General features: G+C 65.8%; 104 protein-coding genes and 1 tRNA gene (2 of these 105 running past the window's edge). 62 read left to right on the top strand and 43 right to left on the bottom strand.

From position 1 onward, the window contains the following. The 6 genes from ACYQ4W_RS10505 to ACYQ4W_RS10480 form a co-directional block, all read left to right on the top strand. Positions 1–226: the 3' portion of an FAD-binding oxidoreductase gene (locus ACYQ4W_RS10505; protein WP_459856184.1), read on the top strand. The gene continues 1,193 nt to the left of window position 1, outside the view; 226 of the gene's 1,419 nt are visible here — the last part of the coding sequence; the start codon falls outside the window, past its left edge; its stop codon occupies positions 224–226. A 2-nt stretch (positions 227–228) separates the two neighbouring features. Next, positions 229–1,422 (top strand): pyridoxal phosphate-dependent aminotransferase, encoded by a 1,194-nt coding sequence (locus tag ACYQ4W_RS10500; protein WP_459858531.1) that lies wholly within the window; start codon positions 229–231, stop codon positions 1,420–1,422. 14 nt (positions 1,423–1,436) lie between these two features. Beyond that, positions 1,437–2,360: a DsbA family protein gene (locus ACYQ4W_RS10495; RefSeq protein ID WP_459856182.1), complete on the top strand. Its 924-nt coding sequence runs from the start codon at positions 1,437–1,439 to the stop codon at positions 2,358–2,360. A 118-nt stretch (positions 2,361–2,478) separates the two neighbouring features. Then, positions 2,479–3,306, top strand: coding sequence for a hypothetical protein (locus ACYQ4W_RS10490; protein ID WP_459856180.1), 828 nt, complete (start codon positions 2,479–2,481; stop codon positions 3,304–3,306). 111 nt (positions 3,307–3,417) lie between these two features. Next, positions 3,418–3,843, top strand: a complete 426-nt coding sequence (locus ACYQ4W_RS10485) for a MarR family winged helix-turn-helix transcriptional regulator (RefSeq protein WP_459856177.1) — start codon at positions 3,418–3,420, stop codon at positions 3,841–3,843. 52 nt (positions 3,844–3,895) lie between these two features. After that, positions 3,896–4,297, top strand: a complete 402-nt coding sequence (locus tag ACYQ4W_RS10480) for a pyridoxamine 5'-phosphate oxidase family protein (protein ID WP_459856175.1) — start codon at positions 3,896–3,898, stop codon at positions 4,295–4,297. Positions 4,298–4,366: 69 nt separating this feature from the next. On the opposite strand, the gene ACYQ4W_RS10475 is transcribed toward ACYQ4W_RS10480, so the two are convergent. The 3 genes from ACYQ4W_RS10475 to ACYQ4W_RS10465 all read right to left on the bottom strand — a co-directional run bounded on the left by ACYQ4W_RS10475 (position 4,367) and on the right by ACYQ4W_RS10465 (position 7,040). After that, on the bottom strand, positions 4,367–4,813 hold the full coding sequence (locus tag ACYQ4W_RS10475; protein WP_459856172.1) for an RT0821/Lpp0805 family surface protein: 447 nt from the start codon (positions 4,811–4,813) through the stop codon (positions 4,367–4,369). Positions 4,814–5,073: 260 nt separating this feature from the next. Continuing rightward, positions 5,074–5,652 (bottom strand): GNAT family N-acetyltransferase, encoded by a 579-nt coding sequence (locus ACYQ4W_RS10470; protein WP_459856170.1) that lies wholly within the window; start codon positions 5,650–5,652, stop codon positions 5,074–5,076. A 71-nt stretch (positions 5,653–5,723) separates the two neighbouring features. After that, positions 5,724–7,040: a malic enzyme-like NAD(P)-binding protein gene (locus ACYQ4W_RS10465; RefSeq protein WP_459856167.1), complete on the bottom strand. Its 1,317-nt coding sequence runs from the start codon at positions 7,038–7,040 to the stop codon at positions 5,724–5,726. 132 nt (positions 7,041–7,172) lie between these two features. On the opposite strand from ACYQ4W_RS10465, the gene ACYQ4W_RS10460 reads away from it, so the two are divergent. The 6 genes from ACYQ4W_RS10460 to ACYQ4W_RS10435 all read left to right on the top strand — a co-directional run bounded on the left by ACYQ4W_RS10460 (position 7,173) and on the right by ACYQ4W_RS10435 (position 15,662). After that, positions 7,173–7,958, top strand: coding sequence for an RNA methyltransferase (locus tag ACYQ4W_RS10460; RefSeq protein ID WP_459856164.1), 786 nt, complete (start codon positions 7,173–7,175; stop codon positions 7,956–7,958). Positions 7,959–8,021: 63 nt separating this feature from the next. Beyond that, the gene (locus ACYQ4W_RS10455; RefSeq protein WP_459856161.1) at positions 8,022–9,326 is read left to right on the top strand and encodes an ABC transporter substrate-binding protein; all 1,305 of its coding nucleotides are present in this window, start codon (positions 8,022–8,024) and stop codon (positions 9,324–9,326) included. After that, on the top strand, positions 9,323–12,301 hold the full coding sequence (locus ACYQ4W_RS10450) for an EAL domain-containing protein (protein WP_459856160.1): 2,979 nt from the start codon (positions 9,323–9,325) through the stop codon (positions 12,299–12,301). Before ACYQ4W_RS10455 ends, ACYQ4W_RS10450 begins: the two co-directional genes overlap by 4 nt. 72 nt (positions 12,302–12,373) lie before the next feature. Beyond that, a complete protein-coding gene (locus ACYQ4W_RS10445; protein ID WP_459856158.1) occupies positions 12,374–13,138 on the top strand; it encodes a tetratricopeptide repeat protein in 765 nt (254 codons plus the stop codon). Between the two features lie 152 nt (positions 13,139–13,290). Beyond that, entirely contained in the window at positions 13,291–14,055 is a 765-nt protein-coding gene (locus ACYQ4W_RS10440) for a tetratricopeptide repeat protein (RefSeq protein WP_459856156.1), read from the top strand. Beyond that, positions 14,052–15,662 (top strand): cobyrinic acid a,c-diamide synthase CobB, encoded by a 1,611-nt coding sequence (locus ACYQ4W_RS10435; protein WP_459856154.1) that lies wholly within the window; start codon positions 14,052–14,054, stop codon positions 15,660–15,662. The genes ACYQ4W_RS10440 and ACYQ4W_RS10435 overlap by 4 nt, the downstream gene beginning before the upstream one ends. A gap of 321 nt (positions 15,663–15,983) precedes the next feature. Here ACYQ4W_RS10435 and ACYQ4W_RS10430 read toward each other — a convergent pair whose 3' ends face one another. After that, a complete protein-coding gene (locus ACYQ4W_RS10430; RefSeq protein ID WP_459856152.1) occupies positions 15,984–16,283 on the bottom strand; it encodes a SemiSWEET family sugar transporter in 300 nt (99 codons plus the stop codon). 684 nt (positions 16,284–16,967) lie between these two features. Between ACYQ4W_RS10430 and ACYQ4W_RS10425 the strand changes: the two genes are divergently transcribed. From ACYQ4W_RS10425 to ACYQ4W_RS10415, 3 genes are read left to right on the top strand one after another with little or no spacing between them, the layout of a single operon-like run. Beyond that, a complete protein-coding gene (locus ACYQ4W_RS10425; RefSeq protein ID WP_459856150.1) occupies positions 16,968–17,843 on the top strand; it encodes a metal ABC transporter ATP-binding protein in 876 nt (291 codons plus the stop codon). Then, positions 17,840–18,718, top strand: coding sequence for a metal ABC transporter permease (locus tag ACYQ4W_RS10420; RefSeq protein ID WP_459856148.1), 879 nt, complete (start codon positions 17,840–17,842; stop codon positions 18,716–18,718). Before ACYQ4W_RS10425 ends, ACYQ4W_RS10420 begins: the two co-directional genes overlap by 4 nt. Next, positions 18,715–19,257: a hypothetical protein gene (locus tag ACYQ4W_RS10415; RefSeq protein WP_459856146.1), complete on the top strand. Its 543-nt coding sequence runs from the start codon at positions 18,715–18,717 to the stop codon at positions 19,255–19,257. Before ACYQ4W_RS10420 ends, ACYQ4W_RS10415 begins: the two co-directional genes overlap by 4 nt. Before the next feature lie 12 nt (positions 19,258–19,269). On the opposite strand, the gene ACYQ4W_RS10410 is transcribed toward ACYQ4W_RS10415, so the two are convergent. From ACYQ4W_RS10410 to ACYQ4W_RS10400, 3 genes are read right to left on the bottom strand one after another with little or no spacing between them, the layout of a single operon-like run. Continuing rightward, entirely contained in the window at positions 19,270–19,902 is a 633-nt protein-coding gene (locus tag ACYQ4W_RS10410) for a YbaK/EbsC family protein (protein ID WP_459856144.1), read from the bottom strand. 5 nt (positions 19,903–19,907) lie between these two features. After that, the gene (locus ACYQ4W_RS10405) at positions 19,908–20,555 is read right to left on the bottom strand and encodes a class I SAM-dependent methyltransferase (protein WP_459856142.1); all 648 of its coding nucleotides are present in this window, start codon (positions 20,553–20,555) and stop codon (positions 19,908–19,910) included. Next, the gene (locus tag ACYQ4W_RS10400; protein ID WP_459856140.1) at positions 20,552–21,220 is read right to left on the bottom strand and encodes a Maf family protein; all 669 of its coding nucleotides are present in this window, start codon (positions 21,218–21,220) and stop codon (positions 20,552–20,554) included. The genes ACYQ4W_RS10405 and ACYQ4W_RS10400 overlap by 4 nt, the downstream gene beginning before the upstream one ends. A 284-nt stretch (positions 21,221–21,504) precedes the next feature. Between ACYQ4W_RS10400 and ACYQ4W_RS10395 the strand changes: the two genes are divergently transcribed. The 9 genes from ACYQ4W_RS10395 to ACYQ4W_RS10355 all read left to right on the top strand — a co-directional run bounded on the left by ACYQ4W_RS10395 (position 21,505) and on the right by ACYQ4W_RS10355 (position 30,612). After that, complete coding sequence (locus ACYQ4W_RS10395) at positions 21,505–22,224, top strand: OmpA/MotB family protein (RefSeq protein WP_459856138.1); 720 nt, start codon at positions 21,505–21,507, stop codon at positions 22,222–22,224. A 10-nt stretch (positions 22,225–22,234) separates the two neighbouring features. Next, the gene (locus ACYQ4W_RS10390) at positions 22,235–23,182 is read left to right on the top strand and encodes a motility protein A (RefSeq protein ID WP_459856136.1); all 948 of its coding nucleotides are present in this window, start codon (positions 22,235–22,237) and stop codon (positions 23,180–23,182) included. A 520-nt stretch (positions 23,183–23,702) separates the two neighbouring features. Further along, positions 23,703–24,671: a glucokinase gene (locus ACYQ4W_RS10385; RefSeq protein WP_459856134.1), complete on the top strand. Its 969-nt coding sequence runs from the start codon at positions 23,703–23,705 to the stop codon at positions 24,669–24,671. Between the two features lie 116 nt (positions 24,672–24,787). Next, positions 24,788–25,270, top strand: a complete 483-nt coding sequence (gene gpt, locus ACYQ4W_RS10380; RefSeq protein ID WP_459856132.1) for a xanthine phosphoribosyltransferase — start codon at positions 24,788–24,790, stop codon at positions 25,268–25,270. Between the two features lie 135 nt (positions 25,271–25,405). Then, complete coding sequence (locus tag ACYQ4W_RS10375) at positions 25,406–26,512, top strand: BMP family ABC transporter substrate-binding protein (protein WP_459856130.1); 1,107 nt, start codon at positions 25,406–25,408, stop codon at positions 26,510–26,512. A gap of 7 nt (positions 26,513–26,519) precedes the next feature. Continuing rightward, positions 26,520–27,635 (top strand): ABC transporter permease, encoded by a 1,116-nt coding sequence (locus ACYQ4W_RS10370; RefSeq protein WP_459856128.1) that lies wholly within the window; start codon positions 26,520–26,522, stop codon positions 27,633–27,635. After that, entirely contained in the window at positions 27,632–28,567 is a 936-nt protein-coding gene (locus tag ACYQ4W_RS10365; RefSeq protein WP_459856126.1) for an ABC transporter permease, read from the top strand. The genes ACYQ4W_RS10370 and ACYQ4W_RS10365 overlap by 4 nt, the downstream gene beginning before the upstream one ends. A gap of 3 nt (positions 28,568–28,570) precedes the next feature. Further along, the gene (locus tag ACYQ4W_RS10360; protein ID WP_459856123.1) at positions 28,571–30,094 is read left to right on the top strand and encodes an ABC transporter ATP-binding protein; all 1,524 of its coding nucleotides are present in this window, start codon (positions 28,571–28,573) and stop codon (positions 30,092–30,094) included. A gap of 8 nt (positions 30,095–30,102) precedes the next feature. Next, on the top strand, positions 30,103–30,612 hold the full coding sequence (locus tag ACYQ4W_RS10355; RefSeq protein ID WP_459856121.1) for a GNAT family N-acetyltransferase: 510 nt from the start codon (positions 30,103–30,105) through the stop codon (positions 30,610–30,612). Positions 30,613–30,970: 358 nt separating this feature from the next. Here the strand turns inward: ACYQ4W_RS10355 and ACYQ4W_RS10350 are convergent, their stop codons facing one another. The 15 genes from ACYQ4W_RS10350 to ACYQ4W_RS10280 form a co-directional block, all read right to left on the bottom strand. Continuing rightward, positions 30,971–31,162, bottom strand: a complete 192-nt coding sequence (locus ACYQ4W_RS10350) for a hypothetical protein (protein WP_459856119.1) — start codon at positions 31,160–31,162, stop codon at positions 30,971–30,973. A 160-nt stretch (positions 31,163–31,322) separates the two neighbouring features. After that, complete coding sequence (chrA, locus tag ACYQ4W_RS10345; RefSeq protein ID WP_459856116.1) at positions 31,323–32,660, bottom strand: chromate efflux transporter; 1,338 nt, start codon at positions 32,658–32,660, stop codon at positions 31,323–31,325. Then, positions 32,657–33,187 (bottom strand): NanQ anomerase/TabA/YiaL family protein, encoded by a 531-nt coding sequence (locus ACYQ4W_RS10340; RefSeq protein ID WP_459856113.1) that lies wholly within the window; start codon positions 33,185–33,187, stop codon positions 32,657–32,659. The genes chrA and ACYQ4W_RS10340 overlap by 4 nt, the downstream gene beginning before the upstream one ends. Positions 33,188–33,213: 26 nt before the next feature. Continuing rightward, on the bottom strand, positions 33,214–33,465 hold the full coding sequence (locus ACYQ4W_RS10335; protein ID WP_459856111.1) for a hypothetical protein: 252 nt from the start codon (positions 33,463–33,465) through the stop codon (positions 33,214–33,216). A gap of 150 nt (positions 33,466–33,615) precedes the next feature. Next, positions 33,616–34,017, bottom strand: a complete 402-nt coding sequence (locus tag ACYQ4W_RS10330) for a 4Fe-4S binding protein (protein WP_459856108.1) — start codon at positions 34,015–34,017, stop codon at positions 33,616–33,618. Positions 34,018–34,022: 5 nt separating this feature from the next. Beyond that, positions 34,023–35,099: a hydrogenase large subunit gene (locus ACYQ4W_RS10325; protein WP_459856106.1), complete on the bottom strand. Its 1,077-nt coding sequence runs from the start codon at positions 35,097–35,099 to the stop codon at positions 34,023–34,025. Beyond that, the gene (locus ACYQ4W_RS10320) at positions 35,099–35,494 is read right to left on the bottom strand and encodes an NADH-quinone oxidoreductase subunit C (RefSeq protein ID WP_459856103.1); all 396 of its coding nucleotides are present in this window, start codon (positions 35,492–35,494) and stop codon (positions 35,099–35,101) included. The genes ACYQ4W_RS10325 and ACYQ4W_RS10320 overlap by 1 nt, the downstream gene beginning before the upstream one ends. After that, complete coding sequence (locus ACYQ4W_RS10315) at positions 35,491–35,928, bottom strand: NADH-quinone oxidoreductase subunit B family protein (RefSeq protein ID WP_459856100.1); 438 nt, start codon at positions 35,926–35,928, stop codon at positions 35,491–35,493. Before ACYQ4W_RS10315 ends, ACYQ4W_RS10320 begins: the two co-directional genes overlap by 4 nt. Positions 35,929–35,932: 4 nt before the next feature. Next, a complete protein-coding gene (locus ACYQ4W_RS10310) occupies positions 35,933–36,790 on the bottom strand; it encodes a respiratory chain complex I subunit 1 family protein (protein WP_459856097.1) in 858 nt (285 codons plus the stop codon). Beyond that, positions 36,787–38,406 carry an NADH-quinone oxidoreductase subunit 5 family protein gene (locus ACYQ4W_RS10305; RefSeq protein WP_459856094.1) on the bottom strand — a complete coding sequence of 540 codons (1,620 nt, stop codon included), beginning with the start codon at positions 38,404–38,406 and terminating at the stop codon, positions 36,787–36,789. Before ACYQ4W_RS10305 ends, ACYQ4W_RS10310 begins: the two co-directional genes overlap by 4 nt. 519 nt (positions 38,407–38,925) lie before the next feature. Then, positions 38,926–39,714: a hypothetical protein gene (locus ACYQ4W_RS10300; RefSeq protein ID WP_459856092.1), complete on the bottom strand. Its 789-nt coding sequence runs from the start codon at positions 39,712–39,714 to the stop codon at positions 38,926–38,928. 5 nt (positions 39,715–39,719) lie between these two features. After that, entirely contained in the window at positions 39,720–39,965 is a 246-nt protein-coding gene (locus ACYQ4W_RS10295; protein ID WP_459856089.1) for a hypothetical protein, read from the bottom strand. Between the two features lie 64 nt (positions 39,966–40,029). Further along, entirely contained in the window at positions 40,030–40,641 is a 612-nt protein-coding gene (locus ACYQ4W_RS10290; RefSeq protein ID WP_459856086.1) for a DUF4881 domain-containing protein, read from the bottom strand. Positions 40,642–40,704: 63 nt separating this feature from the next. Continuing rightward, on the bottom strand, positions 40,705–41,751 hold the full coding sequence (locus ACYQ4W_RS10285; RefSeq protein ID WP_459856083.1) for a sulfite exporter TauE/SafE family protein: 1,047 nt from the start codon (positions 41,749–41,751) through the stop codon (positions 40,705–40,707). A 29-nt stretch (positions 41,752–41,780) separates the two neighbouring features. Next, on the bottom strand, positions 41,781–42,080 hold the full coding sequence (locus ACYQ4W_RS10280; protein ID WP_459856081.1) for a DVU0150 family protein: 300 nt from the start codon (positions 42,078–42,080) through the stop codon (positions 41,781–41,783). A 270-nt stretch (positions 42,081–42,350) separates the two neighbouring features. Between ACYQ4W_RS10280 and ACYQ4W_RS10275 the strand changes: the two genes are divergently transcribed. Together ACYQ4W_RS10275 and ACYQ4W_RS10270 are read left to right on the top strand one after the other, a co-directional pair. Further along, entirely contained in the window at positions 42,351–45,032 is a 2,682-nt protein-coding gene (locus ACYQ4W_RS10275) for a sigma 54-interacting transcriptional regulator (protein WP_459856078.1), read from the top strand. A gap of 107 nt (positions 45,033–45,139) precedes the next feature. Beyond that, complete coding sequence (locus tag ACYQ4W_RS10270; protein WP_459856076.1) at positions 45,140–47,839, top strand: PEP/pyruvate-binding domain-containing protein; 2,700 nt, start codon at positions 45,140–45,142, stop codon at positions 47,837–47,839. A gap of 326 nt (positions 47,840–48,165) precedes the next feature. Here ACYQ4W_RS10270 and ACYQ4W_RS10265 read toward each other — a convergent pair whose 3' ends face one another. Beyond that, on the bottom strand, positions 48,166–49,197 hold the full coding sequence (locus ACYQ4W_RS10265; protein WP_459856074.1) for a glycosyltransferase family 9 protein: 1,032 nt from the start codon (positions 49,195–49,197) through the stop codon (positions 48,166–48,168). 175 nt (positions 49,198–49,372) lie between these two features. Between ACYQ4W_RS10265 and ACYQ4W_RS10260 the strand changes: the two genes are divergently transcribed. The 19 genes from ACYQ4W_RS10260 to hisA all read left to right on the top strand — a co-directional run bounded on the left by ACYQ4W_RS10260 (position 49,373) and on the right by hisA (position 67,854). Continuing rightward, the gene (locus ACYQ4W_RS10260; RefSeq protein ID WP_459856072.1) at positions 49,373–50,434 is read left to right on the top strand and encodes a hemolysin family protein; all 1,062 of its coding nucleotides are present in this window, start codon (positions 49,373–49,375) and stop codon (positions 50,432–50,434) included. 67 nt (positions 50,435–50,501) lie between these two features. Further along, the gene (locus ACYQ4W_RS10255; RefSeq protein ID WP_459856070.1) at positions 50,502–50,915 is read left to right on the top strand and encodes a cytochrome c maturation protein CcmE; all 414 of its coding nucleotides are present in this window, start codon (positions 50,502–50,504) and stop codon (positions 50,913–50,915) included. A gap of 150 nt (positions 50,916–51,065) precedes the next feature. Next, on the top strand, positions 51,066–52,871 hold the full coding sequence (locus ACYQ4W_RS10250) for a heme lyase CcmF/NrfE family subunit (protein ID WP_459856068.1): 1,806 nt from the start codon (positions 51,066–51,068) through the stop codon (positions 52,869–52,871). Positions 52,872–52,926: 55 nt separating this feature from the next. Further along, positions 52,927–53,577: an ABC transporter ATP-binding protein gene (locus ACYQ4W_RS10245; protein WP_459856066.1), complete on the top strand. Its 651-nt coding sequence runs from the start codon at positions 52,927–52,929 to the stop codon at positions 53,575–53,577. Further along, on the top strand, positions 53,571–54,248 hold the full coding sequence (locus ACYQ4W_RS10240; RefSeq protein WP_459856064.1) for a heme exporter protein CcmB: 678 nt from the start codon (positions 53,571–53,573) through the stop codon (positions 54,246–54,248). The genes ACYQ4W_RS10245 and ACYQ4W_RS10240 overlap by 7 nt, the downstream gene beginning before the upstream one ends. A 30-nt stretch (positions 54,249–54,278) precedes the next feature. Next, positions 54,279–54,938 (top strand): cytochrome c biogenesis protein CcsA, encoded by a 660-nt coding sequence (gene ccsA, locus ACYQ4W_RS10235; protein ID WP_459856061.1) that lies wholly within the window; start codon positions 54,279–54,281, stop codon positions 54,936–54,938. 17 nt (positions 54,939–54,955) lie between these two features. Continuing rightward, positions 54,956–55,084, top strand: coding sequence for a CcmD family protein (locus ACYQ4W_RS10230; RefSeq protein WP_459856059.1), 129 nt, complete (start codon positions 54,956–54,958; stop codon positions 55,082–55,084). After that, positions 55,077–55,760, top strand: coding sequence for a tetratricopeptide repeat protein (locus ACYQ4W_RS10225; protein ID WP_459856056.1), 684 nt, complete (start codon positions 55,077–55,079; stop codon positions 55,758–55,760). Before ACYQ4W_RS10230 ends, ACYQ4W_RS10225 begins: the two co-directional genes overlap by 8 nt. Before the next feature lie 158 nt (positions 55,761–55,918). After that, positions 55,919–57,082, top strand: a complete 1,164-nt coding sequence (locus tag ACYQ4W_RS10220) for a branched-chain amino acid ABC transporter substrate-binding protein (protein WP_459856053.1) — start codon at positions 55,919–55,921, stop codon at positions 57,080–57,082. Between the two features lie 129 nt (positions 57,083–57,211). Then, a complete protein-coding gene (locus tag ACYQ4W_RS10215; RefSeq protein ID WP_459856050.1) occupies positions 57,212–58,114 on the top strand; it encodes a branched-chain amino acid ABC transporter permease in 903 nt (300 codons plus the stop codon). Between the two features lie 4 nt (positions 58,115–58,118). Then, on the top strand, positions 58,119–59,339 hold the full coding sequence (gene livM, locus ACYQ4W_RS10210; RefSeq protein WP_459856047.1) for a high-affinity branched-chain amino acid ABC transporter permease LivM: 1,221 nt from the start codon (positions 58,119–58,121) through the stop codon (positions 59,337–59,339). Then, complete coding sequence (locus tag ACYQ4W_RS10205) at positions 59,339–60,139, top strand: ABC transporter ATP-binding protein (protein ID WP_459856045.1); 801 nt, start codon at positions 59,339–59,341, stop codon at positions 60,137–60,139. Before livM ends, ACYQ4W_RS10205 begins: the two co-directional genes overlap by 1 nt. Then, a complete protein-coding gene (locus ACYQ4W_RS10200) occupies positions 60,132–60,839 on the top strand; it encodes an ABC transporter ATP-binding protein (RefSeq protein ID WP_459856043.1) in 708 nt (235 codons plus the stop codon). Before ACYQ4W_RS10205 ends, ACYQ4W_RS10200 begins: the two co-directional genes overlap by 8 nt. A gap of 64 nt (positions 60,840–60,903) precedes the next feature. After that, the gene (gene guaB, locus ACYQ4W_RS10195; protein ID WP_459856041.1) at positions 60,904–62,361 is read left to right on the top strand and encodes an IMP dehydrogenase; all 1,458 of its coding nucleotides are present in this window, start codon (positions 60,904–60,906) and stop codon (positions 62,359–62,361) included. A gap of 23 nt (positions 62,362–62,384) precedes the next feature. Next, entirely contained in the window at positions 62,385–63,932 is a 1,548-nt protein-coding gene (gene guaA / locus ACYQ4W_RS10190; RefSeq protein ID WP_459856039.1) for a glutamine-hydrolyzing GMP synthase, read from the top strand. A gap of 66 nt (positions 63,933–63,998) precedes the next feature. Then, complete coding sequence (tatC, locus tag ACYQ4W_RS10185) at positions 63,999–65,756, top strand: twin-arginine translocase subunit TatC (RefSeq protein ID WP_459856036.1); 1,758 nt, start codon at positions 63,999–64,001, stop codon at positions 65,754–65,756. 135 nt (positions 65,757–65,891) lie between these two features. Further along, on the top strand, positions 65,892–66,482 hold the full coding sequence (gene hisB, locus ACYQ4W_RS10180; protein ID WP_459856034.1) for an imidazoleglycerol-phosphate dehydratase HisB: 591 nt from the start codon (positions 65,892–65,894) through the stop codon (positions 66,480–66,482). Beyond that, positions 66,482–67,120, top strand: a complete 639-nt coding sequence (locus tag ACYQ4W_RS10175) for a hypothetical protein (protein ID WP_459856032.1) — start codon at positions 66,482–66,484, stop codon at positions 67,118–67,120. Before hisB ends, ACYQ4W_RS10175 begins: the two co-directional genes overlap by 1 nt. Then, entirely contained in the window at positions 67,117–67,854 is a 738-nt protein-coding gene (gene hisA / locus ACYQ4W_RS10170) for a 1-(5-phosphoribosyl)-5-[(5-phosphoribosylamino)methylideneamino]imidazole-4-carboxamide isomerase (RefSeq protein ID WP_459856030.1), read from the top strand. Before ACYQ4W_RS10175 ends, hisA begins: the two co-directional genes overlap by 4 nt. Positions 67,855–67,946: 92 nt before the next feature. Here hisA and ACYQ4W_RS10165 read toward each other — a convergent pair whose 3' ends face one another. From ACYQ4W_RS10165 to ACYQ4W_RS10150, 4 genes are read right to left on the bottom strand one after another with little or no spacing between them, the layout of a single operon-like run. Next, entirely contained in the window at positions 67,947–69,518 is a 1,572-nt protein-coding gene (locus ACYQ4W_RS10165; RefSeq protein ID WP_459856028.1) for a sigma 54-interacting transcriptional regulator, read from the bottom strand. A 37-nt stretch (positions 69,519–69,555) separates the two neighbouring features. Beyond that, positions 69,556–70,146, bottom strand: a complete 591-nt coding sequence (locus ACYQ4W_RS10160; RefSeq protein ID WP_459856025.1) for an indolepyruvate oxidoreductase subunit beta — start codon at positions 70,144–70,146, stop codon at positions 69,556–69,558. Then, the gene (gene iorA, locus ACYQ4W_RS10155) at positions 70,143–72,020 is read right to left on the bottom strand and encodes an indolepyruvate ferredoxin oxidoreductase subunit alpha (RefSeq protein ID WP_459856023.1); all 1,878 of its coding nucleotides are present in this window, start codon (positions 72,018–72,020) and stop codon (positions 70,143–70,145) included. Before iorA ends, ACYQ4W_RS10160 begins: the two co-directional genes overlap by 4 nt. 13 nt (positions 72,021–72,033) lie before the next feature. After that, a complete protein-coding gene (locus tag ACYQ4W_RS10150) occupies positions 72,034–72,729 on the bottom strand; it encodes a tetratricopeptide repeat protein (protein WP_459856020.1) in 696 nt (231 codons plus the stop codon). A 284-nt stretch (positions 72,730–73,013) separates the two neighbouring features. Here ACYQ4W_RS10150 and ACYQ4W_RS10145 point away from each other — a divergent pair, with 284 nt between their 5' ends. From ACYQ4W_RS10145 to ACYQ4W_RS10115, 7 genes are all read left to right on the top strand, one after another. Next, positions 73,014–74,285, top strand: a complete 1,272-nt coding sequence (locus ACYQ4W_RS10145; RefSeq protein WP_459856017.1) for a glutamate-5-semialdehyde dehydrogenase — start codon at positions 73,014–73,016, stop codon at positions 74,283–74,285. 81 nt (positions 74,286–74,366) lie between these two features. Beyond that, positions 74,367–75,035, top strand: a complete 669-nt coding sequence (gene nadD, locus ACYQ4W_RS10140; protein ID WP_459856014.1) for a nicotinate (nicotinamide) nucleotide adenylyltransferase — start codon at positions 74,367–74,369, stop codon at positions 75,033–75,035. 497 nt (positions 75,036–75,532) lie between these two features. Further along, on the top strand, positions 75,533–76,318 hold the full coding sequence (locus ACYQ4W_RS10135; protein ID WP_459856011.1) for a TetR/AcrR family transcriptional regulator: 786 nt from the start codon (positions 75,533–75,535) through the stop codon (positions 76,316–76,318). Further along, positions 76,315–77,421: an HlyD family secretion protein gene (locus ACYQ4W_RS10130; protein ID WP_459856008.1), complete on the top strand. Its 1,107-nt coding sequence runs from the start codon at positions 76,315–76,317 to the stop codon at positions 77,419–77,421. The genes ACYQ4W_RS10135 and ACYQ4W_RS10130 overlap by 4 nt, the downstream gene beginning before the upstream one ends. A gap of 122 nt (positions 77,422–77,543) precedes the next feature. Then, the gene (locus ACYQ4W_RS10125; protein WP_459856006.1) at positions 77,544–80,189 is read left to right on the top strand and encodes an ATP-binding cassette domain-containing protein; all 2,646 of its coding nucleotides are present in this window, start codon (positions 77,544–77,546) and stop codon (positions 80,187–80,189) included. After that, positions 80,186–81,340 (top strand): ABC transporter permease, encoded by a 1,155-nt coding sequence (locus ACYQ4W_RS10120; RefSeq protein WP_459856003.1) that lies wholly within the window; start codon positions 80,186–80,188, stop codon positions 81,338–81,340. The genes ACYQ4W_RS10125 and ACYQ4W_RS10120 overlap by 4 nt, the downstream gene beginning before the upstream one ends. Then, a complete protein-coding gene (locus ACYQ4W_RS10115; RefSeq protein WP_459856000.1) occupies positions 81,337–82,500 on the top strand; it encodes an ABC transporter permease in 1,164 nt (387 codons plus the stop codon). The genes ACYQ4W_RS10120 and ACYQ4W_RS10115 overlap by 4 nt, the downstream gene beginning before the upstream one ends. A 4-nt stretch (positions 82,501–82,504) precedes the next feature. Here ACYQ4W_RS10115 and ACYQ4W_RS10110 read toward each other — a convergent pair whose 3' ends face one another. From ACYQ4W_RS10110 to ACYQ4W_RS10080, 7 genes are all read right to left on the bottom strand, one after another. Then, positions 82,505–84,055 (bottom strand): FAD-binding protein, encoded by a 1,551-nt coding sequence (locus ACYQ4W_RS10110; protein WP_459855998.1) that lies wholly within the window; start codon positions 84,053–84,055, stop codon positions 82,505–82,507. 224 nt (positions 84,056–84,279) lie between these two features. Continuing rightward, on the bottom strand, positions 84,280–85,083 hold the full coding sequence (locus ACYQ4W_RS10105; RefSeq protein ID WP_459855995.1) for a tetratricopeptide repeat protein: 804 nt from the start codon (positions 85,081–85,083) through the stop codon (positions 84,280–84,282). Positions 85,084–85,120: 37 nt separating this feature from the next. After that, positions 85,121–86,242, bottom strand: a complete 1,122-nt coding sequence (gene carA / locus ACYQ4W_RS10100) for a glutamine-hydrolyzing carbamoyl-phosphate synthase small subunit (protein WP_459855992.1) — start codon at positions 86,240–86,242, stop codon at positions 85,121–85,123. Continuing rightward, positions 86,239–87,018: a 3-deoxy-manno-octulosonate cytidylyltransferase gene (kdsB, locus tag ACYQ4W_RS10095; protein ID WP_459858529.1), complete on the bottom strand. Its 780-nt coding sequence runs from the start codon at positions 87,016–87,018 to the stop codon at positions 86,239–86,241. Before kdsB ends, carA begins: the two co-directional genes overlap by 4 nt. A 24-nt stretch (positions 87,019–87,042) precedes the next feature. Then, positions 87,043–88,383: a 3-deoxy-D-manno-octulosonic acid transferase gene (locus tag ACYQ4W_RS10090; protein ID WP_459855989.1), complete on the bottom strand. Its 1,341-nt coding sequence runs from the start codon at positions 88,381–88,383 to the stop codon at positions 87,043–87,045. Continuing rightward, positions 88,380–89,327 carry a D-alanine--D-alanine ligase family protein gene (locus ACYQ4W_RS10085; RefSeq protein ID WP_459855986.1) on the bottom strand — a complete coding sequence of 316 codons (948 nt, stop codon included), beginning with the start codon at positions 89,325–89,327 and terminating at the stop codon, positions 88,380–88,382. Before ACYQ4W_RS10085 ends, ACYQ4W_RS10090 begins: the two co-directional genes overlap by 4 nt. Continuing rightward, positions 89,290–89,937 carry an HD domain-containing protein gene (locus ACYQ4W_RS10080; RefSeq protein ID WP_459855984.1) on the bottom strand — a complete coding sequence of 216 codons (648 nt, stop codon included), beginning with the start codon at positions 89,935–89,937 and terminating at the stop codon, positions 89,290–89,292. The genes ACYQ4W_RS10085 and ACYQ4W_RS10080 overlap by 38 nt, the downstream gene beginning before the upstream one ends. 270 nt (positions 89,938–90,207) lie before the next feature. On the opposite strand from ACYQ4W_RS10080, the gene ACYQ4W_RS10075 reads away from it, so the two are divergent. From ACYQ4W_RS10075 to ACYQ4W_RS10045, 7 genes are all read left to right on the top strand, one after another. Further along, positions 90,208–90,525, top strand: coding sequence for a TusE/DsrC/DsvC family sulfur relay protein (locus ACYQ4W_RS10075; protein ID WP_459855981.1), 318 nt, complete (start codon positions 90,208–90,210; stop codon positions 90,523–90,525). 317 nt (positions 90,526–90,842) lie between these two features. After that, positions 90,843–91,343, top strand: a complete 501-nt coding sequence (locus ACYQ4W_RS10070; RefSeq protein WP_459855978.1) for a DinB family protein — start codon at positions 90,843–90,845, stop codon at positions 91,341–91,343. A gap of 529 nt (positions 91,344–91,872) precedes the next feature. Then, positions 91,873–92,979: a hydrogenase formation protein HypD gene (gene hypD, locus ACYQ4W_RS10065; protein WP_459855975.1), complete on the top strand. Its 1,107-nt coding sequence runs from the start codon at positions 91,873–91,875 to the stop codon at positions 92,977–92,979. Between the two features lie 4 nt (positions 92,980–92,983). Next, complete coding sequence (hypE, locus tag ACYQ4W_RS10060; RefSeq protein WP_459855973.1) at positions 92,984–94,000, top strand: hydrogenase expression/formation protein HypE; 1,017 nt, start codon at positions 92,984–92,986, stop codon at positions 93,998–94,000. 94 nt (positions 94,001–94,094) lie between these two features. Further along, entirely contained in the window at positions 94,095–94,550 is a 456-nt protein-coding gene (locus ACYQ4W_RS10055; protein WP_459855971.1) for a VOC family protein, read from the top strand. A gap of 41 nt (positions 94,551–94,591) precedes the next feature. Further along, positions 94,592–95,794, top strand: coding sequence for a putative sensor domain DACNV-containing protein (locus ACYQ4W_RS10050; protein ID WP_459855968.1), 1,203 nt, complete (start codon positions 94,592–94,594; stop codon positions 95,792–95,794). A 637-nt stretch (positions 95,795–96,431) separates the two neighbouring features. Then, positions 96,432–96,860: a hypothetical protein gene (locus ACYQ4W_RS10045; protein ID WP_459855966.1), complete on the top strand. Its 429-nt coding sequence runs from the start codon at positions 96,432–96,434 to the stop codon at positions 96,858–96,860. A gap of 75 nt (positions 96,861–96,935) precedes the next feature. Here the strand turns inward: ACYQ4W_RS10045 and ACYQ4W_RS10040 are convergent, their stop codons facing one another. The 3 genes from ACYQ4W_RS10040 to ACYQ4W_RS10030 are packed head-to-tail and all read right to left on the bottom strand — an operon-like array spanning position 96,936 to position 99,148. Then, positions 96,936–98,012 carry a glycosyltransferase gene (locus ACYQ4W_RS10040; RefSeq protein ID WP_459855964.1) on the bottom strand — a complete coding sequence of 359 codons (1,077 nt, stop codon included), beginning with the start codon at positions 98,010–98,012 and terminating at the stop codon, positions 96,936–96,938. A gap of 2 nt (positions 98,013–98,014) precedes the next feature. Beyond that, positions 98,015–98,941, bottom strand: coding sequence for a PP-loop family protein (locus ACYQ4W_RS10035; protein WP_459855961.1), 927 nt, complete (start codon positions 98,939–98,941; stop codon positions 98,015–98,017). A gap of 9 nt (positions 98,942–98,950) precedes the next feature. Then, positions 98,951–99,148 carry a hypothetical protein gene (locus ACYQ4W_RS10030; RefSeq protein WP_459855958.1) on the bottom strand — a complete coding sequence of 66 codons (198 nt, stop codon included), beginning with the start codon at positions 99,146–99,148 and terminating at the stop codon, positions 98,951–98,953. A gap of 173 nt (positions 99,149–99,321) precedes the next feature. Here ACYQ4W_RS10030 and ACYQ4W_RS10025 point away from each other — a divergent pair, with 173 nt between their 5' ends. Beyond that, a complete protein-coding gene (locus tag ACYQ4W_RS10025) occupies positions 99,322–99,690 on the top strand; it encodes a response regulator (RefSeq protein ID WP_459855956.1) in 369 nt (122 codons plus the stop codon). 100 nt (positions 99,691–99,790) lie between these two features. Here the strand turns inward: ACYQ4W_RS10025 and ACYQ4W_RS10020 are convergent, their stop codons facing one another. Then, complete coding sequence (locus tag ACYQ4W_RS10020) at positions 99,791–100,516, bottom strand: glycosyltransferase family 2 protein (protein ID WP_459855954.1); 726 nt, start codon at positions 100,514–100,516, stop codon at positions 99,791–99,793. 105 nt (positions 100,517–100,621) lie between these two features. Between ACYQ4W_RS10020 and ACYQ4W_RS10015 the strand changes: the two genes are divergently transcribed. After that, positions 100,622–100,698, top strand: a tRNA-Met gene (locus ACYQ4W_RS10015). 261 nt (positions 100,699–100,959) lie between these two features. Here ACYQ4W_RS10015 and ACYQ4W_RS10010 read toward each other — a convergent pair. From ACYQ4W_RS10010 to ACYQ4W_RS09990, 5 genes are read right to left on the bottom strand one after another with little or no spacing between them, the layout of a single operon-like run. Further along, positions 100,960–101,700 (bottom strand): M48 family metallopeptidase, encoded by a 741-nt coding sequence (locus ACYQ4W_RS10010; RefSeq protein ID WP_459855952.1) that lies wholly within the window; start codon positions 101,698–101,700, stop codon positions 100,960–100,962. Further along, entirely contained in the window at positions 101,678–104,794 is a 3,117-nt protein-coding gene (locus tag ACYQ4W_RS10005; protein WP_459855950.1) for a type I restriction endonuclease subunit R, read from the bottom strand. Before ACYQ4W_RS10005 ends, ACYQ4W_RS10010 begins: the two co-directional genes overlap by 23 nt. A gap of 3 nt (positions 104,795–104,797) precedes the next feature. After that, positions 104,798–105,775 (bottom strand): endonuclease NucS domain-containing protein, encoded by a 978-nt coding sequence (locus tag ACYQ4W_RS10000; protein WP_459855947.1) that lies wholly within the window; start codon positions 105,773–105,775, stop codon positions 104,798–104,800. Next, a complete protein-coding gene (locus tag ACYQ4W_RS09995) occupies positions 105,775–106,998 on the bottom strand; it encodes a restriction endonuclease subunit S (protein WP_459855945.1) in 1,224 nt (407 codons plus the stop codon). The genes ACYQ4W_RS10000 and ACYQ4W_RS09995 overlap by 1 nt, the downstream gene beginning before the upstream one ends. Beyond that, the gene (locus ACYQ4W_RS09990) at positions 106,989–109,451 is read right to left on the bottom strand and encodes a type I restriction-modification system subunit M (RefSeq protein WP_459855943.1); all 2,463 of its coding nucleotides are present in this window, start codon (positions 109,449–109,451) and stop codon (positions 106,989–106,991) included. Before ACYQ4W_RS09990 ends, ACYQ4W_RS09995 begins: the two co-directional genes overlap by 10 nt. Before the next feature lie 1,278 nt (positions 109,452–110,729). Between ACYQ4W_RS09990 and ACYQ4W_RS09985 the strand changes: the two genes are divergently transcribed. After that, positions 110,730–111,752, top strand: partial view of a ShlB/FhaC/HecB family hemolysin secretion/activation protein gene (locus ACYQ4W_RS09985; RefSeq protein WP_459855941.1) — the 5' portion only. The gene runs 747 nt beyond the window's last position; 1,023 of the gene's 1,770 nt are visible here — the first part of the coding sequence; it begins with the start codon at positions 110,730–110,732; the stop codon falls past the right edge of the window.

Genomic DNA, 111,752 nt, shown 5'->3' with positions numbered 1-111,752 from the left:
GTCCGCGCGGCCCAGGGTGGAGGCCGCGGCTGAGGAGTGCGTGCGCCTGGCGCTGGCCCTTGGCGGCACCATGAGCGGCGAGCACGGCGTGGGCCTGGCCAAGCGCCACCTGCTGCCGCTCGAGATTGCGCCCGTGAGCCTCCGGCTGCAGCGCGGCATCAAGGCCCTGCTGGACCCGAACAACATCTTGAACCCCGGCAAGCTGTTCCCCAAGGAGGCGCTGTGAGCATGGACCCCGCCAGCGGACTGGAGGCGCGGCTTTCGCGCCGCGTGAAGCAGATTAAGATCTCCGCCACCAAGGAGATGCCCATGATCGCCGCCAAGGTGGGCGGCTGCGTGTCCCTCGGGCAGGGCATCCCGTCCTTCAAGACCCCGGCGCATGTGGTGGACGCGGTGGCCAAGGCCCTGCGCGACGACCCGGCCGCGGGCAAATATTCGTTGCAGCCCGGCATGCCCGAACTGCGGCGCGCGGCGGCGGAGCTGCTGCGCGTGGAGAAGGGCCTGCCTGCCGATGCCGAGCGCGAGGTGGCCATCACCGTGGGCGGCATGGAGGGCCTCTTGTGCGCCATGCTGACGTTGGTCGGCCCCGGCGACGAGGTCATCGTGCCCGAGCCCTTCTACCCCTCCCACGTGGAGCAGATCCTCATGGCCGAGGGCACGCCGGTGTTCGCGCCCCTGCGCCGCGCGGACTGGAGCCTCGACGTGGACGCCGTGGCGGCCTGCATCACCCCGCGCACCAAGGCCGTCATCGTTTCCAGCCCGCACAACCCCACCGGCGCGGTGTTCGCCAAGAAGGACCTGCTTAAGCTTGCGGACCTGGCCCTGAAGCACGACATCTTCATCATCTGCGACGACACCTACGACGCGCTGACCTTTGACGGCCCCGACCCCGAGGGCGCCTTCAGTCTGGCCAGCCTGCCGGAACTGCGTCATTTGCTCATCGGCGTGTTCAGCTTCAGCAAGCGCTTCGCCCTCACGGGCTGGCGCGTGGGCTTTGTGTGGGCGCACGAGGCCCTGCTCGGCCACATGCTCAAGATCCACGACGCCGCTGCCATCTGCGCGCCCACGGTTTCGCAAATCGCCGCCCTGGCCTCGCTCACCGGTCCGCAGGAGATCTTCGCGGGCTTCAAGGCCGAGCTGCGCAAGCGCCGCGACCTCATCTGCGCCCGGCTCGACGCCATGGCGCGCTTCAGCCACATCCGGCCCCGGGGCGCGTTCTACGTCATGGCCAAGGCCGACCTTCCCGTGGAGAACTCGCGCGAGCTGGCCATCCGGCTCATCCGCGAGGCCAAAGTCATCACCATCCCCGGCGGCGCCTTCGGGCCCGGCGGCGAGAGCCACGTGCGCCTGTCCTTCGGCGGCGACGAGGCCGAGATCGAGACCGCCTGCGACCGCCTGGCCGCCTGGTCCCACAACCTGTAAGCCAAGGAGACCCCATGCGCCGCGTTCTGCTCCGCAGCATCCTCACCCTCGTGCTGACCCTTTTGGCCGCGCAGCTCGCCTGCGCCGCCTCGCTTGAACCCGCCGGCTTCGATGCCGCCTCCTTCCGCAAGAATTTCGTGGCCGGCATCGCGGGCCGGCCCAACGCGCCGGCACTGACCGCGGAGAACGTGCAGGTGGACGCCGCGGAAAAGGCGGCCACCTTCGGCGGGCTGGACATCTACGTGGTGCGCGGCCAGCTGGCGCCGCAGGGCGGCCAGGCGCAGCCCTTCACCATGTTCGTCAGCGCGGACGGCAAATTCTACGTGTCCGACATCGTCGACCTGAACGCGGGCAAAAGCATCCTCAAGGACGCCCGCGACCGCGTGCGCGTGACGGACCTGAAGGGCCTGGGCCACACGGTGTTCAAGGGCACGGGCAAGCCCGTGATCACCTTCGTTTCCGACCCCTTTTGCCCGTACTGCCGCACGGCCTTCAACTACCTCATGAACAAGGGCGCGGCCTATGCCGAGTTCCGGCTGGCGCACTTCCCCCTGGCCTCCCACGCCGGGGCCGACATCGCCTGCGCCCTCATGGCCTGGGCCGCGGACAAGGACCCGCAGCGCCTGGCGGACTTCGTGCGCTTCGCCTACACGGACCTGCCCCTGCCCAAGGTGGCGAACAAGAGCCCGGAAAACATGCAGAAGGCTTGGACCGAGGTGGCCGATTCCTTCCTGAAGCGCTTCCCCGAACTTTCGGCCCTGGGCAAGGACGGCGCGGCCATCGTCGCCGCGCTGAACGACTCGCCCTATGCTAAGGCGGTCTCCGCCGACATCGCCAAGGCCGCCGGCATGGACATCAGCGGCACGCCCATCATCTTCGTGGGCGACGTGCGTGTGGACGGCTTCGACGAGGCGCGTCTGGGCTCGCTGCTGAAATAACCCCGGCCGGCGTGGGGTCCCGGCCGCTGGACGGCCTGGGCGTTCGTCGTGTATGATTTAAAACTTGGACGCTGCGACGCTGTTCGCGGCGGAGTTCCCCCCTTCAAGGAGGCAAAGAATGCGTCGACTCTATACCGGGCTTGTGGCCGTGGCGCTCGTGCTGGGGCTGCTGGCCGTTGAGCCTCTTGAGGCCAAGGTTTATAAGATGAAACCCGAGGAGCGCGCCGCTGCGCTCAAGGAAAAGAAGGCCACGCGCACAAAGGCCAAGAAGTCGGGCAAGGCCGTGCCCGGCCAGGATCAGGGCGGCTGGGTCGAGGTGAAGCCCGGCGAGAAGATTGCCGCCAAAAAAAACCGCAAGTCCAAGGTGGACGAGATAGCCCAAGCCGCTGAGCAGAAGGGCAAGAAGGGCAAGAAGTCCAAGAAGGCCCAGGATGAGGCGGCCGTCGAAAAGCCGCAGAAGAAGTCCAAGAAGTCCAAGAAGGACGCGGCCGAGGCCGTGGCGGAAAAGCCGGAAAAGGCCGAGAAGAAGGGCAGAAAGTCCAAGAAGGACGCAGCCGAAGAGATCGTGGTCGAGAAGAAGGGCAAGAAGTCCAAGGCGGAAAGGAAGCTCGACCAGGAGGCTGCCCAGCAGGCGGATTTGCCGGTCGAGCCGAAGTCCTCGCGCAAGTCCAAGAAGGCCCGCAAGGCCTCCCAGGGCGACCGCGCGGTGGGCAGCAGCTTCAGCGGCGAGCGCAAGGTCTCCGCCTCCAGCACCGAGGTGCGCCGCCCCGGCGGGGCTCCGGCTCCGGCCAAGCAGGGCGACGACCTGAGCACCTATTCCGTCAGCCGTCCCGGCCAGGAAAAGGCTCCGGCCGCACCCGAGGTGCGCCAGGAGGTGCAGCCCGGCCCCATCGACACCGCAAAGCCCGTGGGCACGGAGCACAAGGCCGGCGAAGGCCGTTTCTAGCAGGCATTAGCGACAGCACGAGGCCGGGTTTCCGCAAGGAGGCCCGGCCTTTTTGCATCCGGCGGGCAGGAAGGCTTGACAATTGTTCGGCGTCGAACTAGTTACGCGGCCATGCGCACAGAGCAGATCATCCACCTCATCTCCATGATTCATGACCGAGCCGGGGAACTCATCCGGGCGGAGCTGGACCGCCGGGGACCCGCCGGACTCGTGCCCTCGCACGGATCCATTTTGGCCATGCTGTACGCGCACGGGCCGCTGCCCATGAACGCCCTGGCCCAGGGCATCGGCCGTCGCAAGAACACGGTGACGACCCTGGTGCGCAAGCTGGAGGACGCGGGCTTTGTCCAGCGTTCCACAGACCCGGCGGACAGCCGCGTGACCATGGTTGGCCTGACGGACAGGGGCGAAGCCTTCCGCGCCGACTTTGCGGAGATCTCCGGCCGGTTGCTGGCCAAAATCTGGGGCGACATGGACCCGGCGCGCAGGCAGGAGCTCACCGCGGGGCTGGAGAACATTCTGGGCAACATGAGTTGATTTTTTTTGCGCAAACTGTTCGATGTCGAACAAAAAGCAACAGGAGAAGACCATGCAGGAAGTCATTGCGTTTTTGACCAAGAACTGGACGGTGTTCGTGGCCACCTCAGACAAGGGCGAGGCGCGGGTGCGGCCCTTCCAGTTCCAGTTCGCGGACGGGAACAGGTTGTGGTTCTGCACCTCCAAGAGCAAGGAGGTGTACGCCCAGCTTGTGGCCGACCCCAGGCTGGAGTTCGCAGCCATTTCCAAAGAGATGGCCACGGTGCGGGTGAAGGGCACGGCCAACCTCGACGATGACATGGGGGTGAAGCGCCGTATCCTGGAAGCCAACGCTCTGGTGCGCGGCATCTACGGCTCGGCGGAGAATCCGGACTTCACCGTGTTCAGCGTGGACCACGGCAGCGCCTACATGTTCGACTTCAGCGGCAGGCCGCCCAAGACCTTCACCTTCTAGCCGCGACGAAAAAAAGGCCCGGCGTCGTGCGGACGCCGGGCCTTGCAGCCGTTTGCTCAGGGAGGGAGCCTACTGCACCAGAACCCAGGTGCCGTCGGCGTTGCGGTAGGCCTTGGCCTTCACGTCCTTCTCCTGGCCGTCGATGTTGGCCTTGATGTTGATGTCGCGGTAAATCTTGTCGTTGGAGCTGTACGGGGTGCCCGGAGTGGCCTCATACTGGGTGCCGTTGTCCGGGTTCTTCCAGGCCATGGGCTTGCCGGAAGGCTGGGTCTCCAGGGTCTTGTTGATCTGCTCCTTGTCGTACTTGTCCATCTCGTTGCCGATGGCATAGCCGAGCAGGGCGCCGATGCCCGCGCCGATTGCCGCGCCGCTGACCTTGTTCTTGGCGGTGAGCGCACCGACGGCGGCGCCGGTGAGCGCGCCCAGGCCCGCTCCGCTCTGGGCCTTGTCGGCGCAGCCGGCCAGCGAACCCATGAGGAAGGTGAGGAGCATGGCGGAAGCGATAAAGCGTTTCATAAAAATCCTCCTTGTGCGGGGGGGCCCCGCCGAATGTCCACGTGACGTGCAGCCCTCATTGACGGCCCGAATCTGTACGAGAAGATACGCCTTCCCGAGCAATCGTCAAGACGCGGGCCCTTGGAGGAGGTTTCAGCAAACTTCGGGCCATGTTGAGAGGTGAGCAATGGCGCGGTGTTACGAGGTTGTGTCCCCTTCCGCCAGGGCGGGGCGCGCAAATGTTGCGCAGCGGCGCCGGGCGTTTGCGCAGCCGCGAGGCCTCAGCCCCGGGCCTCGGGTTCACCCTTGGCTCCGGGTCCCGGCTTTTCGAGGAACACCAGGGTCATTTCCGGGGTCAGCTCCTGGCTGCGCACCACCTGATAGCCGTGGCGCTGGTACAGGCCGATGTTGCCCGCGCTGCGCGCCCCGGTGAAGAGCGAGAAGCGCTCCGCCGCGGGAAAGCGCGCCTCTATGGCCGCGAGCAGGGCCGTGCCCAGGCCCTGGCGCTGGTGTTCCGGGTGCACGATGAGCCTGCCGATGTGGCAGGTGCCGTGGCTTAGGCCCGCGCGCACGGAGCCGACCACGGCAGGCGCGCTTGGCGGCGTTTCGAGGCCCGGCGCGCCCAGGGCGTAGGCGTTGGCCGGTTTGCGCGCCGGCTCGGCCGCTGGCTTTGCCTCGTGCGGCACGGCCTTGAGGATGACGAGGCGCTTGAACTCCGCCTCCAGGGCTTCCAGGGGCTGGGTCAGGGGCGGCAGGGTCCAGTCGTTGTAGCGCAGCGCCTCGGACTGGTAGGCCAGGCGCTGCAACGCCAGAATGGCCGGGGCGTCGGAACGGACAGCGGGGAGGATGTCGTATTCCATGAAAACCACCGTGCGTTAAAAAGGCCCGGAGTCGCCTCCGGGCCTTGGGGGGTGCGTGCGTGTCGCGAGTCCTACAGGTCGTAGCCGAAGCTGTCGACCATGAGCGCGGTGCGCTTCTTGGACTCGGTCATGCGGGCGGCCAGATCCTTCTTGTACTGGGCGATGTCCAGCTTGATGGTGGCGACGCCGGTGTCCATGGCGGCCTGGGCCACGGCCGGGGAGACCCACTCCAGCACGCGCGGGTCCAGGGCCTTTGGGATCACGTAGTCGATGCCGTAGGTGAGTTCCTTCACGCCGTAGAGCGCGCACACTTCCTTGGACACGGGCTCCTTGGCGAGGGCGGCCAGGGCGTTGGCGGCGGCGATCTTCATCTCCTCGTTGATGACCTTGGAGCGCACGTCGAGGGCGCCGCGGAAGATGAAGGGGAAGCCCAGCACGTTGTTGATCTGGTTGGGGTAGTCGGAGCGGCCGGTGGCCATGATGAGGTCCGGGCGGGCTTCCTTGGCCACGGCGTACTCGATCTCGGGATCGGGGTTGGCGCAGGCGAAGATGACCGGATGCGCGGCCATGCTCTTGACCATGTCCGGGGTGAGGATGTCCTTGGTGGAAAGACCCAGGAACACGTCGGCGCCCTTCATGGCCTCGGCCAGGGTGCAGTCCTTGGGCTGGGCGTAGTACGACTTCTCGGCGTTCAGGCCGGAGCGGCCGGAGTGGATGAGGCCCTTGGAGTCGAACATGAAGATGTGCTCTTTGGGCAGGCCCATGCTCTCGTAGAAGCGGCTGGTGGAAATGGCCGCGGCGCCCGCGCCGGAAACCACGAGTTTGATGTTCTTGATGTTCTTGCCGCTGATGTCCAGGGCGTTCAAGAGGCCCGCGCCGGAGATGATGGCCGTGCCGTGCTGGTCGTCGTGGAACACCGGGATGTTCATTTCCTTGATGAGCGTCTGCTCGATCTTGAAGCACTCCGGGGCCTTGATGTCTTCAAGGTTGATGCCGCCGAAGGTGGGCTCCAGCATTTTGCAGAACTCGATGACCTTGTCCGGGTCCAGCTGGCGGATGTTCAAATCGTACACGTCGATGTCGGCGAAGATCTTGAAGAGCACGCCCTTGCCTTCCATGACCGGCTTGCCGGCCTCGGGGCCGATGTTGCCCAGGCCGAGCACTGCGGTGCCGTTGGACACCACGGCCACAAGGTTGCCCTTGTTGGTGTACTCGTATACCTGCTCCACATCGGCGTGGATGGCGCGGCAGGCTTCGGCCACGCCGGGGCTGTAGGCCATGGTCAGGTGCTTCTGCGAGGTGCAGGGCTTGATCGAAACGACCTCAAGCTTGCCCTTGCGCTTCATGGAATGGTATTTGAGAGCCTCTTCTTTGGTGTACAGCGCCATGCGGGTTCTCCCTGTGGGTAAAGGTTGGTCCGGGGTTGTGCCGATACACCGGCACGAAGCACAAGCTTAGAATGCCGCTTTCGGCGCGTCAAGGGGTGCGCCGCGGGCGGACGAGAGTTCTCTGGAGAGATGATGCCGACAAAACAGCTGCGCGTGGTTCTTTTCAGGCCCAAGTATGCGGAAAACGTGGGCTCCGTGGCCCGGGCCATGCTCAACATGGGGGCCCAAAACCTCATCCTGGTGGACCCGCAGGGCTACGACATCGAGCGCGCCGCACCCCTGGCCACGGTGCACGCCCGGCACATTCTGGAGTCCGCGCGCATTGTGGGCACCCTGGCCGAGGCTCTGGCCGGCACCAGCCTGGCCGTGGGCACCACGGCCCGCACCGGCGGCTGGCGCAAGGGCCTGCTCACCCCGGCCAAGGCCGCGCCGGAGATCTTCTCCCGCCTGGCCGACGGCGGCGAGGCCGCCCTTGTCTTCGGCCCGGAGGACCGCGGCCTGACCAACGACGAGACCAGCCTGTGCGACCAGCTGGTGATGATTCCCGCCAGCCCGGACTGCACGTCCCTGAATCTTTCCCAGGCCGTGCTCATTCTGTTGTACGAGTGCTTCCAGTACTCGCTCACCAAGCCGTACGAGCCCAAGGGCCCGCCCACGGAGCGCGACGCCTCCTTCGAGGAGCGGCAGGCGCTTTTCGCCAACATGCAGGCCGCCCTTTCCGACATAGACTTTTTGAAGGACCAGAACGCGGAGTACTGGATGATGCCTGTGCGGCGGTTTTTCTCGCGTTTCCGGCTGCGCAGAAACGAATTCAATCTGCTCATGGGCATCTGCCGTCAGGTGCGTGGCATGGCCGCGCGGTCCGGGCGCGGCGGCCTGCCTGAATCGAAAGGAAGCGTTGATTTTCCCGTAGAATAGGGCATTGTGGAAGCGATATCGGATTCGGCGGGGGGCCCACCCCCGCCCCAGCAGCGGAACGCCATGCCTGAAAAGCGCCTTTTGTTGCCACACCGCCCGGCCTCGGCCGGAGCGCGCCTCCCGGCAAGACCTCTTGTCCGGGCGCTTTGCCTTGCCCTGTGCCTGGGGCTTCTGTGCTGCCCGGGCGCGCTGGCGGCAAAGGCGGGGCACACCCTGGTGTTCGGCATGTCCGCGGCCTTCAGCGGCCCGGCCCGGGGGCTCGGGGTCGAATACCAGCGGGGCATCCTGGCCGCCTTTTCGCACATCAACGCCCAGGGCGGCGCCGGCGGCTGGCGGCTGGCCCTCACCATGCGCGACGACGGCTACGGCCCGGCCGCGGCCCTGAGCAACACCATAGCCTTTGTGGAGCAGGACCGCGTGTTCGCGCTGCTGGGCTATGTGGGCACGCCCACCACGGCGCGCGTGCTGCCGCTCATCAAACATTACGAGGCCATGGACATGGCCCTGCTGTTCCCCCTCACCGGGGCGGACATGCTGCGCGAACGCTCGAACGACGACTGCGTGTTCAACCTGCGCGGCTCCTACATCGATGAAACCAAGACCCTTGTGGAGGCCCTGCTGGCCACCGGCCGCAAGCGCATCGCCGTGTTCCACCAGGCCGACGGCTACGGCCGCAACGGCTGGGACGGCGTGCGCCGCGCCCTGGCGGTTCACGGGCTCGGCATCGTGTCCGAGGCAACCTACATGCGCGGCGCGCGCTTCGCCCAGGACTTCCAGCGCGAGGCGGGGCTCGTGCTCGCCGGCGGGCCAGACGCCATCATCACCGTGGGCACGGCCCCGGCCTGCTCGGCCTTTGTGCGCGACCTGCGCGCCACGGGCTACACAAATCTTGTGGCGACGCTCTCCTTTGCCGACGCGGACAACATGGTCAAGTACCTGCAGGCCCAGGCGCGGGTGAGCGGACGGGACTACCTCAGCGGCATGGTGTTTTCCCAGGTGGTGCCCAGCTATGAGGACGAAAGGCTGCCCGCCGCGCGCCTGTACCGCCAGGCCATGGCCCACACCCACTCGCCCATGCCGCCCCAGCTTTCGCCGGAGGAATATACCCCCAAGCGCCTGAGCTTCGTGAGCTTTGAGGGCTTCTTGGCCGGCCTGGCCCTGGGCGAGGCCGTGCGGCACATGGCCGACGCCCCCTCGCGCTCGCGGCTGCGCACCGTGTTCGAAGGCCTGAAGGCCGTGGACCTGGGCCTGGGCGAAAAGGTCGACCTGCGGCCGGGGCTGCACCAGGGCCTGCGCCGCACCTACCTCACGGTCTACCGCAACGGGCACTTCCGCGGCGTGGAGCACCTGAAGGGGGTGCAGCCGTGAAATCCAAGCTTCTGGTCCGCATGCTGCTGTTCATCATCGTCGCCTTCGGCCTCATGGCCGCGGCCACGTCGTACCTCTCCGCGCGCGAGCTGAAGTCCATGCTGGTGAACGAGTACAAGGCCAGAGCCCTGGCCATTGCCCGCAGCATAGCCGACGGCAGCTCCGAGCTGCTCTTGCTGCAGAACGCGGGCAGCGTGCAGACGGCCATCGACCAGTACCAGGAGATGGGCGACATCTCCTACATTCTGGTGGTGGACGCCGGCGGCCAGGTGGTGGCCCACACCTTCATCCCCGCGGTGCCCAAGGCCGTGCAGGACCTTGCCGAGCAGGACCGCAGCGTGCCCAGGCTCGGCCCGGACATCCGCACCCTGAACCTGGACGACGGCCGCGAGGTCATCCATGTGGCGCAGCCCGTGCTGGGCGGCCGCGGGGGCTTCGTGCACATCGGCATGGACACCGCGCCCATCCACCAGGCCATGGCCCGGGCCATTTGGCGGCAGCTGGGGCTCACGCTTCTGGCCTTCGGCCTCAGCGTCACCCTGGCCTACCTGTTCATCCGGGGCATCACCGGGCGCCTGGATTCCCTGGCGCGCTACGCCCGGCAAGTGGCGGCGCACGACTTCTCCTCCACCTGCGATGTGCGCTCCGACGACGAGATCGGCGTGCTGGCCGAGTCCATGCGCAGCATGGCCGGAGACATAGCCGGGCATGTGGGCCAGTTGGAGGGCAGTGTGGCCGAGGCCACCCTGGAGTTGAAGGACGCCCTGGGTTCGCTTTCGGCCATTGTGGGCAACATAGCCGACGGCCTGCTGGTGGTGCGCGAGGGGCGCATTCTGCGCCACAACCCGGCGCTGTTGCGCATGTTCGGCCTGCCGGAGCAGGACCGCGCCGGGCAGAGCTGCGAGGACGTCTTTGGCACCCTGGTTTGCCAGGCGGCCAGCGCGCCCTCCGAAGCCTTGGCCCAGCCGCGGCTGGTCGAGGTGCTGGCCCTTCGCAGCGACGGCCGCAGCCTCCCGGTGGAGATCACCGTGGCCAGCGTGCCGCTCACGGGCGGCCCGGCCAGCGTCTGCATCCTGCGCGACGTCACCGCCACCAAGCAGCTGGAGCAGGAGCGCGAGCAGTCGCGCGCGCTTCTTGAGCACATGGTGGGCGAGCGCACGCGCGAGCTTTCGCGCGCGAACACCCAGCTCAAGATCGAAGTGGCCGAGCGCAAGGTCGTGGGCGACGCCCTGCGCCGCGCCGAGGCCAAGTTCCGGGGCATCTTCGAAAACGCGGTGGAGGGCATCTTCCAGTTCTCGCCCGAGGGCCGCTACCTTTCCGCCAATCCGGCCATGGCCGGCATCTTCGGCTACGATTCGCCGGAGGAGCTGGTGGGCGCCCTCTCGAAGCAAAGCCCCTATGTGGAGCCGGAGCGCCGCTTCGCCTTCCTGGAGCTCATGGAGGCCCAGGGCCAGGTGCAGGGCTTCGAGTCGCAGGCCAGGCGCAAAAGCGGCCGGATCATCTGGATCAGCGAGAACGCCCGCAAGGTGGTCGATTCCAGCGGCAAGACCCTGCATTACGAAGGCTTCGTGGAGGACATAACTCTGCGCAAGGAGGCGGAGAGCCGGCTGCTGCACCAGGCCTTCCACGATCCCCTGACCGGGCTGCCCAACAGACTGCTGTTTCTGGACCACCTGCGCATGGCCATGGAGCGCGGCCGCCGCCGCCCGGACTTCCGCTTCGCCGTGCTGTACATGGACCTGGACCGCTTCAAGATCATCAACGACAGCCTGGGCCACGACGTGGGCGACAGGCTCTTGCGCCACGTGAGCGACGCGCTGGTGGCCTGCGGCCGCAGCACGGACACCGTGGCCCGTTTCGGCGGCGACGAGTTCGCCATATTGCTGGAGGACCTGACCGCCCCGCGCGACGCCATACGCTTTTCGCGCCGGGTGCTGGACGAAATAGCCAAGCCCATGGCCCTGGCCGGACGCGAGGTCACCACCTCCGGCAGCTTGGGCATAGTGCTGCACACCGCCGCCTACGAAAGGCCCGAGGCCCTGCTGCGCGACGCGGACACGGCCATGTACCACGCCAAGGCCATGGGCAAGGGCCGCTTCAAGGTGTTCAACAAGCGCATGCACCACCAGGCGCAAGAGCTCATGGAGATGGAGATAGAGCTGCGCAGCGCCGTGGGCCGGGGCGGGCTCTCCCTGGTGTTCCAGCCCATCGTGGACATCCGCGAGCGGCGGCTGGTGGGCTTTGAGACCCTGGTGCGCTGGCGGCGCGAGAACGGCCGCGACATCCCGCCCGTGGAGTTCATCCCCCTGGCCGAGGAGACGGGCATCATCTACCCCCTGGACCACTGGGTCTTCGCCCAGGCCTGCTGCGCCACCAAGGGCTTCAACCAGGCGCTGGAGAAGGCTCAGGGCGCACCTGGGGGCCTGCTCGTCACCAACGTCAACCTTTCGGCCAAGCACTTCCGCAATCCCCTGGTGGTGAGCCACCTGGAGCAGAGCCTGCGCGAATGCGGCGTGCCCGCCGCGTCCCTCTCGCTCGAAATCACCGAGAGCGTGCTTCTGGACAACATGCAGAGCGCACGCGAGGTTTCCGCCAAATTGCGCGAGCTGGGCCTCGGCCTGTGCATCGACGACTTCGGCACAGGCTATTCGTCCCTGTCCTACATCCAGCGCTTCAACGTCGACGCCATCAAGATCGACCGGGGCTTTGTGGGCGGCCTGGCGAACAAGGACGCCGACCCCGGCAGCGAGGCCATCGTGCGCACCATCGTGACCCTGGCCGGAGGCCTGGGACTCAAGGTGGTGGCCGAGGGCGTGGAGACAGTGGACCAGCTGATATTCCTGAACGAACTGGGCTGCCGCTACGCCCAGGGCTATCTCTTCGCCGAGCCCCTGTCCGAGGACGAGGCTTTGGCGCTCATCGCCTCCGGCGCGGCCGTCTCGTGGCCGCACTTCCCCGATCCGGCCCAGGTGTGACCCCTTTCCCACCGGCTTGAACTGGTGTATTCGGAAAGCGTTCTCAATGCGCACCAGTCAAGGCAGGTCACAATGAGCGAAAGCCCGACGCAGCCGGGCCGCATCAGCGGCGTGTTCTCGCAAAAGAAGATAGCCAAGATCGGCACGGGCACAACAGCCCGCAAGACCGAGATCATTGCGTATTTCTTTGTTGAGGAGCGCGAGGATGGAACAATCGTTGTGCAGCCCCTGGCCGCCAACGACGTTCCCTTTGGCCCCAAGACAGAGATCACCCGCGACGATCTGCTGGCGAACTACATGCCCGAACCGCAAAAGAGCATGGCGCGCACGGCGACAGCCCTTTCGCCCGCCGAGCAGGAGATCCAGAAGGCCGTGGCCCGGGGCGACAAATTCCGCAAGCGCGGCGAGAGCTTCACCGCGGAGTTCGAGTACAACAAGGCCCTGCAGATCGACATGAGCAACGTGCGCGCCAATTTCGGCATCGGCCTGTGCTACATAGACCGGGGCGAGCGCGAAAAGGCCCACGAGGTTTTCGAGCGTCTGGTGCAGCTCGACGCGGCCTTCGAGGACGAGCACAAGCACCTGTTCAACGAGTTCGGCATCTCCCTGCGCAAGTCGGGCATGCAGAGCGAGGCCATGGAGTATTACCAGCGCGCCCTGGCCTTGTCGCCCCAGGACGAGAACCTGCACTACAACATGGCCCGCGCCGCCCTGGACAAGGGCGAGCCGAAGACCGCCGCCCAGCACCTCATGGCCTGCCTGAAGCTCAACGCCGACCACGCCGAGGCCAAGCAGTTCGTGGAATACCTGCGGCGCAAGAAGCTGGCGGAAGGCTGATTTTTTTTCTATGCGCGAGGGCTTGTCTCGGCAGGATATTTCTTCTGCCCCGGCGCCGGGTGACAGCTTTTGGACCACACCCCCGTTGCTTCCTGTCCCTGTGGTGATTAGGCTAAGGCTCATTTGAAAATTCGCCACGGACGGGCCGGACCATGAACACAGAATATTCCCCTCAGCGCATCACAGGCGTCTTCTCGCAGAAGGTCGTGTCTTCCATCGGCACCGGCACCACCGCGCGCAAGACCGAGACCCTCGCCTATTTCTACATCGAGGAGCAGGAGGCCGGGGAGCTGGACGCCCAGCCCCTGGGGCCGAACAACGAGCCCTTCGGCAAGAAGCAGGGCCTCACCCGCGAACAACTTTTGGAGAACTTTCTGCCAGAGCCCCAGCGCTCGCTGGAGTACGCCAAGCTGCTGGCCGCCCGGCAGCAGGCCGTGCAGGTGGCCGTGGCCCGGGGCGACAAGTTCCTCAAGCACGGCGCGCACTACTCGGCGGAGTTTGAGTACAACAAGGCCCTTGCGCTGGAAGAAGAGAACGTGCGCGCCAATTTCGGCATCGGCCTGTGCTACATAGCCCGCGGCGAGCAGGACAAGGCGCGCCAGGTCTTTGAGCGCCTGGTGCAGATAGACGCGGCCTTTGGCGAAGAGCACAAGCATCTGTTCAACGAATTCGGCATCCGCCTGCGCGTTTCCGGCATGTACGAGGAGGCGTTGGCGTATTATTCCCGCGCCCTGGTCCTTGGGCCGGACGACGAGAACCTGCACTACAACATGGCCCGCGCGGCCTTCGGCCTGGGCGAGCCCGACCAGACCGCCGAGCATCTGACCAAGTGCCTGCGGCTCAACGCCACGCACCAGGAAGCCCTGCAGTTTCTGGCCTACATTGAAAAGCGCTCGGCCCAGGGTCCGCCGGAATGACCAAGGCCCTTGTCCTCGGCGGCACTCATAGCGGCTGCGGCAAGACCTCCGTCTCCCTGGGGCTTTTGCGCGCCCTAGCGCGCCGGGGCCTGTGCGTGCAGCCCTTCAAGGCCGGGCCGGACTTCATCGACCCCGGCCTGCATGCCCGCGCCGCCGGGCGCCCAAGCCACAACCTCGACACCTGGATGCAGCCCGAGCCCGCCCTGCGCGGGATTTTTTGCCGCCATGCGCGCGGCGCGGACGTGGTGCTCGTCGAGGGCGTCATGGGACTTTTCGACGGCCGCACCGGCACGGGTGAACAAGGCTCCACCGCCCATTTGGCCAAGCTGCTGGGCCTGCCAGCGGTTCTCGTGGTCGACGCCGGCTCCCAGGCGCGCAGCGCGGCCGCGCTGGTGCAGGGCTTTGCCCGCTTCGACCCGGCCCTGCGCCTGGCGGGCGTGGTGCTGAACCGCGTGGGCAGCCCCCGCCACGAGTCCCTGCTGCGCGAGGCCCTGGCCCTTGCGCCGGAGGCGCCCGTGCTGGGCTGCCTGCCGCGCCGCGAGGACGTGGCCTTGGCTTCGCGCCATCTGGGCCTGGTGACCGAGGGCGACGCCGAGGCTTTGCAGTCCCGGCTGGAGGCCCTGGCCGACTGGGTGGAGCAGGGCATCGACATCGACGCGCTGCTGGCCGCGCTGCCGGAGCTGAATATGCCCGAGCTGGCCGGGCCGAAAGCGGAAGCGCCGGAGGCGGAGCGGTCAAATGGCGTGGGCCGCAGCGCTTCGTCCGCCATCGGGAAGCGGGAGGCCGCGCACCAGGCTGCGCACCTGGAGGCTGGCTTGGCCCCTGGCCAGGAGCCTTGTCCGTTGCCGAGCCCGATGCCGGAACATGAGTCCGGGCAGGACCTGGAGCCTTTGCCGCACGCCGCCCCAGGCATGGCCGTTGGCGCTTCCCCTTGCCCCGTCCCATCCGTCCGCATCGGCGTTGCGCGCGACCGCGCCTTCTGCTTCCTCTATGAGGAGAATCTGCGCCTGCTGGCCGAGGCCGGCGCGGAGCTGCATTTCTTCTCGCCCTTGGCCGAGGCCGCGCTCCCCGACGGTTTGGACGGCCTCTATCTGCCCGGCGGCTACCCGGAGCTGGCCGCGCGCGAGCTTTCGGCCAACGCGCCCATGCGCGAGGCCGTGCGCGCCTTTTGCGCCTCTGGCCGGCCCGTGTGGGCGGAGTGCGGCGGGTACATGTATCTGCTGCGCGAGCTTGCGGACGCCGAAGGCCGCGCGTGGCCCATGTGCGGGGCGCTGTCCGGCCGGGCGGTGATGCGTGCGCGGCGTTCGGCCCTGGGCTACCGCGAGGCGCGCACCGTGGCGGACGGCCCCTTTGGCCCGGCGGGAACGCTGCTGCGCGGGCACGAGTTCCACTACTCCGAATATGAAGGCGGCGACGGGGATGCCTGCGGCCCAGCCTTCGCGCTCACGGACGCCAGCGGGCGCGAGGCCCTGGACGGGCAGGCTGCGGGCAATGTCGTTGGCGGGTATTTCCACGCGCACCTGGCCTCGAACCCGGAGGCGGCGCGGGCCTTTGCGCTGGCGTGTTCGGCGGGGCGCCATCCGGGGGGATGGCGGGAAGACGGCTGAGCTGCCGTCTGGGCCAATGGCTGGGTTGCCGTCTGGCTGACGGCCGGGCTGATGGCGGGAAGGCTCCTGGCAAATGCCGCGTCGTCGCGGTGCAGCGCCCAAGCCCTCGCGGCCGGGGCGAGGACATCACGCCGGAATCATCACGCCGGAATCATCACGAAAGGATCATCGCGAGGGAATCATCGGGACAGGCCCAGACCGACAGAATCAGCTCGACAGAATCAGCTCGGCAGGCCCAGCCTGACAGGGCCAGCCCGAAGGACCAGCCGCGCAGAAACCATCACGCAGGGGCCCTCGGACGGCAAAGCCAAGCTCCCGCGCCTACTGCAGCAAGGCCCCGCGCTTTTCCGCCTTGGCGAGGCGGCGGTATTTCATCTTCATCCGCAGCATCCACACCACCAGCACCAGGCTTGCGCCGTTGGCGATGATGACCGCCGGGGCGCGCAGCAACACCCCGTACACGCACCACAACAGCACGCCCAGGCTCAAGGCCGCGTACATGGCCAGGGAGATGTCGCCCACGGCCTTGGTGCGCCAGGTCTTGTACACCTGGGGCAGATAGGCCGAGGTGGTGATGGCTCCCGCCGCAAGGCCGAGGTATTCCACGTAGTTCATTTCCATTGGCGCTCCTGGCGCGTGCTCCGGCCTTGGGGGCTGGCGCGCGTGTCATTCTGATACCGCAGGGGACGCGCCTGGGCAACCGGCCGCCCACCAGACGCGCTGGGCTGGCCCGCTGACCGGACTCGCTGGGCTGGCCCGCTGACCAGACTCGCTGGGCTGGCGAATTGGTCCGACATGGACAATTGATCCGGCCGGGCACATGAGCCGGGCGCGCGGGACCTGGATTTCAGGCTCATTCGCCCGGGCCGGTCATGGCTGGCGCGCCAAGTCTGGACGAGCATGATCCGGACAGTCTGTGGGGATCCCAGCCCCCCCTTAGCCTGATTGGTCCAACCCTGCCCAATCCGTTCAGCCCAATCCGTTCAGCCCAGGCAGCCCGGCCCGGTCGGTCAAAACCGACCCGCCCAGCCAAGCCTGCGCGCCAACGCCAGGAGACTTCGCCATCTGGAGCGCCGGACCGCGGCCAACCCGCAGCGGCCCTCGCGGCTTTTGTTCTGGTTTTCTACGAGGAGCGGGAGCGCCACGGGCGGCAAACGGTGTCGGCGGTGTTTCGTCCGGCGGCGGCCGGGCCGGGGAATCCCTCGGAAAACCCGTTGCCTTGGCCCCGTCCGTGGGAGTACAGACTCGGAGATGCGCCCCCGGCACCCTGCGGCGGCCCGGCGCGACATTTGTGGAGGCATTCTGTTGAACACCCCGGCCATTGAGATTTCCGACCTCTGGTTCGCTTACGACGGCGTGCGCGTGCTGGACCAGGTGAACCTGCGCCTGCCCGCGGGCGACTTTTTGGCCGTGCTCGGCCCCAACGGCGGCGGCAAGTCCACCCTGCTGCGCCTCATGCTCGGGCTGGCCAAGCCCGGCGGCGGCGAGATCCGCGTGCTGGGCCTGCCGCCGGGGCAGACGGGCGGGCGCATCGGCTTCTTGCCGCAGTTCACGCAGGTCTCCGCGAATTTCCCCATCACCGTGCTCGGCGCCGTGCTGCTGGGACTGGTGCGGCCGGGCATCACCTGGTTCCGCTCCAGGACGGAGCGCAGGCGCGAGCGCGAGGCCGCCCTCATGGCTCTTTCTCGCGTGGGGCTCTTGGAGCACGCGGGCCGCAGGCTCTCGGACCTGTCCGGCGGGCAGCGCCAGCGCGTGTTCATCGCCCGGGCCATCGTCTCCGGCCCGGAGCTGCTGCTGCTCGACGAGCCCACGGCCAGCGTGGACGGCCGCAGCCGCCAGGAGCTCATGGCCCTGCTCGCGGAGCTGAACCGCGACATGACCATCGTCATGGTGAGCCACGACATGTCCACCGTGGACGGCTGCGTCAAATCCATCGCCTGCGTGAACCGCACCCTGCACCATCACGACGACAGCCGTCTGACCCCGCTTATTTTCGCCGAGGCCACGGGCGCGGACCTCGTGACCGGGTGCCCGGTGGAACTTTTGGCCCACGGCGCGGTGCCGCACCGCGTGGTGCTCGACCACGACAACCCGGACTGCTGCGGCGGCCGCCACGCCCACGGCCCCACGGCCGCTTCCGCCGGGAGCCAGGGGCCGGAGAAAGGAGGGCGCGCGTCATGATGGAGGCCCTGACCTACGACTTTTTCCGCAACGCGCTCTACGCCGGGCTTTTGGCCAGCCTCATCTGCGGCGTCATCGGCTCGCTGGTGGTGGTGAACCGCATCGTGTTTTTGGCGGGCGGCGTGGCCCACGCCTCGTATGGCGGAGTGGGCCTGGCCTTTTTTCTGGGGCTGCCCGTGCTGCCGGTGACCGCCGGGTTCTCCACCCTGGCCGCGCTGTGCATGGCCTGGGTGACGCTCTTCTCGCGCGAGCGGGCGGATACGGTCATCGGCGTCTTGTGGGCGGCGGGCATGGCCCTGGGCATCATCCTGCTCGACCTGACGCCAGGCTACAACTCCGACCTCATGAGCTATCTCTTCGGCAGCATTCTGGCCGTGCCCGACTCCGACCTCTGGCTCATGGCCGGGCTTTCCGCCGCGGTGCTGGCGCTGGTGGCGCTATTCTCGCGCGGGCTGCTGGTCATGAGCTTCGACGTGGAGTTCGCGCGTTCGCGCGGGGTGCCGGTGCGCTTTCTGCACTTTCTGCTCATGGGCATGACGGCGCTGTGCGTGGTCATGGTCATCCGCGTGGTGGGGCTCATCCTGGTCATGGCCCTGCTCACCATTCCGCCCTTCATGGCCGAGCGCCGGGCGCGCTCCCTGCCGGGCATGATGCTCTTGGCCGGATGCCTGAGCGCCGTGTTCTGCGTGGCCGGCCTGTACCTTTCCTACGCGCTTGATCTCACCTGCGGGGCCACCATCATCGCCGTGGCCTGCGTGGGGTTCGTCGTCTCCCTGGCCGTGCCGCAGCGGCGCAGGCCCATCGCCCCGGCCGCGCCCGGCCAGCAGGCCGGAGAGCCGGTCGCGGCGCAAGCCGAAGGACGCGTCGGCGCATGAGCAGGAAAAAACCGAAGGATCCGCCCGGCCCGGCGGACGCCGCCCGGCCCGAGGCCAAGACCGGAGCCCGGCCCATGCACTGCGCCGCGGACATCGCCCAGCGCATTCAACGCATGGCGCAGCTGGTGCACAACGCCGCCAATCCCCTCATGGACCATGGCCTGAGCGCCGCGCAGGCCGCCGCCCTGGCGGAGGGGCATGGCGGCGGCGCGGCCCCGGACCCCATCGCGCCCGATTCCAACGCCGGCGGGCCGGGGGCGGATGATTCCGGCCTGGGCTGGTGGGTGCTCGCCCAGGGGCGGCTTTTGGACCCGGAGGACTTCGCCACGCGGGAGGCCGCGCGCGAGGATCTGCTGGCCGCCGTGCGCAAGGCCGGCGTGCTGGTGGGCGAAAACGTGTGGGTGTGGGATGAAACGGGCCGCGCCCAGCTTGTGCTGGCCACCTTGCCCACCCTGGAGCGCGCCCGGCGCGTGGCCGAACGGCTGCGGGCCAAGGGGCTCAACATTACCGTGCGCCGCGAGATGCCCCAGGCGTTGTAGCCGCCGCCTGTCTCAGCGGGAGAAGGCCCCTGTGGCCGCGCCAGCCACCCGCGCAAGGTCCTGCGGCGTCATCTCAAGGGTTCTGTCCGGCCTGCCCAGGCCGCAATACGCGGTTGGCGCAATGGCCAGGGCGTCCTCGTCCAGCAGCGTCAGCACCCCTTCCATGCCCTTGTTCATGCCCATGGCCGCGGGCAAAAGCGGCGAAACGCTCCCCGGCGCAACGCCCAGGCGCGTCAACACCTCCGCTGGCGCAAGCGCGGCGATGTCCTTCCTGTTCACGCCGACGAGCGCGGCCAGCCTGGCGTAATCCACCCGGCGCGTGCCGCGCAGGGCCGCCAGCACAAGCCTGCCCGCGCGTGTTGCAAAGGCGATGGTTTTGACGATGCGCGCAAGGTCGAAGCGCAGGTTCTCCCGAGCTTCCTCCATGGTGCGCGTGGGGGTGTGCTCGTGCATGGTAAAGGCCGCGCCGTCCGCCTCCACAAGGGCCAGCATGGCGGCATAGGCCGGGGAGGCCTCTGCGGCCCGGTCGCTGGCTTGGTCGATGGCCGGGACGGCGGCCGGATCGTCAGGCGGATCGGCGGCCGGATCGTCAGGCGCATCGGCGGCCGGATCGGCGGCCGGATTGATGGCCGGATCGGCGGGCACGGCGCCTACGCCGCCTGGGCCGCCAGGAAGAACAGCGGGTACTCGCGCTCGGCTCCCGTGGCGTCGGGCTTGTTCACCAGATGAAACAGCCGCAGGCGCAGCACCTTGAAGCCCAGGCCGGAGCACAGGGCGCGCAGCTCCTCGGGATCGAAGCCGTTGTGCGCCGCTGGCGGGTCGCCGGGCGAGCCGTGGAAGCTGCCGTCCTCGGCCAGCAGGTCGCCCAGCAGCAGCAGCCCGCCGGGGATGAGCAGACGGCGCAGGGTGCGCAGCGCGCCCGCCGCGTCCTCGATGTGGTGCAGCGCCATGAGGCTGACGGCCAGGTCCACAGTGGCGGCGGGCAGGGGCAGGGAGCCCTTGCCGGTCTCGACCACCTGCGCTTCCGGCAGGTTCAGCCCGGCCAGCTTGCCGCGCAAAACGTCGAGCATGGCCGGGGAGGCGTCGGCGAAAATGAGCCGCGCCGCATGGTCCTGGGCCAGACGCAGGCCGAGGGTGCCTGTGCCGCAGCCGAAGTCCAGCACGGTCTTGCCCGCCAGGGGGCCTGTCTCGTAGGTGGAGAGGGCCTCCTGCACCTGGCCGTAGAATGCTTTGCCCAGGGCGGCGCGCACGGGGTTGGCGTCCCACTCTGCCGCCCTGGCGGAAAATGCGTCGGTCATGGCTTGCCTCCGGCGGCAGTGCGGGCGGTGATGATGCCGTGGGCCAGCAGCAGCTGTGCGCATTGCGTCACCGGCAGGCCGACGACGTTGGTGTACGAGCCGTCCACCCGCTCCACAAGAAACGCGCCCAGACTCTGTATGGCGTAGGCTCCGGCCTTGTCCGCGCATTCGCCCGTGGCGGCGTAGGCGGCCAGCTCCTGCGGCGTGCTTTTGCGCATGGTCACGTCCGTGGTCACGGCGAAGCAGTCGGGCTCGGCATGCCCCGGCACGGCCAGGCAGCACCCGGTGATGACCTGGTGCGCGCGGCCGGAGAGCAGGGTCAGCATGCGCACGGCGTCGGCCTCGTTTTCCGGCTTGCCCAGCACCAGCGCGTCCGCGCCGTTTTCGCCGGGCAGCACCACGATGGTGTCCGCGCCGAGCACGGCGCAGGTGGGGTAGAGGGCCACGACATCCAGGGTCTTTTGCCGCGCCATGCGCCGGGCGTAGGCGTCCGGGGCCTCGCCGGGCAGCGGCGGCGGCTCCGCGGCGTTGCTGGGGCACACTTCGAAATCAAGGCCCAGGGAGCCCAAAAGCTCCCGGCGGCGCGGGGAGCTGGAGCCCAGCACCAGGGCGGACAAGGTCTGGTAGGCGCCAGGGCCTGCGGGGGGGGTGAAGGCGTTGGTCATGGGCGGTTTGTGCCGTCATTTCGCGGCGGAGTCAATGCACCTGCGCCCCATGCCTGCGTTCCTGCTGTACTTTTTATCGCTACGGGGTTTGCCGCACGGGGCTGCGTAGCGGCAGATTCTTCCGCGCCGGGGAGGTGTCGGGCTTTTGTCGCCACGAATTTTGGGCCGTAACTTGCCGCCGTCATATCAAGCTCTTGCGCGGTTGGCAGGGTAATTGCTTAAGCCAGGGCGGAAGGCCCCGGATGGTCCGGCGGGCGAACGAGCCAAGGGAAACGGAGAACGGCATGGGCAATCGAGACAGATACGGGCTCCTGCGGGAAGACAACTCGCGGGTGCTGGCCGGCGGCGGCAACTTCGCCGAATGGTCCGTGCCCTGGTCGGACCTGATGATGATCATGTTCATCGTGTTCGCTGTGCTGTTCATCTACACCGGCGGCAAGGACAAGCCCGTGCCGGTGCCGCCTGCCTCGCCGCCGACGCAGGAGACCAAGGCCCCCACCGACCCCATGCAGGCCTTTTTGGGGCAGCTGAACGATCCCGTGGTGCAGGGCGGCCAGAAATTCAAGAACGTCAACGGCACCCCGGTCAATCAGACCTACTATCAGTCCGACAACCTCGGCATTTCCGTGGTGCGCGAGACCGACCGCCAGGTGCGCGTGTTTCTGCGCGGCGATCTGTTCTTCACCCCCGGCGGCGACCATCTGGTCAACACCGGCGACAAGTACCTGGACCGCATCGCCGAGATTCTGCGCGTGAGCACCGGCGCCGTGCTGGTGGTGGGCCACTGCGCGGAGGACGAAACCAAAACGCCGGAGGAAGGGCTCTCCCTCTCGGCCAAGCGCGCGGCCAGCGTGGCCGAATACTTCATCCATACCGCGCACCTGGACGCCAGGCGCTTTCTCGTCACCGGGCGCGGCAGCTTCCAGCCGGAGGCCCCGGCCACGGCGGAAGATGCGGACAAGCGTAACCGGCGGGTCGAAGTGCTCGTCTTGACAGATATTTAGGGAGGCTGAAATGAGCAAGAAGAACATGCTGGGCGTGCTGTTGTGCACCGCCATCTTCGTGGGCGGGTTCTGGATCAGCGGCGGGCTCGCGGTGTATTGGAACCTCGCGGCCTTCCTCATCGTGGCAGCCGGGCTGTTCACCGCGCTGTTCATGAGCTATCCCTTCGAGCGCATCCGCACGGCCTTTCTCGTGGCCAGAAGCGTGTACGCCGAGCGCCAGCCCACCCCGGACGACATCGTGCGCATTCTGCTGGAGCTCTCGGTGAAGTCGCGGGTGGAGGGCGTGCTGTCCCTTGAGGCCGTGCGTCAGAAAATTGCCGATCCCTTCCTGCGCAACGCCGTCACTTTTTTGGTGGACAACTACAAGGAGCGCGACATCCGCGAATTCCTGAACACCGAGATGTCGTTCTTCCGCGAACGCCGCCAGCAGAGCGAGCGCGTGTTCCAGACCCTGGCCAAGGCCGCGCCCGCTTTCGGCGTGGCCGGCAGCGTCATCGGCCTCATCGGCATGCTCTCCGGCATCAACAACACCCAGGCGCTGGTGTCGAGCATTCCCGTGGCCTTCGTCTCCACCCTGTACGGCGTGGTTTTGAGCAACATGATCCTGGCGCCCATCGCCGAGAGCATCAATTTCAACACCGGGGCCGAGATGCTGAACCAGAAGCTCATCATGGAGGGCATCATCGCCATCGCCAAGGAGCAGAACTCGCACCGGCTGGAAAAGAAGCTCACGAGCTTCCTGTCCCCCTCGGAGCGCGCGGGCAAGACCGAGCTGCTCAAGAGCATCACCAAGAAGTACATCACCCGCCAGCGCCAGGCCGCCGCGGCCAAGGCCGAGGAGACCGCCGAGGAGGCCAGGGCCGCCTCGGGCGCGTTCAACGACGCCGTGCCCATGCCCCAGCCGCGGGAAATGCCCGCCCAGAACCTGCGCCTGACCCCCATGGCGCGCATGGGCTAGGGGGGGCTGCGCTGCTCCCTCCCGCCGCATCGCTCCTGCGGGGCGGGTGTGCATGCGGGCGCCGAGGGGTGCGCTTTGATTTCGGATAACGTGTGCGCACGGAGCCAGCGGGGCGACTCGCTGGCTCTTTTGTTTGCGCGCGGGTGCCCGCCGCCTCGTCCCCGCGTCCGCCCGTCTGCCGGGAGACGCGGTCCGCAAGGAGAGGCCGCTGCAGTGCCCTGATTCTGAACACGCAGGCGCGCGGAGCCGGCGGGACCAACTGCCGGCTCCGTCGCTTTGGCGGCGTGGGCAAGGTGCGGCGCGCGTCTATGCGCAATGCGGAATTCCCATGCGGTTGACCGCGCCGCGTCAGCACTGGTAATCCTTCGCGCAGGGTGGAGAAGGCTTTCCGCGCAGGCTTCGGCCCGGCGTCGCAAGATGTGCGGCCTTGCGCGGGGCGGGGAGTTTTCCCTTTGATTTGGCGTGGAAATGCTGTAGCCTCGCACCTCGCAGCAGCCCTCGAACAAGCTTGGAGGCCCTCGTGTACCAGATCCTCGCGGCGGATATCGGCGGCACGCACAGCCGCGTGGGCATTTTCGAGTTCGAGCCCCGCATGGACGAACCGCGCCTGACGCACCACGTGGTGCGCCTGCCCACGGCCGAGTCCGAGTCTTTTTCCGGCCTGCTGGCCCGCTTCTTTTTCGAGCATCCGTCCGTCTCCGCCGCCAACTGCGACCTGGCCATCCTGGCCGTGGCCGGGCCGGTGCAGGGCCGCTTCTGCCATCCGCCGAACATCAAATGGACCATCGACCTGCACGACATCGCCAGCGTGGGCCTGCGGCGCGGGGCGCTCATAAACGACTTTGCGGCCCAGGCCTATGCCTGCCGCAGCCACGCCATGCGCGAGGCGAAAGTGCTGCAGCCCAGCCGCGCGGACCATGCGGCCACGGGCGGTGCCGTGGCGGTCATCGGCGCGGGCACGGGCCTGGGCCACTGCGCCCTGGTGGCCGAGGCCGAGGGCTATCTGGCCGTGCCCTCCGAGGCCGGGCACGCCGCATTCCCCTTCGTGGGCGAGGAGGAATGCGCCTACGGCGAATACGTGCGGCGCGTGGCCAAGCTGCCGTACTGCCACGGCGACGCCATCGTCTCCGGCTCCGGCCTGGCGCGGCTGCACGCGTTTTTGACCGGCGAGGAGCTTTCTCCGGCCAATGTGGCGGCCAGGCTTGCCGATTCGCCGCGCACGGCGGAGTGGTTCGCCAGGTTCTACGGCCGCGCGGCGCGCAATTACGCCCTGAACATCCTGGCCCTGGGCGGAGTCTTCGTCACTGGCGGGGTGGCCGCGCGCAACGCGCTGCTGGTGGAGCACCCGGCCTTTTTGGCCGAGTTCCGCTCCTCGCCCGCGCACGGGGCGCTTTTGGCGGGCATACCGGTGAGCCTGAATCGCAACGAGGACGCCGGCGTGTACGGCGCGGCGTTTTTCGGTGCGCAACGTTTGCGCCGCCGCGGCTGATCCCTGAACGTTTTTCGGCTGTTAACGCTTTTTCACCGCGCGGCGGGCGCCGCAAGGCGGGGCTTGCCCCGAAGGCGGCTCTGGGCTACAGTCGCCAGCTTCAGAACGAGGCAGCCGTGGAAAAAACGCACCCCTACGACAAAGTCTATCCCGTCTCCTGGGACCAGCTCCAGCGCGACTGCCGGGCGCTTTCCTGGCGTCTTGTGGAGCGCGGCCCTTGGACGGGCATCTACGCCATCACCCGCGGCGGGCTCGTCCCCGCGGCGATCATCGCCCGCGAGCTGGACATCCGGCTCATCGACACCATCTGCATCACCAGCTATGACTGGCAGACCCGGGGCGAGGCCAGCACCATCAAGCGGCCCCAGGGCGACGGCGAAGGCTGGCTTCTGGTGGACGACCTGGTGGATACCGGCCGCACGGCGCGGCTTGTGCGCGAGATGCTGCCCAAGGCGCACTTCGCCACGGTGTACGCCAAGCCCGAGGGCCGCGGCCTGGTGGACACCTACGTCACCGAGGTGAGCCAGGACACCTGGATTCTCTTCCCCTGGGACTCGGCCACGCAGTTCGTGCCGCCCATCGCCAAAACCAGGGAGTAGTACTTTTCGCGCTCCGGGCCACGCGCGCCCGTGGAGATTCTGTGAAGCCGCCGGGATGGGCCCGGAGGCCGTTGGTCTGTTCAAGCCGCCGCCCGGACGGATATTCGGGTCTCACATCAAGGAGGGAGGACGATAATGAAACACTGGATGCGCACTTTCGGCGCCCTGGCGCTCACCTTCGCGCTCGCCCTGGCGGGTTGCCAGAAGGCGCCGGAAAAGGCCGCCCCCGCCGCGGACGGCCCCAAGACCGGCGAACTCAAGATGGGTTTTGTGTACACCTCGCCCGTGGGCGACGCGGGCTACTCCTGGGCCCACGACCAGGGCCGCAAGGCCGTTGAGAAGCTGGGCGTCAAGACCTCGTACGTCGAGGCCGTGAAGGAAGGCGCCGACGCCGAGCGCGTCATCGAGAACATGGCCAGAAGCGGCCACGACGTGATCTTCACCACCAGCTTCGGGTTCATGGACCCCACCGTCAAGGTGGCCAAGGACTACCCGAACGTGAAGTTCATGCACTGCTCCGGCTTCAAGTCCGCTGAGAACATGGACAATTATTTCGGCCGCATCTACCAGGCCCGGTACCTCACCGGCATGGTGGCCGGCTACATGACCAAGAGCCACATCATCGGCTACGTGGCGGCCTTCCCCATCCCGGAGGTCATCCGCGGCATCAACGCCTTTACCCTCGGCGTGCGCAGCGTGAACCCCAAGGCCCAGGTGCGCGTGGTGTGGACCAAGACCTGGTTCGACCCCGCCCTGGAGAAGGACGCGGCCATCAGCCTGCTTGACGTCGGCGCCGACGTCATCGCCCAGCATCAGGACTCCGCCGGTCCGCAGGAGGCCGCCCAGCAGCGCGGCAAGTACTCCATCGGCTACAACTCCGACATGAGCGCCTACGCGCCCAAGGCCCACCTGACCGCCGCCGTGTGGAACTGGGCCCCGCTGTACGAGGCCATCGTGAAGGAAGTGCGCGAGGGCACCTGGAAGGGCGGCCGCGCCATCTGGTGGGGCATGGACAAGGGCGTGGTGGACATCGCCCCCTTTGGTCCCATGGTTCCCAAGAACGTGCAGGACAAGGTCCTGGCGCAGAAGGAGCTGTTCAAGAAGGGCGAGGACAAGGTCTTCGTCGGCCCCATCAAGGACCAGTCCGGCCAGGTCAAGATTCCCGCCAACGTCAAGGCTGAGGACAAGGAACTCCTCGGCATGACCTGGTTCGTGGAAGGCGTGGTGGGCAGCGTCCAGTAAGGCGGGCATGCTCCTCCAAATCCGCAAACGAGAAGAGTCCCTGGGCTGGGGCGTCCTGGTTGTGTACCTGGGCGCCCTGGCCCTTGCTCTCGGCGTGTGCGCGGTGCTGCTCACGCTCTACGGCAGGCCCGGGCTTGGGGGCCTGGCCATTTTGTTCCGTGGGGCCTTTGGGCAAAGCTATTCCCTTTTGGATGGTCTGGTGAAGGCCATCCCGATTTTCCTCTGCTCCCTGGGCGTGGCCCTCTCCTTCCGCATGCAGATCTGGAACATCGGGGCCGAGGGGCAGTTCGCCCTGGGCGCCGTGGGCGCGACCTTCGTGGCGCTGTCCCTTCCCGGTCTGCCGGGCATCGTCCTCATGCCGCTGATGTTTTTGGCGGCCCTGCTGGCCGGCGGAACCTGGGGGCTCATTCCCGCCGTGTTGCGCCTCAAGCTCGGCGTCAGCGAGATCATCTCCTCGCTCATGCTCAACTACATCGGCATTCTGGTGCTGGAGTTCCTGGTCTTCGGCGTGTGGAAGGACCCCGCGAGCTTCGGCTTCCCCATGACGGCGGAGTTCGCCTCCGGCGGGCAGATAGCCCGCATGGGCCCGACCCTTGGCCTGGCGCTGGGCAAGCTGCACTGGGGCCTGCTGGCCTGCCCCCTGGCGGGCGTGGCCTACAGCGTGTTCCTTTCACGCACGCGCCTGGGCTTTGAACTGGCCGCCTGCGGCGAGGGCGAGCGCGTGGCCCGCTATGCCCAGCTGCCCTATGGATTTCTTGTGCTGCTGGTCATGGGCCTTGGCGGCGCGCTGGCCGGTCTGGCCGGCAGCATCGAAAGCTCGGCCATTCTGGGCCGGCTGCAGCCCACGGTCATGGCCGGCTACGGCTACACGGCCATCGTGGTGGCCTGGCTGGCGCGGCTCAAGCCCTGGCCCATCGCCTTCACCTCGTTTCTGCTGGCCTCTCTGCGCGTGGGCGTGGAGGTCATGGAGCTGGAGCTGCAGGTTCCCGCGGCCTTCGGCCAGATCATGGAGGGCGGCATACTGCTGTGCGTCATCGCCGGACAGTTCTTCCTCAGCTATTCCGTGAGCCTGAAGCGTCCCCTGCCCGAGACGCCCCCCATCGCCAAAGAGGAGCGCGCATGAGCCCGGAACTGATCGTCGCGCTTTTGGCCGCGGCCGTGCAGGCCGCCGCGCCCATCCTCTTCGCCACCCTGGGCGAGATGATTTCCGAAAAGGCCGGGGTGCTGAACCTTGGCGTCGAGGGCGTCATGGCCATTGCCGCCTTTGCCGCCTTCATCACCTGCCACCTGACCGGCTCCGCCGTGCTGGGGCTTTTGGCCGGGGGCTTTGCGGGCGCGCTCTTGTGCGGGCTGCATTCCCTGGTGTGCCAGGTGTTCTTGGGCAATCAGGTGGTTTCCGGCCTGGCGCTGACCATCTTCGGCGTGGGGCTTTCCAACTTTCTGGGCACGCCCTACGTGGGCCAGGGCACAAGCGGCTTCCATCAAATAGCCCTGCCGCTGCTCTCCGACATCCCGATCCTCGGCGCGATCTTTTTCCGCCAGGACAGCATGGTCTATCTGGCCTATTTCGCCCCTGTGGCCGTGTGGTTCTTCCTGAACCGCACCAGCCTGGGCCTGGGCCTGCGCGCCACGGGCGAAATGCCCGCCGCCGCTGCCGCAGCGGGCTTGAATCCGCAGCGTTTGCGCGCCCTGGGCGTCATGGGCGGGGGCTTTTTGTGCGGCCTGGGCGGAGCATATTTGTCCTTGGCGCACACGCACCTATGGACCACCGGGCTTTCCGGCGGGCGCGGCTGGGTGGCCGTGGCCCTGGTCATCTTCGCCTTCTGGCGCCCTGGCCGCGCGGTCATCGGAGCCTTTCTCTTCGGCGGCGTCATGGCCTTTCAGCTGCGGCTGCAGGCCTCCGGCACCAACGTGCCCTCTTCGCTGCTGTTGATGCTGCCCTATGCGCTCACGGTCATCGTGCTGGTGTTCTCCGCCGCGCGGACGAAACATCTCAAGACCGGGCGTTCCGCCGCCCCCGCCGCCCTGGGCGTGAACATCGAGCCGGAGGGCTAGGCCGTGTCGGAGCGCCAATACCGCACAGACATCAGCTCCGTGGACGTGCTGCCCCAGGTCCGCCTGGTGGACGTCACCAAGCGCTTCGGCCAGGTGCTGGCCAACGACGGCATCTCGCTGTCCATCATGCCGGGGCGCATCAAGGCCCTGCTGGGCGAGAACGGCGCGGGCAAGAGCACGCTCATGGCCATGCTGGCCGGGCGCTTCCCGCCCGATGGCGGGCACATCGAGGTGGAGGGACGGCGCGTGGACTTCGCCTCCCCGCGCGAGGCCATCGCCGCGGGCATCGGCATGGTCTACCAGCACTTCATGCTGGTGGAGAACATGACCGTGGCCGAGAACGTGCTGCTGGGGCAGGAGGGCGGCTTCGTGCTGCACCCCGCCGCCATGCGCAAGCAGGTGGGCGAGCTGGCGCAGCGCTTCGGCCTGGGCATAGACCCCGGCGCGCGCGTGGGCGACCTCTCCATGGGCGAGCGCCAGCGCGTGGAGATTTTGAAGCTGCTCTACCGCGAGAGCCGCGTGCTCATTTTCGACGAACCCACGGCCGTGCTGACTCCGGTTGAGGCCGAGTCGCTTTTTTCCGCCCTGCGCACCATGAGCAGCCAGGGCAAGGCCATCGTGTTCATCTCCCACAAGCTGGAGGAGGTGCTCTCCCTGGCGGACGAGATCGCCATCCTGCGGCGCGGCCGCATCGAGGGCGAGTTCCTGGCGTCCGACGTCACCAGCCCGGCGGATTTGGCCCGGCGCATGGTCGGCCGCGACGTGGTGCTGGACATAGAGCGCAACGCCGTGGACCAGGGCAGGCAGGTGCTTGCCGTGCGGCATCTTTCCGGCCACGGGCTCGACGACGTGAGCTTCGACCTCAATCGCGGCGAGATTTTGGCCATTGTGGGCGTGGCGGGCAACGGCCAGCAGCAGCTGGTCGAGGTCGTGTGCGGGCTGGAGCGCCCGGAGTCGGGCGAGGTGAACGTGCTGGGCCAGGACTGGGCGAAGTTTTTCCAAAGCCGCGACTGGAAAGGCGCCCTGGCCTGGATTCCCGAGGACCGCGCCGGACTGGCCACCTGCCGGGGGCTCAACCTGACGGACAACCTGCTCTTGACCACGCGCCAGGGCTTTGCCCAGGGCCAGTGGCTGGAGCGCTCCCGCGCGCGCGGCGCCGCCACGGACATCGTGCGCGAGCACAACGTCCAGCCCGGCAACATCGAGGCCCAGGCCTGGCAGCTTTCCGGCGGCAATCTGCAGAAGTTCGTCCTTGGCCGCGAACTGTACCGCGAGCCCCGGCTCATGGTGGCGGAGCAGCCCACGCAGGGGCTCGATGTCTCGGCCACGGAGGCCGTGTGGCAGCGCCTGCTCGAGGCGCGCAAGACCGCTGGCGTGCTGCTGGTGACGGGCGACCTGACCGAGGCCCTCACCCTGGCCGACCGCGTGGCCGTCATGTTCCGGGGGCGCGTCATGGGCCTGTTCCCGGTAACGGACACGGCCCAGGTGGAGCGCATCGGCTCGCTCATGGCCGGGCTCAAGGACTAGGCGCGGCCATGCCGGACTGGACCGTCGCCGCCTACCGGCCCGAGCACCAGCAAGGCGTGGTGGACCTCATTTCCGGCATCCAGCGCGGCGAATACGAGCTTCCCATCACCCCGGCGGACCAGCCGGACCTCATGGACATTCCCGGCTTTTATCAACAGGGCGCGCTGGGCCCCGGCGGCTTCTGGGTCGCGCTTGATGCGCAGGGCGTCGTGGTGGGCAGCATCGCCGTGCTGCATATCGGCCCGGACCCGGCAGGCCGGAGCCTGGGCGCGCTGCGCAAGATGTTCGTGGCGCGTGCGCAGCGGGGCACCGGCCTGGCCGCCGCGCTTTTGGACACGCTCTCGTCCTGGTGCGCGGGCGCGGGCATGGCCGCGCTCTACCTCGGCACCACGGAGCGCTTTCTGGCCGCGCACCGCTTCTATGCCAAGCACGGCTTTAAACGCATCGCCAAGGACGCTTTGCCCTCAAGCTTTCCGGTCATGGCCGTGGACACCGTGTTCTTCGCGCGCAGCCTGTAGGCTTGCAGCGCCTTGAGCGCAGCGAGCAGCCGCGCCCGTAGCCTCCACGAGCATCACCCCCACGCAGTCACCCCCACGTGGCCAACCTCACGTAACCAGCTTCACGCGGCCAGCCTCCAGCGGCCAGCCTCCAGCGGCCAGCTTCACGTTGACTGTCCCCAGCGGAGAGTCTGCGGCCAGGGCGCAAGCGCGGGCGGCAGCGTCCGAATTGGCTGCAATGACGTGACAACGGCGCACAGGGAGACGGGCGGCGGTTTCTTTTGCCTGCCCGCGCGACAGCGGGCCGCAACAATACGCCACCCCGCGAAGGCGTGGTTCAAGACGCCAGCGTCCTGGCGCGAATCCGCACAAGCTCTACCTAAAGATTCAAGAACATCGGGCTGTTGCACTTCGGGCAGCAGTCCTTGCTGGTCTTGAATCCGCAGCTGGGACAGGCGTGCTCCTGCGGGGGCAGGGCCGGGTTGTGCTCGCCGCACATGCGGCAATGGGTGAAGTCCGGGGTGTTCTCAGCCTTGCACTTCGGGCAGGTCCACTTGATGAGCTCGGTCATGGCGTCCTCCGCTTGCTCGGCATTTGCTCGGCCCTGCGGCTTGTAACTGTCTGGGGGGGCGGCCGCCGGTCCGCGTCTCTCCGCGTCTGTCTGGCGCGGAGCCGCATGGGGGAAGCCCCATTCTGCAAAGATATGCCTGCCGGAGGCGAAGCGCAAGGGGCTACAAAAGCCAGAGCCCCAGGCCGATGCCGCACAGCACCACCCAGATGGGGTCCACCTTGCGCCACAGGGCGATGCCCGCGGCCAGGCAGATGCCCGCCTTGAGGGGCGTCCAGTCCATGCTGCGGCCCAGCTGTATGCCCACGGCCAGAATGAGCCCGCCCAGGGTGGAGAGCACGCCCATGAGCGCGCGGCGGAAGGGCTGCCAGGAAAGCAGCCGGCCCGCGCTGGGCACGGTAAGCATGAGGATGAAGAAGGACGGCGTGAAGATCCACACCCCGGCGGTGATGGCGCCGAGGAACCCGGCGATGTGGTAGCCCACGAAGCAGGAGCCCAGCATGAACGGGCCGGGCGTCACCTGTGCCAGGGCCATGCCGTCCATGAAGGTGGCGGCGCTGAGCCAGCGGTGCAGCTCCACGGTCTCGTGGTACAGCGCGGGGAACACGCCGTAGCCGCCAAAGGCGATGAGGTCGCTCTTGGCCATGGAAAGGGAGAGGTCGTACAGCAGCGGCGCGGCGAAAAACGTTGCGCCAAGCCAGGCCAGGCCGAGGGCGGCCAGGGCGAGCACGCCGCGCACGGGCACCTTCATGGTGGCCAGGCGCACCTCCGCGGCCATGACGTTGTGGAACACCAGCGGACCGGCGCAGGCCGCGCCAAGGATGATCCAGGCCGGGCCGACGCCGTACAGGAACAGGCCGCAGGCCGCCAGGGTGAGGCCGATGCGCCGGGGCCCGCGCGCATAGCGCTGCCAAAAATCGTAAACGGCCAGGGCGATGATGGCCATGACCACGGCCGAGAGCCCCTGCATGGCCGAAACCGTGAGGGAAAGGCCCTGGTAGGCGTGATAGATGGCTGAAAGCAGCGTGATGAGCAGGGTGGCGGGCACGGCGAAGCCGGCATAGCCCGCCAGCGCGCCGGGCAGCCCGCGCAGGCTCAGGCCCGTGTACGCGGCCAGCTGCATCAGCGTGCCGCCGGGTATGGCCTGGCACACGGAAAGGCCCAGGCGGAAGCCCTCTGGCGTGAGCCAGCCGCGCTTGAGGATGTGGTCGCGCATCATGGGCATCATGGCCGGGCCGCCGTAGGCCGTCAGCCCCACGCGGAAAAAACAGCGGAAGATGTCGAGCACGCTGGACGGGGCCTGGGGCACGTCGTCCGGACGCAGCAGCTCGGCCTTGGTCTTGCCCACCTGCGCACCCGCCGGATGCGCCGCGTGCCCGGTCGCGAGCCCGGTCACATTCCCGGCCTCGATCTGCCCTGGCTGTTCGGGCGAACCGTCCTGGCGGTCCTGAGGGGGCTCTGGCCGGGCTATCGGCTCCGCGGCCGGATCATCCAAAATCATGGGCGCAGCAGATCCGCGCGCACCTTCACCACGACCTTGCGCAATTGCTGCGGCCGGGGATCGGTCTTGCCCTGCGAAAGGTGCGCCTCGTGGGGCAGGTAGAGGGCGAACTGGCCCGGGTGCAGGGTGAACAGCGCGGTGAAGCGGTCCGGGTGGTGGTACAGGGCCGCGTCCTTGGCCGCGTCGTAGGGCTCCTTCTGCTCCAGGTCGGCCACGGCGAAGCGCGAGTGCACCTCCGGTCCGGAAAGGGGCAGATGGATGTCCGCGTAGGTCTGGTGCGCCTCCAGGGTGGTGTCCAGAAGGGCTTTGGTGGTGCAGTCGAAGACCACGGCGTAAATGTCGCGGCCGTCGATGGGGTATTCACCCGCTGGGTATTCACCCGTGGGGTATTCACCCGCCGGGTATCCGCCAGCAGGGCTTCCGGCCGCCGCGCCGCCGTGCTGCAAGCTGGTCAAAAAGCCGAAGGCCTGTTTCCAGGCGGGCAGCGTGCTGTACAGGGCCCAATTCTGCAGGGCGTCGAGGATCATGGAGGCCTCCTGGCCCGGTGCGCAGGCTACTGGACGCCAGCGCCCTGGGGATTTGCCGGGTTTATCTGGCCCGTTGGCTTCTTGGTTGTTTTGACGATCTTGTTGGGCGCCTGGAGGTTTTGCCAGGAGACGGGCGCCTGCTGGGTCTTGGTCGCGGGCTTGATCTTGTCGCGCGAGGAAGGCACCGGCGAGGGCGCTATGAAGTCGTTGGCCAGGGCCGGCGCGGCCAGGGCCAGCGCGGTCAGAAGAACGAATGCGGGAATCAGGCGATTGAGCATGTTGACCTCCCTCGGTGCGGCGGGATTCGCGCACGCTTCCCCTTGTAGGGAGGGGCAGGGCGCGCGTCAAGACGGGGATGCGGGCGAAAAAAGCGCCCGCCCGGCGGTGAGGCCGAACGGGCGCGGGGTGCCGTGGAATGGGGAAGCCGTTTACTGGGCGGGCTCGTTGTGAGCGGGCTCGGTGCGCTTCTCCGTCTTCTTGGCGGGCTTTTCCGGCAGCTTGGCCGTGTGGGTTATGACGGACCGGACCGTGGTCACCGGGCGGTGCGTGGTTTTCTGCGACAGGCAGTTGACCGGGCAGGCGCCCACGCAGATGCCGCAGCCGACGCAGGCGAAGAACTCCAGGCTCCAGGTGCCCATGTTGTCTTCTTTGCTGACGGTGATGCACTGGGACGGGCACTTGCGCTGGCACGAGCCGCAGAAGATGCAACGCTCGACGTCGTTGATGAGTTCGCCGCGGGCGTGGTCAAAGGGGGCGCGCACGTCGAACGGGTAGTTGCGCGTGGCGGCCTTGGAGAACAGGTTCGCAATAACGGTGGGGAGCATTTTCATGGCGGCTACCTCTCCGTGCAGCTGATGCATGGGTCGATGGACAGAACCACAACCGGCACGTCCGCGAAGTCGAGCCCGGGCAGAATGGCGGCCAGGGGCGGGATGTTCGCGAATGTTGGGGTGCGGATGCGCACGCGCTCCAGGAACTTGCCGCCGTTGCCCTTGAGGTAGTACAGGCACTCGCCCCGGGGCTGCTCAACGCGCATGATGACTTCGCCTTCCGGCTTGCCCTTGACCTTGGCGGCCAGTTCGCTGCCGTCCAGCTTGTCCAGGGCCTGGCGCACCAGGTCGATGGACTGCAGGGTCTCGCGGAAGCGCACGGCGCCGCGCGCCCAGCAGTCGCCGGAGGTCTCGACGACGGGCTCGAAGGCGATCTCGTCGAAGCCCGCGTACTTGAGCTGGCGCATGTCCTGGGCCACGCCGCTGCCGCGCAGCATGGGGCCGGCCGCGCCCAGGTCGTAGGCGGCCTGCTTGGTGAGGATGCCGACGCCCTTGGTGCGTTTGCACACGGTGCGGTCGTTCATGATGGTGCTTTGCAGGCTTCTGACGCTCGCCTCCACCTCGACCAGCGTGTCCTTGATCCAGCGGATCTGGGACTCGTCCAGGTCGGCGCGCACGCCGCCCACCACGTTCACCGAGACGATGACGCGGTTGCCGGTGGTGGACTCGTTCACGTCCATGATCTTTTCGCGGATCTTCCACAGCTGCATGAACAGGGCCTCGAAGCCGAAGCTGTCGGCAAAGAGGCCGAGCCACAGCAGGTGGCTGTGGATGCGGTGCAGCTCGCTCCACACCACGCGCAGCATGCGCGCGCGGCGGGGCACCTCCACTCCCATCATTTCCTCCATGCCCTGGCAGTAGCACATGGCGTGGATCATGGAGCAGATGCCGCAAACGCGCTCGACGATCTGGATCATCTGGTTGTAGTCGCGCTTGGTGGCCAGCATTTCCAGGCCCCGGTGCACGTAGCCCAGGGTGGGCAGCGCCTCGACGACTTTTTCGTCCTCAACCACCAGCGAGAGGTGGATGGGCTCGGGCAGCACCGGGTGCTGCGGACCGAAGGGGATGACTGTGCGGGCCATTAGTGGGCCTCCTTGGCGACGGTGACGCCGCTTTGGTTCACCAGCAGGCGGCAGAAGGGCGAGCCGCTCGAGGTCTGGGTGCATTCGTTCAGCAGGCGGCCCTGGTAGTCGAGCACAAGGCCGTCGAAGGTGACCCCGAACTGGTCGCGGATTTCGTTTTCGATCAGGAACGCGCCGAAGAGCACGCCGGAGATGCTGGGCACGGTGCCGCCCTTGGGCAGGCTCAGGCGCAGGTTCGTCAGCTTCAGGTCCTTGTCGAAGTGGTACAGGATCTCCATGTTCGCCGCGTCGATTTCGACGCTGGAGAAGGTCACCAGGCGCCAGCCCTCGTTCTTGAGGCGGGTCACCTCGGCCACGAGCTTGTCGGCGGTGATGTTGGTTGCTTCGATGCTCATTTGCTTTCCTCCAAAATGCCCTTCAGCTTGGCAAGGCCGGTGACGACGGCGTCCATGATGGCCTCGGGCTTGGCCGGGCAGCCCGGCACGTACACGTCCACCGGAATGACCTTGTCCACGCCGCCAAGGACGTTGGGGGCCTCGCGGAAGACGCCGCCGGAGCAGCCGCAGGCGCCCACGGCGATGACGAGCTTGGGCGTCGGCATCTGGTCGTAGATGTTTTTCAGAATCACGGCGTTGCGCGGGTTCACCGTGCCGGTGACCACGAGCACGTCGGCGTGGCGCGGGTTGCCCACGTTGATGATGCCGAAGCGCTCCACGTCGTAGACCGGGGTCAGGCAGGCAAGGGTCTCGATGTCGCAGCCGTTGCACGATCCGCAGTCGAAGTGCATGAGCCACGGCGACTTGATCTGTGATTTCTTGAGGAATGACATTGTCTTACTCCACGTACAGCCACAGCAGGTTGGCGGTCGCCAGGACCAATGACAGGGGGGCCGCAACCTTCACCATGTGGCGCCAGGTCAGGCGGGCGCTGATGTTGTCGATGACCAGGGCCACGAACAGGGTGACGGCAGCCACGGCGACCATCTGCAGGGGGCCGGTGGCCCACAGGAAGGAGCAGATCCAGAGCACCACGACCACGTCGGCCCAGTGGGCGATTTCAAGCAGGGCGAAGTCGCGTCCCGCATAGTCGGTGTACACGCCGCGAACCACTTCCTGGTGCATGTGGTGGCTGGCCGCGATGTCGAACGGGCTTTTGCGCATCTTCACCAGCACCACGAAGATGAGGCCGGGGATGATGAGCGGCATTTTGTACAAGAGCGGCTGGGCGCTTGCGCCCATCATCGAATAGGCGTCGAAGCCGCCGGAGGCCTTGGCCATGCACAAAATGCAGACCAAAAACACCGGCTCGTAGGAGAGCATCTGGAACAGCTCGCGCTGGGCGCCGAGCTTGCTGTAGGGCGAGGAGCCCGAGAACGCGCCCAGAGCCACGAAGCAGGCGCTGGCGGCCTGGACGAAGAAGCACATCAGCACGTCCGCGCCGGCGGCCAGAAGCACGTCGGAGGCCAGGGAGGCCACAAGGGCCCAGCGCACGAACAGGCCCTGCCACTGGCTGGCCGGGGCGATGACCTTGCTCATGAGCTTGCCCACGTCATAGAAGGGCTGCAACAGGGGCGGACCCATGCGCGACTGCAGACGGGCGGTGACCACGCGGTCCACGCCGGCCACAAGGCCGCCCAGCAGGGGGGCCAGCACAAGGCCGGCCACGGCAAGGTAGAATGTCGTCAGGTTCATATGAAGGCACCTCCAACAAGGGCGAGCAGCAGGGCGCCCGCCAGGATTCCGCAGAGCTTGGTCAGTTTGGGCTCGCCGAACAGCTCCGTGGCGTATTCATTGCCTTCGGAGAGGGTCCAGCTCTTGCCCAGCGCGCCGACAAAGGTTCCGGCCTCCGCGGAGGGCAGGCCGCCGATGTACGGCGAGGACAGGGTGACCGAGCTCTGGCGGCCCAGCACCTTCATGCCCACAATCCAGCCCAGCATGGCCACCACGAACAGCGGCGGCAAGAGTCCCCAGCCGCCGGCCAGGGCGCTTGCGGCGCTGGCTTCGGGCAGGAGCAGGGCGTTGATCCACGGGGAGGCCATGCCCAGGCCCACGGCGCAGGCAAGCATGGTCAGAATGGGCGTGCTGGTGAGGGCGGACGCATGGGGGCGGGGGCCCTCAATGGTCTTGCCGCTCATGAGCGTGCCGGCGAAGCGCACCCAGCAGACAACGGCGAGCGCGCTGCCAAGGGCGATGAACACCATGATGATGGGGCTGGCGCTGGCGGCCTCAAGGGTGGCCCATTTGCCGACCAGCATGCCCAGAGGCGGCAGCACCATGGCCATTGCGCCAGCGCTGGCGGCCAGGGCCGTCACCGGGCTCTTGGCGATCATGCCGCGCAGGTCTTCCAGGTCGCGGCTGCCGATGGTCTGCTCCATGTCGCCCACGCAGAGGAACAAAAGCCCCTTGGTGGCCGCGTGGATGACCAGAAGCACGATGCCCGCGGCGACGGCCGTCGGCGTGCCGATGCCGGCGCACACGATGATGAGGCCCAGGTTCGCGATGGTGGAGTACGCCAGGATCTTTTTGGCGTTGCTCTGCCCAAGGGAAAGGGCCGAAGTGGCGAAGAATGTGAAGGCGCCCACCAGGGCCAGGATGCTGCCCGTGCGGGTTCCCATGAGCACCGGGCTCAGGCGCAGGCAGAGGAACACGCCCGCCTTGACCATGGTGCTGGAGTGCAGCAGCGCCGAAACAGGCGTGGGCGCGACCATGGCGCCCAGCAGCCAGCCCTGGAAGGGCATCTGCGCGGCCTTGATGCAGCCCGCGATGGCCAAAAAGGCGATGGGCAGCAGCGAGGCGTTGGCCCACAGGGCGGGGTCGACGATGGCGTGGATGTCCACCAGGCCGTGCTGCTTCTGGATGAGGATGATGCCCGCATGCAGGCACACGCCGCCAAGGGCGTTCATCCACAAGGCGCGGAAGGCGCTCTTCCTGGAATCGGCGGTGTTGTCGTGGCCGATGAGCAGGAAGGAGCACAAGGTGGTGGCCTCGAAGAAGGCCTCGAACATCCGCAGGTCGTTGGACAGGGCCAGGCCGTTCATGAAGCCCAGGAAGGCCAGCAGCACCAGGAAGAACCCGGGCTGGCGGCTCACCTTGAGGTGCAGGTGCTCCTCGTGGTGCTTCATGTAGGGAATGGCGAAGATGCAGATGAGCGAGCCCGCGATGGCGACCACGAGCACGAGCGTCAGGGAAAGGCCGTCACAGGCCACGGCGTTCTGCACGGCCGCCGGCTCGGGCAGCGTCATGAAGCCCACCACGGCCAGGGTCAGCTGCAGGCACGCGAAGACGATGACCAGCAGGTGTTTTTCCATAAGGCCCCGGAGAAGGAAGTAGGCCGGAAGCACGAAGGCTGCGCCCTCCGCGACATGCAGAGCCGTTTCCGATCCGAGGAAGCCAGGACTCGCCGTGAAGGGCGCCTGGGAAGCGATTCCCAAAGCCCCGACGGCCAAAACCGCGCCAGTGGCGAGCACCAGTGCCGACCGTATGCCAGGGCTTCTCAGCACCAGGCACAACAAGCCCGCGACCAGGGGCCACAAGACAAGAACCCCAATGTACGCATCAAGCATGATATGAAACCCCCTCAAAAACTTGATGAACTTATCTGAAGGGAGCCCATTATCCCAAAACGGCAGGCAAGGAAAGGGGGTTGTGCCAGAAAAAATGACATTACAGCGGTAGGAATTCAGCCTTGATGCCTGTGACTGTAGGAAGAATAGAAAATAAAAAAAATGTCGCCTGGGCGACACTTTTTTGTTTCAGAAAATGTTGTGGGCGGGAAATAGGTTGTTTGAAATAGGCGCGGGTATCCGGCGCTTGTGCTAAATTACGTATCAGCGGAACTTGGCCAGCGCGCCGGGGCGGATCTGCACCTCGTCCTGCATCACGGCTTCGGCGTCGCCCTTGCCCACGGCGACGATGATCGCCTTGCCCACGGGCTTTTGGCCGCGCTCGTCCAGAATCTGGATTTCGGTCTCCGGCTCCAGGGCGTTCTCGTCGGAAAGGGAGAAGAAGATGCGCTGGCCGTCGGGCGAGGCCATGGCCCGGAAGATTTCGGACATGCCGTGCTGGCAAAGGGCTTGCGTGATCTTGCGGGAGAGCAGGAAGCTTGCCGCCATGGGCACCACGGCCAGGGGCAGCAGCAGCGCGGCCAAAAGATAGGGCGAAATGCCGAGCGCGCGCATGACCACGGACAGCGAGGCCGCCTGTATGGCCGCGCGATCCGGCAGCACGTGGATGTCGAACTTCTGCCTGGGCGCGGCCAGGGTGCCGTTCTGGTAGTACATGTCCACTGTGTAGTCGCCCAGGGGCATGCCGGCGGGAAGCTCCATTTGCGCGCGCCACAGGGTGCCGCCCAGCCAGAAGCCGGAGAAGGTCTCGGTGAGGCGCAGGGAGATGTTCGGGTCGTTCGCCCGCAGGGAAAGGCCGTCCAGGGTTTCCGCGCCACGGGGCATCACGTCGCTGAGGGAGAGCGACTGCCCGGGCATGAGGTTGAAGGCGTTGGGATCCTTGCGGCCTCCGGCGATCATGCCGTCGACTGTGAAGGCCAGCACCAGGCAGAGCAGCACTGAGCCGCACAGGCCGGCGTACTTGCGCCTGGCGTACAGGTTGGAAAAATCCATGGGGGCTAAGCGTTCTCAGTGCGGTCGCGCAGCTTGCGGAACCCGGCGAAGGCCACAACCAGCGTGGGCAGGAACATGGCGAAGAAGAGCTTCATGAAGGTCGGGGTGAACAGCTCCGGCGTGACGGAGGTGGCCTTGGACATGGCGATGCAGAGTTCGGCGATGATGCACAGGTCGATGGCGCAGATGAAGAGCTTCTGGCGTCCGTTCATGCGGATACGGGGGGCGTCGTTGTCATCGTTGAAGAACATGCCTGGCTCCTTGGTTTGAGATGGCGGGCCGGGGTGCCCCGGCCCGCCGTTGCGCTTTGCTTGTTTACTTCTTGAAGATGTTGGTCTTGCTGACGTTCATGAAGCGCAGGGACTTGCCTTCTTCCTTGTAGTACACGCGGGCTTCGTCGCCGGCGTCCCAGGTGCTGTCAGGCATGGTGAAGTATTCTTCCGGCAGCTGGATGACGGACAGGGTCTTCTGGCGTCCGGAGTAGATGGTGATGGTCTTCTTTTCTTTGTCGATCACGGGGAACTTCTTGGCCTTGTCCGCTTCCTTGTCGTACACGAGCGGATGGTTCTTGTCGATGTTCTCCTTGAAGTCGACCATGACGAAGTCGATGGTCTTGAAGTTCTGCGTGGCCGGGTCGAAGATCGTGATCTGGTTCTTCTTGTTGTCGATCTTCATGCGGCCGCCGGCCTTGGGCTCGGGGCCCATCTCGGCCGGGTTGGTGGGCAGCGTGTAGGTCACCGGCGGCAGATAGGTGTAGTCGGGGTTCTGCGCATCGTTGGCCTTGTCGCGGATCATGGTGATGGTCCGGGCTTCCTTGTCGAACTTGATGACGCGGCCCTGGTCGACCTTTCCGGGATCGGAGCAGCCCATGAGCAGCACCACGGGCAGGGCCACGAGCAGGGTGCGCCACATGCTTTTACGGGTCATAGCGAGTCTCCTTCAGTTCATCTCAGTGCGTTTCTGTCAAACACAGGGGAGGCTGACTCCCTGCTAGCCCTTGGCCGCCTTCATCGCGACTTCCTTCTTACATCCGGCAATGAACTTGAGCAGGATGTAGAGCGAAAGGCTCGAAACCGTGACCAGGACGATGGCCGTGGAGACGTCGTCCAGAATGGGCAGATTCATGCCCTTGGCCATGAGCTTGGTGATGATGGAGAGGATGCAGCCGACGACCGCGATGCCGAAGGCGTAACGGATGCCGTAACCCTTGATGTACTTGGTGGCCACAGCGCCAACCTGAGCGCCCATGGAGGCGCCGATGAGCATGATGACCGCGGCCACGAGTTCGGTGCGGCCCTTGTAGGTGTAGGTGCCGGCGCCGTACAGGCCGGAGATGGCGACTTCGAAGAGGTCGGTGCCGACGGCCACGTGGGTCGGGCAGCCGACGATGTAGATGAGCGAAGGCATGCGGATAAGACCGCCGCCGATGCCCAGGATGCCGGCCAGCCAACCTGTGAGGAAGCTCACGAAGATGGGCAGCCAAGCGGAGCAATAGATGCCGGCTTCGTTGAAGTGGATCATGGGCGGAATCTTGATGGCGTGGAAGGTCTTGTGCCACTGCACGCCCACGGCCTGGCTCGCGTCCTGACCGGCGGCGCGCATCTCGGCTTCCTTGCGCTTCTTCACGTTGATGTCATGGAAGACCATCCAGGCGATGAAGGCAAGAAGGATGATGTAGAGGTAGCGGACAACCTTTTCAACGTTGCCCAGCCGCTCTAGCCACATGATCATTTGCGCCCCGATTTCGAAGCCCACCACGGTTCCTACGAGCATGATGAAGCCCAGCTTGTAGTCGACGTTGCCGAACTTGCCGTGCCGCATGGTGGAAATGAGCGACTTGCCCGCCATGTGGGCAATGTCGGTGCCGATGGCGAACGCCATGGGGAAGCCAAGGATGTTAAGGCCGGGGGTGACCATCCAGGCGCCGCCCATGCCGAAGAATCCGCCGATGATGCCCACGCCCACGCCAAGGATGATGAGGCCGGGCCAGAAAATTTTCACGCCCGCGATGGGCATGAGGACGTACAACCATTCCATATCGCACTCTCCTCTCTTTTAGCCCTGGGTTAGTGGTCCGCGAGGTCGCGGCTCTTCAGGTCGATGCCGATGAAGCCCATGAGGAAGTCGGCAAACACGCCAAAGATCACGCCGATCGTCGGGATCAACACGATGGTCAGCAGGGCGAAGTACAGGTGGCTCTCGTTGTAGAGATTGGTCCACCAGGCTTCCCAGCCGGTAAACTTGCGCGTGTCCGCCACGATGACGATGTTCTCGATCTTGCCTCCGCCAGCGGCCAGAGCGAACTCTGGAATCGCCAGGCAGAGGACCATGCACCAGGTGAACAGCTTGTACAGACGAGCTTTCATTGGATCCTCCTAAAGCTTGTTCAAAATCTATCGAACCCCAACCACACATCCGGCTTTGTGAAAGATTTCCCGCCACTCGGCCGGTTCGATCCTCCGGATTTCGCGAAAGGATAAAGCAAACGCCGTGCCACACGAAATAAACTTGACGGAATCATTGCGTTTATTGTAATCGTGCAGTTGGGCTTGCGCGAATCGCGCAGCCAGATTGCGCTTTCTTTCACATATCCTGCGCGAAATAACGGGCTTGCGGAACAGCATATTGGGGGTGCCATGGCTTGGGGAGCATATCGCGCCAAGGCGGAAAGCGAAGCGGCCAACCACTATTGGGCTTCCTGGAGCGTGCGCAAGAAGCTTCTGGCCTCGCTCATCCCATCCATCCTGCTCATCCTCGTGGTGGCCGGGTATGTGACCAACTGGTTTTCCACGCGATATTTGAATCAGGCGCTGCAACGCACGGCGCAAGTCCAGAACCTGGCCCAGGCGCGGGAAGTGGAGGCGCTTCTCGAATACTACCGCCTTTCGCTCTTGAACCTGACCAAGCAGACCCCGGACCGCGAACACCTGCAGCACGCCATCGAACGTTGGGGCGTGCATCATCCCGGCGCCGTGAAGGAGCTGGCCTTTGTCGGCGTCAACACGGCCGATAGCGTCCTTTTGGTGCAATCCGACAACGGCATCGTCGAAATCCGCCACGACCAGTACGCGGCCATCAAGGGCAGCCCCATCTCCCAGGCGCAGCGCATACGCGGGCTCAAGGCCGGGGCCATGCCGTTTTCGGACATGACGGAAGCCGTGTACCCGCAGGCCTCATTGCCGAACCAGATGGAGCCGCAGACCTTCGTGGTGTTCCGGCTGGTCACGCCGGTCATGGACGCGCTGGGCACGTTGCGCGGGTATCTTTCCCTCGGCATCGACGCGCGCTCCCTGCGCAACATCCTTTCCTTATATAACTCGCCCAAGTCGCCGCTGTATGCCTTTGCCCGCACGAGCGAAACGCGCTTCAGCTATTTCTTCGACGACCAGGGCTGGATCCTGTTCCAGTCCGAGAACTACGAGGAGGGGGAGCGCGAGCTTGCCGTGGAGGTGGCGCGCCTGGGCATGACGGGCGATTACGGCCTGCCGGACTACGACAAGGCCTTCCGTCCCCTTCCCAAGCACGAATCCTACTGGCGCATGATCGTGGACGTGCAGTCCGGACGCGGCGGCGTGAACGACGTGGACCTGCCCTCGGAATCCGTGGACCTGCTGAGCCCCAATCATTTTCTGGTGTATGCGCCGGTGCGCTTCATGGAAAACCCGGACAAGGGGCCGACGATCATCGGCGGCATCGCCTATGTGGACCGCAGCCGCCTGACGGACGCCGCGGAGTTCCGCCACCTGGACGTCATGCTCATCATCACCATTTCGGGCATGGGCCTTGTGGCCCTGGTCATCTTCTTCGTCAGCCGGGTCATCACCAGCCCGCTGCACCGCCTTGCCGCGGAAATCCGCATCATGTTCGAGGAGAAGACCCTGCGTCCCATCCGGCTCGACAGCCGGGACATGGAGTCGGACCTGCTGGCCCGTGCGCTCAACCGCATGATCATGTCCATTCAGGACAAGCAGGAGCAGATCCGCAAGCGCGACGAACAGATACACCTTGTGCAGCAGCGCGAGAAAGTCTCCTTCGACAACGAGATACCAGCCTCGCTCGGCTGGCGGCTGGTGGGCGAAATTCCGGACCTCATCGGGCAAAGCCAGCCCATGGCGACCTTGCAGAGCCTGATCCGCAAGGCGGCGAGCACCGAAGCCGACGTGCTGGTCGTGGGCGAAACAGGCACCGGCAAGGAGCTCACCGCAGAGGCCATCCACAAGTTCAGCAGCCGCGCCAGCAAGCCGTTCATCTCCATCAATTGCGGTGGCCTGGACGAGAATCTGCTCATGGATACGCTGTTCGGCCACGTGAAGGGCGCCTTCACCGAAGCCCGGACGGACCGCAAGGGCGCGTTTCTGGCCAGCGATGGCGGCACCCTCTTCCTCGACGAAATCGGCACCGCAACCCCGAAGGTGCAGAAGGCGCTTTTGCGCGCGCTCTCCGTGCGGCGCACCCGGCCCCTTGGCAGCGACCAGGAAATCGACTTCAACGTGCGGGTCATCGCCGCAACCAATGTGGACCTCATGGAGCTGGTGCAGCGCGGCGAGTTCCGCGACGACCTCTACTATCGGCTCAAGGTCATCTTCATCCAGACGCCGCCCCTGCGCCAGCGCAAGGAGGATATCCCCATCCTGGCCAACCATTTCCTCAAGGAACTGGCCGCAAGTTCCGGCCGGCCGGAAGTGGGGCTCACCAGGGGCGCCCTGGAAAAGCTCATGAACCATCACTGGCCCGGCAACGTGCGCGAACTCAAGAACTGCATCACCAGGGGGCTGGCCTTTGCCGACGGCGATGTGCTGTATGCCGAGGATTTGATCTTTGACGACGCCACGGGCCTGGGCCATGGCGGCGAGGCCGGGCAAGAGCCCCGCAGCTATGTGATTCCGGTGCAGGAGGGCGGCTCGGGGTCGACGGCCATGCCTGCCTCCAGCCCGCAGTCGGAGGCTCCTGCCGGGCCGAAGCCATTGTATGGCGGCGGATCAGGCAATGGTGTCGCCGCCGGAGCATCATTCAGCGGCGCCGGGCAGGACGCTGAGGAAGTTCCGCCGCCGCCGCCCACGTTGGCGCCGCGACTGGCGGGAGCGGAGGAAGGCACGGCGGACAAGGCCTTGGGGCAGCATGGCGGGCACAGGCAGCAGATCGCGTTGCGCCTGGCAAGAGAGCGCGGCTCCTTCTCGCGCTTGGATTACCAGCAGGCCGTCGGCGCGGAGATATCGCAACGGACCGCGCAATACGATCTCCAGACGCTGGTGCAGAACGGACGATTGCGCAAGACTGGCAAGGGGCCGTCAACTCTATATCTTCTCGTGGAGAGATAGAGCCGGTTGCGTGTATGCCGCAGTGGATTTGCGTGATTGCGCGATTGCGCGAAACAAGAATCGAAAAGAAATTGAGATGATCCCCGGGTGAAAAAGGAGTTCCACGCATGGCGGTCCAAAGCGAAATCCTGACGAACCTGAAGAAGATGTTCTGCGCGGTCTTGGGCAAGGGCAGCGCATGTGGCGACGACCAGGCCATGCAAGAAGAGTTTCGTCGAAAGTACAAGCACTTTCAGGAACTTCTGGAATCGAATGCCGAACTGCTGAAGATCGTGACGGATATGGAGATGAAGCTCCGGGGCGAGCAGGTCTACGGCATGTCCTACATCCGTGCCCAGGCGACCCGCGCCGTGTTCCACACCCTGCGCATGGCCGGGAGCTTCGATAATCTGAGCGGTGCGCCCAATGCCCGCCTGCGCGAAAAAGTTGAAGAGATTCAGAATAAAATCAAGAAAGATCTCGAATCGCGCAAAGAATTTCACGGGGCGCGGCATGTGCTCCCGTACACGGCCATCACCCGCGACATGGTGGACGCCGTGGGCGGCAAAAGCGCCAACCTCGGCGAGATTCTGAACCGCGTGGGCCTGCCTGTGCCGCGCGGTTTCGCCATCACCACCAGCGCGTTTCAGGATTTCTTCGCCCACGCGGGCATCTGGGCAGAGATCAAGCGCATCAAGCTGACCATAATGCCCGAGGTGCCGGAGACTCTGGAGGAGGCGAGCGAGGAGATCCAGCGCCTGGTCATAACCGCCCCCATGCCGCCGGAGCTGGAGCAGGAGATCCTGGACGCCCACGCGCGCCTGGCCCAGGAGTGCGGCCGCGAGCCGGACAGCCTGCGCGTGGCCCTGCGCAGCAGCGCCATCGGCGAGGACAGCGAGCTCTCGTTCGCCGGGCAGTATCTCTCCATGCTCAACGTCAGCCGGGACAAGATTCTGGTGACGTATCGCTACGTGCTGGCGAGCCTGTATACCTCGCGGGCCATCTCCTACCGCCTGCTCAAGGGCATCGTGGACGAGGACATGGGCATGAGCGTGGCCTGCCTCGAGATGATCGATTCGGTGGCCAGCGGCGTCATGTACACGCGCCACCCCTACAATGCCCACGACGACCGCGTGCTGCTGAACGCCGTGTGGGGTCTGGGGCCGTATGCCGTGGACGGAGTGGTGACGCCGGACAGCCAGTCTTTGGCGCGCGGCACCCTGGAGCCGCAGGACGTGCGCGTGGTGGAGAAGCCCGTGCAGCTGGTGTGCGGCGCGGGCGGGTCGCTGGTGGAGACGCCCGTGCCCGAGGAGCGCCGCGCCGCGGCCTGCCTGACGCGCGAACAGGCGCAGACCCTGGCCCGCTACGCCCTTGCCCTGGAGGAGCACTACGGCACGGCGCAGGACATCGAATGGGCGCTGACCCCGCGCGGCAGGCTGCTGATTTTGCAGTCGCGTCCTCTTGGCCTGGTGACGGGGCAAGGCGTGGTGCCTGCCGGAATGCCGCACATAGAAGGCCGCGAGGTGCTGGCCAGCGGCGGCGAGGTGGCTCAGCCCGGCGTCGGGTCCGGTCCCGCGCACGTGGTCCTGGCCGACGACGATCTGGCGGATTTTCCCGAAGGCGGCGTGCTGGTGGCGGCGCATTCCTCGCCCAAGTTCATGGTGCTGATGCAGAAGGCCCAGGCCATCATAACGGATTTCGGCAGCATCACCGGGCACATGGCTTCGCTCTCGCGCGAGTTCGGCGTGCCCACCATCCTGGGGCTCAAAACCGCCACCCGCGACATCAAGAACGGCATGGCGGTCACGGTCGACGCCTACTCCGGCCGGGTGTTCGCGGGCGAGGTGGAGGAGCTGCTGGCCTTCAAGGCCCCGAAGACCGCGCACATGCAGGGCACGCCCGTGCATGAGGTGCTCTCCCGCGTGGCCGCGCACATCATCCCCCTGCATCTCATCGACCCCAAGGCCGACAATTTCCGCGTGCGCGGCTGCTCCACCATCCACGACGTCATGCGGCTCTTGCACGAGCGCTGCTACGCGGAGATGTTCAAGCTGAGCGACATGGCCTCGGGCAAGGACGGCGTGGCGCAGCGGCTCAAGGCCAAGACAGGCCTCGACCTGCACGTCATCGACCTGGGCGGCGGGGTGCGCGCGGGCACAAACCGCCGGGGCGAGCTGCACCCGGAGGATGTGGAGTCGCGGCCGTTCAAGTCGCTGCTCGACGGGCTGACCCTGGACCAGGAGCAGCTCACCACGCCCCGGCCAGTGCAGGTCAAGGGCCTGCTCTCGGTCATGGGCCAGCAGATGATCAGCAACCCCAGCGCGGGCGGGCAGCGCTTCGGCGACCGCAGCTACGCCATCATCTCGGACAAGTATATCAACTTCAGCTCGCGCGTGGGCTACCACTATGGCGTGCTCGACTGCTACTGCGGCCGCACGGTGAGCAAGAACTACATCACCTTCTCGTTCAAGGGCGGCGCGGCCGACGACCTGAAGCGCGCCCGCCGCGCCAGGGCCATCGGGCTCATCCTGGAGGCCAACGGCTTCACGGTCGACGTGCAGGGCGACCGCGTGGTGGGCCGCCTGCAAAAGCACGACACGGACGTGATTCTGGAAAAGCTGTGGCTTATGGGCAAGCTGCTGCAGTTCACCAGGCAAACGGACATGCTCATGGTGGACGACCGAAGCGTGCGGGCCATGGCCGACTGCTTCCTCTCCGGCAAGTACGTGCTGGACGTCAGCTGTCCGCTCACGGAATCCGCCGCGAAGCTGAGCGGAGACAAGCCGCTGGAGAACATTCCGGCCAAGGCCGATGCCGGGCCGCACTAGCGGCGGGCAAAGTGCCTGTGTGAAGGCGAAGGTTGTGGCGAGGTGAAGGCGCGTTGCTGCGAGGAGCGCGCCTTGGCGATGCCGCGGCGATTTGGGCGGGGTGACTTGCGATTTGGCGCCGCACAGGCGCAAGGGCAAAGCTGGATGGCGCGGTGCGTCGTGAAGCTTCGTGACGGCAGAGGCGGCGGAGTAGAGCCGTGCCTGGCGCGGCGCGCAGAGGTGCTTTGGCTAGGGGGGCGCAGCTGCGGTCGGAGTAGTATTTGTGGCAGGAAGGCAGAGGCGGCGGTGCGAAACCGTGCCGGGCGCGGCGCGTTGCGGCGCTTTGGCTAGGCGGGCGCGGCCGCGGCGCGTTCGATGGTCTGGAACAGCCGGGTCGCCACTTCGTCCGGCTCGATGGCCGTGAGGCACTCCCTGCCGTTTTTGCAGCGCGTGGTGCCGTGCAGCGAGCACGGCCGGCACGACAAGGCCTGCTCCAGCACGGTGTCGTAGGGCCCGCTGGGGAAAAATCCCCAGACCTTCGACGTGGGGCCGAAGAGCGCCACCACAGGCGTGCCAACGGCCGTGGCCAGGTGCATGGGGCCGGAGTCGGCCGTGATGAGCGCCCGGGCCTGGGAGATGAGCGCGCAGGTCTCGCGCAGGGCGGTCTTGGCCGTCAGGTTGCGCGGATCGTCCAGGGCCTCCAGGTGGTCCGGGTTCTTGCCGATGATGATCCAATCAAGCCCCTGGCGCTCGATGAGCGGAATGAGCGAGAGCCAGTAGCCCATGGGCCAGGCCTTGTCCGGGTGCGTGGCGAAGGGGTGCAGCGCCACAAAGGGCCGGGTGAGGCCCAAGTGTGCCAAGTGCTGGCGCGCGTTGGCAATCTCCAGGTCAGAGAGATGGATGACCGGCCGCAGCTCCGAGACCGGGGGCGGGGTGCTGTCCAGGGCCAGGGCGTAGCGCTGCGGCACGTTCAGCGCCAGCAGGCGGCGCTCCAGGGGGCCGAGGGGAAAAAGATTGTACAGCCGGCGCGCAATGCCGAACTTGGGATAGCTGCGCACCGGGCCGTCCCAGCGCAGGGTCAGCGCCAGGGAGCGCAGGGAGCGGTGCAGGTCGATGAAGCCCATGCCCGCGCAGTCCGCGGCGATGCGCCGGGATTTGCGCCACCAGGCGTGTCCGTCGATCTCGTCCTGGGTGACGGCGATGACCTCGTCCACGGCGGGGTGCCCGGCCAGGATGGGGGCCAGGGCGCTGCGGGTCACCACCGTGAAGCGCAGCTGACGGGTCTGGTGCCACCAGGAGAGCACTCCGGTAGTCAGGGCCACGTCGCCCAGGGCGCTGGCGCGGAACACCACCCATCTGTCCGGAAAGTCCCTGCCCATCCTATAAACTCCAAGCTATTGGCAGCCAAGCGTAAGTGCCCGGCGGCGTGAAACATGGCGTGGAACGGGGCTCAAGTCAAGAATTAAGGCTGTTGCGCGGTTTTGGCGAAACTGATAAGGATTTCTACACACCGGCCCGTACCCCTATGCCAGGCCGGCACCGGACAACACCACTATGCTTGAACTTCTCCTCGCCGTTGGGCTGGCCACCGCGGTCTCCTTCCTCTGCTCCATCACGGAAGCGGCGTTCTACTCCTTTCCCATGAGCCGGGTGGAGCGGTTGCGCAAGGAAGGCAAAAAATCCGGTGAGATACTCTCAGAGTTGCGCCGCGATGTGGAAAAACCCATCACCGCCATCCTGACCTTCAACACCGCCGCCGCCACCGCGGGCGCGGCCGTGGCGGGCGCCGCCGCGGTCAAGGTCTTCGGCGACGAATCCCTGGCCTGGTTCACCGCGGCCTTCACTTTGCTCATCCTCATCTTCGGCGAAATAGTGCCCAAGACCACGGGCGTGGCCTACGCCCGGCAGTTGGCGCCCTTTCTGGCCAAGCCCCTCAAATGGATGGTCGTGCTCTGCCTGCCCGTCATCTGGCTTCTGGGCAGTCTGGTGAAGCTCATCCGCAAGCGCAGCAAAACACCGGACGCGGACGAGGACGACATCCGCGCCCTGGTCTCCCTCACGCGGCAGCAGGGCATCTTGAAGCCCTACGAGGAATCGGCCATCAAGAGCATCCTCGCCCTCGACAGCAAGCGCGTGGGTGAGATAATGACGCCGCGCACGGTGGTCTTCTCCCTGCCGGAGGACATGACGGTCGAGGAGGCCATGACCCGCCACCGGGCCTGGCCGCACACCCGCGTGCCCGTGTACGAGGGGGAAGAAGCCGAGGACGTGGTCGGCGTGGTCTACCGCAGGCAGGTGTTCGAGGCCGCGGCCGACAACCAGGGCCAGCTCACCCTGGGCGACCTGATGAAGCCCGTGCGTTTCGTGGTGGAGAACCTGACCCTGGACAAGGCCCTGCGCAGCTTTTTGGAAAGCTGCACGCATCTGTTCGTGGTGCTTGATGAATACGGCGGCATGGCCGGCGTGGTGAGCCTTGAGGACGTGCTTGAGGAAATGCTCGGCAGCGAGATTGTGGACGAGACCGACGAGGTTGTGGACATGCGCGAGCTGGCCCGCCGGCGCAGAAGCGAACTTGCGCCCACAAGGCGCGGCGGCGGTGGACAGCAGGACGCTTGACGTGTAAAGGTGAGCGGGCGTTGTTCTGGAAGTGAAGAGCCAACAACGGACTGACAGCGGGAAGATCATGGCCAGAAAAGGCGGCAAAGGCATTTATATCGCAGCCCTTGTGCTGTTTCTTGGCGGCGTTGGCTACCTTGTGGCCACCGGCGTGACCAAAGACAGCGTCTATTTCCTCAATGTGGGCGAGGCCCTGGCGACCGACAGCGCAAAGCTCAAGCAGGCGCGGCTGTTCGGCAACGTGGCGGCGGAGGGCATCTCCTCCTTGCAGCCCGGCCCGGGCGTGAGCTTCACGCTCCTCGACAAGGACAATCCCGGCCAGACCCTGCACGTGAGCTATCGCGGCGCAGTGCCCGACGCCTTCAAGGCCGGGGCCGAGGTCATCGTCGAGGGCGGACTGGACAGCGAAGGCAAGACCTTCACCGCCAGCACGCTCATCACCAAGTGCCCCTCCAAGTACCAGAAGCAGAACCGGGGGTAGACCCGTCGCAGGGAAAGGCGCCAGCCTTCTCCTGACGCGCCGTGTCCGCTATACCCAGGAGCCCTGAACGTTATGCAAATGACAGCGTATATCTCCATGCTTTTCGCACTCATCGGAACCCTGTTTTTGGGCGGGTGGACAGGCGCCGCCATGCTCGCGGGGAAACAGGAGCGCGTGGCCTTTTCCGAGCGCGGCCACCAGGTCATAACCCTGCTTGTGCTTCTGGCCTCGGGCGTCATGCTCTGGGCGCTGGTGACGCGCAACTACGGCTTCTTCTCCGTGCTCTCCCACGTGGACAACAGCCTGGAGCTGTCCTACGTCATCACGGCCTTTTGGGCCGGCAGCGAGGGCTCGCTGCTCTTTTGGGAACTCTCCATGGCCCTGTGCGCGGCCATCTTCGTGTTCACGCCGGGGTACAAGTCCCTGTCCGAGCGCACCAAGGCCTACTTCTGGCTCTTTTTCTTCGTGGTCAACGGCTTCTTCCTGCTCATGCTCACCTGCTGGGTGAACCCGTTCCTCTCGGCCGTTCCCGCCCCGCACGACGGCAAGGGCATGAACCCGCTGCTGCGCAATCCCGGCATGATCTTCCATCCGCCAATGCTGCTTCTGGGCTACGCCATGTATGTCATTCCGGCCTGCGCGGCCCTGGCGGGCGCGCTTTCCGGCGAGACCAGACAGTGGATAGCCGCCACCCGCAACTGGAGCGTGCTTTCGTGGACGCTTTTGTCCGGCGGCATCATCCTGGGCGCGTGGTGGTCGTACATGGAGCTGGGCTGGGGCGGCTACTGGGCCTGGGACCCGGTTGAGAACGCCTCGCTGATCCCCTGGTGCACGGGCACGGCCTTTCTGCACACGGCCATTGTGGGCAGCCGCCGCAAGGCGCTGGCCAAGACCAACATCTTCATCATGGCCCTCACCTTCATCATGTGCGTGTTCGGCACCTACCTGGTGCGCAGCGGCGTCGTCGAATCGCTGCACGCCTTTGGCGAGGGCGGCGTGGCCATGCCGCTTCTGCTGTTCATCCTGTTCCTCTCGGCCGTGACCGTCTTCGCCGTGGCCATCGCCAAGGGCGAGGAGCAGCGCCGCCTGGGCGATCTGCTGAGCCGCGAGGGCCTGCTCGTCATCGTGGCCTGGACCCTCATGGCCCTCGGCCTCGTGGTCGGCCTGGGCACCATGTGGCCGGTCATCAGCAAAATGTGGAGCGTCAAGTCCGTCGGGCTCGACGCGCGCTTCTACAACCGCGTGTGCCTGCCGCTCTTTGCGCTGCTCGTGCTGCTCTTTTCCGCCTGCCCCTGGCTGGGCTGGAAAGAGGGCGTGCGCGACAAGCGCGGGCTCATCGCCGCGGGCGTGGCCTTCGCCGCCGCCCTGGCGCTGTTCGTGGCCCTGGGCTACCGCCTGCCCCTGGCCCTTGTGGGCGCTGCGGGCGCCGTCTCCTGCATCACCACGGCGGTGCTGGCCATGGGCCTGCTGCCCGAGTCGCGCACGCGCCAGACCCTGGGCGCCTACGCCATCCACCTGGGCCTGGGCCTCATGGCTCTGGGCGTGGCCTTCTCCGGCCCGTACCAGCTCTCGGCCGAGAAAGAGATCGCCGTGGGCCAGAGCTTCGAGGTGGGCGGCTACACAGTGACCCTGAAGGACGTGCACGAGAAGAGCTCGCGCAACATGGCCCAGCTCATCGCGCAGATGGAAGTGACCAAGGGCGGCCGGCTTGTGGGCACTGTTTCGCCGGAGCGCCGCATGTACCGCGGCTACGAGCAGGCCTTTGCCGAGGTCGAGGTCATTCCCGGCCTGGGCAACGAGATCTTCGCCGTGCTGCTGGGCGCCACCGAGGACGGCGGCGTCAGCGTTAAAGTCAACGTGAACCCGCTGGTGAACTGGATCTGGATCGGCGGCATCATCTTCTGCCTGGCCCCGCTGTTCATCATGCGTTATGGCCGGGGCAAGGAACGGGAGTAGCCGCGTGGCCGGAGCCGTCACAGCGCCGGGGGCGAGTCCGGAAACGGACGCGTCCGTGCGCCTCGCCGTCAGCGGCGTGGGCAAGTTCTTCGGCTCGCGCCTGGTGCTGCGCGACGTGAGCGTGAGCGCCCGCGCGGGCGAGGCCCTGCTCGTGGTGGGCGGCAACGGCGCGGGCAAAACGACCCTGCTCAAGATCATGGCTGGCCTGTGCCGGCCCTCGGCCGGGACCGTGGACCTGCGCGTGCCCGCGGAGGCCTGCGCCTACCTGGGCCACGCCACCTTCCTGTATCCGCGCCTGTCCGCCCAGGCCAACCTGCTCTTTTGGGGGCGCATGTACGGTTTTGCGCCCAGCCAGGAGGACATCGCCGCCGTGCTTGACCGCGTGGGGCTTTCCCGCGTGGGCGACGAGCCCGCCGGAACGTTCTCGCGCGGCATGGCCCAGCGGCTCAACCTGGCGCGGGTGTTCTTGATCGGCCCCAAGCTGGTGTTTCTGGACGAGCCGGGCACCGGGCTCGACCCCGCCTCCCAGGATCTGCTGCGCCGCGAGATCGCCGCGCTCAAGGCCTCGGGCGCGGCTGTGGTCTGGGTCAGCCACCATTTGAGTTCTGATTTGCCCCTGGCCGAGCGGGTGCTCTTTCTGAAGGACACCCGCGTCGCCTATTTCGGCGAGGTGGGCGGCTTCGACGCCGGGGGGCTCACATGCTGAAGCGCGCCGGATTCATGGCGGCCAAGGACCTGCGCCTGGCCGCGGGCGGCGGGCAGGGGCTGGTGCAGGCGGTGTTGCTCGGCCTGCTGCTCATCTTCCTCTTTTCCCTGTCGCGCCCGACCACGGAGCTGGTTTCGCCCCAGGCTGCGGCGGCCATCTTCTGGCTGGCCTCGGCCTTCGGCCTGGTGCTGGTGTTCAACGACCTGTTCAGCATCGAGGAGGCCCAGGGCTGCCGTCTCGGGCTCTTGTCCTCGCCCGTGCCGGAGCATGCCGTGTGGCTGGGCAAGGGCCTGGCCGGATTCGGACTGCTGCTGCTCTCACAGGCGGTGTTTCTGCCCGCGGCCGCGGTGTTCCTCGGCCAGGACATCAAGGGCGACTGGGGCGTGCTGCTCCTGGCGCTCGTCGGCGTGGACTGGGGCCTGGCCGCCCTTGGCGCGCTGCTTGGCGCCTTGGCCCAGGGGCAGGGCGCGCGCGAATCCCTTTTCTCCGTCATTCTGTTTCCGCTGCTGCTGCCGGTGCTGCTGGGCGGCATCCGCATCTTCGCCGGGTGCTTCTCCGGCGAGCCGGCAATGGACCAGGCCTTGTGGTCCGGAATCATCGTGGCCTTCGACGCCGTGTTCACCGCCGCCGGAGCCTTTTTATTCCCGTTTTTGTATACGGGAGAGGAATAGCGGCGCCAACGCCGTCTTGGGAGCACACGCATGCCGATACGTCTTCTTGCCGCTTTGAGCGTCCTCGCCCTGGCCGTGGGCCAGTGGTTCATCTGGAGCTACGCGCCCCTGGAGGAAACCATGGGCGTGGTGCAGAAGATCTTCTACATCCACATGCCGCTGGCTTGGTGGAGCCTCGTCAGCTTCTTCGTGGTGTTTTGCGCCAGCGTGCGCCATTTGCTCAAGCGTGACGCGGGCTCGGACATACTGGCCGGCGCCGCGGCCGAGATAGGCGTGCTCATGAGCGGGCTGGCCCTCGTCTCCGGCTCCATTTGGGGCCGCGCGGCCTGGAACGTGTGGTGGACCTGGGATCCCCGGCTCACCACCACGCTCATCATGTGGTTTGTGTACGCGGGCTACCTGGTGCTGCGCGGGTCGGACATGGGCGGCGAGCGGCGGGCGCTGGTCTGCGCCGTGCTCGGCGTGGTGGCCTTCCTCGACGTGCCTCTGGTGTTCTACTCCGCGCGCATTTGGCGCAGCGTGCATCCGGCGGTTTTGGCCAGCCAGGGCGGCGGCCTGGAGCCGGAGATGTGGCACACCGTGCTGGTGAATCTGGTGGCCTTCGGCTGCCTGTGGCTGACCCTGCTTTTGGCGCGCCAACGCATCGGCCGCGCCGAGGAGCGCGCCCGGGCGCTCATGCTCTCGCGCTAGGCGGAAGGGAGAGACGTATGAACGGTTATGTGCTTGCGGCCAACGCCGCCGTGTGGATTTTCCTGGCGGCCTATGCCGCCGCCCTGGTCCTGCGCGGCCGGTCCATATCCAAGAGACTGAAACAACTGGAGATGCTCCGTGACTGATACGACGAACGCAAGCGCGCCCCTTCTCGGCGGCGGGCAAAAGATCATTGTGGCGGCCCTGGTGGGCGCGGTGCTGGTCATGTTTGTGGGCTCCTTTCTGTACCGCATGCAGGGCAAGGGCCTGGCCGTGCAGGTGCAGCAGGAGCGCGGCGGCATGGGCGGCATGGGCGAGGGCATGGGCGGCATGGGCGAGGGCATGGGCGGCATGGGCGAGGGCATGGGCGGCATGGGCGGAGCCATGGGGGCCATGGGCGGCGTGGACATGAATCAGCTGCGCGAACTGATGGCCAAGATGCAGGCGAATCCCAACGACCCGCAGGTGCTGCTGGAGCTGGCCAACACCTTCATGATGATGCAGGCCTGGGACAAGTCCCTGGAACTCGTCACGTCGGCGGTCAAGATCGCGCCGGACAACATCGAGGCCCACAAGGCCATGGGCATGGTGCGCTTTGAGCGCAAGGAGTACGATCTGGCGAAGAAGTCCTTCGACACCGTGCTCAAGATGAATCCGGACGACGTGCTGGGGCATTACAATATGGGCATTCTGCTCAAGCATTACCTGAAGAAGCCGGCCGAGGGCGACCAGCACTTCCGCCGCGTGGTGCAGCTGAACCCCAAGGACCCGGATGTTTTGAAGGGCGCGCAGGACGAACTGGCCGCGCCCCCGGCAAAATAGCCCGGAATTTACGGCAAACGAAGGCGTATTGACAAAGATGGATATTCCACTAAAGTAGCCGCCTTCAAGGTGAAAAAGGCTGCGGGGCTGGGGCTTCGTGGCCGTGCGGCATATCAGGATTTCTTGGCTGACTGAACTTTTTTTCGAGGAGTTGGGACATGAAGTCGAGATGGATCATGACTATTCTGGGCGTGGCCATGGCCGGTCTCCTGGTCGTTGGCTGCGGAGAGAAAAAGGAAGAGAAGAAGGCCGAGGCCAACGCCACTGCCGCTGCTCCCAAAACCCTGGTGCTCGGCGTTGCAGGCGCGCACTCGGGCGACCTCGCCTCTTACGGTCTGCCCACCCTGAACGCCGCCAAGCTGGTGGCCAAGGAACTGAACGCCAAGGGCGGCGTGAACGGCATGCAGGTTGAAGTCATGCCCATGGACGACCAGTGCAAGCCCGAGCTGGCCACCAACGCGGCCACCAAGCTCGTGAGCGAGAAGGTCAGCATCGTCCTCGGCCACATCTGCTCCGGCGCCACCAAGGCCGCCCTGCCCATTTACAAGGACGCCAAGGTCGTCGTCATGACCCCCTCGGCCACCAGCACCGAGCTGACCCAGAGCGGCAACTACCCCAACTTCTTCCGCACCATTTCCTATGACCTGATCCAGGGCAAGGCCGCGGCCGAATTCGCCGTGAGCGAGCTCAAGGTCAAGAAGGTCGCGGTCATCCACGACAAGGGCGACTACGGCAAGGGTTTTGCCGAAAGCGCCAAGAAGGCCCTTGAAGACGGCAAGTCCGCCAAGGTCGTCATGTTCGAAGGCATCACCCCCGGCGGCGTGGACTATTCCGCCGTCGTGCAGAAGATCAAGTCCACCGGCGCCGACTGCGTGCTCTTCGGCGGCTACCACCCCGAAGCCAGCAAGATCGTGAGCCAGATGCACAAGAAGGGCCTCAAGATCGCCTTTGTTTCCGACGACGGCGTGAAGGACGAGACCTTCATCAAGACCGCCGGCGCCGACGCCGAGGGCGTGTACGCCACCGGTCCCCAGATCCTGGCCGACAACGAGGTCTACAAGAAGGCCGCCGCCGACCACGAGAAGGAATTCGGCGCCAAGCCGGGCGCGTTCTTCCCCCAGGCCTACGCCGCCGCCCAGGCCCTGCTGAACGCCGTGCAGAAGGCCGGCAGCACCGACTACGACAAGGTCGTGGCCGCCCTGCACAACGAACTCATCGACACCCCGGTGGGCAAGATCAAGTTCGACGCCAAGGGCGACGCCGAGGGCGTGAGCTTCTCCGTCTACCAGGTGAAGAGCGGCAAGTACGAACTGGTGAAGTAGCCTCCGCCGCCCGTTGAGCGGGCAGGCGATCAACGTGCCAGGGGGCGGGGGCGGTTCAAGCGCCCGTCCCCTGGTTCTGTAAGCGACAGGCCGCAGCGGGGGCCAACTTCCGCGCGGTGGGACGAATCTATGGAATATTTCCTTCAGCTATTTTTCGGCGGCCTCTCCAAAGGCAGCGTGTACGCCCTCATCGCCCTGGGCTACACCATGGTCTACGGCATCATCGAACTCATCAACTTCGCCCACGGCGAGATCTACATGATCGGCGCCTTCATGGGGCTCATCGTGGCCGGCGTGCTTACGGCCATGGGCTGGCCGGCCTTGTCCATCCTGGCCATCGCCCTGGTGATTTCGGTGCTGTACTCCGCGGCCTACGGCTACACGGTGGAGAAGATCGCCTACAAGCCCCTGCGCGGCGCGCCGCGGCTGGCTCCGCTCATTTCCGCCATCGGCATGTCCATTCTGCTGCAGAACTACATCATGCTCGCGCAGACCCCGGACTTTCTGCCCTTCCCGCGCCTCATCCCCGACCTTGAGTTCATGGAGCAGTACCAGAGCTTCCTGGGCACCAGCGACCTGTTCATCGTCGTCACCTCGCTGGTGGTCATGATCGCGCTCACGCTCTTCATCAAGTTCACCCGCATGGGCAAGGCCATGCGCGCCACCGCGCAGAACCGCAAAATGGCCATGCTCGTCGGCGTCAACGTCGACCAGGTCATCTCCATGACCTTCATCATCGGTTCGGGTTTGGCGGCAGTGGGCGGCGTGCTCATCGCCTCGCACATCGGGCAGATAAATTTCTACATCGGCTTCATCGCCGGCATCAAAGCCTTCACCGCCGCGGTGCTGGGCGGCATCGGCAGCATTCCCGGCGCGGTGCTGGGCGGCCTTGTTCTCGGCTGGACCGAAAGCTTCGCCACGGGCTACGTCTCGAGCGACTACGAGGACGTGTTCGCCTTCTGCCTGCTCGTGCTTATCTTGATCTTCCGCCCCGCTGGCCTCTTGGGCAAGCAGCGGGCACAGAAGGTGTAGCGTCATGGCCGCAGAAAACTTCGCCACGAACTTGAAGAAGTCCGCCATCGCCGCGCTGTGGCTGGCGTTTTTGACCCTGCCCATCATGGTCATCCGCGTGGACACGGTGGAAAAGACCGTGACCTGGCGCTGGATGCACCTGGTGTACATGCTGGGCGGCAGCTTTGTGCTCGCCATCATCTGGCACTTCATGATGGACCGCCGCGACCGCGGCGCGGCCATCCGCGAGGCCGACGGCGCCGTGACCGAGTCTGCCCTGAGCCGCTTCGTGAACAACCCGCGCGTGGTCAAGCCGCTTCTGGCTTTCGGCTTTGTGGTGGCGGCGGGCTTCCCCTGGGTGTTCTCCATGTACCAGACGAACATCCTCATCAGCGCGCTCATCTACGTTGTGCTGGGCCTGGGGCTCAACATCACCGTGGGCCTGGCCGGACTGCTCGACCTGGGCTACGTGGCCTTCTACGCCGTGGGCGCGTACGCCTACGCGCTTTTGAACTACCACTTCCACCTGGGCTTTTGGACCGTGCTGCCCCTGGCCGCGATCCTGGGCGCGTTCTTCGGCATTCTGCTGGGCTTTCCGGTGCTGCGCCTGCGCGGCGACTATCTGGCCATCGTCACCCTCGGCTTCGGCCAGATCGTGAAGCTTGTGCTGGAGAACTGGAACGCCTTCTCCTTCGGCCCCAGCGGCATCTCGAACATCTCGCGGCCCGGGCTTTTCGGCGTGGCCTACTCGGTGGACCAGGCCACGACCTACATCTACTACATCATGCTCGCCCTGGTGCTTTTGGCCATCGTCGTCACGGCACGGCTCAAGGATTCGCGCATCGGCCGCGCCTGGCTGGCCCTGCGCGAGGACGAGATAGCCTGCCAGGCCATGGGCATAGACAACACCAAGGCCAAGCTCATGGCCTTCAGCCTGGGCGCCACCCTGGCCGCGGTCATGGGCGCGGTGTTCGCCGCCAAGACCACCTTCATCAACCCGGCGAGCTTCACCTTCATGGAGTCGGCCATGATCCTGGCCATCGTGGTGCTGGGCGGCATGGGCTCGGTGGTGGGCGTCATGCTCGGCGCTTTCCTGCTCATCCTGCTGCCCGAGTACATGCGCGCCTTCTCCGAGTACCGCATGCTCATCTTCGGGGCCACCATGATCGTGGTCATGGTCTTCCGTCCGCAGGGACTCATCAAGGCGCGACGCAAGGTCTACAAGATCAACACGGAAGCAGCGTAATGGAACACAACAAAGACGCGGTCCTCGCTGTCCGCAACGTCAGCATGAATTTCGGCGGTCTGCGCGCCCTTAGCGACGTGGACCTGGAGGTGCGCAAGGGCGAGGTCGTGGCGCTCATCGGCCCCAACGGGGCGGGCAAGACCACCTTCTTCAACTGCATCACCGGCATCTACACCCCCACCGACGGCGAAGTGGTGGCCGTGCTGCGCGACGGCAAGGAGAAGCGCATCAACGGCATGCGCACCAACCACGTCTGCGAGCTGGGCATGGCCCGCACCTTCCAGAACATCCGCCTTTTTCCCAGCATGACGGCCCTTGAAAACGTCATGATCGGCCGCCACTGCCGCACCAAGCAGGGCATTCTGGGCGCTGTTCTGCGCTGGCCCAAGGCCCGGCGCGAGGAGCAGGACGTGGTGGACAAGAGCTACCAGCTCTTGAAAAAGGTCGGGCTTGAGGGCGTGGCCAACGAGTACGCGCGCAACCTGCCCTACGGCGCGCAGCGCCGGCTCGAAATCGCACGCGCCCTGGCCACCGAGCCCTTCCTGCTTCTGCTCGACGAGCCCGCCGCGGGCATGAACCCGCAGGAGACCCTGGAACTCAAGGAGATGGTCATCCGCATCCGCGAGGAATTCCAGATTTCCGTGCTGCTCATCGAGCACGACATGAAAATGGTCATGAGCCTGTCGGACCGCATCTACGTGATGGAGTACGGCCGCGTCATCTCAACCGGGACCCCGGCGGAGGTCAGCGCCGACCCGCAGGTCATCCGGGCTTACCTGGGCGAGGAAAGCGATGCTTGAGCTTAAGAACATCGACACATACTACGGCAACATCCAGGCCCTGCGCGGCGTCAGCATCAAGATCGGCGAGGGCGAGATCATCACGCTCATCGGCGCCAACGGCGCGGGCAAAAGCACCACGCTCATGACCATCTGCGGCGTCGTGCCGCCCCGCCACGGCGAGGTGCTCTTCGAGGGCAAGCCCATCGGCGGCATGTCTCCGGACAAGATCGTGCGCATGGGCATTTGCCAGGTGCCCGAGGGCCGGCTCATCTTCCCCGACCTGACCGTGCAGGAGAACCTGGACATGGGCGCGTTTCTGCGCTCCGACAAAGAGGGCATGGCCCGCGACCTGGACCAGGTGTTCGGCCTGTTCCCCATTTTGCTGGAGCGGCGCAAGCAGCTCGGCGGCACCCTTTCCGGCGGCGAGCAGCAGATGCTCGCCATCAGCCGCGCGCTCATGGCCCGGCCCAAGGTGCTGCTCCTCGACGAGCCCTCCCTTGGCCTCGCCCCGCTCATCATCCGGCAGATTTTCGACATCATCAAGCAGATCAACCGCGAGAGCAACACCACCATCTTTCTGGTGGAGCAGAACGCCAACCAGGCGCTCAAGGTGGCCCACCGCGGCTATGTCATGGAGAACGGGCGCATCACCCTGGAGGACTCCTGCGACAAGCTGCTTGCCAACGATGCGGTGAAAAAGGCATACCTGGGCCTGTGATCAGGCCCGATTTCCATAGCAATCAGAACACGAAACGGGCCGCGTGGCCGTCGGGAGGATAAAGATGCAGGACAAGATCATCGGTAAGGCGCTCACCTTTGACGACGTGCTGCTCGTTCCGGCTTATTCCGAGGTGCTGCCCGACAGCGTGGACGTCTCCTCGCAGCTGACGCCCGAAATCCGCCTCAACATTCCCCTGCTGTCCGCCGCCATGGACACCGTCACCGAGGCGCGCATGGCCATCAGCATGGCGCGCACCGGCGGCGTCGGCGTCATCCACAAGAACATGAGCATCCGCGACCAGGTTCGCGAAGTGGACAAGGTCAAGAAGTCCGAGTCCGGCATGATCCACGACCCCGTGACCGTGCACCCGGACGACAACGTGGGCAAGGTGCTGGCGCTCATGACCGAGTTCCGCATCTCCGGTCTGCCGGTGGTCCGCGGCGACAAGCTCGTGGGCATCGTCACCAACCGCGACGTGCGTTTCGTCACCGACAACAACACGCCCGTGTCCGAGGTCATGACCAGCCGCAACCTCATCACCGTGCCCGAGGGCATCAGCGACGAGGAAGCCAAGCGCCAGCTGCACCAGAACCGCATCGAGAAGCTGCTGGTGGTGGACGACGAGAACCAGCTCAAGGGCCTCATCACCATCAAGGACATCGAGAAGGTCAAGAAATACCCCAACGCCTGCAAGGACGACAAGGGCCGCCTGCGCGTGGGCGCGGCCGTGGGCGTGGGCCAGGACGGCATCTCGCGCGCCGAGGCGCTTTTGCGCGCCGGGGTCGACTTCCTCGTGCTCGATTCCGCCCACGGGCATTCCCGCAATATTTTGAACGCCACTCGCGCCCTGCGCGACGCCTTCCCCGAAGCCCAGATCATCGGCGGCAACGTGGCCACCTACGAGGGCGCCAAGGCCCTCATCGAATCCGGCGTCGACACGGTCAAGGTGGGCATCGGACCCGGCTCCATCTGCACCACGCGCATCGTGGCTGGCGTCGGCGTGCCCCAGATCACCGCCATCATCGAGGCGGGCCGCGCCTGCCGCGAAGCGGGCAAGTGCATCATCGCCGACGGCGGCATCAAGTTCTCCGGCGACGTGGTCAAGGCCCTGGCCGCCGGCGCCAACACCTGCATGATGGGCTCGCTCTTTGCGGGCACCGAGGAAAGCCCCGGCGAAACCATTTTGTACCAGGGCCGCACCTACAAGATCTATCGCGGCATGGGCTCCATCGACGCCATGAACGCGGGCAGCTCCGACCGCTACTTCCAGGACAAGAGCAAGAAGCTCGTGCCCGAGGGCATCGTGGGCCGCGTGCCCTTCCGCGGTCAGGTGACCGAGAGCATCCACCAGCTTGTGGGCGGCCTGCGCTCCGGCATGGGCTACCTGGGCTGCGCCACCATCGACGAGCTGGGCGAAAAGGCCCGCTTCATGGAGATCAGCGCCGCCGGACTGCGCGAGAGCCACGTCCACGACGTCATCATCACCAAAGAATCCCCCAACTACCGCGTCGAGTCCTAAGGGACGGCGAAAAGGGTCGCATCATGCAGCACCAAGACAAGGTCATCATCATCGACTTCGGGTCCCAGGTCACCCAGCTCATCGCGCGGCGCATCCGCGAGGCCGGGGTGTACTCCGAGATCCACCCCTGCACCAGCGATCCCGCCGTCATCAAGGCCATGAACCCCAAGGCCCTTGTGCTTTCCGGCGGGCCCTCCAGCGTGCACGACGAAGGCGCGCCCCCGCTGCCCAAGGAATACCTCACCTGGGGCCTGCCCATCCTCGGCATCTGCTACGGCATGCAGGTTTTGGCGCACACCCTTGATGGCGAAGTCACCCGCTCCCAGGACCGGGAATACGGCCGCGCCGAGTTCGAGGCCGTGGGCGAAAGCCCGCTCTTCGCCGGTGTCGCCGGCAAAGAGAAGCTCACCGTGTGGATGAGCCACGGCGACAACGTGGGCACGCTGCCCACGGGCTTCACGCGCATCGGCAAGACCGGCAGCCTGGAAAACGCCGCCATGTGCGACCCGGCGAAAAAGATCTACGCCGTGCAGTTCCACCCGGAGGTCGCGCACACGGACCAGGGCGAGCGCATCATCTCAAACTTCCTGTTCAAGATCGCCGGGCTCAAGCCGGGCTGGACCATGACCTCCTTCGTGGAGTCGTCCATCAAGACCATGAGCGCCCAGGTGGGCGAGGGCAAAGTGGTCCTCGGCCTCTCCGGCGGCATAGACTCCACCGTGGCCGCCGTGCTGCTGCACCGCGCCATCGGCAAGCGCCTGTACTGCATCTTTGTGGACAACGGCCTGCTGCGCATGGGCGAGCGCGAGGAAGTCATCGGCTTTTTGGAGGAGCACTTCGACCTGAACGTGAAGTGCATCGACGCCCGCCGCGAGTTCCTCGACAAGCTTCAAGGCGTGGAAGACCCGGAGCAGAAGCGCAAGATCATCGGCTACACCTTCATCGAGGTCTTCGACCGCGAAGCCAAGGCCATTGAGGGCGTGGAGTTCTTGGCCCAGGGCACCCTGTACCCCGACGTCATCGAGTCCATCTCCTTCAAGGGCCCCAGCGCGGTCATCAAGAGCCACCACAACGTGGGCGGTCTGCCCGAGAAGATGAACCTGAAGCTCGTGGAGCCCCTGCGCGAGCTGTTCAAGGACGAAGTGCGCAAGGTGGCGGCGGAGCTCGGCATGCCCGAGAACATCATCTGGCGGCACCCCTTCCCGGGTCCCGGCCTGGCCATCCGCGTCATCGGCGAAATCACCGACTCGCGCCTTGAGATTCTGCGCCAGGCGGACAAGATCGTGCAGCAGGAGCTCATCGCCAGCGACTGGTACCGCAAGGTCTGGCAGGGCTTTGCCGTTTTGCTGCCGCTCAAGACCGTGGGCGTCATGGGCGACGACCGCACCTACGAGCACGTCATCGCCCTGCGCATCGTGGACAGCATCGACGCCATGACCGCCGACTGGTCGCGCCTGCCCTCGGAGATCTTGGCGCGCATGTCCAGCCGCATCATCAACGAGGTGAAGGGCGTGAACCGCGTGGTTCTCGACATCTCCTCCAAGCCGCCCAGCACCATCGAATGGGAATAAGCGAGAGGGCAGGAGCCCGTAAGGACTAGCAGACCCGCCCGCACCGCATAAGATTCAGGAAGGCGTATGTTCGGAACCGGAGAAATGCTCATCATCGCCCTTGTGGCGATCATTGTGGTGGACCCCAAAAAATTGCCGGACCTCATGAAGGGGCTTGGCAAGGCCATTGGCGAGTTCAAGCAGATGAGCGGCGAGTTCAAGCGCACCATTGAGCGCGAGACGGAAGCGGCCGATTTCGAGAAGCGCAAGGCCGAGGCGCATGAGAAGCTGTACGGCGAAAAGGCGGAAGGCCAGGGCGGAGCGCAGCCCGGCACGCCGGACGGTCCGCCCGACGGCACGCCCGGCGGCACGTCTTCTGACAAGCCCGCCGGAGAGCACGCGCCGGAGGCCGAGCGCGAGCTGCAGCCCGAGGAATATCCGCAGCAGCCGCCGGTGGAGCGCGCCGAGCCCGTTAAAGAATCCGCCGCCGGGTCCGCCGCGGATGGCGGCCTGACGCCTTTTGACACGACCGTGGAAGCGCCCGCCGTGGAAGCGCCCGCGCCAGAAGCCGCGCCCGCTACGGTAGCCTCCGCAGTTGAAGCGCACGCACCAGAAGCCGAGCCCGCTGCCGAAGCTCCTGCCGAAGTCCCTGCGGAAACTCCGGCTGTGGTTTCCGCCGACAGCCCAGCCGCGCCGCTGACCGCTGAAACAGCCAATGCTCCTGCCACAAGCGCCACGCCTGCGGCCGAAACGCCTGCCGAACCCGCAGATGCTCATGCTGTGGCGTCCGTAGAATCCACTGGCGAAGCCGCGCCCGCCGGGGAAATTCCGGCCGCCGCCGCAGAAACGCCGACGGACGAAGCGCAGAGCGCGTCAACAGAAACGCCCGCCGCAGCGTCCGGCGATGTTCCGGCCGTTGCCGAAAGCATCCTGCCTGCCGCGCCTGCCGAATCCGCTGATGACACCGCCGCCCCGGCCGTTGCCCAGGAGGCCGCCGCGCCGGCGGTGTCCGAGCCGGCGGAAGCGCCTGTGCCGGGCGGCGACACGCCTCCGCCTCCTCCGCCCGCGGGCGACGATGCCGTGGGCGAGGGCTTCTCCGGCCGCATGAGCCTCTTCGGCCATCTGCAGGACCTGCGCAAGCGGCTCACCCGCAGCGCCATCGCCATGATCATCGGCTTTCTGGGCTGCTACGCCTTTGCCGGGCAGATGCTCAAGCTGCTCATGCAGCCCATGCTGAACGCCCTCAAGCAGAGCCACTTCATCTACACGCTGCCCACCGAGGCCTTTTTCACGGAGATGAAGGTCGCCTTCGTGGCGGGCATCTTCGCCTCCAGCCCGTACATCTTCTACCAGATCTTCCAGTTCGTGGCGCCGGGGCTGTACTCCCATGAGCGCCGCTGGATCGTGCCCATCGCCTTCTTCTCGGCCCTGTGCTTCACCGTGGGCGCGCTGTTCGGCTACTTCGTGGTGTTCCCCTTCGGGTTCGAGTTCTTCGCCAGCTACGCCAGCGACAGCTTGATGTTCACGCCCAAGCTGGACGAATACCTCGACTTCGTGCTGAAGCTGCTCTTCGCCTTCGGCATCGTGTTCGAGCTGCCGCTGTTCCTGTTCTTCCTGGCCCGGCTCGGCATCATCAGCCACGTGGGCCTGCGCAAGAAGCGCAAGTACGCGGTCCTGGCGTCGTTCATCCTGGCCGCCGCCCTCACCCCGCCGGACGCCGTCAGCCAGACCATGATGGCTGTGCCGCTGTGCATCCTGTATGAGGTGGGCATCTGGCTGGCGTATTTCTTCGGCAAAAAGAAGAAGCCCGCGCCGGAGGAAGCCGCGCCGGAGCAGACCGCCTGATAGGGGCGACATAACCGGCGCTTGACGCAACAGTTGACAATGCCCGGCGCCTCTGGGCATGGAAAGTGAGCATTCAGGCTTTTTCGCCAACAAACGATGCTGGTTGGCGATGGAAAAATCGACGCAGGGAGGAGCATGGTGGGCAAGCGCGCAGCGACCCTGAAACGGGCCACGAAAGAAACCGACATCCGTGTTGAGCTTTGCCTGGAGGGCGCGGGCAAATGCGCCATCGCCACGGGCATGGGCTTTGCCGACCACATGCTCACCCTCATGACCTTCTGGGCCGGGTTCGACCTCACGCTCTCCTGCAAGGGCGACCTTGAGGTGGACGCCCACCACAGCCTGGAGGACATCGGCCTGTGCCTGGGCCAGGCCCTTGCCGAGGCCCTGGGCGACAAGGCGGGCATTGCCCGCGTGGCCAATGCCAAGGTGCCCATGGACGAGGCCCTGGCCGAAGTGGTCGTGGACCTTTCCGGCCGGCCCTATCTGGTCTATGCCGACGACCTTCTGCCCGCGGTCATCGCCGGGGAGGAGAAGGACGTCTGGCGCGAATTCTTCAAGTCATTGGCGCAGCGGGCGGGCATGAACCTGCACATCCGCTTCGAGTACGGAAAAAATGGCCACCATCTGCTGGAGGCTGCCTTCAAGGCCCTGGGACTGGCGCTGCGCCAGGCCGTACAGGTGTGCCGCACGGGCGCAACCAGCACCAAGGGGAGTGTGGACTGATGCAACTGCGCAAGTCGCTTTCGATTCTTTCTGTTTTGGGTGTGCTGCTGAGCCTGGCCGCGTGCGGTCCCAAGCCCATTCCGCCGCAGTTGCGGCCCGTGGGCAGCATCGCCGTGGCGCCCTTCACCGCGCCCAAATACAACTGGGAGCTCTTGGCCGGCTACCTGCCCGAGGAGGGCAAGGTGGTGAAGCCCGAGATCTTGCAGTCCCTGGACGGCGACCTGAACCAGAGCGCCCGCGCCCACGGCGTCAGCCTCACCGGCACGCCCTCGGCCGTGCGCCAGTGCCAGGAGATCGTGACCTTCGAACGCTCCGGCAAGGCGCGCGAGTCCGCCTGGTCGTACTGGCTGGCCGTTGGCCGCTGCCTGCCCGCGGACTTCATCCTGGTGCCCCAGGTGCTGCGCTGGAAGGAGCTTGAGGGCGGCGGCAATCCGGCCTCCGTGGTCATGGACCTGTACCTCATCGACGTGAAGAACGAGCGCATGGTCTCCCGCTACCACTATGACGAGACCCAGAAGGCCCTTACCGACAACCTGCTCGACATCGGCAAGTTCGTGAAGCGCAAGGGCGAGTGGGTCAACGCCGACACCCTGGCCAAGGAGGGCATCGAGGCGGGTCTGCGGGAGATGGGTTTGTGATTCTATTCCCCGCCGTCGACATCAAGGACGGGCGCTGCGTGCGCCTGGAGCAAGGCAAGGCCGACGCCGTGACGGTGTTCGGCGACGACCCGGCACAGAGCGCCCTTTCGTGGGTGCGCCTGGGCGCGCAGTGGTTGCACATCGTCGATCTCGACGGCGCGTTCAGCGGCCTGCCGCGCAACTTCGAGCTGGTCAAGCGCATCTGCGCCGAGGCCAAGATTCCCGTGCAGCTGGGCGGCGGCATCCGCGACATCGCCACGGCCAAGGCCTACATCGAGGCCGGAGTGACCCGGCTCATCATCGGAACCATCGCCCTGGAGCAGCCGGAGCTCTTCGCCGAGCTCTGCGCCGCGCTGCCGGGCAAGGTGGGCGTGAGCCTGGACGCCGTGAACGGCCAGCTCAAAAGCCGCGGCTGGGTGGCCGATGCGGGCATGTCCGTGTCCGACGTGCTGCCGCGCATCGAGGCGGCGGGCGCAAGCTTCATCATCTACACCGACATCGCCCGCGACGGCATGCAGAGCGGCGTGAACCTGCCCGCGCTGACGGCCTTGTGCGAGGCGACCCGGCTTCCCGTCGTGGCGGCCGGCGGCGTCACCAACATGGACGACCTGAAGAACCTCGCCCCCCTGTGCGCAAAAGGCCTGCAAGGGGCCATCACGGGCCGCGCCATCTACACCGGCACCCTCGACTTCTCCGAGGGCCTGGCCTTCACCAAGGGGCTGCAGGCGGCGTAATCCGCGGCGCGCAGTTTTCCCGTTCAAGGGAACAAAAAAGGGGGCCGCGTGGCCCCCTTTGTGTTTGCTGATGCGACGATCGCCGCGCGGCTTTATTTCTTCCGCTTCGGCTTCACGCTGCTGAAGCGCTTCACGTCGATGTTATACTTTTTGACCTTGTAGTTGATGATGCGGTAGCTGACGCGCAGATCGCGCGCGCTTTGCAGCATGTTGCCGCGCGTCTTCTTGAGGGAGTCCACCAAGAGCTCCTGCTCGAACTTGGCCACGGCCTCGCCGAAGGACAGGTTGATGCCCGTGGCCGAGCTGTCCGCCGTCTGCAAGGTCGGCGGCAGGTGATAGGTGCGGATGACCTCTTCCTCGCAGATGAGCACGGCGCGCTCCACGCAGTTGCGCAGCTCGCGCACGTTGCCCGGCCAGTGGTACATGGAAAGAAGCTCGATGGCCGGGGTGGAGATGCGCTTGATGTTCTTGCCGTACTCCTTGGAGAAGTCCTCCAAAAAGTGCTCGCACAGGGGCAGAATGTCCTCCCGGCGCTCCCGCAGGGCGGGGATGAACACGGGGAACACGTTGATGCGGTAGAACAGGTCCTCGCGGAAGCGGCCCTGGGTGAGCAGCTCCTCCAGCGGCTGGTGCGTGGCGCAGATGAGCCGCACGTCGACGGAAAGGGTCTGCTCGCCGCCCACGCGCTGGATTTCCTTCTCCTGAATGGCGCGCAGCACCTTGGCCTGGGCGTCGAGGGAAAGCTCGCCGATTTCGTCGAGGAACAGCGTGCCGTTGTGCGCCACCTCGAACAGGCCGCGCTTGGTCTGCACCGCGCCGGTGAACGCGCCCTTCTGGTGGCCGAAGAGCTCGCTCTCCACCAGCTCCGAGGGCAGGGCGGCGCAGTTGAGCTTGATGAGCGGCTTGTCCGCCCGGGGGCTGCCCATGTGGATGGCCTCGGCGAGCAGCTCCTTGCCCGTGCCGGACTCGCCGCGCAAGAGCACCGTGGCCCGGCTGGGGGCCACCTGGCGCGCCTGGCGCAGCACCACGCGCATGCTTTTGCTGGCGGCGACGAAGTCCTTGGGCGGCGCGGTGTCGAGCCCGGGGTTGACCATGCCTTGCGCCATGAGGTGCTTGTGCAGGGCCATTTCTTCCTGCAACTGGGCCACCTGGTTGGCGATGAGGTCGGCCACCACCTCAAGGAATTCGCGCTGCCGGTCCAGGTCCGCATCGGACATGAGGTGCAGGTCGGCGGAAAGGGCGCCCAATATCTCCGCCACGCCGTGGCGGTTGATGACCACCGGCACGCAGACGAAGGCCGAGGTGGCGAGTTCTTCCGGGGAGCGGCCAAAGGCCTTGTTCAAAAACTCGGTGTTCTCCGAGAGCTTGGGGATGATGATGGCTTTGCCTGTCTCGTACACCTGGCCCACCACGCCCTTGCCGGGGGTGTACGTGGCGGGGATGGAGCGCGTGGGGCTGTGCGCCAGGGAGAGCCGCAGGCTCTCGGCCTCCGGGTCCATGATGGCCAGGAACACGCGCAGGTAGCCCATCTGCTTCGACAAGACCTTGAGCAGGCCGCCCAGGCTCTCCTCAAGGGGCGCGCCGGGAGAAAGCTCGCGCAGAATGCTGCGCAACGCGGTCAGGCTGCCGTCGGGAGCGGAGGTGTGGGCCTCGGTTTTCGCCATGAAGGGGTCCTTGTGATCCTTTTTCGTTTGCCGGGGCTTACGCCGGACAGGCGGCGCCGAGTTCCAGCGCCTTCAGATTGATCTCCGCCACCTTGGGCTTCATGGTGGCGCGGATGGTGTCGGCGATGACGTCCTTGCCGAAGGGCAGGGCGCCCAGGGCGCACAGGGCGCCAAGCAGGGCGATGTTGCCGCTTTGCACCGCCCCGGCCTGAACGCCGAGGCTGCGCACGGGCAGGAAGCAGGCGCTGCCGCAACGGGCCAGCACCTTGGCGCGGATCTCCTCCACAGTGGGGGCGGTCTCCTTGCCGGTAGCCACGGAGGGCGGGGGCAGGGTTTCGCTGCTGGAGAGCACGATGCCGCCGCCGGACTTGAGGTAGGGCAGGGCGCGCAGGGTCTCCAGCGGCTCGAAGCCGAGCAGGATGTCGGCCTCGCCCAGGTCGATCTTGGGGCTCTTGTAGCCGATGAGCAGCGTGGATTCGACCACGCCGCCGCGCTGGGCCATGCCGTGGATTTCGCCGGAGGTGACGGGCAGGCCCACGGAAAGGGCCGCGCGGGCGAGCAGGGTGGTGGCGGTGAGGGTTCCCTGGCCGCCAACGCCGGTCATGAAGATGCGCAGCTTGGTGCTCATTTGGCGTCTCCCTTGCGGGCCTTGATGTTTTTGCAAATCTGCAGGCAGAGCATGCAGCCGGAACACAGGAGCGGGTCGATGGCCATCTTGCCGTCCTGCACATAGAAGGCCGGGCAGGCCAGGGTGTTCAGGCAGTCGCCGCAGGAGCCTTCGACGGAGGCCTTTTCGCAGTCGCCCGCGACGTAGGCCACCTGGTTGCGCTTCTGGCCGTATGCGCGGCGGGCGAAGAGCGGGCAGGGTTCCTCGGCGATGAGCACGCGCACGCCGGACAGGTCCTTCAGTTCCTCGATGGCCGCCAGCGTCGCCTTCTGGTTCAGCGGGTTGACCTTGCGGATCTGCGTGATGCCGATGCCGCGCACCAGCGGTTCGATGTCCACGCGCACCGGGTTGTCGCCCAGGTTGGTCTTGTCCACGCCGGGGTTGGGCTGATGCCCGGTCATGGCCGTGGTGCGGTTGTCCAGAATCACCACGAGGATGTCGTGACGGTTGAACACCGCGTTCACCAGGCCGGTGATGCCGGAGTGGAAGAAGGTGGAGTCGCCGATGAAGCCGACCACGGTCTGCCCGGCGGCCTTGGCCGCACCGCAGCCCGCGCTGATGCTGGAGCCCATGCAGAGCAGGAAGTCCGCCGCGCTCAAGGGCGGCAAAAGGCCCAGGGTGTAGCAGCCGATGTCCGAGGAGTAGACGGCTGTATCGCCGAAGACCTTGCGCACGGCCACATAGGTGGCGCGGTGCGGGCACCCGGCGCAGAGGTTGGGCGGACGGTTCGGCAGGGGCACCACCGGGTCGGCGCCGCAGGCGCAGGCCAGCTTTTCCGGCTCGGGCAGGCCCAGGGCCGTGCGCAGGGCCGCCTGCACCATGGCCACGTTGTATTCGCCGAAGCGCGGCAACGGTCCGGGCGTTTTGCCCAAAATGTTGATGCTGATGCCGAGCTTCTGGGCCAGGGCGCGGATTTCCGTCTCCAGCACCGGCTCCAGCTCCTCCACGATGAGCAGGGTGGCGAGGCCCTGCATGAAGCCCGCGATGAGCTTTTCCGGCAGGGGGTAGGTGAAGCCGAGGTCGAGGACCTTGACCTTGCCGCCCAGGCCGGTTTCGTCCAGCGCGTCGGAGAGGTAGGCGCGGCTGATGCCCGAGGCGATGACGCCGACCGTGCCCGCGCCGGAAATGGCGTTGAAGGGCGAGGTCTCGGCCAGCTTGCGCAGGGTCTCGATGCGTTCCAACTGGCGCAGGTGCATGGGCCGGGCAAAGGCCGGAATGGGCACGAAGCGCGAGGGGTTCTTCTGGAACCCGGCGGGCTTGGGCAGCGTCGTGGGTTCGGCCAGGGTCACCGGGCCGCGCAGGTGGTTCACGCGGGTGGTGGTGCGCAAAAGCGTGGGCGCGCCAAGCTCGCGCGAGAGGCCGAGGGCCGCGCGGGTCATGTCCTTGGCTTCCTGGGCAGTGCTGGGCTCGAAGCAGGGCATGCCCGCCAGACGGGCGTAAATGCGGTTGTCCTGCTCGTTCTGGCTGGAGTGGCAGCCGGGGTCGTCGGCCGAGAGCAGCACCAGGCCGCCGGGGCTGCCCACGTAGGTCAGGGTCAGGAGCGGGTCGGCCGCGACGTTGACGCCCACGTGCTTCATGGTCACCAGGCACAGGGCCCCGGCCAGGGTTGCGCCGCCGGCAACCTCAAGGGCCACCTTCTCGTTCACGGAGTACTCGAAGGTGTACGCGCCCTCGGGCGAGAGGCGGAAGAACGTGTCCGGCACCTCGGAGGACGGGGTGCCGGGATAACAGCTGACGAACTGGATGCCGGCCTCTATGGCTCCGCGCACGATGGCCTCGTTGCCGAGGAACAGGTGCGTTTCGCCGGGAGCGCCAGCCAAAAGGGGATGCGCCATGGGGGGGCTTCCTTTAGCTTTTGGGTTTAAGCTGATTGGCCTTGAACTCGAAGTAGGGCTTGGCCGGGTTGTCGTCGGTCTTGCCGGCCAGCTCGGCGTAGGCGGCATTGGCCACCTGGGTGTTGCCCGCGGCCTCGGCCGCGACGGCGATCTGCCTGGTGACGGCGGACTTGTAGGCCTCGGGGGCCTTTTCCTTCAGGGCAGTAAGCAGGGTCAGGGCGTCCTGGGGCTTGCCCTCGAGCATGAGGCTCTTGGCGTGGCCGATGCCCGCAATGGCCTTCATGTCCGGGGAGGAGGAGCCTTCGAGGTCGCTCCAGGCCTTGGCGGACTTGTCGTACTGCTGGGCGATCATGGCCGCGGCGGCGAGCTCCATTTCAACGGTGGGCTTCAGGCTGTCGGGCGCGTCTTTCAAAAAGCCCTCCAGGGCCTCCACGCGGGCCTTGGGCTCGGTCTTCTCGATGAGGATGACGCCCAGGCTCTCGGCCGCCTTGGCGGCGCCGCGGGCGCGGTAGTGGCTCACGCCCTCGTAGGCGGCAACGCCCAGGAGGATGACGAGGCAGCCGGCGCCGATGGGCTTCAGGTTGGCGGAAAGGAAATCGAAAAGCCGCTGCGAAGTGCTGGGAACGTATTTCTTGATCTGCTCAAGCTGTGCGGCGACCGCGGGATTGACTGTGCTTTGGTCCAGGCCTTGCGGCTTATTTTCGTCCATGCGGGGGAACTCCTTGGAGAGGCAGTGGTTGGGCGTATGCGCCCATTGCGTTCGGACCAGGGATGTTTACTCAAAAATGTCAATCAGGTCAAAGGACAATCTTGTGTTTCACGCAAATATCTTATCTGACACTGCAAAATCTTGAAAAGCCGGGGAAAAATCTGACAAAAATGCGGAACGGCCAGGAGGGCGCGCCTGCCGCGTTGACTTGAAAGGGGTTCGAGGGTAGCAATTTGGGGGCCTTGCGGCACGACGCGGGCCGAACGTGTAGCATGAGGGGACCTATGGACATCGCCGCACAGATGCGCTTGATCGCCCAGGGCGCGCGCGCCGCCTCCCGCAAGCTGGCCGCGGCCGAGGGCGCCGCCAGGCAGCAGGCCCTTTTGAACCTCGCCGGGCTGCTAACCGACCGCGCCGAGGCCGTCAAGTCCGCCAACGCGCGCGACATAGACGCCGCAAAAGCCCGCGGTCTGGACCAGGCCCGGCTCGACCGGCTCACCATCACCGACAAGGTGCTGGCGGGCATGGTGCAGGGCTGCCGCGAAGTGGCCGCCATGAGCGACCCCGTGGGCGAGATCCTGTCCATGCAGAAGCGGCCCAACGGCATGCTCGTGGGCCGCATGCGCGTGCCCCTGGGCGTCGTGGCCATGATTTTCGAGTCGCGGCCGAACGCCGCCGTGGACGCCGCCGTGCTGTGCATCAAGAGCGGCAACGCGGCCATTCTGCGCGGCGGCAGCGAGGCCTTCCACTCCATCGCCGCCCTCATGGAGGTCATCCACGAGGCGCTTGAAAGCGCCGGTCTGCCCGCGCAGTGCGTGCAGGCGCCCGCCACCACCGACCGCGAGGCCGTGGCCGCGCTCTTGAAGCTCGACGAATTCATCGACGTGGTCATTCCGCGCGGCGGCGAGGGGCTCATCCGCACCGTGGTGGAGCAGGCCTCCATGCCGGTTTTGAAGCACTACAAGGGCGTGTGCCACACCTTTGTGGACAAGAGCGCGGACCTTGCGCGCGCGGTGGCCATCATCGAAAACGCCAAGGCGCAGCGCCCCGGCACCTGCAACTCCCTGGAGTGCCTGCTGGTGCACCAGGACGTGGCCGCCAGCTTTCTGCCCGAGGTGGCCAAGACCCTCGGCGCTCTTGGCGTGCGCTTCAAATGCTGCGAAAAATCCCTGCCGCTCATGGCCCCGCAGGCGAACGGACAGGCCGAGCCCGCCACCGACGCCGACTGGGGCTTTGAATTCCTGGCGCTCATCCTGGCGGTGAAGGTCGTTGCGGACCTGGACGAGGCCCTGGAGCACATCGCCCGGTACGGCTCCAACCACACCGAGGCCATTTTGACCAATGACCACGCCAACGCCATGCGCTTCACGCGGGAGGCCGACGCCAGCATGGTGGCGGTGAACGCCAGCACGCGGCTCAACGACGGCGGCGAGCTGGGCCTCGGCGCGGAGATAGGCATCTCCACCACCAAGCTGCACGCATACGGCCCCATGGGCATTCTGGAACTCACCAGCGCCAAGTTCGTGGTGCTGGGCCAAGGCCAGATTCGCCCCTAGTTTTTTTCGCGCATTCCCCGGCATCTGCCCGCCGGGTTCCCCGCGCACGCACTGGGCAGCAAAGGCGACAGGTTCTTACAGGTGACGAGGATCGGCATTCTTGGCGGCAGCTTCAATCCCATCCACGCCGGACACATGCGCATGGCCGTGGAGATCCGCGAGTCCCTCGGCCTTGAGCGCGTGCTGCTCATGCCCGCGGGCGAGCCGCCGCACAAGCCCGGCGAGGGCATGCTGCCCTTCGCCCACCGGCTGCGGCTGGTGGAGCTTGCCGTGCGCGGCGTCAGCGGTCTCACGGCCAGCGGCATAGAGGGCCAGCGCCCCGGCCCCTCCTACACAGTGGACACGCTCACCGCCCTGCGCGAGAAGTCCCCCGAGAACGAGTACACGTTCATCATGGGCAGCGAGGCTTTTTTGAGCCTGCCCACGTGGCAGCGCGGCCTGGAGCTTCCGCACCTGGCCAACCTGGCCGTGGCCCTGCGCCAGAACACGGACCTGGACAAGGTCGTCTCCTTTGCGCGGAACACCTGGCCGGGGCTGACGCAAGTGGCCGAGGGCCAGTTGCGCTTCGCCACGGGCAACACGCTGCACATCGTCACCCTGCCGGTGTTCGAGGTCTGCTCCACGGAGATCCGCGAGCGCTGGCGCCAGCGCCGCAGCCTGGCCATGCTGGTGCCCTCCGCGGCGGAGGAGATCATAGAGCGCGGCGGCAACGCCTACGAGCAGGCCTGGGGACGCCGCGCCGATTCCTGATTCCGGCTCCGCCTTCTTCCCTTTTTCGAGCCCAAGATCCGTCTGAGCGCCGGGGCTTACCCCCCTTCGCCGCTGCCGGGCCGCCGCCGCGCGCGCAAGCCTGATCGCCGCCGCCCATTGTCTGCCATCAGCGATTCGCCACCCGCGATCTGGCGACTGCCCGCGCCGAAACGCCGGCCTTTCGTTCTCCCTCTCTGCTTTCGCCGCCGCCTTCGCTGCCGGCATTGACCTTGAATGCTTGACCCGGCGCATGTCGCCGTGTCTGCCCGCTGCCGGGCAGCAACCGTTATTGCGACGCCCGCCTTTTGTTGCCGCTGCCGTGTGCAACCGGGCATGACTCCAGCCCGCCGCGTCCGCGCATTTCCGCGCCGCCGCACAGCGCGTGGACTCCCCTGCGTCGTGCGGCCAATTGTTTGTTTCAAACATTCTGAACTCTTGACGCCTGTTGCCTCAGCGAATAGATTGACCGATCAGTAGCATTCCTCAAGGAGAGCCCCATGCCGAGAGCGACTGCACCCAAGTCCCCAGCGCCGCCGCGCCGCCGCGCGCGCGATTCGGAGCGCACCCGGACCGTCATCCTTCAGGCCGCCCGCGAGGTGTTCATCCGCGGCGACTACCACCAGGCCTCCTTAAGCGACATCTCGCGCCGGGCCGGGGTGACCCAAAGCCTCATCCACCATCACTTCGGCTCCAAAAAGGGCCTGTACGTCAGCGCCATGCACGCCTATCTGGCCGAGCTGGACGAGGACTTGAAAGGCATCGTGCAGCCCAGCCTCGACGCCTCGGGCGACGGCCCGGCCTTCATCGCCTCGGCCATGCGCGGGTATTTCCGCTTTCTGGAAGGCAACGAGCAGTGCGTGCGCCTGTACCGCATCCTCGACCTCTCGCTGCACAACGACCCGGATTTGCTGGCGGGCCTGGGCGAGCTGGACGAGCAGGGACGTGAAATGAGCTCCCTGCATCTCATCCGCGCCGCCCTGGACAGGCTCACGCTCATGAAGGAGCACGGGCAGCTGCGTCCGGGCGTGGAGCCCCTGCCGCTGCTCTCGGCCATCATCTGCACCGTGGAGCACTGGTTCACGTCCTCGCGGCGGCTCAACCACCGGCTTTCGCAGGCCGTGGGCCAACGCGGCCCCCAGGGCGGCGTGAGCGACGAGGACTTCCTGCGCACGGTCATCACTGTGACCATTCAGGGCGCGCTGGAGCCCGCTTGCCAAGGAGCGGGCCAAGAGGCTGAAGGCGCCGCCGCCGGTAGTATTCAAACCGGAAAGGACGCGCGATGAACGACACGCTGCGCAAGCATCTGCCCAAGCTCATCGGGCTTGGCGTGGTGGCGGCCCTGGCCGCCGGATTTTTCCTTTTCCGCCCCACGGGTCAAACGCCGGGTCTCATTGCCGCCAACGGCCGCATGGAGGGCGACGACATCGTGGTGGCCACCAAGGTCGCCGCGCGCGTGGCCCGGCTGCTGGTGGACGAGGGCGCTGTGGTGGCCGGCGGGCAGGAGCTGGCGCGGCTCGACGACGCCCAGGTGAAGGCCCGGGTGCGCCAGGCCCAGCAGGCCCTTGCCACCCTGGACGCACGCGTGCGCGCCGCCAAGACCAGCCTTGCCGCCCTGCGCCGCCAGGTGCCGCTGGAGATCTCCACGGCCCAGGCCGTTGTGGGCGAGGCCGAGGCCGGGCTGGCCAAGGCCAAGGCCCAGGAGGAGCAGGCCGTGCGCGACGCGGGCCGCTACAAGGAGCTGGCCCGCCAGGATGTGGTGGAGCCGCAGCGCGCCGAGCAGTACGAATTGGCCTCGACCGAGGCCAGGCGAGCGCGCGAGTCCGCCCTGGCCAGCCGCAGCAAGGCCGGCGAGCAGCTCATGCTGGCGCAGCTGGGACCGGAGCGCATCCGCGCCGCGGAGGACGACCTCGCGGCCCTGACCGCCCAGCGCGACCAGGCCCAGGCCGCTCTCGACGAGGCCAGCAGCAACCTTTCGGACCTGACCATCCTTGCGCCCTCGGACGGCGTGGTGAAGACCAAGCTGGCCCAGCTGGGCGAGGTGCTGCAGGCGGGCGGCGCGCTCTTCGGCCTGGTGGACCTGAACCACCTGTACCTCAAGGTTTATGTGCCGGAGAAGGAAATAGGCCAGGTGCGCCTGGGCCAAAAGGCCATGATCTACGCCGACGCCCTGCCGGGCAAGCCCCTGCCCGCCACGGTGGGCTACATCTCCTCCCAGGCGGAGTTCACGCCCAAGGAGGTGCAGACAAGGGACGAGCGCGTGAAGCTGGTGTTCGCCGTGAAGCTGTACCTGGACGAGAACCCCGGCCACGCCATGACTCCCGGCCTGCCCGCCGACGCGGCCATCCGCGTCGATGACGCCGCGCCCTGGAAGCGGCCCAAGTGGTAGCAAAGCCCCCGGAAGGCCCAGCCTCGCCCGATGGACCGCAAGGTCAGGGGCCGGAAGGGCTGGGCGAATCGGCGCTTGGGGCGGAGGGCACGCCGGGAGCGCACGGCGCTGCATCTTCCGCAATGGCAAACGCGGCGGTCCCGGCGGTATCGGTTCGCGGCTTCGTCAAACGCTACGGCGCGGTCGCGGCCGTGTCCGGGCTCGACCTCAGCGTGGCCCAGGGCGAGATCTTCGGGCTCATCGGGCCGGACGGCGCGGGCAAGAGCAGCCTGCTCAAGGCCGTGGCCGGGGTGCTTTCGTACGAGGGCGGCGAGGTGCGGGTCTTCGGCCTGCCCGTGCTCACCGAGGCCGGAGCCGAGGCCGCCAAGGCGCACCTGGGCTTCATGCCCCAGGGCCTGGGCAAGAACCTCTACGGCGACCTGTCCATTGAGGAGAACATCGACTTTTTCGCCAAGCTGCGCCTGGTGCCGGCACAGGCCCTGCGCGAGCGCAAGGAGCGCCTGCTGGCCATGACGCGCCTGGACCGCTTCCGCGCCCGGCCCATGAAGCAGCTTTCCGGCGGCATGAAGCAGAAGCTGGGGCTTGTGTGCACCCTCATCCACGCGCCCCGGCTCATCCTCCTCGACGAGCCCACCACCGGCGTGGACCCGGTGTCGCGCCGCGACTTCTGGACCATTCTGCACGAGCTGCTGGCCGAGGGCGGCGTCACGGCGCTCATCTCCACCGCGTACATGGACGAGGCCAGCCGCTTTGGCCGCGTGGCGCTGCTGCACCAGGGCCGCGCCCTGGCCCAGGGGCCGGCGCGGGAGGTGGCGGCGCAGACGCCCGGCGTGGCGCTGCGCGTCACCACGGCCGACCCGGCGCGCACGGCCGAGGCCCTGGAGCTTTTGGGCGCGCGCTACGCCTCGGTGCGGGGCCTGGGGCGCGAGCTGCGGGTGTTTCTGCCCGGCGCGGACGTTGAAGCCTCGCGGCGGGCGCTGGCCGCCTTGCTCGATGGCGCGGGCATCGCCCATGCCGTGGCCGGGCAGGAGCCGCCGGACCTGGAGGATGTGTTCGTGACCAAGGTGGACCCCCGCGACGGCGCGCAGGACGCCTCGGGTCCGGGGCAGCGCCCGGACCTGGCCGCCCTGGATTGGGGCGCGCCTTCGAACTGCGCCGCGAACAACGCCGCGAACTGCGCCGAGAACTGCGCCGAGAACTGCGCCGCGAACTGCGCCGAGGGCTCCGCGTTGGAGACACGAGCAGGCGGCCAGGCGTCGGCCAATCGGCAGAGGGCGGCAGCCGGGCAGGCCACGACCGCTGGACAGACGGCGACCGCTGAGAGGGACGAGCCGGGCGGAGTGGCGTCGGGGGGGCGCGCCGCGCGCGAGCTGGCCATCCGGGCCCAGGGCCTGGTGCGGGACTTCGGGAGCTTCCGCGCCGTGGACAACGTGAGTTTTTCCGTGAAGCCGGGCGAGATCTTCGGCCTGCTTGGCGCCAACGGCGCGGGCAAGACCACGGTCATCAAGATGCTGACGGGCATTCTGCCGCCCACGGGCGGCGCGGGCAGTGTGGCCGGAGCGGACATGCTGCGGGGCGGACGGGAGATCAAGGAGCGCATCGGCTACATGTCGCAGGCGTTCTCGCTCTACACCGACCTGACCGTGACCGAGAATCTGCGCCTGTACGCGGGCATCTACGGGCTGGACCGCGCGCAGACGGCGGAGCGCGTGGCCTGGGCCATCGGCCTGGCGGGCCTTGCCGGGCGGGAGAACGCCCTCACCGCCAGCCTGCCCATGGGCCTTAGCCAGCGCCTGGCCTTGTGCTGCGCGCTGCTGCACCGGCCGCGCATCCTGTTCCTCGACGAGCCCACCAGCGGCGTGGACCCGTTGGGCCGCAGGCTCTTCTGGGACATTTTGCGCCAGCTCTCGCGCCGGGCCGGGGTGGCTGTGCTCATCACCACCCACTACATGAGCGAGGCCGAATACTGCGACCACCTGGCGCTGATGTATGCCGGGCGCGTGGTGGCCGACGCCACCCCGGCGGACATGAAGGCCGCGCTTCTGGCCGAGGCCGGGCCCATGCTGGAGGTGGACGTGGACGACCCGCACCGGGCCGTGGCCTCGCTCTTGGCCGCTGGCTTCGCCGAGGCCGCGCTGCATGGCGACCGCGTGCATGTTCAGGCCGGGCAGGCGGGCGCGGGACAGGCCCAAGCGGGACAGACTCAAATGGGGCAGGCCGACACGGAGCAGGCCGACACGGAACAGGGTAGCGCGGGGCAGCCAACGCTGAACCCGGCTGAAGCGCATCAGACGGAAGCGCGTCAGACTGAAGCAGATCAGACGGAAGCGCATCAGACGGAAGCGCACCAGACGGAAGCGCGTCAGACTGAAGCAGAGCAGGTTGGCGCGATTGGTTCGGCTGGCGATGCTGGCGCTGCGGGCGCGGGGCAGTCTGCAGCGGCTGGCGCGGCTGGCGCGGCGGAGCGCGCCCGGGCCGTGTCCGAGGCGCTTTCACGCGCGGGCCTTGCGCCCCGGAGCGTTGTTGCAGTGCCCCTTTCGATGGAGGACGTGTTCGTGCACCGGGTGCTGAGCCTGGAGGCGCAGGACAGGAAGCAGGCCGGGAAACCGGCAGGAGAACAGGCCGTGAAGCCGGGCGATCCGTCGAGCGATTCGTCGGGCGATTCGTCGGGCGATCCGTCGAGCGATTCGTCGAGCGATTCGTCAGGTGATTCGCCCGGTGACCCGCCGGGCGGCGCGCCGGACAAGAAACAGGGGGCGGCGGCATGAACCTGATCCGCGTGGCCGCCCTGGCCCAGAAGGAATGGCGCGAGATTCTGCGCGACAGGCTGTTCTTCGCCCTGTCCTTCATCGTGCCCGCGCTGTTGATGCTGCTTTTCGGCTACGGCCTGTCACTCGACGTGGAGAACATCCCCTTCGCCATCCAGGACCTGGACCGCACGCCCCAAAGCCGGGACTACGCCTACCGCTTCATCCACTCGCGCTACTTCCGCTTCCAGGGCTACGTCACGGACGAGAACCAGGCCGGGGAACTCCTCTCCCAGGGCCGGGCGCGGGCGGTCATCGTCATCGGCCAGGGCTTTGGCCGGGAGCTTGCCGCGAACCGTCCGGCCCATGTGCAGACCCTGCTCGACGGCACCTTTCCCTACCGCACCCAGGTCACCAAGGGCTACATCACTGCCATCAACACCGCCCTGACCCGCGAGCTGCTGGCCGCCTACATGGTGCGCGAAAAGGGGCTTGCGCCCGCGCGCGCGCAGGACGCCGTGGACCCCGTGCGCCTGGAGGTGCGCTACCTCTACAACCAGGGCCTCAAAAGCTCCTGGGGCGTGGCGAGCAAGCTCATCATGGCGCTTCTGCTCATGTGCCCGCCGTTTTTGACAGCCCTCGGCGTGGTGCGCGAGAAGGAATCGGGCGCCATCTACAACATCTACGCCTCCAACGCCACGCGGGCGGAGTTCCTCATCGGCAAGCTGAACCCGTACTTCTGCATCGCCTTCATCAACGCCCTGGTGCTGTGGGCCATGGCCTGCTTTCTTTTCGGCGCGCCCTTCAAGGGCTCGGCCACGGCCTTTTTGTTCGCCACCGTGCTGTACGTGCTGTGCTCAACGGGCATCGGCCTGCTCATCTCGGTTTTGGTCAAGAGCCAGATAGCGGCCATGATCGTCACGGCGGTGGTCACGGCCATGCCCTCCATGCTCTATTCCGGCCTGCTCACGCCGGTTGCGTCCATGAACTGGACCGCGCGCGGCGTGGCGGCGGTGTTTCCGGCCATGTACTACGGCCGCATCATCGAGTTCTGCTTTTTGAAGGGCCTGGGCTGGGCCTACGTGTGGGGCGACATGCTGATTCTGGCCGGGTACGGCGCGGCGCTTTTCGCGGTGGGCTATTCCATGTTCCACAAGCGGGTGGCGGCATGAACGAAGCCCTGCGCCGGCGTGCGCGCATCTGGCTGCGGCGGGCCTGGGCCCTTACGGTCAAGGAGTACATCCAGCTCTTCCGCGACACCATCCTGGTGGTGTTCATCGCCTACGCCTTCACCCTCGATGTCTACGTGGCCGGGGTGGGCGTGAACTGGCAGCTGAACAACGCGGAGCTGGGCGTGCACGACGCGGACAAGTCCACGGCCTCGCGCGAGGTGGCGGGGCGGTTTCGTGCGCCGTTCTTCAAGAACCTGGGCAGCGTGGACGCGCCGGAGACCGGCATACGCCTGCTGGACGAAGGCAGGCTCATGGTGGTGCTGGACTTTCCGCCCGACTTTGGCGCGGATGTGCTGCGGGGCCGCCAGACCTCGGTGCAGATGCAGGTGGATACGGCCAATTCGGCCATCGGCAGCCTGGCCACCAGCTACGCGGAGCAGATCGTCGGCCGCTACGGCCTGGAGCAGGCCCTCGGCGTGCAGGAGCTTGACGTGGACAAGATCCACGGCGTGCCGTTTTTGATCGACGAGACCCGCGCCTGGTACAACCAGAATCAGGAGGACTCCTGGTTCATGGCCCTGGCCGAGCTCATCAGCAACATGACGCTCTTGGCCATATTGCTGCCCGCCGCGGCCCTGGCGCGGGAGAAGGAGCGCGGCACCGTGGAGCAGCTCATGGTCTCGCCTCTTTCGCCCGTGCAGATTCTTGCGCCCAAGATTTTGGCCATGGGCAGCGTCATTCTGGCCGGACTGGCCGCGGGCGTGCTCGGCGTGGTCGTGGGCCTGTTCCATGTGCCGGTGCGCGGCAGCCTGCCGCTGTTCTTCGGCGTCAGCGCCCTGTACATCATGTTCACCGCGGGCATCGGCCTGCTCATCGCCACCATCGCCCGCAATCTGGCGCAGGTGGGCATGCTCACCGTGCTGGTGTTCGCGCCCATGATTTTTCTCTCCGGCGCGTGGACCCCGCCCGAGGCCATGCCCAGTTGGATGCGCTTCATCATGGGCTGCCTGCCCATGCACTACATGCTGGACGCGGCCTTCGGCATTCTGCTCAAGGGGCTTGGTCCGGCCGGGCTGTGGCGCGAGCTGCTGGGCATAGTGGGCCTGGGCGCGCCCATTCTCGGCCTGAGCCTGTGGCGCTTCAGCCGCCAGTTCAAGTAGGGCGTCACTCCCCAAGCACAGCCAGGGCCGAGAGGGCCAGAAGCCGCTGCCGTTGCGAGGCGGACTGCCGCGCCGCGGTCCTGAGCCATGTCAGCAAAGCCTCGTCCGGGGGCTTGCCGGGCATGCCGATGAGGCAGGGCAGGGCGTGGCGGTCCATGCCCTGGCGTAGCCGGCGCAGAAATGCGGCGCAGGCCTCTCTGGCGTACGGTAAGGCAAGGGCCCATTTCTGGCTCGACTTTTCGTCAACCATTCTTCCGGCATCCATTTCTTCCGCTGCCATCGCGCCCGCGCCTGCCCCGCAGGGGGCCGTTGCGCCGGTGCGCGCCGTGACCATTGTCTCGCTCGCCATGCTCCCGGCCTTCATCACCACAGCAGCCATGCCGCCGGCCTCCTGCGCGGCCGCAAGACCCGCACGCGCGCCGAACACCAGCGCCGAGAGCACCATGCCTCCGCCCAGACGATTGGCCCCGTGCATGCCGCCCGCGCACTCGCCGCAGGCGTAGAGGCCGGGCGCGCTCGTGCGGCCTTGTCCGTCGATTCGTGCGCCGCCGTTGCCCGCGTGGGCCGCCAGGATCAAGGGCTCCTGCCCTGGCGGGCGCACCAGTCCGTCCGCGCCGCGCCGGGCCAGCAGGGCGTGGTCCAGGGCGGCGTCGGGCAGGCCGTGCGACACCGGGCAGTGCCCGCGCCGCGCCGCGCACAAGTCGGCGCATGGCGTGGCGAGGTCTCCGGACCAGCCTGTGTCTCGCCAGTCCAGGTCGCCGGGATTGACGAAGGAGCCGTCGCGGGCGCGCAGCCAAAAGAATTGCAGGTAGCGGGCGTTGACAAGCCGTGCCCCGGCGCTGGCCAGCAGCCCGCAGGCCAGGCCGCTGCCGCCCGGTCCGCACAGGCGGCGCGCAAAGAGCGGGCCAGGTCCGCCCAGGGCGGCTATGACCACGCGGGCGCTGATGGTGAGGTTGTGCCCCCCGCGCAGGGCCTGGAGCAGCGCGCCGCAGACGCGGTCGTTCTGGTGTGGGCCGCGCGGCAGGTCCAGCGCTTCAAAGCCGTGCAGAACCTCCACGCCAAGGCTGCGCGCCTTGGCCAGAAACGCCGCGTGGACCTGGGCCAGGCCGTCGAAGATCACCGCGCGTTTGGCCGGGCTGAAGCAGGCGGGAAAGCGGGAGAGCCGGCCGTCCGGCTCGCGGCGGAAGGAGAGTCCCAGGCCGAGCAGGTCGTTCAGCCGGGCCGGGGCGTCCGCGGCCAGGGCGCGCGCGAGCTCCGGCAGGACGATGCCGGGGGCGGCCAGGCGCTGCACCTCGGCCACGAAGGCTTCGGCCTCGTGCTCTTGCGGGGCCTGCATGCCCAGGGCGTTGTTGCGGTTGGCGAAGGAGGAGCCGGAAGGGGTGCTGCGCGGGCTGACCAGGAGCACGCGCAGGCGCGGATCGGATTCCTTGGCGGCCCAGGCGGCGCGCAGGCCGGCAAGGCCCGCGCCCAGCACGAGAACATCGCACTGCCGTGGGCCGGGCATGGGGATGCGGGGAGGCGGAATATCTGACGTAGGAATGTCTGGCGGGGGCACTGCGGCCTCCTTGGCTGATCGGCGCTCGGTCCCGGCTGGCCTGACGAGCTTCCCGTGTGGCGGCGCCATGTGCTTGGCTGCAATGGACGTTCGGCGAAATCCATCCGCCCTGGTCCCGCGCCCGCGCGGCAGCCGCGAACGCGCGCCGCTGAGTGCATGCCAGCGCTGCGCCCCGGCGGGCAATGAACAACAGCGCGGCGGGCGCTTTCTTCCCGGAGAATCGCCTATGCGCCGAGCTTTTTCTTGGCGAAGGCCAGCAGCTTCTGCGCCTCCACGAAATTCGGATTCACGGCCACGGCCTTTTGCGCGGCCAGGGCCATCTTGTCCCACTTCTGCCAGTCGTAATACAGCCGGCCCAGGTTGAAGAACAGGTACTCGTCGGCCTGGGTGATGGCCAGGGCGCGCAGGTAGTAGTTCTCCGCGCTGGCGAAGTCCTGCATCTTGCGCAGCACGATGCCGATGCGGTTGTAAAGGTAGAGCGACTCGGGCGAGTCGTTGATGGCTTGGCTGAGGTGCCCCAGGGCGTCCTGGTTCAGGCCCGCCTTGTGGTAGCGGTCGGCGATGTCGGCGCGCAGTTCGGAGTCGCCCGCGAACTCGCCGGTGAGCTTGTCGAACACCTGCCGGGCCTGGTCGTACTCGTTCTGGTCCAGGTGCTTCTGTCCGCGCTCCAGTTCCTCGCGCTTGCGCGCGGCCAGGGCGTTCATGTCCTTCTGGGCGTTCTCGTTCACGTCCTCTTGCAGCACCTTGCGCATCTCGAAGATTTCCTCAAGAAGCTTCTTCTCCTCGCCCGGGGCGTAGTGCAGCACCAGCGGGTAGACCTTGCGCAACTCCTTGTGGTTGTTCAGGGCGTACACCGTCGATTCGATCATCTGGCCGAACTCTTCGCGCTCGTTCTTCATGAGCGGTGCGGAAAGCATGATGACGATGGCGTCATTCAATGACTGCGCCGCAGCCATGTATTTTCCCATCTTGAGGCTGGCGTTGATGCTGGTGAGCTTCTGACGCGCCTTGGTGAGTTCGCCTGACATGATGCCTCCTGCCGCGGGGTTGGCGCGGGCTCGGTGCCTATTTGCCCGTGGCCTGGCGGACCAGGTCGCGGAAGCGGCGGAAGAAATACGCGCTGTCGTGGGGGCCGGGGGCCGCTTCGGGGTGGAACTGGATGGCGATGAGCGGCTTGTCCTTGTGGGCGAAGCCTTCCAGCGTGTCGTCGTTCAGGTTGCGGTGGGTCACCTTAAGCTCGGGCAGGTGGTCCACATCGACGCAGAAGCCGTGGTTCTGCGAGGAGATCTCGATCTTGCCGGACTCCATGTCCATGACCGGATGATTGCAGCCGTGGTGGCCGAACTTGAGCTTGTAGGTCCGCCCGCCAAGGGCCAGACCCATGATCTGGTGCCCGAGGCAGATGCCCGCCACCGGGTACTTGTCGGCAAAGACCTTCGTGGCCTCGATGGCGTTTTTCACCACGGCCGGGTCGCCGGGGCCGTTGGACAAAAACACGGCGTCCGGGGAAAGCTCCGTCACCTGTTCGTGGGTGAAGGTGGAGGGCACCACGAGCATGTCGAAGCCCTGGGCCGCCAGCAGGCGCAAAATGTTCCACTTGATGCCGAAGTCGTACACCACGACCTTGGGGCCCGTGCCGGCCCAGGAGAAGCCGCCCTTCAGGTCGACGTCGGAGGTGCCGGTGCCGGTCCACAGGTAGGGGCGCTTGGCGCTCACCTTGTCGGCCAGGTTCAGGCCTTCCATGCTGGGCAGGGTCTTGGCCTTTTGCACCAGCGCCTCGGCCGAGCCCTCGGTGGAGATGACGCCGCGCATGGCGCCGTTGAGGCGCAGGTGGCGGGTCAGGGCGCGGGTGTCGATGCCCTCGATGCCCATGACGCCGGCCTTTTTGAGGTATTCCGGCAAGGACATGGTGGCGCGCCAGTTGGAGGGCTCCTTGCAGCATTCCTTGACGATGAAGGCCTCGACGCCGACCTTGTGCGACTCGACGTCCTCGGCGTTGACGCCGTAGTTGCCGATGAGCGGGTAGGTCATGCAGACCATCTGGCCCACGTAGGAGGGATCGGTCAGAATCTCCTGATACCCGGTCATGCCGGTGTTGAAGATGGCTTCGCCCCCGGTCTCGCCGGGGCCGGTGAACGAGGCTCCCTCAAAACAGGTGCCGTCTTCAAGGGCCAGAATAGCTTTCATATTTCTTGCTCCCGCAGGATTTTTTCAATGTGGGCGATGTCTTCCGGGCGGTCCACCCCATGGCACTTGTGGCTGGTTATGGCCACGTGGATGGGGATGCCGTTCTCCAGAAGCCGCAGTTGCTCCAGCTTTTCCGTGCGCTCCAGCCGGGCCTGCGGCAGCGCGGCAAAGCGCTCCAGCGTGGCCATGCGGAAGGCGTACAGTCCCAGGTGCAACAGCGGTCCGGCTTCGTCCGCGCCTGGTTCGGCGTTCGGGTCCGCATCCCGGCAATACGGAATGCTCGCCCTGGAAAAATACAGTGCCCGGCCGAATGCGTCCAGCACGACTTTGACCCTGTCCGGGCTCGCGGCCTCGGCGCGGGTCATGGGCGTGGCCAGGGTGGCGGCCAGCACCTGCGCGCCTTGCGGCCCGGTGAAGGGGGCCAGAAGCTCCTCCAGCATGGCGGGCTCCAGCGCGGGTTCGTCGCCCTGCACGTTCACCACCACGCTGTCGGCCTCCGCGCCCAGCAGCCGGGCGGCCTCCAGCACGCGGTCGGTGCCGCTCTGGTGTTCGCGCGCGGTCATCAGCGCGGGCACGCCCCAGGCGGCGGCGGCGTCCATGATGCGTGCGTCGTCCGTGGCGAGAACGACCTTGCTGAACAGCGGGCATTTTGCGGCGCGTTTGAGCACACGCACGCACATGGGCATGCCCAAAATATCGGCCAGCGGCTTGCCGGGAAAACGCGAAGAGTCATACCTTGCCGGGATGATTGCGTAACAGGAGGGCAGGGTGGTCATGCGTTTCATTGCTCCGCTGGGTGTTTACCCGCAATTTAGGCATTCGGCAACAGCCTGGCAAGCGGCTTCGCCGCCGCCTTGGCGAGACATGGCGTAGACCTCGGCCTTGGCGCGCACCTCGGCCCGGTCCGCGGGCGCCGCTGCCAGGGCCGAAAGGGCCGTGAGCACGCCCTGCCAGTCGGCCTCTTGGCGCACGATGCCGGTGCTGAAGATCTCCTCTCCCACCCAGGCGAAGTTGGACCAGGACGGGCCGATGACCGGCACCAGCCCGTGGGCCAGGGGCTCCAGAAAGTTCTGCCCGCCCAGGTCGGCCAGGCTGCCGCCCAAAAAGCACGCCCGCGCCAGGCCAAAGGCCGAGCCGAGCTCGCCGAAGACATCCCACACCACGACGGAGCCGGGCCGGGCCTTTTCGCCCGCGCTGCGCCGGGCAAAGGGGATGCCCGCCTCGCCCAGGGTTTCGCACCAGGTGTTCACGCGGTCCATGTGCCGGGGAAACAGGCCGATGACCGCGCCTGGCTGACGCGTAAGCAAGCCCTGGACGATGGCCAGGACCTCGCGCTCCTCCTGCTTGCGCACGCTGCCCAGCACGATGAAGGGCGCGGCCGCGTCGCTTGCGTCCGGCAGCAGCGCGGCGATCTCCGCCTTGGGCGGCGCCGGGGCAAAGCTCAGGCGGTCGAACTTGATGTTTTGCATGACGCCCACGCGCGACTCCGGAAACAGGGACTTGAAGCGCCGCGCGTCGTCGTCGGAAACGGCCAGCACCCGCGCGGGCGAAAACGAGCGCCAGAAGCCGGGCAAACGCTGGTAGCCCTTGAGGCTCTTGGGGGTCATGCGGGCGTTGAGGACCAGGGCGGGCACCCCCTGCTTGCGGCAGGCGGCCAGCAGGCCGGGCCAAATTTCCGTTTCCAGCAGCACCACTGCCTTGGGCGCAATGGCCGCCAGGGCGCGGTCCATGCGGCCCGGCAGGTCGAAGGGCACGTAGGCGGGCACGAGGGTGATGTTCGGGGCCAGCGCGGCGCGGGCCTGCTCCAGTATGCCCAGACCTTGGCTGGTGAAGGTGGTGGCCAGCACCGTAAGCGGGCCGGTTTTGCCGGCGGCGTGCTTCGCCAGCCGGTCCGCGAGCTCCCAGGCCAGATAGGCCTCGCCGCCGGAAGCCGCCTGAAGCCAGAGATCCGCCTTGGCGGGCGGGCCGGCGGAAAGGGTGCGGGCCTCCCAGCCCTCGCGCAGGCGCTTGTTGCGCTTGAGCCCCGGCAGGGCGGCGAGCCAGGCCAGGCCGTACAGCCCCAGCATCACGCGCGCGCCAAAAGGCAGTGCGCGCGGCGTCGAAGCGCCCTGCGGCGTGGAGCCCGTGGCGGGCGTGCTCATTCGTCGCCCAGGGCGTCTTGGACGGGCAGGCCGTTGCGGCGGGCGTGGGCCTCCAGGCCCAGGCGCACCAGCTCGGCAACCAGGGCGTCGAAGCTCATGCCCACGGCGGCGGCGGCCTTGGGCAGCAGGCTCGTGGCCGTCATGCCCGGCAGGGTGTTGGTCTCCAGGATGAACGGGTGGCCGTCGGCGTCGATCATGAAGTCCGAGCGGCTGTAGCCGGTGATTCCCAGGGCCTTGTGCGCGGCCAGGGCCATGGCCTGCACCTCGGCCGTGAGGGCTGCGTCCACGGGCGCGGGGCAGATCTCCTCGGCCCCGTCCTTGTCGTATTTGTTGGCGTAGTCGAAAAATACGGTGCCGGGCCGCGGGCGGATCATGATCACCGGCAGGGGGGTCTCGCCCAGCACGGCGCAGGTGAGCTCGAAGCCTGGCACGCAGGTCTCCACCAGGGCGGCCTCGCCCAGGGCGAAGACCTTTTGCAGGGCGGCGTCAAAGTCGGCCACCTCGTCCACGCGGCTCATGCCCACGCTGGAGCCGCCCGCGTTGGGCTTGACGAACAGGGGCAGGGGCAGGCGCAGCTCGTGCGTTTCGGCGTTGGTGAACAGCTGCCAGCGGGGCGTGCGCAGGTTGTGCCTGGCATACACCGCCTTGGCCGCGGCCTTGTTCAGGGCCAAAAACGAGGCCTTGGGCCCCGCGCCCTGGTAGGCGCAGCCCGCTTCCTCCAGCATGGCCTGGATGAGGCCGTCTTCGCCCGGTGAGCCGTGCAGGTTCAAAAAGGCGAAGTCCGCCTGTTCGGCCAGGGGGATTATTTCGGCGAAGTCCACCGCCGGGTCGAGGAAACGCACGTCGTGTCCCAGGCGCGTCAACGCCTCCTTGATGCCGGTTGCGCCGGAAAGGGACACCTGCCGTTCAGTCGACCAGCCGCCCGCTATCAAAATCATGCGCATTGAGGTCTTTCTCCAGAAGCCGGCCAAAGGCGTCTTCGATGTCCTTGGCCTGGCGGTTGGTGCTGTGGATGCGTTCACAAATTTCCGGGGTCTTGCCGTAGCGCGCCACCAGGTCGCCGAAGCGCGCCTCGATGGGCACGATCTTGTCGTGGGCCACGCGCTTGTCGCCGTAGAGCACGGTGAGCGGCGTGAAGAAGCGGCGAATGTCCACCTCGAAAGGCCAGTACACGTGGTGGATGACGCCCTGGGCCAGCAGCGGGTTGCCCGTGAGGGCCATGACCCACGCCCCGCCGAGCTGGCTGTGGTTGCCGCCGTGGCGGATGCAGTAGATCTTGGCCAGGTCGTGCAGCAGGGCCGAGGCGCGCACCGTGTCCAGATCGACCGGAATGCCGATCCTGGCGCCCGCCTCCGCCAACTGGCAAGCCACCCGGGCCACCTTGCGGCTGTGGGCGCGGATGTGCTCCGGCATTTCAAAGCGGTCCCAAAGGGCCACGCAGCGGGCTTCGGAAGGCACGCGCCATGCGGCGGCGTGGCCTGCCGGGGTGGGCGGCGGCGGGGGCAGGGTGGGCCACAGGGGGGCCATGGGGATTTCCGGGCGCATGGGATGCATGGGCGCTGCCTTGGCTTGTGCCATGAGCTGAAGATGTTTCTCGGCGCGGCGAAAGACCGCGCAAAAAAGAGGAATAGCAAGAGCGCCCTGAAAAATAAAGCGGGCGTCATGGAGTTTCGGAAATCATGGCTGCGAAATTATCCTTGAAATTTTTTGCGGCCGCGGCTAAGAATGGGGCTGGAAATTGAGAGGTGCAACAGGTTGTCCGCCCGAGGCGGGCGTTGGCGACCTGAGCAAGTTGCGTGCAATCTACACCGAGGAGGAACCAGAATGGCTTTTCTCGAGTACAAGGGCAAAAAGTTTGAAGTGGATGAGGACGGCTTCCTGTTGAAGTTTGAGGAGTGGAACCCTGACTGGGTCGAGTACATCAAAGAGAGTGAAGGCATCCCCACCATCACCGAGAACCACCAGAAAGTCATCGACTTCCTGCAGGACTACTACAAGAAGAACGGCATCGCTCCCATGGTGCGCATCCTGTCCAAGGTGACCGGATACAAGCTGAAGGAGATCTACGAGCTGTTCCCCTCCGGCCCCGGCAAAGGCGCCTGCAAAATGGCCGGCCTGCCCAAGCCCACCGGCTGCGTGTAGTCTCTGTTTTCATCGTGACCTTGAAGGGGCGGCGGCTTTTGGGCTGTCGCCCCTTTTAAAATTGGCTGGGAACGCTGACCGGGAACGCTGACGGGAAGCACTGGCCGAGGCGTGCGCGCAAAGCGGCGGAGCGTCCTTGGCGTCCGCGCTTCTGCTTGCATGGTGATGTCCCCCACGGCTCGCAGCCCCAAGCGGCATGACCGGACGTGCCGCCATTTTTCCCGCGTCCTGCTCCCGCAGCGCCGGTTTCGCCCCTTTGCCCGTGTGGCGCGGGCGCTGTCTCTCCCCCCTTGTTTCTGCCCCAAGGAGGCCCCCGCATGAATGCGCTGTTCCTCACCCAGGCCAAGGCCAACCGCTGGGCCAACCGGATTTTGTTCGCCGAGCTGGCGAAGCTTACGCTCGCGCAGTGGACGGCCACGAGCGCCGTGAATTTCGGCAGCGCGCAGGGCATCGCCAATCATCTCGTCCTGGCCGACCAGGCCTGGCTCTTCCGCTTCACCCAGCAGGGCCCGGCCCCGGACACGGTGGACGCCTCGCCCTGGCCGGAGCTCGCCGCCCTGCGCGCCGAGCGCGAGAGCCTGGACGATCGCGTCATCGCCTTTGCCGAGGGGCTCGACCCCGCGCGCCTGGGCGGGGTTCTCCACTACCGGAGCATGAGCGGCCAGCCCTGCGCCGAGCCCTTTGCCCTGTGCGTGGCGCATTTCTTCAATCACCAGACCTTCCACCGGGGGCAGCTGCACGCGTTGCTGGGCCTTTGCGGCATCAAGGCCCCGAACCTGGACCTCATCTATTATCTGGCGGCGCAGCGCACGGCCTAGCTGTGGCGCTCAAGACGTTGTTCGCAACCTCTCCGGCTCGGCTGATGGGCGGTTTATTTCGTCGTGCCGAGTGATTTCAGCGGAAGCTTGATCCATGGAGCCGGCTTGGCTGGTTTGCTAGCGGCTTGCGGACGGGCGGGAGCCTGGATTGCTGGGCCTGGCCGCGGCGCGGGGACGAACTGACAGCCCGGCTGGCGGCCAAGTTGACGACCAATATGGCGGTCTAACTGGCGCATGGCAGCCAAGCGGGCGTTCAGGCGCGCGGCCTGTTTGCAGATCTTGGCGAACGGCGCGCATTAACTGACGCCGGCATGGCGACCGTCATGGCGGCAATGTTTGCGTTCAAACGTGCCACTCGGTTGACCGGCTTGACGCGCGTCGGCGCGGGCGCGCGTCGCCACGGCGTGACACGCGCGAGTCCGGCCGCGGGCATGGACTCGGAGCGCCGGGAAGTGTATGCACTTCTGGCCGGGCGGCCTGATATTCCGCAATGATGTCCCGGCCAGACCGCTTGGAAGGAAGGTAGCCCGTGAGCCTCGAAATTCTCGACCAGTTCCACGACCCGGCCCTGTGCAAAAGCGTGCTGGACCGCCTTTGCGCCACCCTGACCGGCCCGCTGCGCTTCATGGAAGTCTGCGGCACGCATACGGTGGCCATTTTCCGCAGCGGTCTGCGCTCCATTCTGCCCAAGGAGATCGTCCACCTCTCCGGCCCGGGCTGTCCGGTGTGCGTCACCCACGAGGCGGAGATCAACGCCTTCCTCGACCTGGCCGAAAAGCCCGGCGTCATCATCGCCACCTTCGGCGACCTCATGCGCGTGCCCGGCAGCCGCGGCCGCACCTTGAAGGCCGCCCAGGCCGACGGCGCGCGGGTCAGCGTGGTTTATTCCCCGCCCGACGCCATCAAGCTCGCGGCGGAAAACCCGGACGCCAAGGTGGTGTTCTTGGGCGTGGGCTTCGAGACCACCGCCCCAGGCGTGGCCGCCAGCCTCAAAATGGCCAAGGCCCAAGGCGTGAACAACTACCGCGTGCTCTCGTTCCACAAGCTGGTGCCGCCCGCGCTTGAGGCCCTGCTCTCCGACGCGGACCCGGCTCCGGGCCAGGGCATCGACGCCTTCATCATGCCCGGCCACGTTTCGGCCATCATCGGCACCGCGCCCTATCAGGTCGTGGCCCAGCGCTACGGCAAGGCCGCGGCCGTGGCCGGTTTCGAGCCCCTGGACATTTTGCAGGCCCTGCTCTTTTTGGCCGAGTGCCAGCGCGACGGCGTGGCCAGGGTGGCCAACCTGTACCGCCGCGTGGTGCGCGACGAAGGCAACGCCAAGGCGCGGGCCATGATGGCCGAGGTCTTCACCCCCGTGGACGCCCTGTGGCGCGGCATCGGGCTCATTCCCGGCTCCGGCCTGGAGATCGGCCCGGAGTACGCCGCCTTTGACGCCAAGCGCGACTTTGCCATCGAGATCAAGGACTGCCCGCCCTTGCCGGGCTGCAAATGCGGCGAGGTGCTCAAGGGCCGCCTCGCGCCGAATCTCTGCCCGCTGTTCGGCAAGGCCTGCACCCCTGCCAAGCCCGTGGGCCCCTGCATGGTCTCCACCGAGGGATCGTGCGCGGCCTACTACAAATACCAGGTGGATTAAGCTCATGAGCGACAAGGTTCTTCTCGACTACGGCTCTGGCGGCAAGGCTTCCCAACGGCTCATAGGCGAGCTGTTCTTGAAGAATTTCGACAACCCGGAGCTTCGGCGCATGAACGACGGCGCGGTGCTTTCCGTTGCCGGCAAAATCGCGGTGAGCACCGACACCTTCACCGTGGACCCCATATTCTTTCCCGGCGGCGACATAGGCCGCCTGGCCGTGCACGGCACGGTGAACGACGTGGCCATGATGGGCGCGGTGCCCCGCTACCTCACCTGCGGCTTCCTCATAGAGGAAGGCCTGGAGATGGACGTGCTGACGCGCATCGTCGAGTCCCTGGGAGCCGCCGCGCGCGAGGCTGGCGTCTGGGTCGTCACGGGCGACACCAAGGTTGTGCCCAAGGGCGCGGCCGACAAGATCTTCATCAACACCACGGGCATCGGCGACGTCATCGTGGACCCCGCTCCGGCGGGCGACCGTGCCGCCGCAGGCGACGCCATCCTCATCAGCGGCACCCTGGGCGACCACGGCCTGGCGATTTTGTCCACGCGCCAGGGCCTGGCCTTTGAAACGCCCGTGCTCTCGGACTGCGCCAGCCTGAACCACGCCATCGAGGCGCTTTTGCGCGGCTTGCCCGACGTGCACGTGCTGCGCGACCCCACGCGCGGCGGCCTGGCCACCACCTTGAACGAAATCGCCCTGGCCTCGAACGTCACCTGCGAGATCGTGGAGGACCAGATTCCCGTGCGGCCCGAGGTGCGCGGCGGCTGCTCGCTATTAGGGCTCGACCCGCTGTACCTGGCCAACGAAGGCAAGTTCATCTGCATCGTGCCCGAGGCCCAGGCCGAGGCCGCCCTGGCGATCATGCGCGCGGACCCGCTGTGCGCCGGAGCCACGCGCATCGGCGCCGTGGTGCCGGTGGAGAAGCCGGGGCAGTCCGGCCGGGTGGTGCTCAAGACCGGTCTGGGCGGCAAGCGTCTGCTCGGCATGCTCGAAGGCGAACAGCTGCCGCGCATCTGCTAAACGGAGGCGGATCGTCCAAAACCGGATCATCCGCGAAAATCGCTTGGTCCCGGTCCTCTGAGCCAAGCTGAGGCCAAGCCTGCAAGGAAACGCCATGAGCTTTACCGCGAAGTATGCCCACACCAATCTGGTGGCCAAGGATTGGCGCGCCCTGGCGGACTTCTATCAGCGGCTCTTCGGCTGCGTGCCCGTGCCGCCGGAGCGCGACTACGCGGGCGCGCACCTGGACGCGGGCACCGGCCTTGCGGGCGCGCGCCTCACCGGCATGCACCTGCGCCTGCCGGGTTTCGGCGACGCCGGTCCCACCCTGGAGATCTTCAACTACGCGGATTTGGCCGAGCGCCCTGCCACGGCGGTGAACCGGCCCGGCTACGGGCACCTGGCCTTTGCCGTGGACGACGTGGCCCGGGCGCGCGCGGACGTGCTTGCCGCGGGCGGCGCGGCCGTGGGCGAGGTGGTGACCCTTTCCACCTCCACGGGCGGGCGCGTCACCTGGTGCTACGTCACCGATCCCGAGGGCAACGTGCTCGAACTGCAGGCCTGGTCGTAACCGCCCCGGCTCCGGGGCAACACTCTTTCGCAGGAGGCCTTATGATGGACACCTGCATCTTCAAAAGCGACTCGCCCTTCATCGTCGCCCTGCAGGCCAACGTGGAGGTGGCCAACGCCGAGGGGGCGGAAAAGGCCGACCGCGCCGCCGCGCTTCTTGCCGACGCCGAACAGCTTTCGCAGCTGTGCACGGCCTGCTTCTGGGCCAGCCTGGAGGTGGAGGAGGGCCGCGAGGTGCGCGGCACCATCTCCATCTGCTCGCCCGAGTCCGTGCAGCTCGCCCGCGCCTTCACCCATCCCGTCCCCGTCACCGTGCGCGACCTGGTGGCGCTTTTGACCGCCTCGCCCCGCACGCCGCTGGCCGTGCACGGCGGGCCGGAAGGACTGCACGTCTGGGGCATGCTCGACGCCGAACCCGAAGGACTCTTGCGCCTGCGCATCGCTGGCAACGGCATTTTGCTGGCCTCGCGCGCGCGCCGGGTGCTGGCGCTTTTGAACCAGGGCGTCATGTCCATCCCGGTGGCCGCGGACGAAATATCCCTTTCGCAGCTGGTGGCGCGCACCCTGGGCAAAGAGCGCTATTTGGAGGAGCACGGCAACGCGCCCGCCCGTTTCATCCGCGTGGTCACCACCATGATCCGCCACGGCCACGGGGGCACGCTGGTCCTTGTGTCGCCAGAAGACCAGTCCTGGCGCGCGGGCGTCAGCTTTCGGTTCTGCTTCGACGAAGAGAGCGGCAGACTGCTGCAGCACAGCGTGCGCGACTTCGAGTCCGGCATGAACGAGGCCCTGCGCGGCTACGACGACCTGGTGGCCGGACGCGCCAATTGCGCCTCGCTTACAGACCTGCGCGAGCAGTACGACGCGGTGAACTACCTGCGCACCCTGAGCGAGTCCTTGTTCCGCCGCGTGGGCGACCTGGGGCTCATCGACGGCGCGGTGGTCATGGACATGGATTTGATGCTGCACGGTTTCGGGGCCAAGCTGCTCTTCGGACCGGAGGAGTTCACAGTGACCACGCTGAACGCCGTGACCGGCCGCGTGCGCGAGGATGTGCCCCTGGCCGCGCTTGGGGGCATGCGGCACCAGTCGGCGGCGCGCTTTGTCCAGGCCAACCGCGAGACCGACGCCTTCGTCATTTCTCAGGACGGGCGGCTGTCCATGATCTCCTGGTCCGAGCTCACCCAGACTGTCGCCGTGGTGCAGAACATGGAGCACTTCATCTGGGAGTACCGGACGTTCTAGCTAGTTGGACGTTGAGACTGAAGACGCCCGGTTTCCGCGTGGAGGCCGGGCGTTTTTTTGTGCGGTCCGCGTACCTACCCAACGCTCGCGAGGGGCGTTCCGGTGGGTGGGTGTGCCTGCGCGCAGACGATGCCAGCAGTATTCGGATGACCAGCCCCGGAAGCGGGTCGTCGTTGGTCTCAATCCCCAGCGTTCGAATTTCTGCGCATGGTTTCATCTGGTACCACACCAAAATTGCTGGATTAATCTCCAACAAATCAAGACTGCTATAGTCGGATTTGATGCTTTGTATTTGACAGCAGCTCTACGTAGGAATATTTGTGCCCTTCAGTATTACATATATTGATTATATAACTGCTTTCGATAGATATTATCTATCTTGCTGACACAAATAGAGCTGGAGGGCGGACGGATGCTGGTTTGGGGAACAAAGGGAAAACTGTTTCGAAACGATGCGACCTATTCCACGAGTTGCAAGAATTGCGGACACTTAGAACATCTGAGCTATATTCTTGCCAAGTATTTTCATCTGTTTTGGATTCCGACGATTCTTTGGGAAAAGGAAATCGGCCTCATCTGCACCAAGTGCAACGGCTCCATCACAGGTTCGGCGATCTCCGCGGATATCCGCGCCGAAGTGCGCAAGAGCCTGCTGCCGCCGCGAAAAAAAGCGCCGTACTTCACCGGGTTGGTCCTGGTCGCCCTGCTCGCCGCCGTTGGCGCAAAGGCGCACTACGAGCACAAGCACACCCTGCAGGACCTTGTGGCCCACCCGCAGGCGCACGACATCTACATCGCGGACATGTCCGAGTTTGTGGTGATCGACAAGGGCGAGACCCTGCGCTACGGCGCGCTGCGTGTGGAAACCGTGCTGAACGAGGGCCAGGTGGTGGCCAAGATTGGCAACCTGCGCAGCGACAAGGCCCAGCGCATCGTCACCGAGGTGAACACGGGCAAGGCCGGCGCGGACGAAGCCTTCGGCGACTCGGCCATTCTCATCGGCCCGGCCGAACTGCAGGCCCTGATGGACAACGGCACCATCAAGGACATCGTGCGCAAGGGCTAGCGGGTTCAAGTCCGGGGCTGGCGGCTTGGGTCGCCTATTCTTTGCAAAATTGTTGGCCTCTCAGCCCACGGCGCCTTACCCCACGGCCAGGCAGCCCGCGCCGGGCAGATAGTTCCGCGCCGCCAGCCAGGGCATGATCTCGGCCCTGGCCCCGCGCGAACCCACGTTGACGAGGATGAAGGGGGCGCAGTCCGGCGCGTCGGGCCTGAACAGCGGCACGGCCTCGCGGTCCAGCACGGGCGCGCCGTGCACCGTCTGGCCGATCTTCTTCGGGTCGATGTCGATGTAGGCCGCGATGACGAGGCCCAAGGACTCCAGGGGAGCCAAATGCTGGCGGCTCACCCGCCCGGCCCCCCAGACCCACACCTCCGGGTGGCGCGGATTGTTCGCCGCGAGCCAGTCCCACAGGTAGCCGGCCTTGGTCCGCGCAAAGGCCGCCGGGCTGTACGCCTCGGCCGTGCGCGAGAGCCGCGTGGGCGGGTCGTTCCACACCAGCACCTCCCGCGCCACCTTGGCCATGCGCGCGCCCTGGCCCAGCCAGCGCAGCCACATCTCATAGTCCTCGGGAAAGGGCGCGGCCCCGGCGGCTGCGCCGGTGTTCGGCCGTGCCCCGCCATAGCGGTCAAAGGCCGTGCGCCGGAACATCACCGAGGGGTTGGCGATGGGCGCTTCCACAAAGCGGTTCAGGGCGATGTCCTCGGGCGTGGCCAGGGTGTTGATCCAGTCCACATAGTGCGCGTAGCCCGCGCAGGCGCGTCTGTCGCCGCCGAAGCGCACCAGGCCGGACACGAGGTCCAGGCTTTGGTCGGCGTCGAGCAGGGCCGCCTGCAAAGCCAGGCGTTCGGGCAGGGCGGTGTCGTCGGCGTCCATGCGGGCGATGTACGGGGCGCGGCAGGCGGCGACGGCGGCGTTTCCGGCCAGGGCCACGCCCTGGTGCGGCAGGCGCACGGGGCGCACACGCGCATCACGCGCGGCAAAGGCGCACAGCACGTCCCAGGTGCCGCCGGGGTCCTGGTCGTCGCTGCCGTCGTCCACGGCAACGACTTCGAAATCGGCGAGGGTTTGGGCCAGCAGGCTCTCCAGCGCCGCGGGCAGCGTTGCGCCCGCATTGCGGCAGGGCAGGGCGACGCTGACTCTGGGCGCGGCGGGCACGCTTACCGCCTGTCGGGATCGGCGGCGCGGCGCTCGGCCACGGCGATGGCCAGACGGCACACGCCGCACAGCCCCGTGCTGGTGGGCGAGCCGCACTGTTCGCACGGGGCCAAAGGCGCGCCGGTCTCCAGCTCCACGGTGGCGAAGGCCGGGCGGCCGCGCTTCAAAAAGCCGTCGTAGAAGGCGATTTTTGAGCCCGGGCTCTGGTGCTCCAGGTCGGCCCACAGGCGCTTGTGCCCGGTGAAGCTGGCCCCGCCGCTGTAGGGGCAGGGCGCGGTGTGGATCTCTATGCCGTTCAAGAAGGCGTAGCACCCGGTCTCGAACTCCGAAAGGCGGTACAGCGGCTTGATCTTGCGCGCAAAGCCGCTTTCCGCGTCGAGGCAGGGGCCCTGGTCGGAAAGATAGCCCGCGTCCCAGCGCAGCGTGTTGGCAAAGAGCCGCGCCACCTCGTCGTCCAGATTATGACCGGTGGCCAGCACCTGGAAGCCGTCCTCCAGGGCCACGCGGTTGAACCAGTGGCGCTTGATCTTGCCGCAGGCCGAGCAGATGGGGCGGTTGATGTATTTCTTCACTTCCGGAATGGGCAGGCCTTCCTTCTCCAGCTCCACCACGCGCAGCTTGAGGCCGTGAAGCGTGCAGAAGCCCTCCACCTTGGTGCGCGCGGCCACGGACGACTTGGGGATGCCCAGGTCCACGTGCAGGCCCGTGACGTCGTAGCCCAGGCGCGAGAGCTCAAGCATCAGGCTGAGGGAGTCCTTGCCGCCGGAAAGGGCCACCAGGACGCGCTCGCCGGGGTTGATGAGCCCGTGGCGGCGTATGGCCTTTTCCACCTGGCCGGTGAAGTAGGTGGCGAAACAGTCGCGGCAGAAGGCTGTGTTGTGGCTCGGCAGGGCGACTTCGGCCAAGGCCTTGCATTTGCGGCATTTCATGTCTGGTTCCTATCCCGTGCTCATGACCTTGCGGACGAGGATCTCGTCGCCGTCGTTCAGGCGGCTGTCCGGCGTCAGCAGCTGGTCGCCCCGGATGATGAGGGCGTCGTTGACGCGCAGGCCCAGGGCCTTTTGCAGCATGAGCACGGTGTTGTGGCGCTGAAAGGTCAGGGTCTTGTTGTCCGGCTCCACGGAAACGATGATCATGCGCGGGTCTCCTTCCAAAGATGGTGGGCAAGAGGTGCCTTTCCCCGGGCCGGGTTGTCAAGCCGGTATGCGGCGGAGAATGAGGCCAAACGGAACAATTGTGTTGACCAGGCCGAAAATCGGGATATACAGTTCAGTGTAAGAAAAGCCCTTCCCCCCAGAGGAGCGTGCGTATGGACAGGTCGAAGATTCTTGTTGTGGATGACGAAAAGCACATCCGCATGTTGTACCAGGAGGAACTGGAGGAGGCGGGCTATGCAGTGGCCACCTCGGACGGGGACGAGCCTATTCTCGAACTCCTCGACCGCGAGAAGCCGGAGGTCGTCATACTGGACATCCGCCTCGGGCCGGACCGCTCCGGCCTTGATCTGCTCCAGCTCATCCGCGGACGCGACACGCAAGTGCCGGTGATCCTCTCCACCGCGTACGACAGCTTCCAACACGACCTCAAGAGCATCGCGGCGGACTACTACGTGGTCAAGTCCGTTGATCTGGGAGAGCTGAAGAACAAGGTGCGCCAGGCCTTGGCGCGCAAGGCCTGACCGAAGGGCCGCAGGTCTTGAGGCATGGGCCCTGCCACGAGGCTCGGCCCACCAATCCAGGCGGCGCTGAGGCGGGCGTTGCAACGTTCCTGGTTGTAGCCTAGCGGTTCTTCTCGCGGATTTCGTAGCCGAAGTGGCGGTCCTGCAGCCAGCGCACGCCGAACAGATCGCGCACGCCCGCAACGGCCCGCTCCCAATTCCCATACTTGCTCATGCCCATGTGCCGCTCGCGGTGGTTCACGGGCATTTCGGCCACGGTGGCGCCCTCCAGCTTCATGAGCGTGGGCAGGTAGCGGTGCATGCCCTTGAAGCGCGGAATGCGCAGCAGCATGTCGCGGCGCATCACCTTGAGGGAGCAGCCCGTGTCGCGCACGGATTCGCGCGTGATGCGGTTGCGAATGGCGTTGGCGATTTTTGAGGCGTAGCGCTTGCTGAAGGTGTCCTGCCGCTTTTTACGCCAGCCTATGGCCATGCCGTAGCCCTGGTCGAACAGGGCGAGCATGGCCGGGATGTCGGCGGGGTCGTTCTGCAGGTCGGCGTCCATGGTGACCACGATGGGGTGGGCGGCCTGGTCGAACCCGGCGCAGAAGGCGGCGGACTGGCCGCGGTTGCGCGTGAAGGCCAGGTAGCGCACCTCCTGGTTGCCCTCGGCAAGGTGCTTCAGCACGGCCAGGCTTTTGTCGGTGCTGCCGTCGTCCACAAAGACCACCTCCCACGTGCGGGAGAGCGGGCGCATGGCGCGGGCTATCTCGTCAAAGAGGCGGGGCAGGTTTTCTTCCTCATTGTAGACGGGGATGACGATGGAGACGCTCTGGGTGTTTGGCATGGCCGGGGTATAGGAAATTTCCAGCCCGGTGTAAATAAGCGTTGACAGGGAGAGGGGTGGGGACTACATACCCCTTCTCGACGCGGAAAGCCGCATCGAATGTGTCGCGGGGTGGAGCAGTACGGTAGCTCGTCGGGCTCATAACCCGAAGGTCGTAGGTTCAAATCCTGCCCCCGCTACCAAAAAGATCAAAGGCTTACGAGAAACTCTCTCGTAAGCCTTTTTTCTTTCCCAACCGCCCTCCCAACCTCCAGCATAAAAAATGGTGCGAAACCAGGTCGTCAGTTTTGATGATCGCGCGAAGGGGGGGACGCCCTGGCCATGATGTCTTGCACTGTCTAGAACCGGCCCTGTGGTGGCGTGGCCCGGATGACGGCGGGACAAATGGCGCTATGCACAAGGTTGCAAATCCGCTTGGTTGCATTTCCTTAGCCGGATGCTTGTTAATGGCTCCAATCTTCATGCCCTAATGGGACTTCATTTAATTGATCCCGGAATTGACGCCACTGCGGCATGAACTGGTCCAGCAGGGCCGTGAAGCGGGTATTGTGATGCCGTTCCAGAAGGTGAACCAGTTCATGGACCAGAACGTACTCCAGGCATTGGATGGGCCGCTTTGCCAGTTCCAGGTTGAGCCAGATGCGGCGTGCCTTGATTGAGCAACTCCCCCACTTGGTCCTCATTTTCTTGATGCCCCAGAAGGACGCCTGCACCCCGATGATGGTCTGCCACTTCTCCAGGAGGGGGGGCAGAAGGATCTTGAGCTGTTCCCTGTGCCACCTGAGTAGGATGGCCTCTCGTTGCTCCGAGGAGGTCCCTGGGCGAGCGAAGAGATCTATGATGGCGACACCGCGTAGGGCTACCTTAGGAGAGCCTGCTTGTTCATGCACACGCAGGCGGTAGCGTTGGCCCAGAAAATAGTGGCTTTCACCATTGACCATCTCACGCTGTGACTGCCTGGGCTGGTTCACGAACCGAGTTTTGTGCTTCTTTACCCAGGCCAGCTTCTCAATCACTGCCAGGCGCACGGCCTCATCGGTCAGCGCCAAAGGGACTGCCACCCGCACCCTGCCGTTGGGCGGGTAAACTCCCAGGTGCAGGTTTTTGATGTCCTTGCGGATGACTTCAACCTTGATGCCGCTGACAGTGATGAAATTGGCCTTAGGAGACTGTGCGGTAGTCATTCTGGTGCTTCGCAAGTTCCAAGATTTGGTCTGTCAGTTCTTCATCCTCAAGTATGGAGCGGATGGCGTTTCGAACACGCTTTGTTTTGCCGGAGTGGTTCCACCAGTCGTCTTGGATTTTTGCCATGATAGCCGCATGTGTCGCCAGGGATTGCGCTTCATCTCGCCCCAGGTTGTTGTAGAGAGCACGTTGTGCTGCTGTCTTAACAGTCGGTGGATAGCCGCCTACGCCGCCCCCTGGCGTATTCGCCTGTTTTGTCAGAGCAGCAATCTTGACGAGGTATTCTTTGTAGTTCAACACTCCCGTCCGCCTCTGCTCAATCAGCGCGTCCAGCAGCGTAGACATCTTTTCATAGTAGGCTGGATCAACCGGAGCCTCATTGATGATGAGCTTGCGGACGTTGTTTTCGATGGTCTCGGCGACAGCCTCCTCGCTCCTCCTAATGCTCTTCGGTAACTGCTCCACCGCATCCGGCCCGCGATCGACAATGAGTTGGATCAGGCTCATGTCGTCGAAGGCGGAGATCTTTTCGCTCTCCTCGGCGCGGATGTAAGTGTCGATGAGGTGGCGCATGGCTGGTTCAAAAGCCTTGAGGTCAATGTAGTCTGCACTGTGCAGGCGGACGGCGTCACGAACCTTGCTGAAGTGGTCCACCTCATGTTTGATGATTTGGATTTCCGCTGGGCTATAGCCCGCCTGAGCCAGTTCGTTGGCGATGCTCGCGTAGGCTCGCAGGAGTGCAGCCACGAATTTGTAGAGCTTCAGGCGTAGCGGTTCGTTGTCCTTGAGCTGCTCCGCGTTCCCGGACTCCTTGGCGCAGAAGTAGTGGAAGTATGCCTCCAAGCTTTTGGGGGCTTCCACTGGCTCGCAGAGGGCCTTGATCGCCTCGCGGGCCTCTTCCAGGTCCTCCCGCGCATGTTCCAGGCGATTCTCCAGCAAACCCTTCACATCGTCCTTGTCGTACCCGTCCAGCGCTCCACTGGTGTAGTCCTGCACCGCCCCTTCCAGGCTCTTGAATAGGTCCTTGTAGTCGATGATATAACCGTACTCCTTGGATTCGCCGTCCAGCCGGTTCACGCGGCAGATGGCTTGGAACAGGCCGTGGTCGCGCATCTGCTTGTCGATGTAGAGGTAAGTGGCCGAGGGCGCGTCAAAGCCGGTGAGGAGTTTGTCCACCACGATCAGGAGCTTCATCTGTCCAGGCTCGTCGATGAACTTCTTCTTTACCTCCAATTCGAACCGCTCGACCTTGCCGATGGCTTTCTCCACTGGCTCATCGAACCAGTCGGCCAGCATCTGGGAGTACACCGCATACTTGAGCAGGTTGTCAGTGTCGCCTTCGCCTGTGGCCTCGCCCTTGGTGTCAGCCACCGACGGCGCGTAACTGGTAACGATGGCGCATTTGCCCTTCAGCTCGCCCTTGGCGAACAGCTCGTAGAACTTGCACGCTTCGTAGATGCTGCCAGCCACCAGCATGGCGTTGCCGTGACCATCCATCAGGCGGGGCTTGATGCTCATGTCCAGCAGGATGTCGGCAGCAATCTTCTCCAGCCTGTCCTGGCATGAGAGCAGCCGCTGCATGGTGCCCCATTTCGCCTTGAGCTGCGCCTTGGCAAGGTCGTTCAGACCCTGGGTCTTGGCGTCGAACCACTGGTCGATCTTGGCCGTGTTGGTGAGCGATTGGTCGATGTCACGGGCCTCGTAGCGCAGGTCCAGCACCACACCTTCTCGTACCGCCTGGTCAAATTTGTAGGTGTGGATGTAGCGGCCAAAAACCTCGATGCTCTTTTGCTTGTCCGCTTTGAGCAACGGCGTGCCGGTGAAGCCGATGAAGATCGCGTTCGGGAGCAACGTCTTCATGGCCTGATGCAAATCGCCGGACTGGGTGCGGTGGCACTCGTCCACGAATACGTGAATGTCTCCCTTGGCGCTGAAGCCTTCCGGCAGGGCTTGAAGAGACTTGATGAATTCCTTGGTTCCCTCGTCATTTTCCCTGTCGCCGTTGTCCTTGCCCCCGAATTTATGGATGAGGGAGCAGAGCAAAGACTCGTGCAGGCTGCCCAACTGCGCCACAAGGTCCGCGCCGCTGGTGGTGCGGTAAATCTGTTCGTTGACCCCGTTGAAAACCTTCTCAATCTGCTCATCCAATTCGGTGCGGTCGGTGATGATGAGCACCCGCGCATCGGCCTTGTGCTCGCGGATCCACTTGGCCAGCCAGACCATGGTGAGCGACTTGCCGCTGCCCTGCGTGTGCCAGATGATGCCGCCCTCGCGCTCGCGCAGCGCGTCTTGGGCGGCCTTTACGCCAAAATATTGGTTCTGGCGGCAGACCTTCTTGGTCCCGGCGTCGAACACCACGAAGTCGTGGATCAGCTCCAGGAACCGCGTCTTTTCGCACAGCTGCAAGAGGTGGCGGTCCAGCAGGTTCGCCTCGTGGGCATGGGAGCCAGTGTCCTCGATCCATTTGAGGTAATACTTTTCCGGGGTCTCGATGGTGCCGTAGCGTAGGCCTTCGGAGTCGTTGCCCGCCATGATCCATTGCATGGTGGAAAAGAAGGGCCGGATAAAGTGCTTTTGCTGGTTGTCCAGGTTCTGGCGGATGCCCTCGCTCACGGACACGGTGGAGCGCTTCAGTTCCAGCACGCCAAGGGCGATGCCGTTGACGTAGAGCACGATGTCCGGGCGTTTGGTGCTGGCCTTGGCATCCGCGCCCGTGACCGTCACCTCCTCGGCGATGGCGAAGTGGTTCTGCTCCGGGTGTTTCCAGTCGATGAGCCAGACCGTGACGTGATTCTCGCCCGCTCCGGGCTGCACCTTCACGCCGTAACGCAGCAGCTCGTAGACGGCTTTGTTGCGGTCGTACAGGTGCTTGCTGGTGTCGCCCGCCACCCTGGTCAACTCGTGCAGCACCCGGTTGATGAGCGTACCGCCGATGCCCTGTTTTTCAAGCCAAGCTGTAAGCAGCCCCAACTCGATGTTGGCGTTGCCGGGCCTGTCGATCCAGTTGCCGAGGTAGTCATACCCCAGGCGCTGCTGGAACAAGGCGACCACACGGGCCTGGGTCTTCTTTTCGATCTGGCCGACGGTGCTCATGGGCTACCCCTTCAGGAGCTTGAAGCTCACCTGATACCGGTAGAAGTCGATGTTTGGCGCCACGGCCAGGGCGCGGCGGATGCGCTGGTCGTCGTCCAGGGCAATGATGACGCCCCGCGTCTTCTGCCCCTGCTCGGCCAGCTCCTGGGCCACAAAGCCCATGTAGCGCAGGGTTTGGCCCACCACCACGTCGCTGGCGCGGCCCTTTTTGAGCTCCACCACCAGCAACTGCTTCTTATCCTTGCTGATGGCCAGGATGTCGATGGGGCCGGTGTCCGTGGGATACTGCTGGCCTTTGCGCTCGCCGTCCTCCTGGAAAATATCGAAGGACTTGCCCAGCTCGGTCTGCTCCCAGTTCTGCACCAGGAAGTCCTCCAGGTGCTTCTCCATGGCGAAGGCCGCCGGGTCGTCCACGGTCTCATCGGTGGAGATGAGCCGGGGCGCGGCCTGGGCGTCCAGAAAGCGCTCAATCTCGTCAGCGTGGCCGGTGACGCCGCTTACGGTGCCGATGGACCCGGTGGAGTTGCGCAGGCTCTCGCTCATGGCGGCGCGCTCGATGGTGCCGTCCAGCCAGCGCACCGGGCGGCGATGGGGCAGGTCTTGGCCTGGCGCGTAAAAATAGTCGCCGATCACCTCGCCCACGTGGTACACGCCCGTACCGTCCGGGCAGAGCACGATGTCGCCCTTGTGGATGCCCTTGGCCACAGTCCACAGCGCACCGCAGGCCAGCCCGGCGGAGATCTTCGACTTGTCGGGGTACAGCGCCAGATATTTGGGGATGAAGGCCTTGTTGAAGGCGCGCCATTCGTCGGGCAGCTGCCCGGTCAGGTCCTCGGCTATGCCGAAGTCCGCGCCGATGTAGTTGCCGGTGAAGCTCTCGGCGGCGTGCGCGCTCTGCTTGCCCAACATGACCCGGTAGTAGTTCTTCACGTGGCTCTCCATTGCATCGTGGGGGATGGTGGTCGGGATGTTCCGGCTCATTACACCAGCCGTATGCGCCCGGTCAAAAGCTCCTGCATCATGCCCTGCTTCAGGGCGCGGGTCTTGTCGCGCCGCGCCTCCAACGCCGCAATCTCGGCGTCCATGTCGGACAGGACGGCGGCGATGGCGGTTTGTTCACTGAGTTCAGGTAATGCAATTTCGAAGTTGTTAACAACATTCCAGTCGGAGCGAGGCATGTGTGTTCCGTAAGCAGTGCTCGCTGCCTCGATGAACATGTCGTCTTTGACGAGTTGAAACAAAAAATCAGGGGATACGATGCATTGGTTGGAAACCAGCACCCATATTTCTGTGGAGCAGACGCCACTTTGGTTCGCTAGCCAATATTTTCGTAGGTACGCGCGTAGTTTGCCAAACAGCACATCACCGGCATAGAATACGGATTTGAGAGATGACTCCCCGCTTGTGATTCCACATCCCAACAGTCGGCCTGATCCCTGTTCTATATGCTCAAGCTCAATACAAAAGACTTGCTCGCCTGATCTCCGTGGGTCAATCCGATCATTTCGCAGTGTTGCCACTTCGCCGAATTTGTGAGCTTCCCACTCCCCGCTGAACCCCGGCAGCCGCCTCTTCCCCGTGAGGAGCTGCTGCATGGCGGCCTGCTTGAGGTCGCGCTTCTTAGCGAGGAGTTGGTCGAGCTTGGCGAGCAGGGCGTCCACGTCCGAGAGCGCGGCGGCGATGGCACGTTGTTCGGAAGAGGGAGGGAAGGGGATTCGAAACGCACGAATCAATGACGTATTGAGGTTTGGTTGCCCGTTACCAGTCGCCACAACATCTCTCAGGTGCTGTGTCTGCGTATTGATATAGTAACAAAGAAAAGCCTTATCCCCTGCCCGAATGTTCAGGAGGGCAGCGATCCCGTCGTTTGCGCAGCATCTGATGCTGAGAAGCTTGGCAACTCCAAGTGTCGCCCCGCTATTGGCAATAATTAAGGTGCCATCTTCAAGAGCACGGCTGCGTTTGGCGCCTTCTTCTGTCAGAAAACCAAACGTCTCAGATACAACGAGCTGACTTTCTGGGAGGTTTGTCAGGGCAGCAACTGTGAGCCAGGGAATGTAACTGCCGTTGAAGTACCGCGGATCTCCCGCTGGCCTTGGAGAGCCACCACGCACAGCTTCGCCGACGTCGCCAAGGCAGCGAACCTCCCACTCCTCCGGAATCACCCCGACCTCAGTGCGCTTGTAGCCCGGCTTCAGCTCCATGCGAACCCCATCTTCTTGAGGTGCTCGCCAACGCGGGCGGAAAGGGCTGCAACATCTTCGGCCAGCCGGGGCAGCGGGGTGGCGTAGCGTTCGGCCAACTGACGGACGCGCCCGGCAAGCGTCTGGCTCACGCGGTCCAGCTCGCCCTGCACAGCGGCGGCGATGCTCGCCAGCCACTTGTCATCCACCACCAGCGCCTTCACCTCGGCCTCGCTGAGCTTCGGGTATTTGGCAAAGACCTTTTCGTCCAGCGCCTTGCGGGCGTCCTTGGCTTGCTTGCTGGCGGCGGCCTCCTGCTCCAGCAGTTCCTGGTAGGCTTCCAACTGGGCGCGCTCGTCAGCGAGCGCCTTGTCGCGCTTGATCTCCTTGAGCCGCGCGGCCACGCTGCCCTTGGGAATCTTGCCGTCCTCCACCACTTCCGCCAGCAGGCCGTCCTCGCCGCCGTGCTCCTCCCGCATTTCGTCCAGCTGCTGCTCCAGCGCGGCGGCCTGGGCCTCCAGCGCTTCAATGGCGGCCAGCTCGGCGGAGAAGTAGCGGGCGATCATGAGCGCGGGCGGAATGATGTCCGCCTTGTAGCGCAGCTTGTTGAACACGAAGTCGTGCGGCTCGTTGTAGGTGGGCTTGTTGTTCTTGTCCTTGCTGGGAATGAGCTGGCGCACGGTGTTTGCGGTTGCCCAGCCCTCGGCCACCAGCAGGTACACGTCGTCCTGCATGGTGGTTTCCCAGTAGTCCATGAGGTGCTGGTACGCGTCATAGGCGTCGATGAGCGGAACAGACTGGAAGTCGGCCAGCAGCCGCTCGGAGAGTTCGGCGATGAGCATCTTGGGACGGTCGCCGGCCTTGATGCCTTCGAGCAACGGCTTAGAAGGCCGTTGCCATGCCTCATACTGCCTGGTGACCAATTGGTTGAAGGCCGTGAACTCGACATGGGCGAAGATGGTGGCCTTGATGGCGCTGGCATCGACCATGAGCTGGCTGTAGCCGGGACGGTCGGCGTCCTTGAAGAGCGCCTTGCGCACGGAGGGGAACACGGCCCAGTAGGCAGCCAGGGCGTCGATATCGCTATTGGGGATGCCGCCCTTGAGGTGCGCCTCGATGTCCTGCAGATCTTCCGGCTCGGTGCTGTCGATGTAGCGTGGCAAATTCAGGTTGAAGTCATGCCCCTCGATCTCGGACATCGGCACCATGCGCGAGTACTTGGGCAGCTCCGCCAGCCGGGTGAAGGTATCCACGATCTTGTGGATGTCCTGGGCGCGCAGGCGGTTCTTGTTGCCGTCCTTGAGAAAGCCCTTGCTGGCGTCGATCATGAAGACGCCCTTGCGTGCAGCGGCGTGCTGCTTGTCCAGCACGATGATGCAGGCCGGAATGCCTGTGCCGAAGAACAGGTTTGCGGGCAGGCCGATGATGCCCTTGATGAAGCCCCTTTTGACGAGGCTGGCGCGGATGGAGGCCTCGGCCCCGCCACGGAAGAGTACGCCGTGGGGCAGAATCACCGCCGCCTTGCCGGTGCTCTTCATGCTTTTGAGCATGTGCAGCAGGAAGGCGTAATCACCGTTCTTATCGGGCGGAGTGCCATATTCGAAGCGGTCGTAAGGGTCGTGCGCCGCATTCAGTCCGCTCGTCCAGTTCTTGTTCGAGAAGGGCGGATTGGCCAGCACGAAGTCGAAGGCCTTGAGGCTGCCGTCACCGTTCACCCAGTGCGGAGCGGTCAGGCTGTTGGCCTGCCAGATTTCCGCCGTGGGGCAGCCGTGCAGCACCATGTTCATGCGGGCCATGGCGGACGTGGCGTTGTCCATTTCCTGACCGTAAATCGTCAGTTCGCGGCCTGTTCGGTTTTTGGCTTCGTCGTGCGCCTTGAGCAGAAGGGAGCCGGAGCCGCAGGTGGGGTCATAAATGGTCTGTGCGCCGCTGGTGGCCCGGCCCAGTTCAATAACCATGGACATGACGCGGGAGACCTCTGCCGGGGTGTAGAACTGGCCCTTGCTCTTGCCCGACTCCGTGGCGAAGTGGCGCATGAGGTACTCGTAAGCATCCCCCAGCAGGTCGTCGCCGTCGGCCCGGTTACGGCCAAAGTCCAGGCCCTCGAAAATGGCCACGAGTTTGGTGAGACGGTCCACCATCTCCTTGCCCTTGCCGAGCTTGTCTTCGTCGTTGAAGTCCGCGACGTTGATTGCGCCTTTGAGGTTGTCGTTGGCGTCGGCTAGTTTGCCGATGATCTTGTTGAGGCGGTCGCCAATTTCCACATCGCCTTTGGCCGCAACCATGTCGGCAAAGCCGCCACCCGTGGGGATGTCGATGAGGGCGTCGCGGTCCCCAGCGTACTTGTCGGAGACGTATTTGACGAACATCAGGACCAGTACATAGTCCTTGTACTGGCTGGCATCCATGCCGCCGCGCAACTCATCGCAGGATTTCCAGAGGGAGGAATAGAGTTCGGATTTTTTGAGAGCCATGAGTCCCTGCAATCTATGTTAAGGTTCGCTCTCAGCAAGTGAGGCACGTCATCAATGATACGAGGAAGATGGATACAACCGGTCCTCTGCTTTTGACAAGGCTCTCCGGCTTTCATCACCCGTGCTTTCTTGCCGCTTGCGCCCATTGCCGATAGGGGAAGAGGGAGCCGAACGGTCTGGCTTGGGCGGAAGCTGGTGGGGCCGGGCGATGCTTGGAAGGTATGCGAAGACGAACTTGAAATTCGATGCTGATTTTGCCCAGAATTCCGAGCAAGGGATGATGGCGGAAAGGTCTCTGATGCCACAAGCCTGGCACGATAGGGAGTTGCGCTACACCCCAGAGGGTTACACTTTTCCGCTCCAGAGTGGGAAAAGAGACCAACCCCGGTTCCTGCAGTGAGTGAGGGTAGCGACTCATCTGCGGATTCGCACTCCGGCCCTATACGTACTCGTGCCGAAGTGGGAGCGGTTTGGCCCTGGAGTCCGGCGATGCGACTGTAGGTAAGGATGGTCCGATCTCGGCCTACGCACCCTGCGCCTACATCGACCCGTCGCAGGGTGGGAGCGACACTTGCGTGTCGGTGAATCCGAACGGTGGACATAATCCGCACAGTCGCTACGCAACGTTGTCTACAGCCTCCGAGGAGGCTCCATCCTTGACAACCCGTGGGGGCGCTCTCGCTCCAGGAGAAGAATAAATACACAGTGGAAAGCGTCTCAGTCAATAGAGGCTCAAGAGCCCTTGCGCCAGATCGCGTATGGCTGGGACATCAACGCTGACCGTAACCTGATCCTTCCCGCGTGAAGGATCATCGCCACAGCCCCCCCACCTCACTTCGAAGCCTTCCTCTTCCCCTCGCTCCGCCTTTTCTTCAACTTTCTTCTATTCGCATTTCCAATTCTTCATAAAAATCACTGGCGTTTTCCGCGCCTCTCATTCTGCCACGAGCTGTTTTCAGTCGACGGTTCCTGCTTTCCTATAGCTTTCGTCGGATAACGGTTCGCCTATTGTGAATTCCTTTTCTACAATAGTTTCGATCGATACGAATAATAAAAGCTATTGACTGTGCTGATTGACGGCAGTAGGCAGCTTTCTGCGTATTCCTTACCCAATTGTCTTTGCTCTGGCTGGCGAAAGGAGCCGAGGCAGGGAAAACAGCCTGACGTTTGGATTGTTAATCGCACGAATTAATACGAAATTATTTATCGAGATTCGATTGGCGCTTTCCGGAACATAAATCAATTATTGTTGGTTGCTGCTGACATGTAAAGGCGAACATGAAGACGAAAGCACTTTTATGGGGTGCGTCCCGCAATGCTTTTTGCGCCGTTTTGACGATATGCGCCTGTGCCTTCAGTTCGCAGCAGGGCCATGCCGCGCCCACGGCGGAGTCGCTGCGCCAGCAGGAGCAGATTGTGCGCGGCGAGGAAGAGCGCCAGCGGCAGCTGGAGCGGCAGCACAAGGAGATGCTGGAGCGCCAGCCCCAGCAGATCGACATCACGCAGCCAAAGACCCCGGAGGCGCCCGTCGACGACTCCGTCTGCGTCCAGATCGACACGATTACCCTCAAGGGCGCGGCGCTGCTCAGCGAGTCGGCCAAGGCGCGGCTGATCAAGCCGTATGCCGGGCGCTGCCTCTCCATGCGCCACATCAATGAACTCATCCGCGACATCACCAACTTTTACGTGGCGGAAGGCTACGTCACCGCGCGCGCATACGTCGCGCCGCAGGACCTTTCCCGGCGCACCCTTGAGATCACGATAGTCGAGGGCACGGTCGAGGGTATTCAGCTCAACGAGGGGACCCCGGCGGACCAGCGCCGCGTGAGCTCTGCGTTCCCCGGCATGACGGCCAGACCCCTCAACCTGCGCGATATCGAGCAGGGGCTGGACCAGCTGAACCGCCTGCCCTCCAGCAACGCCAAGATGGAGATCGTGCCGGGCGCGGAGCCGGGCGCCAGCCGCATCGTCGTCACGGACCAGCAGGCCAAGACCTGGCGGGTGCGCACCAGCGTCGACAACTCGGGCCAAAAGAGCACGGGCGTGAACCAGTACACGGTGTCCCTCGACAAGGACAACCTGATCGGCTTCAACGACCTGCTCACCTTCAACTGGAGCGCCGACGCCGACACCCTGGTCAACTTCAAGCGGCACCAGGGCGAGAGCAGCTCCTTCTATTATTCCGTGCCGCTGGGCTATTGGACCGTCACGGGAAGCGCCAGCTTCTTCGACTACCACACCCAGCTTGAAGGCAGCGGCGTCGAGTACCGCAGCACCGGCAACACCACGAACTACACCCTC

This window comes from Humidesulfovibrio idahonensis (assembly GCF_054657715.1).
The sequence above is the reverse complement of the archived record's forward strand: the minus strand, read 5'-3'. Positions and strand labels throughout refer to the sequence as shown.

Bases quoted from the DNA above. Each gene is read 5' to 3' on its own strand.
- ACYQ4W_RS10350 (WP_459856119.1), bottom strand. From the start codon at position 31,162: ATGACCGAGCTCATCAAGTGGACCTGCCCGAAGTGCAAGGCTGAGAAC.
- ACYQ4W_RS10315 (WP_459856100.1), bottom strand. From the start codon at position 35,928: ATGTCATTCCTCAAGAAATCACAGATCAAGTCGCCGTGGCTCATGCAC.
- ACYQ4W_RS10055 (WP_459855971.1), top strand. From the start codon at position 94,095: ATGAGCTTTACCGCGAAGTATGCCCACACCAATCTGGTGGCCAAGGAT.
- ACYQ4W_RS10280 (WP_459856081.1), bottom strand. From the start codon at position 42,080: ATGAAAGCTCGTCTGTACAAGCTGTTCACCTGGTGCATGGTCCTCTGC.
- ACYQ4W_RS10500 (WP_459858531.1), top strand. From the start codon at position 229: ATGGACCCCGCCAGCGGACTGGAGGCGCGGCTTTCGCGCCGCGTGAAG.
- ACYQ4W_RS10200 (WP_459856043.1), top strand. From the start codon at position 60,132: ATGCTTGAGCTTAAGAACATCGACACATACTACGGCAACATCCAGGCC.
- ACYQ4W_RS10325 (WP_459856106.1), bottom strand. From the start codon at position 35,099: ATGGCCCGCACAGTCATCCCCTTCGGTCCGCAGCACCCGGTGCTGCCC.
- ACYQ4W_RS10415 (WP_459856146.1), top strand. From the start codon at position 18,715: ATGAGCAGGAAAAAACCGAAGGATCCGCCCGGCCCGGCGGACGCCGCC.
- ACYQ4W_RS10080 (WP_459855984.1), bottom strand. From the start codon at position 89,937: ATGCATCCCATGCGCCCGGAAATCCCCATGGCCCCCCTGTGGCCCACC.
- ACYQ4W_RS10375 (WP_459856130.1), top strand. From the start codon at position 25,406: ATGAAACACTGGATGCGCACTTTCGGCGCCCTGGCGCTCACCTTCGCG.
- ACYQ4W_RS10495 (WP_459856182.1), top strand. From the start codon at position 1,437: ATGCGCCGCGTTCTGCTCCGCAGCATCCTCACCCTCGTGCTGACCCTT.
- ACYQ4W_RS10285 (WP_459856083.1), bottom strand. From the start codon at position 41,751: ATGGAATGGTTGTACGTCCTCATGCCCATCGCGGGCGTGAAAATTTTC.
- ACYQ4W_RS10420 (WP_459856148.1), top strand. From the start codon at position 17,840: ATGATGGAGGCCCTGACCTACGACTTTTTCCGCAACGCGCTCTACGCC.
- ACYQ4W_RS10275 (WP_459856078.1), top strand. From the start codon at position 42,351: ATGGCTTGGGGAGCATATCGCGCCAAGGCGGAAAGCGAAGCGGCCAAC.
- ACYQ4W_RS10250 (WP_459856068.1), top strand. From the start codon at position 51,066: ATGCTCGCGGGGAAACAGGAGCGCGTGGCCTTTTCCGAGCGCGGCCAC.
- ACYQ4W_RS10295 (WP_459856089.1), bottom strand. From the start codon at position 39,965: ATGTTCTTCAACGATGACAACGACGCCCCCCGTATCCGCATGAACGGA.
- ACYQ4W_RS10485 (WP_459856177.1), top strand. From the start codon at position 3,418: ATGCGCACAGAGCAGATCATCCACCTCATCTCCATGATTCATGACCGA.
- hypE (WP_459855973.1), top strand. From the start codon at position 92,984: ATGAGCGACAAGGTTCTTCTCGACTACGGCTCTGGCGGCAAGGCTTCC.
- ACYQ4W_RS10400 (WP_459856140.1), bottom strand. From the start codon at position 21,220: ATGACCAACGCCTTCACCCCCCCCGCAGGCCCTGGCGCCTACCAGACC.
- ACYQ4W_RS10365 (WP_459856126.1), top strand. From the start codon at position 27,632: ATGAGCCCGGAACTGATCGTCGCGCTTTTGGCCGCGGCCGTGCAGGCC.
- hisB (WP_459856034.1), top strand. From the start codon at position 65,892: ATGGTGGGCAAGCGCGCAGCGACCCTGAAACGGGCCACGAAAGAAACC.
- ACYQ4W_RS10470 (WP_459856170.1), bottom strand. From the start codon at position 5,652: ATGGAATACGACATCCTCCCCGCTGTCCGTTCCGACGCCCCGGCCATT.
- ACYQ4W_RS10025 (WP_459855956.1), top strand. From the start codon at position 99,322: ATGGACAGGTCGAAGATTCTTGTTGTGGATGACGAAAAGCACATCCGC.
- ACYQ4W_RS10240 (WP_459856064.1), top strand. From the start codon at position 53,571: ATGCTGAAGCGCGCCGGATTCATGGCGGCCAAGGACCTGCGCCTGGCC.
- ACYQ4W_RS10175 (WP_459856032.1), top strand. From the start codon at position 66,482: ATGCAACTGCGCAAGTCGCTTTCGATTCTTTCTGTTTTGGGTGTGCTG.
- ACYQ4W_RS10035 (WP_459855961.1), bottom strand. From the start codon at position 98,941: ATGAAATGCCGCAAATGCAAGGCCTTGGCCGAAGTCGCCCTGCCGAGC.
- ACYQ4W_RS10445 (WP_459856158.1), top strand. From the start codon at position 12,374: ATGAGCGAAAGCCCGACGCAGCCGGGCCGCATCAGCGGCGTGTTCTCG.
- ACYQ4W_RS10480 (WP_459856175.1), top strand. From the start codon at position 3,896: ATGCAGGAAGTCATTGCGTTTTTGACCAAGAACTGGACGGTGTTCGTG.
- ACYQ4W_RS10230 (WP_459856059.1), top strand. From the start codon at position 54,956: ATGAACGGTTATGTGCTTGCGGCCAACGCCGCCGTGTGGATTTTCCTG.
- ACYQ4W_RS10010 (WP_459855952.1), bottom strand. From the start codon at position 101,700: ATGACTACCGCACAGTCTCCTAAGGCCAATTTCATCACTGTCAGCGGC.
- ACYQ4W_RS10435 (WP_459856154.1), top strand. From the start codon at position 14,052: ATGACCAAGGCCCTTGTCCTCGGCGGCACTCATAGCGGCTGCGGCAAG.
- ACYQ4W_RS10220 (WP_459856053.1), top strand. From the start codon at position 55,919: ATGAAGTCGAGATGGATCATGACTATTCTGGGCGTGGCCATGGCCGGT.
- ACYQ4W_RS10120 (WP_459856003.1), top strand. From the start codon at position 80,186: ATGAACCTGATCCGCGTGGCCGCCCTGGCCCAGAAGGAATGGCGCGAG.
- ACYQ4W_RS10395 (WP_459856138.1), top strand. From the start codon at position 21,505: ATGGGCAATCGAGACAGATACGGGCTCCTGCGGGAAGACAACTCGCGG.
- ACYQ4W_RS10300 (WP_459856092.1), bottom strand. From the start codon at position 39,714: ATGGATTTTTCCAACCTGTACGCCAGGCGCAAGTACGCCGGCCTGTGC.
- guaB (WP_459856041.1), top strand. From the start codon at position 60,904: ATGCAGGACAAGATCATCGGTAAGGCGCTCACCTTTGACGACGTGCTG.
- guaA (WP_459856039.1), top strand. From the start codon at position 62,385: ATGCAGCACCAAGACAAGGTCATCATCATCGACTTCGGGTCCCAGGTC.
- ACYQ4W_RS10020 (WP_459855954.1), bottom strand. From the start codon at position 100,516: ATGCCAAACACCCAGAGCGTCTCCATCGTCATCCCCGTCTACAATGAG.
- ACYQ4W_RS10145 (WP_459856017.1), top strand. From the start codon at position 73,014: ATGGACATCGCCGCACAGATGCGCTTGATCGCCCAGGGCGCGCGCGCC.
- ACYQ4W_RS10430 (WP_459856152.1), bottom strand. From the start codon at position 16,283: ATGGAAATGAACTACGTGGAATACCTCGGCCTTGCGGCGGGAGCCATC.
- ACYQ4W_RS10255 (WP_459856070.1), top strand. From the start codon at position 50,502: ATGGCCAGAAAAGGCGGCAAAGGCATTTATATCGCAGCCCTTGTGCTG.
- ACYQ4W_RS10440 (WP_459856156.1), top strand. From the start codon at position 13,291: ATGAACACAGAATATTCCCCTCAGCGCATCACAGGCGTCTTCTCGCAG.
- ACYQ4W_RS10070 (WP_459855978.1), top strand. From the start codon at position 90,843: ATGAATGCGCTGTTCCTCACCCAGGCCAAGGCCAACCGCTGGGCCAAC.
- kdsB (WP_459858529.1), bottom strand. From the start codon at position 87,018: ATGACCACCCTGCCCTCCTGTTACGCAATCATCCCGGCAAGGTATGAC.
- ACYQ4W_RS10405 (WP_459856142.1), bottom strand. From the start codon at position 20,555: ATGACCGACGCATTTTCCGCCAGGGCGGCAGAGTGGGACGCCAACCCC.
- ACYQ4W_RS10270 (WP_459856076.1), top strand. From the start codon at position 45,140: ATGGCGGTCCAAAGCGAAATCCTGACGAACCTGAAGAAGATGTTCTGC.
- ACYQ4W_RS10455 (WP_459856161.1), top strand. From the start codon at position 8,022: ATGCCTGAAAAGCGCCTTTTGTTGCCACACCGCCCGGCCTCGGCCGGA.
- ACYQ4W_RS10000 (WP_459855947.1), bottom strand. From the start codon at position 105,775: ATGAGCCGGAACATCCCGACCACCATCCCCCACGATGCAATGGAGAGC.
- ACYQ4W_RS10135 (WP_459856011.1), top strand. From the start codon at position 75,533: ATGCCGAGAGCGACTGCACCCAAGTCCCCAGCGCCGCCGCGCCGCCGC.
- ACYQ4W_RS10130 (WP_459856008.1), top strand. From the start codon at position 76,315: ATGAACGACACGCTGCGCAAGCATCTGCCCAAGCTCATCGGGCTTGGC.
- ACYQ4W_RS10075 (WP_459855981.1), top strand. From the start codon at position 90,208: ATGGCTTTTCTCGAGTACAAGGGCAAAAAGTTTGAAGTGGATGAGGAC.
- ACYQ4W_RS10160 (WP_459856025.1), bottom strand. From the start codon at position 70,146: ATGAGCACCAAGCTGCGCATCTTCATGACCGGCGTTGGCGGCCAGGGA.
- ACYQ4W_RS10005 (WP_459855950.1), bottom strand. From the start codon at position 104,794: ATGAGCACCGTCGGCCAGATCGAAAAGAAGACCCAGGCCCGTGTGGTC.
- ACYQ4W_RS10305 (WP_459856094.1), bottom strand. From the start codon at position 38,406: ATGGAAAAACACCTGCTGGTCATCGTCTTCGCGTGCCTGCAGCTGACC.
- ACYQ4W_RS09990 (WP_459855943.1), bottom strand. From the start codon at position 109,451: ATGGCTCTCAAAAAATCCGAACTCTATTCCTCCCTCTGGAAATCCTGC.
- ACYQ4W_RS10310 (WP_459856097.1), bottom strand. From the start codon at position 36,790: ATGAACCTGACGACATTCTACCTTGCCGTGGCCGGCCTTGTGCTGGCC.
- tatC (WP_459856036.1), top strand. From the start codon at position 63,999: ATGTTCGGAACCGGAGAAATGCTCATCATCGCCCTTGTGGCGATCATT.
- ACYQ4W_RS10355 (WP_459856121.1), top strand. From the start codon at position 30,103: ATGCCGGACTGGACCGTCGCCGCCTACCGGCCCGAGCACCAGCAAGGC.
- ACYQ4W_RS10125 (WP_459856006.1), top strand. From the start codon at position 77,544: ATGGCAAACGCGGCGGTCCCGGCGGTATCGGTTCGCGGCTTCGTCAAA.
- chrA (WP_459856116.1), bottom strand. From the start codon at position 32,660: ATGATTTTGGATGATCCGGCCGCGGAGCCGATAGCCCGGCCAGAGCCC.
- ACYQ4W_RS10215 (WP_459856050.1), top strand. From the start codon at position 57,212: ATGGAATATTTCCTTCAGCTATTTTTCGGCGGCCTCTCCAAAGGCAGC.
- ACYQ4W_RS10370 (WP_459856128.1), top strand. From the start codon at position 26,520: ATGCTCCTCCAAATCCGCAAACGAGAAGAGTCCCTGGGCTGGGGCGTC.
- ACYQ4W_RS10335 (WP_459856111.1), bottom strand. From the start codon at position 33,465: ATGCTCAATCGCCTGATTCCCGCATTCGTTCTTCTGACCGCGCTGGCC.
- ACYQ4W_RS10465 (WP_459856167.1), bottom strand. From the start codon at position 7,040: ATGGCGCTGTACACCAAAGAAGAGGCTCTCAAATACCATTCCATGAAG.
- ACYQ4W_RS10320 (WP_459856103.1), bottom strand. From the start codon at position 35,494: ATGAGCATCGAAGCAACCAACATCACCGCCGACAAGCTCGTGGCCGAG.
- ACYQ4W_RS10265 (WP_459856074.1), bottom strand. From the start codon at position 49,197: ATGGGCAGGGACTTTCCGGACAGATGGGTGGTGTTCCGCGCCAGCGCC.
- ccsA (WP_459856061.1), top strand. From the start codon at position 54,279: ATGCCGATACGTCTTCTTGCCGCTTTGAGCGTCCTCGCCCTGGCCGTG.
- ACYQ4W_RS10090 (WP_459855989.1), bottom strand. From the start codon at position 88,383: ATGAGCACGCCCGCCACGGGCTCCACGCCGCAGGGCGCTTCGACGCCG.
- ACYQ4W_RS10105 (WP_459855995.1), bottom strand. From the start codon at position 85,083: ATGTCAGGCGAACTCACCAAGGCGCGTCAGAAGCTCACCAGCATCAAC.
- ACYQ4W_RS10085 (WP_459855986.1), bottom strand. From the start codon at position 89,327: ATGCGCATGATTTTGATAGCGGGCGGCTGGTCGACTGAACGGCAGGTG.
- carA (WP_459855992.1), bottom strand. From the start codon at position 86,242: ATGAAAGCTATTCTGGCCCTTGAAGACGGCACCTGTTTTGAGGGAGCC.
- iorA (WP_459856023.1), bottom strand. From the start codon at position 72,020: ATGGCGCATCCCCTTTTGGCTGGCGCTCCCGGCGAAACGCACCTGTTC.
- ACYQ4W_RS10330 (WP_459856108.1), bottom strand. From the start codon at position 34,017: ATGAAAATGCTCCCCACCGTTATTGCGAACCTGTTCTCCAAGGCCGCC.
- ACYQ4W_RS10490 (WP_459856180.1), top strand. From the start codon at position 2,479: ATGCGTCGACTCTATACCGGGCTTGTGGCCGTGGCGCTCGTGCTGGGG.
- ACYQ4W_RS10150 (WP_459856020.1), bottom strand. From the start codon at position 72,729: ATGGACGAAAATAAGCCGCAAGGCCTGGACCAAAGCACAGTCAATCCC.
- ACYQ4W_RS10260 (WP_459856072.1), top strand. From the start codon at position 49,373: ATGCTTGAACTTCTCCTCGCCGTTGGGCTGGCCACCGCGGTCTCCTTC.
- ACYQ4W_RS10165 (WP_459856028.1), bottom strand. From the start codon at position 69,518: ATGGCGAAAACCGAGGCCCACACCTCCGCTCCCGACGGCAGCCTGACC.
- ACYQ4W_RS10390 (WP_459856136.1), top strand. From the start codon at position 22,235: ATGAGCAAGAAGAACATGCTGGGCGTGCTGTTGTGCACCGCCATCTTC.
- ACYQ4W_RS10340 (WP_459856113.1), bottom strand. From the start codon at position 33,187: ATGATCCTCGACGCCCTGCAGAATTGGGCCCTGTACAGCACGCTGCCC.
- ACYQ4W_RS10460 (WP_459856164.1), top strand. From the start codon at position 7,173: ATGCCGACAAAACAGCTGCGCGTGGTTCTTTTCAGGCCCAAGTATGCG.
- ACYQ4W_RS10205 (WP_459856045.1), top strand. From the start codon at position 59,339: ATGGAACACAACAAAGACGCGGTCCTCGCTGTCCGCAACGTCAGCATG.
- livM (WP_459856047.1), top strand. From the start codon at position 58,119: ATGGCCGCAGAAAACTTCGCCACGAACTTGAAGAAGTCCGCCATCGCC.
- ACYQ4W_RS10290 (WP_459856086.1), bottom strand. From the start codon at position 40,641: ATGACCCGTAAAAGCATGTGGCGCACCCTGCTCGTGGCCCTGCCCGTG.
- ACYQ4W_RS10050 (WP_459855968.1), top strand. From the start codon at position 94,592: ATGATGGACACCTGCATCTTCAAAAGCGACTCGCCCTTCATCGTCGCC.
- ACYQ4W_RS10475 (WP_459856172.1), bottom strand. From the start codon at position 4,813: ATGAAACGCTTTATCGCTTCCGCCATGCTCCTCACCTTCCTCATGGGT.
- ACYQ4W_RS10115 (WP_459856000.1), top strand. From the start codon at position 81,337: ATGAACGAAGCCCTGCGCCGGCGTGCGCGCATCTGGCTGCGGCGGGCC.
- ACYQ4W_RS09995 (WP_459855945.1), bottom strand. From the start codon at position 106,998: ATGGAGCTGAAGCCGGGCTACAAGCGCACTGAGGTCGGGGTGATTCCG.
- ACYQ4W_RS10030 (WP_459855958.1), bottom strand. From the start codon at position 99,148: ATGATCATCGTTTCCGTGGAGCCGGACAACAAGACCCTGACCTTTCAG.